The sequence below is a fragment of the Enterocloster alcoholdehydrogenati genome (genome assembly GCF_013282095.1).
GTDB classification, from domain to species: domain Bacteria; phylum Bacillota; class Clostridia; order Lachnospirales; family Lachnospiraceae; genus Enterocloster; species Enterocloster alcoholdehydrogenati.
This window is the reverse complement of the sequence record NZ_BLTJ01000005.1, coordinates 115343-230685: the sequence shown is the minus strand read 5'-3', so window position 1 is coordinate 230685 and position 115343 is coordinate 115343. Positions and strand designations below refer to the sequence as shown.

The 115343-nt window shown below is 49.7% G+C and carries 93 protein-coding genes, 3 tRNA genes, 1 other RNA gene, 1 pseudogene and 1 riboswitch (2 of these 99 running past the window's edge); of the genes and pseudogenes, 80 read left to right on the top strand and 18 right to left on the bottom strand.

The window, feature by feature from the left end; genetic code table 11:
• A protein-coding gene (gene uidA / locus HW447_RS07780) for a beta-glucuronidase (protein WP_176254750.1) crosses the window boundary here: on the top strand, positions 1 to 746 show its 3' end. It extends 1072 nt beyond the left edge of the window; only the last 746 of its 1818 coding nucleotides appear in the window; its start codon lies beyond the left edge, outside the window; it ends in the stop codon at positions 744 to 746.
• Positions 747 to 945: 199 nt separating this feature from the next.
• Here the strand turns inward: uidA and HW447_RS07775 are convergent, their stop codons facing one another.
• A complete protein-coding gene (locus HW447_RS07775; protein ID WP_176254749.1) occupies positions 946 to 1383 on the bottom strand; it encodes a MerR family transcriptional regulator in 438 nt (145 codons plus the stop codon).
• 119 nt (positions 1384 to 1502) lie between these two features.
• Here HW447_RS07775 and HW447_RS07770 point away from each other — a divergent pair, with 119 nt between their 5' ends.
• Positions 1503 to 3257: a 1-deoxy-D-xylulose-5-phosphate synthase gene (locus HW447_RS07770; RefSeq protein WP_176254748.1), complete on the top strand. Its 1755-nt coding sequence runs from the start codon at positions 1503 to 1505 to the stop codon at positions 3255 to 3257.
• Between the two features lie 126 nt (positions 3258 to 3383).
• On the opposite strand, the gene HW447_RS07765 is transcribed toward HW447_RS07770, so the two are convergent.
• Positions 3384 to 4235 carry a MurR/RpiR family transcriptional regulator gene (locus HW447_RS07765; RefSeq protein ID WP_176254747.1) on the bottom strand — a complete coding sequence of 284 codons (852 nt, stop codon included), beginning with the start codon at positions 4233 to 4235 and terminating at the stop codon, positions 3384 to 3386.
• 150 nt (positions 4236 to 4385) lie between these two features.
• Here HW447_RS07765 and murQ point away from each other — a divergent pair, with 150 nt between their 5' ends.
• The 10 genes from murQ to HW447_RS07715 all read left to right on the top strand — a co-directional run bounded on the left by murQ (position 4386) and on the right by HW447_RS07715 (position 13895).
• Complete coding sequence (gene murQ, locus HW447_RS07760) at positions 4386 to 5285, top strand: N-acetylmuramic acid 6-phosphate etherase (protein WP_176254746.1); 900 nt, start codon at positions 4386 to 4388, stop codon at positions 5283 to 5285.
• Between the two features lie 14 nt (positions 5286 to 5299).
• Positions 5300 to 6742, top strand: coding sequence for a PTS transporter subunit EIIC (locus HW447_RS07755; RefSeq protein WP_176254745.1), 1443 nt, complete (start codon positions 5300 to 5302; stop codon positions 6740 to 6742).
• Between the two features lie 183 nt (positions 6743 to 6925).
• Positions 6926 to 7741, top strand: coding sequence for a Cof-type HAD-IIB family hydrolase (locus HW447_RS07750; protein WP_176254744.1), 816 nt, complete (start codon positions 6926 to 6928; stop codon positions 7739 to 7741).
• 133 nt (positions 7742 to 7874) lie between these two features.
• Positions 7875 to 8567 (top strand): ABC transporter ATP-binding protein, encoded by a 693-nt coding sequence (locus HW447_RS07745; RefSeq protein ID WP_176254743.1) that lies wholly within the window; start codon positions 7875 to 7877, stop codon positions 8565 to 8567.
• Positions 8568 to 8643: 76 nt separating this feature from the next.
• The gene (locus HW447_RS07740) at positions 8644 to 10290 is read left to right on the top strand and encodes a zinc ribbon domain-containing protein (protein WP_176254742.1); all 1647 of its coding nucleotides are present in this window, start codon (positions 8644 to 8646) and stop codon (positions 10288 to 10290) included.
• 11 nt (positions 10291 to 10301) lie between these two features.
• Positions 10302 to 11489, top strand: coding sequence for an ABC transporter permease (locus HW447_RS07735; protein ID WP_176254741.1), 1188 nt, complete (start codon positions 10302 to 10304; stop codon positions 11487 to 11489).
• Positions 11486 to 12592, top strand: coding sequence for a hypothetical protein (locus HW447_RS07730; RefSeq protein ID WP_176254740.1), 1107 nt, complete (start codon positions 11486 to 11488; stop codon positions 12590 to 12592). The genes HW447_RS07735 and HW447_RS07730 overlap by 4 nt, the downstream gene beginning before the upstream one ends.
• A gap of 107 nt (positions 12593 to 12699) precedes the next feature.
• Positions 12700 to 12783: transfer RNA gene (locus HW447_RS07725), tRNA-Leu, on the top strand.
• Positions 12784 to 12786: 3 nt separating this feature from the next.
• Positions 12787 to 12870: transfer RNA gene (locus HW447_RS07720), tRNA-Leu, on the top strand.
• Between the two features lie 149 nt (positions 12871 to 13019).
• Positions 13020 to 13895, top strand: coding sequence for a MerR family transcriptional regulator (locus HW447_RS07715; RefSeq protein ID WP_176254739.1), 876 nt, complete (start codon positions 13020 to 13022; stop codon positions 13893 to 13895).
• Between the two features lie 83 nt (positions 13896 to 13978).
• On the opposite strand, the gene HW447_RS07710 is transcribed toward HW447_RS07715, so the two are convergent.
• The 3 genes from HW447_RS07710 to HW447_RS07700 are packed head-to-tail and all read right to left on the bottom strand — an operon-like array spanning position 13979 to position 18312.
• On the bottom strand, positions 13979 to 15826 hold the full coding sequence (locus HW447_RS07710; protein WP_176254738.1) for a cache domain-containing sensor histidine kinase: 1848 nt from the start codon (positions 15824 to 15826) through the stop codon (positions 13979 to 13981).
• Positions 15826 to 17373: a response regulator transcription factor gene (locus HW447_RS07705; protein ID WP_176254737.1), complete on the bottom strand. Its 1548-nt coding sequence runs from the start codon at positions 17371 to 17373 to the stop codon at positions 15826 to 15828. The genes HW447_RS07710 and HW447_RS07705 overlap by 1 nt, the downstream gene beginning before the upstream one ends.
• Positions 17374 to 17391: 18 nt before the next feature.
• Positions 17392 to 18312 carry an AEC family transporter gene (locus tag HW447_RS07700; RefSeq protein ID WP_176254736.1) on the bottom strand — a complete coding sequence of 307 codons (921 nt, stop codon included), beginning with the start codon at positions 18310 to 18312 and terminating at the stop codon, positions 17392 to 17394.
• 335 nt (positions 18313 to 18647) lie between these two features.
• Between HW447_RS07700 and HW447_RS07695 the strand changes: the two genes are divergently transcribed.
• The 3 genes from HW447_RS07695 (at position 18648) to HW447_RS07685 (ending at position 20719) form a co-directional block, all read left to right on the top strand.
• Positions 18648 to 18878, top strand: coding sequence for an HPr family phosphocarrier protein (locus HW447_RS07695; RefSeq protein WP_176254735.1), 231 nt, complete (start codon positions 18648 to 18650; stop codon positions 18876 to 18878).
• Positions 18879 to 19067: 189 nt separating this feature from the next.
• Positions 19068 to 19192, top strand: a riboswitch (THF riboswitch).
• Positions 19193 to 19263: 71 nt separating this feature from the next.
• Positions 19264 to 19833 (top strand): folate family ECF transporter S component, encoded by a 570-nt coding sequence (locus HW447_RS07690; protein ID WP_176254734.1) that lies wholly within the window; start codon positions 19264 to 19266, stop codon positions 19831 to 19833.
• Positions 19834 to 19867: 34 nt separating this feature from the next.
• Positions 19868 to 20719: a sugar phosphate isomerase/epimerase family protein gene (locus HW447_RS07685; protein ID WP_176254733.1), complete on the top strand. Its 852-nt coding sequence runs from the start codon at positions 19868 to 19870 to the stop codon at positions 20717 to 20719.
• Between the two features lie 129 nt (positions 20720 to 20848).
• Here HW447_RS07685 and HW447_RS07680 read toward each other — a convergent pair whose 3' ends face one another.
• Complete coding sequence (locus HW447_RS07680; RefSeq protein WP_176254732.1) at positions 20849 to 22171, bottom strand: MATE family efflux transporter; 1323 nt, start codon at positions 22169 to 22171, stop codon at positions 20849 to 20851.
• A gap of 254 nt (positions 22172 to 22425) precedes the next feature.
• Positions 22426 to 23976 (bottom strand): oligosaccharide flippase family protein, encoded by a 1551-nt coding sequence (locus HW447_RS07675; RefSeq protein WP_243176244.1) that lies wholly within the window; start codon positions 23974 to 23976, stop codon positions 22426 to 22428.
• A gap of 357 nt (positions 23977 to 24333) precedes the next feature.
• Between HW447_RS07675 and nifS the strand changes: the two genes are divergently transcribed.
• The 10 genes from nifS to HW447_RS07625 all read left to right on the top strand — a co-directional run bounded on the left by nifS (position 24334) and on the right by HW447_RS07625 (position 35904).
• The gene (nifS, locus tag HW447_RS07670; RefSeq protein WP_176254731.1) at positions 24334 to 25518 is read left to right on the top strand and encodes a cysteine desulfurase NifS; all 1185 of its coding nucleotides are present in this window, start codon (positions 24334 to 24336) and stop codon (positions 25516 to 25518) included.
• Positions 25519 to 25558: 40 nt separating this feature from the next.
• Positions 25559 to 25996 carry a Fe-S cluster assembly scaffold protein NifU gene (nifU, locus tag HW447_RS07665; protein WP_176254730.1) on the top strand — a complete coding sequence of 146 codons (438 nt, stop codon included), beginning with the start codon at positions 25559 to 25561 and terminating at the stop codon, positions 25994 to 25996.
• Positions 25993 to 27069 (top strand): tRNA 2-thiouridine(34) synthase MnmA, encoded by a 1077-nt coding sequence (mnmA, locus tag HW447_RS07660; protein ID WP_176254729.1) that lies wholly within the window; start codon positions 25993 to 25995, stop codon positions 27067 to 27069. The genes nifU and mnmA overlap by 4 nt, the downstream gene beginning before the upstream one ends.
• A complete protein-coding gene (locus tag HW447_RS07655) occupies positions 27066 to 28121 on the top strand; it encodes an N-acetylmuramoyl-L-alanine amidase family protein (protein WP_176254728.1) in 1056 nt (351 codons plus the stop codon). Before mnmA ends, HW447_RS07655 begins: the two co-directional genes overlap by 4 nt.
• Before the next feature lie 198 nt (positions 28122 to 28319).
• A complete protein-coding gene (locus tag HW447_RS07650; RefSeq protein WP_176254727.1) occupies positions 28320 to 29150 on the top strand; it encodes a DUF6612 family protein in 831 nt (276 codons plus the stop codon).
• Between the two features lie 217 nt (positions 29151 to 29367).
• Positions 29368 to 30177, top strand: coding sequence for an SseB family protein (locus HW447_RS07645; protein WP_176254726.1), 810 nt, complete (start codon positions 29368 to 29370; stop codon positions 30175 to 30177).
• A gap of 140 nt (positions 30178 to 30317) precedes the next feature.
• Positions 30318 to 33041, top strand: a complete 2724-nt coding sequence (locus HW447_RS07640; protein ID WP_176254725.1) for a translation factor GTPase family protein — start codon at positions 30318 to 30320, stop codon at positions 33039 to 33041.
• Positions 32989 to 34191: a flagellin lysine-N-methylase gene (gene fliB, locus HW447_RS07635; RefSeq protein ID WP_243176238.1), complete on the top strand. Its 1203-nt coding sequence runs from the start codon at positions 32989 to 32991 to the stop codon at positions 34189 to 34191. The genes HW447_RS07640 and fliB overlap by 53 nt, the downstream gene beginning before the upstream one ends.
• Positions 34192 to 34330: 139 nt before the next feature.
• Positions 34331 to 35167, top strand: a complete 837-nt coding sequence (locus HW447_RS07630; RefSeq protein ID WP_176254724.1) for an Mrp/NBP35 family ATP-binding protein — start codon at positions 34331 to 34333, stop codon at positions 35165 to 35167.
• A 23-nt stretch (positions 35168 to 35190) separates the two neighbouring features.
• On the top strand, positions 35191 to 35904 hold the full coding sequence (locus HW447_RS07625) for a GTP pyrophosphokinase (RefSeq protein ID WP_176254723.1): 714 nt from the start codon (positions 35191 to 35193) through the stop codon (positions 35902 to 35904).
• A 34-nt stretch (positions 35905 to 35938) separates the two neighbouring features.
• Here HW447_RS07625 and HW447_RS07620 read toward each other — a convergent pair whose 3' ends face one another.
• On the bottom strand, positions 35939 to 36742 hold the full coding sequence (locus tag HW447_RS07620; RefSeq protein ID WP_176254722.1) for a GNAT family N-acetyltransferase: 804 nt from the start codon (positions 36740 to 36742) through the stop codon (positions 35939 to 35941).
• Positions 36743 to 36939: 197 nt separating this feature from the next.
• On the opposite strand from HW447_RS07620, the gene HW447_RS07615 reads away from it, so the two are divergent.
• From HW447_RS07615 to ltrA, 6 genes and pseudogenes are all read left to right on the top strand, one after another.
• Positions 36940 to 37305: a CidA/LrgA family protein gene (locus HW447_RS07615; protein ID WP_176254721.1), complete on the top strand. Its 366-nt coding sequence runs from the start codon at positions 36940 to 36942 to the stop codon at positions 37303 to 37305.
• Position 37306: 1 nt separating this feature from the next.
• Positions 37307 to 38011, top strand: a complete 705-nt coding sequence (locus HW447_RS07610; protein ID WP_176254720.1) for an LrgB family protein — start codon at positions 37307 to 37309, stop codon at positions 38009 to 38011.
• Positions 38012 to 38082: 71 nt separating this feature from the next.
• Positions 38083 to 39042 (top strand): LysR family transcriptional regulator, encoded by a 960-nt coding sequence (locus tag HW447_RS07605; protein WP_176254719.1) that lies wholly within the window; start codon positions 38083 to 38085, stop codon positions 39040 to 39042.
• 135 nt (positions 39043 to 39177) lie between these two features.
• A complete protein-coding gene (locus tag HW447_RS07600; RefSeq protein WP_176254718.1) occupies positions 39178 to 40464 on the top strand; it encodes an SLC13 family permease in 1287 nt (428 codons plus the stop codon).
• Between the two features lie 12 nt (positions 40465 to 40476).
• Entirely contained in the window at positions 40477 to 41913 is a 1437-nt protein-coding gene (locus tag HW447_RS07595; RefSeq protein ID WP_176254717.1) for a serine hydrolase domain-containing protein, read from the top strand.
• 503 nt (positions 41914 to 42416) lie between these two features.
• Positions 42417 to 43777, top strand: a pseudogene (gene ltrA, locus HW447_RS07590) (group II intron reverse transcriptase/maturase).
• An 86-nt stretch (positions 43778 to 43863) separates the two neighbouring features.
• Here ltrA and HW447_RS07585 read toward each other — a convergent pair.
• From HW447_RS07585 to fumC, 3 genes are all read right to left on the bottom strand, one after another.
• On the bottom strand, positions 43864 to 44499 hold the full coding sequence (locus tag HW447_RS07585; RefSeq protein ID WP_176254716.1) for a GNAT family N-acetyltransferase: 636 nt from the start codon (positions 44497 to 44499) through the stop codon (positions 43864 to 43866).
• Between the two features lie 30 nt (positions 44500 to 44529).
• The gene (locus tag HW447_RS07580) at positions 44530 to 45699 is read right to left on the bottom strand and encodes an NAD(P)-dependent malic enzyme (protein ID WP_176254715.1); all 1170 of its coding nucleotides are present in this window, start codon (positions 45697 to 45699) and stop codon (positions 44530 to 44532) included.
• A 159-nt stretch (positions 45700 to 45858) separates the two neighbouring features.
• The gene (gene fumC / locus HW447_RS07575) at positions 45859 to 47223 is read right to left on the bottom strand and encodes a class II fumarate hydratase (protein ID WP_176254714.1); all 1365 of its coding nucleotides are present in this window, start codon (positions 47221 to 47223) and stop codon (positions 45859 to 45861) included.
• 368 nt (positions 47224 to 47591) lie between these two features.
• Here fumC and HW447_RS07570 point away from each other — a divergent pair, with 368 nt between their 5' ends.
• From HW447_RS07570 to HW447_RS07525, 10 genes are all read left to right on the top strand, one after another.
• Positions 47592 to 47909 carry a YerC/YecD family TrpR-related protein gene (locus HW447_RS07570; protein ID WP_176254713.1) on the top strand — a complete coding sequence of 106 codons (318 nt, stop codon included), beginning with the start codon at positions 47592 to 47594 and terminating at the stop codon, positions 47907 to 47909.
• 378 nt (positions 47910 to 48287) lie between these two features.
• Positions 48288 to 49346 (top strand): molybdopterin-binding protein, encoded by a 1059-nt coding sequence (locus tag HW447_RS07565; RefSeq protein WP_176254712.1) that lies wholly within the window; start codon positions 48288 to 48290, stop codon positions 49344 to 49346.
• 4 nt (positions 49347 to 49350) lie between these two features.
• Positions 49351 to 49848, top strand: a complete 498-nt coding sequence (moaC, locus tag HW447_RS07560) for a cyclic pyranopterin monophosphate synthase MoaC (RefSeq protein ID WP_176254711.1) — start codon at positions 49351 to 49353, stop codon at positions 49846 to 49848.
• Positions 49845 to 50900 carry a GTP 3',8-cyclase MoaA gene (moaA, locus tag HW447_RS07555; RefSeq protein ID WP_176254710.1) on the top strand — a complete coding sequence of 352 codons (1056 nt, stop codon included), beginning with the start codon at positions 49845 to 49847 and terminating at the stop codon, positions 50898 to 50900. The genes moaC and moaA overlap by 4 nt, the downstream gene beginning before the upstream one ends.
• Positions 50901 to 50903: 3 nt before the next feature.
• Entirely contained in the window at positions 50904 to 51863 is a 960-nt protein-coding gene (locus HW447_RS07550) for an MOSC domain-containing protein (RefSeq protein WP_176254709.1), read from the top strand.
• Positions 51864 to 51919: 56 nt separating this feature from the next.
• Positions 51920 to 52729, top strand: coding sequence for a molybdate ABC transporter substrate-binding protein (gene modA / locus HW447_RS07545; protein WP_176254792.1), 810 nt, complete (start codon positions 51920 to 51922; stop codon positions 52727 to 52729).
• A 64-nt stretch (positions 52730 to 52793) separates the two neighbouring features.
• Positions 52794 to 53471 carry a molybdate ABC transporter permease subunit gene (gene modB, locus HW447_RS07540; RefSeq protein ID WP_176254708.1) on the top strand — a complete coding sequence of 226 codons (678 nt, stop codon included), beginning with the start codon at positions 52794 to 52796 and terminating at the stop codon, positions 53469 to 53471.
• A complete protein-coding gene (locus HW447_RS07535) occupies positions 53467 to 54612 on the top strand; it encodes a sulfate/molybdate ABC transporter ATP-binding protein (protein ID WP_176254791.1) in 1146 nt (381 codons plus the stop codon). The genes modB and HW447_RS07535 overlap by 5 nt, the downstream gene beginning before the upstream one ends.
• A gap of 67 nt (positions 54613 to 54679) precedes the next feature.
• Complete coding sequence (locus HW447_RS07530) at positions 54680 to 55714, top strand: XdhC family protein (protein ID WP_176254707.1); 1035 nt, start codon at positions 54680 to 54682, stop codon at positions 55712 to 55714.
• Between the two features lie 4 nt (positions 55715 to 55718).
• Positions 55719 to 56480 (top strand): 4Fe-4S binding protein, encoded by a 762-nt coding sequence (locus HW447_RS07525; protein ID WP_176254706.1) that lies wholly within the window; start codon positions 55719 to 55721, stop codon positions 56478 to 56480.
• A gap of 4 nt (positions 56481 to 56484) precedes the next feature.
• Here HW447_RS07525 and HW447_RS07520 read toward each other — a convergent pair whose 3' ends face one another.
• On the bottom strand, positions 56485 to 57072 hold the full coding sequence (locus HW447_RS07520; protein WP_176254705.1) for a dipicolinate synthase subunit B: 588 nt from the start codon (positions 57070 to 57072) through the stop codon (positions 56485 to 56487).
• Between the two features lie 35 nt (positions 57073 to 57107).
• The gene (locus tag HW447_RS07515) at positions 57108 to 57959 is read right to left on the bottom strand and encodes a dipicolinate synthase subunit DpsA (protein ID WP_176254704.1); all 852 of its coding nucleotides are present in this window, start codon (positions 57957 to 57959) and stop codon (positions 57108 to 57110) included.
• Between the two features lie 247 nt (positions 57960 to 58206).
• On the opposite strand from HW447_RS07515, the gene HW447_RS18120 reads away from it, so the two are divergent.
• The 6 genes from HW447_RS18120 to HW447_RS07485 all read left to right on the top strand — a co-directional run bounded on the left by HW447_RS18120 (position 58207) and on the right by HW447_RS07485 (position 68389).
• A complete protein-coding gene (locus tag HW447_RS18120) occupies positions 58207 to 64014 on the top strand; it encodes a doubled motif LPXTG anchor domain-containing protein (RefSeq protein WP_176254703.1) in 5808 nt (1935 codons plus the stop codon).
• A gap of 282 nt (positions 64015 to 64296) precedes the next feature.
• A complete protein-coding gene (locus HW447_RS07505) occupies positions 64297 to 64686 on the top strand; it encodes a winged helix-turn-helix domain-containing protein (protein ID WP_176254702.1) in 390 nt (129 codons plus the stop codon).
• A complete protein-coding gene (gene selD, locus HW447_RS07500) occupies positions 64683 to 65705 on the top strand; it encodes a selenide, water dikinase SelD (protein WP_176254701.1) in 1023 nt (340 codons plus the stop codon). The genes HW447_RS07505 and selD overlap by 4 nt, the downstream gene beginning before the upstream one ends.
• Before the next feature lie 21 nt (positions 65706 to 65726).
• Positions 65727 to 66365 (top strand): sulfurtransferase-like selenium metabolism protein YedF, encoded by a 639-nt coding sequence (gene yedF, locus HW447_RS07495; RefSeq protein WP_176254790.1) that lies wholly within the window; start codon positions 65727 to 65729, stop codon positions 66363 to 66365.
• A 10-nt stretch (positions 66366 to 66375) separates the two neighbouring features.
• Complete coding sequence (gene yqeB, locus HW447_RS07490) at positions 66376 to 67197, top strand: selenium-dependent molybdenum cofactor biosynthesis protein YqeB (RefSeq protein WP_176254700.1); 822 nt, start codon at positions 66376 to 66378, stop codon at positions 67195 to 67197.
• A 13-nt stretch (positions 67198 to 67210) separates the two neighbouring features.
• Entirely contained in the window at positions 67211 to 68389 is a 1179-nt protein-coding gene (locus HW447_RS07485; RefSeq protein WP_176254699.1) for an aminotransferase class V-fold PLP-dependent enzyme, read from the top strand.
• Between the two features lie 16 nt (positions 68390 to 68405).
• Here HW447_RS07485 and HW447_RS07480 read toward each other — a convergent pair whose 3' ends face one another.
• Positions 68406 to 68693 carry a DUF2325 domain-containing protein gene (locus HW447_RS07480; protein WP_176254698.1) on the bottom strand — a complete coding sequence of 96 codons (288 nt, stop codon included), beginning with the start codon at positions 68691 to 68693 and terminating at the stop codon, positions 68406 to 68408.
• A gap of 600 nt (positions 68694 to 69293) precedes the next feature.
• Here HW447_RS07480 and yqeC point away from each other — a divergent pair.
• From yqeC to HW447_RS07440, 8 genes are all read left to right on the top strand, one after another.
• Entirely contained in the window at positions 69294 to 70142 is an 849-nt protein-coding gene (yqeC, locus tag HW447_RS07475; protein WP_176254697.1) for a selenium cofactor biosynthesis protein YqeC, read from the top strand.
• A 112-nt stretch (positions 70143 to 70254) separates the two neighbouring features.
• Positions 70255 to 70911: a nucleotidyltransferase family protein gene (locus HW447_RS07470; RefSeq protein WP_176254696.1), complete on the top strand. Its 657-nt coding sequence runs from the start codon at positions 70255 to 70257 to the stop codon at positions 70909 to 70911.
• A complete protein-coding gene (locus tag HW447_RS07465) occupies positions 70904 to 72598 on the top strand; it encodes a hypothetical protein (protein WP_243176237.1) in 1695 nt (564 codons plus the stop codon). The genes HW447_RS07470 and HW447_RS07465 overlap by 8 nt, the downstream gene beginning before the upstream one ends.
• Before the next feature lie 193 nt (positions 72599 to 72791).
• Positions 72792 to 73106, top strand: coding sequence for a DUF1540 domain-containing protein (locus HW447_RS07460; RefSeq protein WP_176254695.1), 315 nt, complete (start codon positions 72792 to 72794; stop codon positions 73104 to 73106).
• 318 nt (positions 73107 to 73424) lie between these two features.
• Positions 73425 to 73919 (top strand): translation initiation factor IF-3, encoded by a 495-nt coding sequence (gene infC, locus HW447_RS07455; RefSeq protein WP_176254694.1) that lies wholly within the window; start codon positions 73425 to 73427, stop codon positions 73917 to 73919.
• A gap of 31 nt (positions 73920 to 73950) precedes the next feature.
• A complete protein-coding gene (rpmI, locus tag HW447_RS07450) occupies positions 73951 to 74148 on the top strand; it encodes a 50S ribosomal protein L35 (RefSeq protein WP_021869086.1) in 198 nt (65 codons plus the stop codon).
• Positions 74149 to 74176: 28 nt separating this feature from the next.
• Entirely contained in the window at positions 74177 to 74533 is a 357-nt protein-coding gene (gene rplT, locus HW447_RS07445; RefSeq protein ID WP_176254693.1) for a 50S ribosomal protein L20, read from the top strand.
• A 308-nt stretch (positions 74534 to 74841) separates the two neighbouring features.
• The gene (locus tag HW447_RS07440) at positions 74842 to 81393 is read left to right on the top strand and encodes a sugar-binding domain-containing protein (protein WP_176254692.1); all 6552 of its coding nucleotides are present in this window, start codon (positions 74842 to 74844) and stop codon (positions 81391 to 81393) included.
• 104 nt (positions 81394 to 81497) lie between these two features.
• Here the strand turns inward: HW447_RS07440 and HW447_RS07435 are convergent, their stop codons facing one another.
• Positions 81498 to 82673, bottom strand: a complete 1176-nt coding sequence (locus HW447_RS07435; protein ID WP_176254691.1) for a sugar transporter — start codon at positions 82671 to 82673, stop codon at positions 81498 to 81500.
• A gap of 225 nt (positions 82674 to 82898) precedes the next feature.
• Between HW447_RS07435 and HW447_RS07430 the strand changes: the two genes are divergently transcribed.
• Positions 82899 to 82987: transfer RNA gene (locus HW447_RS07430), tRNA-Ser, on the top strand.
• A 147-nt stretch (positions 82988 to 83134) separates the two neighbouring features.
• On the opposite strand, the gene HW447_RS07425 is transcribed toward HW447_RS07430, so the two are convergent.
• Together HW447_RS07425 and HW447_RS07420 are read right to left on the bottom strand one after the other, a co-directional pair.
• Positions 83135 to 84040, bottom strand: a complete 906-nt coding sequence (locus tag HW447_RS07425; RefSeq protein WP_176254690.1) for an RsiV family protein — start codon at positions 84038 to 84040, stop codon at positions 83135 to 83137.
• 13 nt (positions 84041 to 84053) lie between these two features.
• On the bottom strand, positions 84054 to 84554 hold the full coding sequence (locus HW447_RS07420; protein WP_243176236.1) for a sigma-70 family RNA polymerase sigma factor: 501 nt from the start codon (positions 84552 to 84554) through the stop codon (positions 84054 to 84056).
• A gap of 250 nt (positions 84555 to 84804) precedes the next feature.
• Between HW447_RS07420 and HW447_RS07415 the strand changes: the two genes are divergently transcribed.
• The 3 genes from HW447_RS07415 to HW447_RS07405 all read left to right on the top strand — a co-directional run bounded on the left by HW447_RS07415 (position 84805) and on the right by HW447_RS07405 (position 88653).
• Positions 84805 to 86772: an aconitate hydratase gene (locus HW447_RS07415; protein WP_176254688.1), complete on the top strand. Its 1968-nt coding sequence runs from the start codon at positions 84805 to 84807 to the stop codon at positions 86770 to 86772.
• A gap of 78 nt (positions 86773 to 86850) precedes the next feature.
• On the top strand, positions 86851 to 87762 hold the full coding sequence (locus tag HW447_RS07410) for a LysR family transcriptional regulator (RefSeq protein WP_176254687.1): 912 nt from the start codon (positions 86851 to 86853) through the stop codon (positions 87760 to 87762).
• Between the two features lie 120 nt (positions 87763 to 87882).
• Positions 87883 to 88653, top strand: a complete 771-nt coding sequence (locus HW447_RS07405) for a peptidoglycan recognition protein family protein (protein ID WP_176254686.1) — start codon at positions 87883 to 87885, stop codon at positions 88651 to 88653.
• 53 nt (positions 88654 to 88706) lie between these two features.
• On the opposite strand, the gene HW447_RS07400 is transcribed toward HW447_RS07405, so the two are convergent.
• Positions 88707 to 89516, bottom strand: coding sequence for a histidinol-phosphatase HisJ family protein (locus HW447_RS07400; protein WP_176254685.1), 810 nt, complete (start codon positions 89514 to 89516; stop codon positions 88707 to 88709).
• A 264-nt stretch (positions 89517 to 89780) separates the two neighbouring features.
• On the opposite strand from HW447_RS07400, the gene gap reads away from it, so the two are divergent.
• The 21 genes from gap to HW447_RS07295 form a co-directional block, all read left to right on the top strand.
• On the top strand, positions 89781 to 90812 hold the full coding sequence (gene gap, locus HW447_RS07395) for a type I glyceraldehyde-3-phosphate dehydrogenase (RefSeq protein ID WP_176254684.1): 1032 nt from the start codon (positions 89781 to 89783) through the stop codon (positions 90810 to 90812).
• 124 nt (positions 90813 to 90936) lie between these two features.
• Complete coding sequence (locus HW447_RS07390) at positions 90937 to 92157, top strand: phosphoglycerate kinase (RefSeq protein ID WP_176254683.1); 1221 nt, start codon at positions 90937 to 90939, stop codon at positions 92155 to 92157.
• Positions 92158 to 92254: 97 nt separating this feature from the next.
• Positions 92255 to 93010, top strand: a complete 756-nt coding sequence (gene tpiA, locus HW447_RS07385) for a triose-phosphate isomerase (RefSeq protein WP_176254682.1) — start codon at positions 92255 to 92257, stop codon at positions 93008 to 93010.
• 67 nt (positions 93011 to 93077) lie between these two features.
• A complete protein-coding gene (gpmI, locus tag HW447_RS07380; RefSeq protein ID WP_176254681.1) occupies positions 93078 to 94619 on the top strand; it encodes a 2,3-bisphosphoglycerate-independent phosphoglycerate mutase in 1542 nt (513 codons plus the stop codon).
• Between the two features lie 174 nt (positions 94620 to 94793).
• Positions 94794 to 95255 carry a MarR family transcriptional regulator gene (locus HW447_RS07375; protein ID WP_176254680.1) on the top strand — a complete coding sequence of 154 codons (462 nt, stop codon included), beginning with the start codon at positions 94794 to 94796 and terminating at the stop codon, positions 95253 to 95255.
• 174 nt (positions 95256 to 95429) lie between these two features.
• Complete coding sequence (locus HW447_RS07370) at positions 95430 to 96635, top strand: MalY/PatB family protein (protein ID WP_176254679.1); 1206 nt, start codon at positions 95430 to 95432, stop codon at positions 96633 to 96635.
• Between the two features lie 17 nt (positions 96636 to 96652).
• Positions 96653 to 97963, top strand: coding sequence for an APC family permease (locus HW447_RS07365; protein ID WP_176254678.1), 1311 nt, complete (start codon positions 96653 to 96655; stop codon positions 97961 to 97963).
• Between the two features lie 42 nt (positions 97964 to 98005).
• Complete coding sequence (locus HW447_RS07360) at positions 98006 to 98785, top strand: EFR1 family ferrodoxin (protein ID WP_176254677.1); 780 nt, start codon at positions 98006 to 98008, stop codon at positions 98783 to 98785.
• Between the two features lie 157 nt (positions 98786 to 98942).
• Complete coding sequence (locus tag HW447_RS07355; protein ID WP_176254676.1) at positions 98943 to 99875, top strand: LysR family transcriptional regulator; 933 nt, start codon at positions 98943 to 98945, stop codon at positions 99873 to 99875.
• Positions 99876 to 100016: 141 nt separating this feature from the next.
• Positions 100017 to 101408 carry a YfcC family protein gene (locus HW447_RS07350; RefSeq protein ID WP_243176235.1) on the top strand — a complete coding sequence of 464 codons (1392 nt, stop codon included), beginning with the start codon at positions 100017 to 100019 and terminating at the stop codon, positions 101406 to 101408.
• Between the two features lie 16 nt (positions 101409 to 101424).
• Positions 101425 to 102594, top strand: coding sequence for a M20 family metallopeptidase (locus HW447_RS07345; protein WP_176254675.1), 1170 nt, complete (start codon positions 101425 to 101427; stop codon positions 102592 to 102594).
• 375 nt (positions 102595 to 102969) lie between these two features.
• Positions 102970 to 104745, top strand: a complete 1776-nt coding sequence (locus HW447_RS07340; RefSeq protein WP_176254674.1) for an ABC transporter ATP-binding protein — start codon at positions 102970 to 102972, stop codon at positions 104743 to 104745.
• Positions 104746 to 104833: 88 nt separating this feature from the next.
• Positions 104834 to 105703, top strand: a complete 870-nt coding sequence (locus HW447_RS07335) for a DegV family protein (RefSeq protein ID WP_176254673.1) — start codon at positions 104834 to 104836, stop codon at positions 105701 to 105703.
• Positions 105704 to 105754: 51 nt separating this feature from the next.
• On the top strand, positions 105755 to 107173 hold the full coding sequence (locus HW447_RS07330; RefSeq protein ID WP_390471143.1) for a sensor histidine kinase: 1419 nt from the start codon (positions 105755 to 105757) through the stop codon (positions 107171 to 107173).
• On the top strand, positions 107170 to 108129 hold the full coding sequence (locus tag HW447_RS07325; protein WP_176254671.1) for a GerMN domain-containing protein: 960 nt from the start codon (positions 107170 to 107172) through the stop codon (positions 108127 to 108129). The genes HW447_RS07330 and HW447_RS07325 overlap by 4 nt, the downstream gene beginning before the upstream one ends.
• A gap of 9 nt (positions 108130 to 108138) precedes the next feature.
• A complete protein-coding gene (locus tag HW447_RS07320) occupies positions 108139 to 110571 on the top strand; it encodes a ComEC/Rec2 family competence protein (RefSeq protein WP_176254670.1) in 2433 nt (810 codons plus the stop codon).
• Positions 110572 to 110682: 111 nt separating this feature from the next.
• Complete coding sequence (locus tag HW447_RS07315; RefSeq protein WP_176254669.1) at positions 110683 to 111525, top strand: TrmH family RNA methyltransferase; 843 nt, start codon at positions 110683 to 110685, stop codon at positions 111523 to 111525.
• 137 nt (positions 111526 to 111662) lie between these two features.
• Positions 111663 to 113357, top strand: a complete 1695-nt coding sequence (locus tag HW447_RS07310; protein ID WP_176254668.1) for a DEAD/DEAH box helicase — start codon at positions 111663 to 111665, stop codon at positions 113355 to 113357.
• Between the two features lie 59 nt (positions 113358 to 113416).
• Positions 113417 to 113908, top strand: coding sequence for a Cys-tRNA(Pro) deacylase (gene ybaK, locus HW447_RS07305; protein WP_176254667.1), 492 nt, complete (start codon positions 113417 to 113419; stop codon positions 113906 to 113908).
• Between the two features lie 136 nt (positions 113909 to 114044).
• A non-coding RNA gene (ssrS, locus tag HW447_RS07300) (6S RNA) lies at positions 114045 to 114221 on the top strand.
• A gap of 132 nt (positions 114222 to 114353) precedes the next feature.
• Positions 114354 to 115343, top strand: the 5' portion of a protein-coding gene (locus HW447_RS07295) for a SpoIID/LytB domain-containing protein (protein WP_176254666.1). 1296 nt of this gene lie beyond the right edge of the window; 990 of the gene's 2286 nt are visible here — the first part of the coding sequence; the start codon lies at positions 114354 to 114356; its stop codon lies off the right edge, out of view.

Genomic DNA, 115343 nt, shown 5'->3' with positions numbered 1-115343 from the left:
CGGCAGTAGGCGTGAATCTGGAGTTTGGCGGCGGAGCCAACTTCAACGGACAGAAGGTGGGCACCTTTGATAAGGAGCACGGCGTACAGACTCAGGAGCATCATAAGGATGTGATCCGCGACCTGATTGCAAGAGACAAAAACCATGCCTGCGTTGTAATGTGGAGCATTGCCAATGAGCCGGATTCCTATTCTGAGGGAGCATATGAATACTTTGCGCCTTTGTATGAGCTGGCCCGCAGCTTAGATCCCCAGAAGCGTCCCTGCACGCTGGTAAGCGTACAGATGGGAGGAGGACCTGCAACCGATGTATCCGCAAAGCTCAGCGATGTGATCTGCTTAAACCGCTACTATGGCTGGTACTTCGGAGCGCCGGATCTGGAAGGGCCGGAGCAGGCGCTGCGTGATGAGTTAGACCAGTGGCAGAAATTCGGACTTCCGGTTATCTTCACCGAGTACGGCGCGGATACGGTGATGGGCTTCCACGATACAACACCGGTTATGTATACGGAAGAATATCAGGTAGATTACTATAAGATGAACCACCGTGTATTTGACGAGTATGATTTCGTGGTAGGCGAGCAGGCGTGGAACTTTGCCGACTTCGCTACCAGCCAGGGCCTCCTGCGCGTTCAGGGCAACAAAAAAGGCCTGTTCACCAGAGACAGAAAACCGAAGCTGGCGGCACATTATTTTAAGGATAGATGGCACCAGATCCCGGATTTTGATTATAAGAAAAATCAGTAATGAGGAAAAGAAGAACCTGTGCCCAAATGGGCATGGGTTCTTTGCTTTTAGGCATATGCAGGAGACTATAACAAAGTTTGTGTCTTTATATATCCACGGCTCCCGGTTTCTTGCCGGACTTCTTGCTTATTCAGGCAGATATAAGCGGGAAAATCAGCCGCGTGAACAAAGGTCAGATGAGAGGATGTCTGCCGCTGTCTCAGCTCTTACATTTCCTGCAGAGAAATTCATCGGCATATGGCAGCGTATCCTTCTGCATTATATTTTTTTCGGATCCGGTCTGAAGGGCGGTTTCATAATACAGACATTTGTGGTTGAGGATAGCCAGCATTTTGCTGAGATTTTCCATTTGCTGTTCTACGGCTTTTCTGCGTTCAAGAAACATATCATATCTTTTTTGCAGGGAGGCATCTCCTTCCTGTGCCCATTTTGCAAACTGCTTCATTTCCCGTATGGACATTCCTGTGCTTTTTAAGCATTCCAAAAGCTGAAGCATGGTGAGGTCGCTGTCATGAAATACACGGTATCCTGATTCTTTGCGCTCCAGAAAAGGCAACAATCCTTCCTTGTCATAGTAGCGAAGGGTGGTTGCCGGAATGTTTGTCATTTGAGAAACTTCTTTGATTGAATATTCCATTGGTAAAACTCCTTTTCTCTCTGTTCTGAACCGTTAGAAAAAAAATTTATAAAACTATTGACTTTAAAGTTTGCTTTAATGTTAAACTCAAGCAAATAAAAAGTCAAGGAGAGATTAGAATGAAGAAAACAAATATTCTGCAAAAGATCCACGGGCCTGCGGATGTAAAAGGCTGCAGTATGGATGAATTAAAAATTCTGTCAGAGGAAATCCGTCAGGCTCTTATCCGGCGTGTAACGGTGACAGGCGGCCACATGGGTTCAAACCTCGGTTTTGTGGAGGCAACAGTAGCGCTTCACTATGTATTTGATTCGCCCAGAGACAAATTCGTCTTTGACGTTTCCCATCAGTCTTATACTCATAAGATTTTGACAGGGAGAAAGGAAGGCTTTACAGAGCCGGAAAAGTATTATGCCTTCAGCGGCTACACAACGCCGTCTGAAAGCGAGCATGATTTCTTTAAAATCGGTCATACATCAACATCTATTTCCCTGGCAACAGGTCTTGCCAAGGGCAGAGATCTAAAGGGCGGCAGGGAAAATATCATTGCTGTCATCGGCGATGGCTCCATGTCCGGCGGCGAGGCATTGGAGGGATTGAATAATGCCGCAATGCTCAACAGCAACCTGATTATTCTGTTTAATGACAATGAAATGTCCATTGCAAAAAACCAGGGCGGTATGTATGAGAATTTCAGACAGTTAAGGGAAACAGGCGGAAAGGCAGAAAACAACTTCTTTAAAAGTTTTGGCCTGGATTATTATTATGTGGAAGAGGGCAACGAGGTAGAAACGCTTATTTCTGCCTTTGAAAAAGTAAAAGATACGAAACGTCCCACGGTGGTCCATATTCACACGCTGAAAGGAAAGGGCCTGGACTGGGCGATGCAGGATAAAGAGGCGGGACACTGGGCAATGCCTGCGGCATTTGATCTGGCAGCGTTTGCAAAAATGGAACGGTACGAAACACTGACGGCTGATTTTCTTTTGAAAAAGATGGAAAGCGATCCGACGGTGATTGCAGTTTCTGCCGCCACTCCCGGCGCTACGGGGCTGACGCAGGAGTTCAGGGCAAAGGCTGGGAAACAGTTTGTAGATGTGGGGATAGCGGAGGAACACGCGGTTGCCATGATTTCAGGCATTGCCAAAAATGGAGGAAAACCGGTGTTTGAAGTGTTCAGCAGTTTTTTGCAGAGAACCTACGACCAGCTGAGTCAGGATCTTGCAATGAACAAAAATGCGGCAACCATTCTTGTATTTTCATCCGGAATCGGAGGCGGAGACTGCACGCATAACGGGATGTATGACATAGCTTTGATCGGTTCCATCCCCAATATAATCGGTCTTGCACCTGCAACCAGGGAAGAATATTTAGCTGCATTGGAATGGTCTGTGGAGCAGAAAAACCATCCGGTTGTTATCAGGGTTCCCAAAGTGGTTATCAGCGACGGAAAAACCATTGCATTTGACGACGAATCCGCAGTCAAAGGTAAAATCGTGAAAAAGGGAAGTAAAATTGCGATTCTTGGCCTGGGTGATGCCCTGCCGCTGGCAAAACAGGCTGCAGAGGCACTGGACGAAACCGTTGGCGTAAATGTTACCGTTGTAAATCCAATGTGCTTTACAACGCTGGATAAGGACTTGCTGGACGAGCTTAAAAAGGATCACGATCTGATCGCTACAGTGGAGGACGGTATACTGGACGGCGGATTCGGCCAGAAAATAGCTGCTTACTACGGCGCTGATCCTGTAAAGGTTTTAAACTTCGGCGGAGCAAAAAGATTTAACGATCTGGTGCCTGCGGCAGACATTGCGGTTGGCAATCATCTCACGGCTGAGCTGATTGCAGAAGATATTAAAAATCATATGAAGTAGGTAATTCAATTTTCCAAAAACGACATGGATATTCTTTACGATTCTGATGATTACGCACAAACCGGATTTTATTTCTTATGCAGACGCGGTGTATGAGCTGCACGAAAGGCAGCTCAGGCGCGCTGATCAAAGTTCATAGGGCGGTTTTTGTATATGGGTGTGGGCAAATTGGCGGAGGCTGTATTCATATTCGCTGTTTGCAAAAGCTGTGTAGAGGATGTCTATGACGTTGAGCTGGGCCAGCCTGGAGGACATGGCTCCGCTGCGAAATAAGGCTTCATTGGCGGCAATGTACAGCTTATAGTCAGCCAGTCGGGACACCTGTGAGTCAGCAAAACGGGTGATGGCAATGCATTTGGTGCGGTTTTCCCTCAGCGCCTTCATACAGGCAGCCATCTCCTGTGTCTGTCCGGAATAAGAAAAAATGATGGCAGCATCCTCAGAGGAGGCATTTCGCGCCTGCAAAAGCTGAGCGTGCCAGTCCTCGCTGACACAGCAGGGCTTATTCAGGCGAAGAAACTTAAGATAGGCATCTTTGGCTGCACAGAGGGACGCACCGATGCCGAACAGGAGGATACTGCGGGACGAGCGGAGGAGGTTTACGCAGGCTTCTACCACATCCGGGTCCAGGATATGCTGGGAATCCAGCAGCACCTGGACATTTTTTTGCGTAATAGTGTTTATAATGGAAGTGATGGAGTCCTCTGGCCGCAGTTCCCGCTCTGAATGGGAGATCTGATTTCCAAAAGATGCGATTTCCAAAAGCAGGTCATGGCGAAAATCCTTGTATCCATGGAAACCAAGGGTCCGGCAGAGGCGGATGACGCTGGAAGGGGAGGTGTAGGTTTTATTTGCCAGGGCGCGGATATTGAGAGCTGCGGCAGAATCTGGGTTTGAATAGATATAGGCGGCAATCTGTGCGGGAACGCCGCTGGCGCTGTGTTTAAGTTCAGCCAGTGATAATAGGATACTTCTCATAAAAAAATACACTCCTGTTTGCTTGTATTGAATATTTTAACCAAATAATGTCTTATATATGAAACATTGTACCACAAAACATTGGAAATGTTGACACGTTTGAAAGAAAGAATATAATGAAAATAACAAGAAAACAAGAGGGGTGACGTTATGGATTTGAGCAAGATGACAACGGAATCGCGCAATGTATCTACCATGAATCTGGATCAGATGAGTCCTCTGGAGATTGTAACTGCAATGAACCGGGAAGACCGCAGCGTCCCTGCGGGAATTGAGGCGGTGCTGCCAAGGATTGCTCAGACAGTTTCTGAGGTGGAGCGTGCGTTCCGGCAGGGAGGGAGGCTGTTTTATCTGGGAGCGGGAACCAGCGGGCGTTTAGGTGTGCTGGACGCCTCAGAATGTCCGCCTACTTTTGGGGTAGATCCGTCCATGGTTGTGGGGCTGATTGCAGGCGGAGACCGGGCGCTTCGATTTCCGGTCGAAGGGGCGGAAGACAGCAGGGAACTTGGAAAGAAAGACCTGCAGGATCATGGGCTGACACCCAAAGATGTAGTGGTAGGAATTGCGGCTTCCGGGCGTACTCCCTATGTGTTGGGAGCCTTGGAGTACGCGGCGGGACTGGGATGCAGAACCGCTTCCATTACCTGTAATACAGGCAGCGAGGTGGGAAAGGCGGCGGATATTGCCATTGAGGTAAATGTGGGACCGGAGGTGCTGACGGGATCAACCAGGCTTAAATCAGGTACAGCTCAGAAGATGATTCTGAACATGATCACCACCGGAGCGATGGTGAGGCTTGGGAAAGCCTATGAAAACCTCATGGTGGATGTGGTGCAGAGCAATGAGAAGCTGCAGACCCGTGCGGAAAACATTGTGATGGAAGCCACAGGGGCAGACAGAGCGCAGGCAAGGGCTTCTATTGATGAAGCCGGCGGATGGGTGAAGCTGGCGATCGTGATGATCCTGCTGCATTGTGACGCGAGGGAAGCAAAAACGCTGCTGGAGCAGTACGGGGGACGGGTATGTGATGCACTGGCGCATCAGAAGTGAAAGGAGAGGGAGTTATGTCAAATCAGGAAATGGTAAATGAGATTCTGAACTGTCTAGGGGGAAAAGACAATGTAATTACAGCGACCAACTGTATGACACGGCTGAGGATTCACGTAAAGCAGGACAATCAGATTCAGGATGAGGCGCTCAAAAACATAGAGGGCGTGCTTGGCCTTGTCCATGACCGGGCCGGTTTTGCGGAGGTGGTGGTAGGGCCGGGAAAGAGCCGCAAATGCGCGGATATCTGTGCGGAAATGGGGATTTTGGCGGCAGAGGATGTGAATACGGAAAATAACTGGAGAGAAAATAAGGCAGCCCTGAGGGCGGGGCAAAAGGATAGCAGGATAAAAAATATGCTAAAGACATTCGGCGAGATTTTTGTTCCCCTGATTCCCGGCGTGATTGCGGCTGGGCTGTGCTCTGGTCTTGCAACTCTTTTGACACAGCTTTTCCCCGGATATGCAGAAAATGTATTTTTAACCGTTGTACATAATCTGCTTTCCATGGTCAGTGCGTCCTTTATGACATATTTGACTGCCTGGGCCGGTTATCGGTCGGCAGAGCGTTTCGGGGCAACGCCGATCCTTGGCGGTATGCTGGGTATGATCACCACACTGGGAAATATTGATGTGATCTCCAGAACGATTGGCCTCTACAACGAGGCTCAGCCGTTAGACGCTGTCTTAAGGGCAGGCAGAGGCGGAGTGCTGGCGGTAGTGATTGGTGTATTTTTTCTGGCTAAAATTGAAAAGGCAGTCCGCAGACGGATTCCAGATAATCTGGATATTATGTTTACACCCCTGATTACCCTGATTCTCTGTGTGATTCCATATGTATTTATCATCATGCCCCTGACGGGTTTTGTTTCTACCTTCCTGTGCTGGATCGTAGAACAGGTCTGCATGAGCGCTAATCCGGCTGTACGAATCGTGGCAGGCTTCCTTTCATCGGCATTGTTCCTGCCAATGGTAGCCATGGGAATGCATCATGGGCTGGTGGCCCTGTATACAGTTCAGCTGGAGAGCATTGGCTTTGTTACCTTATATCCGGCTCTTGCAATGGCGGGCGCGGGCCAGGTTGGAGCGGCGATTGCCATTTATATGAAAGCAAAGAAGGTGAAGAACCAGCGTCTGTGTTCCGTTATTGACGGCGCCCTTCCAGCGGGAGTATTGGGGGTAGGGGAACCTCTGATTTACGGAGTCACGCTCCCCATGGGAAAACCATTTTTTACAGCGGGTCTTGGGGCAGGATTCGGCGGAGCGTTCGTTATGGCAATGCAGGTGGCCTCTACTACATGGGGGCCATCCGGTATTCTGGCGTTCCCGGTAATGACGGCAGGCCCCAATCCTGCCGTATGGTCTATGCTGTACTATGGAATCGGTCTGGTGATCAGCTATCTTATGGGATTTATTATAACAAATGGGGCTGTGAAAGCAGAGGATGTGGCATCGGCGTAGGATGATAGACAGATGGGCAAAAGGCCGCTGTACGGGGGAGTACGGCGGCCTTTTTAAGAGTCTTTGACGGCCGGCTGCCATATAATATTGCGCATATGTTATTTTAATAAACGTTCTTTTCAGACAGGAGTATTTCTGATAAAATATTTTCACATATGAATTTTGACACAGGAGAAAACAAAGATGGAATACAAGATTATCGTTCTGGATCTGGACGGGACACTGACAAACAGGGATAAGGTTATTACGCCAAGAACAAAGAGGGCTCTGATGGAGGCCCAGGAAGCGGGAAAGATCGTCGTCCTGGCTTCCGGCCGCCCTACGGCCGGCATTGAGCCTCTGGCAAAGGAACTGGAACTGTCAAAATATGGAAGCTATATTTTGTCCTACAATGGGGGAATGATTACCAGCTGCCGTACTGGGGAAGCGGTATTTTCTTCGCTGCTCCCGGTGGAATCCAACCAAAAAATTATCGGTCTGGCAGAGGAGAATGGGGTGGATATCCTGACTTATGAGGGCAGAAAGATCATTACAAACAACGCGGAATGTCCCTATGCGGTCAAGGAATCCTGCATCAATCACCTTCCTCTTCGCCAGGTGGAAAACATGAGAGAGTATGTCGCCTTTCAGGTGCCTAAATTCCTGATGTTAGATGACGGGGATTATCTGGAGATGGTAGAACCCAGGGTCAAGGCAGCCATGGGCCGTGATTTCAGTGTCTACCGTTCAGAACCCTTTTTCCTGGAGGTGATGCCAAAGGGGATCGATAAGGCCCAGTCCCTGGGGCGTCTTTTAGAATGTCTTGGCCTGTCAAGGGAAGAGATGATCGCCTGCGGCGACGGCTATAATGATCTTACCATGATCCAGTATGCCGGTCTTGGAGTAGCAATGGAGAATGCAGTTCTCCCGGTGAGAAATGCTGCCGACTATATCACTGCCTCCAACAACGAGGACGGTGTGGGGCTGGTGGTGGAGCGGTTTATGCTGGGTAAGGGCTGAATCACTGCGGATGTAAGAAATCCGTAAATATAATTATTTTGCCATTTATACAAAAACATGATACACTAAAAACCAGATACTGACAGTCATATTGTTAAAAACAGACAAAAAAAGATATGGAAGGAGGCACAGAATGCTGCAGGTGTCAGGAATCTGTAAATCATATGGAAAGCGTCGGATTTTGGATCAGGCCGAACTGTCTGCCCACAGAGGAACCTGTGTGGGAATTGTAGGGGCCAACGGCTGCGGTAAGACAACCCTTTTATCTGTCCTGGCGGGAGTAAGGAAACCGGATCGGGGCAGTATCCGAATTGACGGGCAGGAAGCATCAGGCCATCCGGCAGTATTTGCAGCTAAGGCTGCTTATGTTCCCCAGGAAAATCCTCTGATGGAGGAGCTGACCGTGAGGGATAATCTCCTTTTGTGGTATAAGGGCAGCAAAAGCCGGATGAAGGAAGATCTGGAACATGGCCCGGCAGCTCTTTTAGGGATTCCTTCTATGCTGGAACGCAGGGCGGGAAAGCTGTCAGGAGGTATGAAAAAAAGACTCAGTATCGCCTGTGCTCTGTCGGGACAGGCCCCTCTTCTGATCATGGATGAGCCGGGAGCAGCTTTGGATCTGGAATGTAAGGAAACGATCCGTCAGTACCTGCAAAGCTATTTAGAGAATGGAGGAACAGCAGTCCTTACCTCTCATGAGATGGAGGAGCTGTCCATGTGCAGCCGGCTTTATGTGCTGAGAGATGGCAGACTGGAGGAGATTCCAGCAGGTCTTGGGCCAAAAGAACTGATCGCCAGCTTTCATCCGCCGAAGGTCGGCATATAGGACGGCAGGGATAACAAGTTAAGTCAAATGCGGCAATGCCTGGAAAGACTGTGACTAAAAACGGAGGAAAAAGTGTATGGAATTAACGAAGCAGATGAAAATGGCAGCGGCCGGAGCGGCAGCGGTAATCGTAGTGGGCGGAGGTGTTTTTGCCTTTACGCAGATGTCAGAGGGGGATCCCAAGGAAACGGTGATCAAGGCATTTGAAAATATCTATACAGAAGGGCAGACTGATCCGCTGGAAGAACTGTTTGGACTGTCAGAGTTTGCAAAAACAGAGGCATCATCCAGTTCCGAGGGCGGTCTTACGTTAAAGCTTGACAGCTGTTCTGAGCCTGCGGTCAACGCCTATGCAGGCAGCGGGCTGCGTATTGAAGGAAAGGAGGATACAGACAGCCACAAGAGCTCCTTCAATATGGGGGTTATTTATAATGGAATGGATCTGGCGAATCTGAACCTTTATTATGGAGATCACACCCTTATGGCTGCAGTACCGGAACTGTCTTCCCGCGTATTTACTCTGGATCTGGGAGAAGGGCTGGGTGACCGTGTAAAAAATTCTCCTGTTGTAGCTCCGGCCCTGGAGCAAAACGGTATTGATCCGGCTGCTCTGGCAGAATATTTGAACACCCTTTTAGCCCAGGCCCAGCAGGAAGACGAAGGACAGACAGAGTCTCTTGATCTTAAGGGCCTCATGAACCGCTATCGGGAAGGCTGCAAGGCTGAGGATGATTTTAAGGCGGCTATGACTGTAAAAAAGGGTGAAAAGGGAACCTTTACTGTGGATGGAAAAGAGGTAAGCTGCAAAGGCTATGAGGTTTCCATCAGTAAAGACGCCATGATCAGCTTTTTAAGAACCTCATCTGACTTCTTCCTTCAGGATGAGACTCTGAAAAATGAGTTTTTAAATCAGATGGAAATGAGCGTACAGCTTGGACAGCTCATGGGAGGGAATGGAACAGGACAGGAGTTCCCTACTGCCAAGGAGATGCAGGAACAGACTTACGAAGAGGCAAAGGCAAACATCGATGAGATGATCAGCTTTTTGGAGAGTTCCTTAAATGATGTGCAGATGACCGTCCATGTGGATTCCAAAGGCCGTCTGGTTTCTGTAAAGGGAACCACCTCTTTGAATGATCCTGACAAGACAGAAACGGAGAGCGAGCCGGTTAGTGTGAATTTCAGCTGTGAATTAAAGGGCGGTTCCTATCTGACCCAGAATCTTAATGCTCAGGTAGAAATGGTAAATGGAGACGAGACGCTGGTGCTTACAGCTGCAAAAGACGGAACCTATGATGGAAAGCAGCTGACCGGAGGCCTGGATCTGGAGATGAAGTCAACAGGCGCCATGTCAGAGGAGTGGAAGGCTGCTTTTGACGGTTCCTACAACAGTGACGGCGGCGCTTATGACCTTCAGGCAGCCGTCAGCCAGGATGGTCTGGAGCTTGTGAGCCTTTCTGCCAAAGGAGCGGTTGATCAGCTGGAAAAGGGGAAATCCATCCATGTAGCCATTGATTCCATCACAGCCTCTGCCATGGGAGATACAGGAAATGTTGTTTTAAGCGGCGAATATCATTTCGGGCCGCTGTCTGGAGAAGTGGTTCCTCTGGAAGGGGAAACTATGGATATACTGGCAGCCACCGAAGAGGAATGGAACGCCGTTGCTATGGAGATACTCTTTGGCGTCATCGGAATTGGCGGTGAAGCAGGATTGATTCAGTAAAGGATATAAGTATGTGTGGACGTCTGTGCTATATAAGGCTGGAATTAAAACGTGCCCTGAGACGGCTTCCCCACATTCTGGCAGGGGCGGCAGTGCTTGTGATTCTCATGGGCGCGGCCGCCCTTCTGGCAGGAAAGCTGCTCTATGGCGGTCAGGCAGTGGGACGGATTCCGGTAGGCGTGGTACTGCCTGAGGAGGATACCCTGGCAAAACAGGCCGTAAATATGATCCGTTCCCTTGAAAGCGTTAAAAGTCTCTGCGATCTTACCTATATGGACGAGGAGGAAGCGAAACAGGGGCTAAGGGAAGGGCGGCTTTATGCCGTGCTTCAGGTGCCGGACGGTTTTGTGCAGGATATTATGACAGGAGTCAATACGCCTGTAACTGTGATCTTTCCGGAAAATGCGGGAGTCGAGAGCAGGATTTTTCAGGAACTGACGGATGCAGGCGCAGGCATATTGGGAGCCAGTCAGGCGGGGATCTACAGCGGAGATCAGCTTTTAAAACAGTATGGTCTGACGGAGAAAATTCCCCTGTTTGAAAGAGAAATGAACGGAATCTACTTAAGCTACAGCCTTCCCAGAATGGATTATTTTGGAAAAATCACCGTAAACGGAGCGGGAGATGTGACGGTGCCTGTATTTTACGGGATCAGCGGCTTTGTGCTGGTGCTGTTGCTGTCCGCCATTCCGGTATCGGATCTGTTAAAGAGAGACAGCCCTGTGATGAGGCAGAAGCTGTCTCTGATCGGAATTGGCCCGTTTACAGCGGCAGGAGGCCGTATTCTGGGACTCTCTCTTTTACTGGGGATTTTGACGGCTCTGGCTGCTTTGGCTGCTCAGGCGGCAGGTGTGCTTTCGTTCAGTCTGCCAGGTGTTTTTGCAGGGATCCTGGTTTGCCTGGGAGCGGCATCTGCAGCAGCCTGTCTGTTTCTGACGGCAGGAAGCCGAATGGGAGGGATCCTTCTTCTTTTTGTTATGGTGACAGTGCTCCATTTTCTTTCCGGCGGTTTCCTTCCGCAGGTATTTCTGCCGGAACAGATCCGGGAGGCAGCACCCTTTTTACCCTCCCATATCCTGATGGAAGGCGTAAAGATGGCAGTGACCCAAAGCTGGAACTTTGAAACAGCGGGAAAGCTGGCTGCTCTGATTGCAGGAGGGTGGCTGATTGCGGCAGCGGCGGAGGCGGCGGATAAATGAAACAGGTAATTGTGTGGTTTTTTCTCGCGTGTAAGCGCTATTTAAAAAAAGGCATATTTCCAATGCTTTTACTTCTTCTGCCTCTGGCAGCCCTGGGAATCGGGAAAATGGAGAGCCAGGGAGAAAACAGAATTCGGATTGCCGTGTGTACAGCCGGAGGAACGGAGCAGGAGGCTTCCTGGCTTTCCAGGCAGCTGGCACGGAATCTGGCAGAGCGGGCAAAGGGGATGTTTGATTTTTATCTCTGCGCCAGTGAACAGGAGGTAAAGGATGAGGTGGCATCAAGGCGGGCGGAATGTGGATATGCCATTGATCCGAATCTGGAAGAAAAACTGAATCAGAAGCAGTGGAAGAAAGTGATTCGTCTTTATACGGCCCCGTCTACTGTGGCAGGCCCGTTATCTGCAGAAACGGTTTTTCATGAACTGGCAGCCCTGTATAACAGAGAACTTTTACAAATGTATGTGACGGAGGGAGAGGCGTTTTCGCAGATCGGGTCTCCTGAAAGCGAAGAGAGAAAGGCGGCGGCAGGACAGGCCAAAGAACTCTATGATCAGTGGTATGACGGCGTCGGTCTCTTTCATTTTGCGTACATATATGATGGGGAAAGCACAGGCAGGACTTTGGCAGAGGAGACGGGAGCAAAGCTTTTTCCTGTCCGTGGCCTTGCGGCTGTTTTTGTCTTTACCATGTCGCTGTACGGAGCGGTTCTGCTGGGAGAGGATGAGATAAGCGGTCTTTTTATTCCTCTAAGCTGGAAACTGCGTCTGCCATGCCGTCTGGCGGTTTTAAGCGCTCCGACGGCGCTGTCCTGTGTTTCTGCCTTTTTCGCATTGTGGGCTGGAAAAAGCTTAAAGAGTGGAGTAGCAGGAGCGGCAGAGGAAGCTGCCGCACTGCTGATTTATGGTTTGGCCTGCGTGGCTGTAGTTTTTCTGCTTAAAAATGTGTTTCGCTCCCCCAGGGCGCTTTGCTGTACCATTCCGTTCTTTATTATTGGAAGCCTTATATTCTGTCCGGTGTTTGTGGATGCAGGAACATGGATGCCGGGAATAGAACAGGTTGGCCGGCTGTTTTTGCCGTATTATTATCTGGGATTCTTTTAGGAAAAATGGGGGCGGCAGTTTTGGCTTCTGCCCCTAAAAAAAAATTAAAAAAATAAAAAAAAGGTATTGCCAAAATGGAAACAGTGTGATATATTATAACACGTGCTGCGGGAGTGCTGGAATTGGCAGACAGGCAAGACTAAGGATCTTGTGGGTGTATGCTCGTGTGGGTTCAAGTCCCATCTCCCGCATATGCAGAAGTGGCGGAATTGGCAGACGCGCACGGTTCAGGTCCGTGTGGTAGTAATACCTTGAGGGTTCGACTCCCTTCTTCTGCACTGGATGATGATCCGGAACTTAAGGAAACTTAGGTTTCGGATTTTTTTGTACAAAAATATAAAAAACTTGACATTATACCTGGTATAAGCCTTATGCTTGGAGAGCAAAGATGCGCTGGAGATAACAGCGCGGATAAGGAGGGGAAGATATGTCACGGACAATCAAAGAAGCCCAACAGCTGACGGGGATCACCAGCCAGAATATCCGATACTATGAAAAACAGGGACTGCTGACGCCTGAGAGGAATGAGGAAAATTCCTACCGGCTGTATTCCGAGGAGGATATTGGCCGCTTGAAAATGATCCGCTTGTTTCGGAAATTGGGGATGCCGGTGGGAGAGATTCGCCGGATGTTTGAGGGCGATATCTCTTTGGAGGAAGCAATTGCGTCCCAGATCAGCCGTCTGCAGTCTCAAAAGGAAGAATTGACGGCTGCATTGGAGTTTTGCGGGAAGATAAAGGAGGAACAGCTGGCAGATGTAGATCCGGATATGTATCTGGAAGAGATAGAGAAAGAGGAGAGAGCGGGATCTGTATTTATGCAGTTCATTAACGATTATGCGCAGGTGGTGCGGTCCGAGGCAATCCGGGATTTTTCCTTCATGCCTGAGGATCGGTGCGATGATCCGGAGATTTTTTCTCAGGAACTTCTCAAATATGCCAGAGAAAATAAGAAAACGATCGTGATCACCAAAAAGGGTCTGTCACCCCGGTTTATGATGGATGGGGCTGAATATAAAGCCTACAGAACTTCCTCGCGTCTGGGAATTGTGATCCGCTGCGAGCTGGTTCATCCGGAGGATTATATCCCGGCAGGGATGACGGTCCGCAGATACAGGATTCTTCGCGTTATTTCCATTGCGGCACTGCCCCTGCTTCTGTGGGGAATCAGTGCGCTGTGCTTTTTAGATCGGCTGGATCTGCGTTCGCCGGGATCCTGGCTGGCGCTGTTTGTGATGGGAACGGTTTTTCTGGCGGATCTGTTTTTTGTATACTACAGCCATGGAAAGAACTTCAAAGGCTGAAACTGCATATGAAGATTCATGAACGTGGCAGCAAAGGAACGGATGGAGGATGGATGGGCCGGGAATGTTATTTGGCAGGAGCGTCACAGAGGCATCTGCTCCTGCATTGCGGGGATTTTCAGAGTTACCTCTGTGCCTTTTCCTGTAACGCTTGTGAATGACAGTCCAAAGCCTTCTCCGTAAAGACTTTTCAGCCGCAGGTTTGTATTGGATACGCCGATGTGCCGGGTGGAGGTAAGAGCGCCTTCAGTATTTGGCTCATCCAAAAGAGTATCCAGTTTTTCCGGAGGGATTCCAGCCCCGTCATCGCAGATGACTAAGATAATATCATTGTCCTCCCGCCACCCGGTAAGGAGGATGGAGCCCTTCTTCTCTTCCTTCATCAGGATACCATGGAGAAGGGCATTTTCTACGATAGGCTGAAATGTCAGCTTTGGTATGGTGAAATCCAAAAGTTCCGGAGGAACATCAGCGATAAAGGAGGCGCAGTGATTGTAGCGCATATTCTGCAGCTGCATATATAGAGACACATGGGTTATCTCATCTCTGATGGAAGAGAGGAGATCCTTGCGTCCAAGGGTCAGGCGGTAAAAACGGGTCAAGGCCTGGATGGCTTCGCTTACCTGCCCGATCTGGCCGGACTGAGCCAGCCAGTTGATCATATCCAGGGTATTGTAGAGAAAATGGGGATTGATCTGTGCCTGGAGCGCCCGGAACTGAGCCTTCTGAAGCTCTTTTGAAGCCTGTTCCTGCTGATCCATAAGCTCATTGATTTCAGCGGTCATAAAATTGTAGGCCCCGGAAAGAATCCCGATCTCATCATTGCCGGCCTGCTCTAATATAAGAGGCTGGGGACGGCCGGAGCGAATACTTTCCATCTGAAGGGCCACATGGATGATGCGGTCTGCGAAAGATCTTGAGAGCAGATACGCCAAAAACAGGGCCAGAAGAGAGATAAAGGCATACAGGCCGATGAAATTCATGATGGTGGAAGCGCCTACTGCCTGAAGTTTTTCTCTGGGGATGAGGGAAATGAGATACCAGCCAGAATCCTTCACAGGAAAACAGGCTGCATATACCCGGATCCCGTTTAACTCAGCAGGCAGAAATTCTTCCTCTGTCTTCAGCTGCTCAAAAAGCTCCGGTGGGATGGCAGGCATAGACTTGTTTGTTTTTAGGTCCCCGGTCTGGATTGTCCGCCCGTTTTGGTCTGCAAAGAAGGTGTATTCTCCCTCGATGGATCGCCGGTTTGCGATCAGCTCCTGAAGAGAGGAACGAGAGAAATATACAGCAACATAGGCGGCCGTCTCTCGCTCTGTCTCCCCATTTTGGGGGAGATAATTCAATCGTGTAATATAAGCCAGATTGCCGCAGGTCTCCCGTTCTGTTTCCGAGAGAGAGGAGGAACAGAACAGATAATCTTCCTCAGAAGCCTTAAACTGTGAGATCCATTGGCTGTCCAGGGAAGAAAGAGGGGAAAACAGGATTTGACGCCCGTTGTTCCAGACATCCAGCCTGGGATAGCTGCTGTCGTCATAGTAGATCCGTACCGACCGGATCAGGGACGGCTCTGCGGCCATACGGGCCTGGTTGTACAGGCTGTCCAGCTGGGAGCGGGATAATGCGGAGGTCTTTGCCTGCTCTTTTGGAATGGAAAAGAGGCCCTGGACGGAAAGGGCGTCTGTGAGGGTGTCGGAAGCATAGGATATATGGGTCATCAGATTCTCAGCGGCAAGGGCAGACTGAGCGTGGAAAGCCTCTTCCGACTGAAGGGTATTATTTAGTACGATCTGAAAGAACCGGGTAAACATAAGAACTGTCACTACGGCCATAGGCAGCATAAAAAGAATGGCGTACGATACAGCCAGCTTTTTCTTAAGTTTCATGTCATAGATGTAATAATGCAGCAAACGTTTCAGAGGATGTTTCATCAGAGCATTTTCTCCCTGTATTCAGATGGGGAAAGGCCTACGATTTTGCGGAAGGCCTTGCTGTAATAGTTTCCGTCACTGTAGCCTGCCTTTGCGGAAATGTCTGCAATCCGGTAGCGGGGATCGTTTAAAAACTGTTTGGACATTTTGATCCGGTAATCGGTCAGGTACTGATTCACGGTCTGGCCTGTTTCGTTTTTAAAGAGGGTGCAGACATAGCTGGAAGAGCGGTTGACGTATTCGCTGATTTCCGGTACGGACAAGGTAGGGACTGCATAGTTTAGACGGATGTACTCCTTGATCTGAAAGACAACAGGATGTTCGGTCTGGTTGAAAATCAGGTGCTGAAAATAAAGCTGTATCCGTTCACAGAGAAATTCATGAAGCTCCCTCAGGGTAGCCCGGTTCATAACGTCCTCCCAGATGGATTCGGACTCCAGACCTTCTCGTTTCCACAGAGAAATGTGATTGGCAAGACTGATTTCGTCCAGTTTATTCAGGTAGCGGAAGTACCGGTCTTTTGCCTGGGCTGCGGGAAGAGGAGGGCCGTCTTTTAAGCCTCTGTAAAATGCCTCTGCCGCCTTCAGGGCATCCTCTTTCTTTTGGGCCGTTAAGGCAGCGCCAAAGTCTGTAAAGGGGTCTGCGGCCGGCTGATAGGATCCTGCGGCCGGCTGCGGGGTCAGGACCGAGTTATAGTCATGGTAAAAGCTTTCATCTAAAAGGTTCATGGCGCTATGGTAGGAAACGGAGGCCTGCGCCATACCCTGAAGAATCGGGCCGGCTGCTATAAAGAAACGGCAGTAAGTCTTCATTCGTGACTGCACCAGCCGGGTAAAGTCTTCCAGAACTTTGGTCTCCGGACGGGAAGGGCTGCAGAGAAAGCTTATGATATAACGGTCAGCCTTCGGCATTATCAGCCGGGTTATGCCGTGTTCCTTAAGATACCCGGAAAAAAGCTGGCTTTCCTTCATCAACTCTTCGGAAGGAAGCTCGGACAAAGGGGTCAGGCAGCTTGTGACAACTGCACTAAACCAGAAGTCTGGTTCGATGGCAGGAGAAAGACAGGCTCCCAGGGCGGCTGCGGCAGCCGCTTTTGCCCCATCCGTGAGAAAAAGCACCAGGTGGCCTTTGAGATCCTGCTCCTTGAGCATCGCCCCGCTTTTGGCGGCCCCAAGGGAGCGGCACCGGTCTGCCGCCTCCTCCAGTGCGTTCTCCAGTTCTTTTTTATCCAGGGGCTTGTCAATGTAGTTTACGGCTTTTAATTTGATGGCCGCCTTCAGATATTCGCGGTCTGAATAGGCGCTCATAAAGAGAACGGCTGTGTCAGGAGCTTCTTCCAGATACCGTGAGGCCATTTCCACACCGGTCATGCGGGGCATACGGACGTCCGTTAAAATGATATCCGGTCGGTGCGATCTGGCCGCTTCCAGGCCGTGAATCCCGTCATCGGCCAAAAAGACCTCCGTAATGCCCAGTTTTTTTAAATCTAACAGGTTTCGTATGCCTTCCCTGGTCAGTTTTTCGTCATCTGCGATCAATAATTTCATGGAATCGTTCCTTTCGTTTTATAACAAAGCCTGGATTACCATGCACCAGAGCGGCAGCACAGCCATAGAGGCAAGGGTGGAGAGGACTACGCATTGGGCAGCAAAGGTCTCGTCGCCCTGATATTTGGCAGCCAGGATCGAGGTGGTGCTTCCGGCCGGCATAGCCGCCAGCACTACGGCCACACCTCCGGCGGCCGGGTCAATGGAAAACATAAGACAGCCCGCAAGAACGGCTGATGGGATAAAAAGCAGGCGGATCAGGCAGTAGCTTACTGTAAGCTTTGAGACCATATGACGGATCCCCGCGTCTGCCAGACCTGAACCAATAAAAAGCATGGTAATGGCAGTCGTGCAGCCTCCCAGGCTGCTTACAGCCTTGCTTAGAAACAGGGGCAGCCTGTACTGGGCAGCCATCAGCAGGATCCCGATTTCCACGGCAATGATGCAGGGATGCCTTAAAACCTTTTTCAGCACCTCTTTTTTGTCGGGGCTTTCTGTAAAATAAGATACACCGGCAGACCACATGACGATTCGCTGCGGGATCAGATAGATAGAGGCGAACAAAAGACCCAGCGAGCCGTAAAGCCCCTCGGCAACCGGATTTCCAAGAAAACCGGCATTGGAGCAGACGGTGCCGTACTGGAGGATCATCCTCTGTTTTTTGGGGAGCTTTTGGTAGCAGAAGGCGCTGACAGCGGCGCAGAACAGCTGAAGGAACAACGAGACCATAAGGATCTGAAAACCAGATACCAGCAGAGAACGGTCAAAGGGGATGGAAAAAGCGGTTATAATATTGCAGGGGAGAAGGACGTTGATGATCAGATCCGTCAGTACACCCCGCCCTTCCTTTGTTATGATATTTTTCTTTCGCAGAAACATACCTGTGCCCATGAGAAGAAACATCATGAGCTGCAGGTCAAAAAGGCCTTTAAATTCCATTTTACCCTCCCAAAATTCATCTTCCGTGAATCTATTATAATACAAGAAACCGCAATGTAAAATACATGATTTTACTCAAAAACAGTAAATGAGCGGCTTTATAAAGGCGGTCTGAGCAGAATTTCAGGGAAAATCGTAGGATTTTACAGAGGATGAAAAGATTTTACCATGGAACTTTGCAGGAACGGATGATACCATAAATACATAAGATGATAGCAGGCATTGCCTGGTACTGCTTACTGTAAGCAGCCATCCCCGTGTATCAGGCAGTGATCTTTTATAAACAGCTGCGCTCCCCCAGGGGGCGCATCATGCATATGATGGAGGTAATGAACATGAAACGTGTTGCAGTTAAATTTGAACGGCCAGATCAGATCATTGATTTTGTAAGAATTATGAATCGGTACGAATATGATGCAGATGTAAAATGCGGAAGCAGGATTGTAGACGCAAAATCCATCGTAGGTGTGCTGGCCCTGGCAAAGTCTAAGACCGTAGAGGTCATTGTTCATACAGACGACGCCTGTCAGGAACTTATGGAGGAAATTTCCCGGTATGCAGCATAACAGCGCTGAAGGGACAGTGAAAAACGCCCGGCTCACCTTCTGATTCGGAGGGAGAGAGGGTGTATTTTTTATGTCGTCCAAGGGAAAATACGGTCAGCTGCAGGTGTTTTGGACGATTTTCTTCTTTAATGTGAAAAAGTGCTTGCATATCTTTGAAAAAAGTGTATAGTTATCATTGAAAAATAAATAAGCAGAGTAGGCGTATGCGCGTTAAGTGCCGGCTGGACAGGGAGTTGCCAGCCAGACGAAAGCAAGTGCCGGATGGGGGTACATTTCCGGAACTTTCTGCGGTGCATAGGCCGCATCCCGCTGCATCAGAGAAGATCATAGGGGTTGATTATCTCCGATTGTAGTTTGAGAGGTCTGCAAAGGAGGTAATTTTTTTATGACAAGATTAGCAACTTTGTTTACCTGTTCCTTCCGTCAGCTTAAGGAGGCAAAGACGGTTACCATCTGCGCCATGCTGGGCGCGGCGGCCATTGTGCTTGGGTCTTTGAGCATCGAGGTGGGCCCTACAGTGCGCATTGGTTTTTCCGGTATTCCCAATGAACTGGTTCACTATCTGTTCGGGCCGGCGGCAGGAAGTCTGTTCGCAGGGGCGCTTGATATTTTAAAATATATGATCAAGCCTACCGGGGGATTTTTTCCTGGTTTTACCCTGGTGGCCATGCTGGCCGGCGTGATCTACGGCTCTTTTTATTATAAGAAGCCGCTGACACTTTGGAGAGTGTTTGCCGCCCATTTAGCTGTAAGCCTGGTGTGCAATGTGCTTCTTAATACCCTGTGTCTTTCTGTGTTATACGGAAAGGCATTTATGATCCTTTTGCCGCCGCGGATCATTAAAAATCTGATCATGTGGCCCATTGATTCTCTGATCTTTTTTTATATTGCAAAGATCCTGGACGCTGCTGGAATGTTCCGTTTCCTTAACGCAGGAGACCAGAAACGTCAGTGAGGGACGTATTTGCAGAGCCAAAGGAGGAGTTATCATGAAATTAAACACTGGTATGCGCTGCCATGACCTGTGTCCGAAAATGGAGATGGAAAAAGTATTTGAACAGGCAAAGGAAAATGGGATCCATCAGATCCAGCTGGCGTTTGCCAAATCCATCAGCAATTATGATTTTACAACAGGCCGTTACAATCCCGGCTTTGCCCGCTACATAAAGGAGCAGCTGGATAAAAATGACATTCATGTAGCGGTGCTCGGCTGCTATATAAACCCCACGCATCCGGTGGAGTCAGAGCGGAAAAAAGAGGTGGCCAGATTCATTGAGCATTTAAAATATGCCCGGATTATCGGTGCGGATATGGTAGGCACTGAGACAGGACGTTTATCTTCAGATTTTCGTGTAACCCCGGAGACTTATTCTGAGGATGGATATCAGCTGCTGTTAAAGAGCATGAGAGAAATCGTGGCTGCGGCTGAAAAGCTGGGAGTGATCGTAGGGGTGGAAGGGGTATTTGACCACACGCTCTGCAGCCCTGCCCGGATGAAACGGTTTTTGGATGATATAGATTCCCCTAATGTAGAGGTAATCTTAGACGGCGTGAATCTGATCCATCCCAATGAGACAGCACCCGAAGCCCAGGCCAGGGTGATCGGGCAGGCCTTTGAGTATTATGGAGACCGGATCAGCGCCCTTCATATGAAGGATTTCGTCTTTGACGGCGAAAACCAGATTTTCAAGCACGTAGGAGAGGGACTTTTTAATTATGAGCCGTTTATGAAGCTCATTAAGGAAAAGAAACCGTATATTCCCATGCTGCTGGAAAACTCTGACAGAGAGCGTTTCCATGAGGATGTGGCGTTTTTGCAGGAGGTCTTTGACCGGGTATAAATGCATACATGATATGCAGTAAAAAAGACGGGTAAAAAGCCATTGCTTTTGTCCGTCTTTTTGATTGTGGTGCAATAGGCGTGCTCTTATGGTATCCGGCCAGGCTGCCAAAGCAGGACTTAAGTTTTGTTATTTTTTGAATATCTGATCCTTTTTCCCATTTTCTCTACACAGTCTGACAGCGAGCGCAAGAGTCACGATTTCTGCGGCAAATGGCGCGATCCAGATAGAGCCGCTTCCAAAAACCACAGGAATACAGAAAATGGCCAAGGCTTTTATCACAATCCCTCTGCTGATTGCAACGATGTTTGCCGCTTCGGTTCTTTTGGTAGAGAACAGGAAGGCCGTATAGATAAGGTTCAGCGCCATGGGGATGAAGGACAGGCTAAACAGCGGTAAAGCTGCGGAAGCGGCCTGTACAAGGTCTGCGCTGCTGCTAAAAATACGGATTACGGCCCTGTCAAAAAAGAACAGCACTCCGTAAATCAAAACGGACAGGATACTGTTAATAAGGAGTCCGCAGTAAAAATACCATCCCATATCCCTGGTATTTCCTTTGCCACAGCAATGTCCCCAAAGGGGCTGCAGGCCCTGGGCCACGCCGGATAGGATGGCATTGGCAAGGGAAAAAATGAAGCTTAAAACACTAAAGGTGGATATGCCGATGTCGCCCACCAGGCTGGCCAGCATGAGGTTATAGCAGAGCGCGGTGACAGGCGTTGCAAGCTGGGTAACTGCTTCGGGCACACCGCGCCTGCAGATTTTTATTATCAATGAAACGTCAATTTTAAATGGGCGGATCCGCAGATCCCCCTTTTTCAGTATAAAATGGGAAAGCAGCACAAGGACTGAAAGAATCTGGCCCAGGCCGGAGGCAACAGCCGCGCCGGTTACACCCATATGAAGGGGGAAGATAAACAGCCAGTCCAGGAAGATATTGGATGTCGCTCCTGTGCACATTCCCACAAAGGAAAGCATTGGAGAGCCGTCATTTCTCACAAAAACAGAAAGACAGGTGCTCATAAGCATGGGAATGGAAAAAGCAGAATAGTAAAACAAATACTCGGCAGACATTTTTCTCATTTCCTCACTCAGTTTTTTGGCGCCGCTTAGGTCAACGATCTGTCGGGAAAATGCCATTCCTGTGGTCATAAGTATAATGGAGATCAGAAGCGTCAGGGAAAAAGCGGTCATAAAGGCGTGATTTGCGCCGTTTTTATCCGCTCGGCCCATTCGGATAGCGACAATCGTTGCTCCGCCCATGGGGAACATGGCTGCGACGGCAACAACAAAGGTGATGAACGGAACTCCGATATTGACAGCACCCAGGGCAGCCGGGCCTACGCCCTGCCCTACAAAAATACCGTCTACAACATTGTAAAGATAGGTTACAAACGAGCCGCCCAGTGCAGGGAGGATGTAACCAAATAAGGATTTTGTTTTAGTGTTCATAAGAATACCTCCATAAAGGAAGCGGGGCAAACCCTCTGAGCTTTACCCCGCTTTATAAAAAAAGTGGGATAAAACCCTAAACGGTCTTATCCCACTTCAACAATCTTTTTGACTGCAAGTCCTCTGACAAGCAGGGACATTGTAACATGGAAGCAGTTTAAAGTCAATGGTATAGATTCAGGACGAGGTGATCTTCTTGAATGCCTTTCGCCGTCCTGAACAGTTACAGCCGATGAAATATTACCGGACAGATCTTATCGAGCATCCGTTCTCTGATGAAATAAAAGCAGTAGCCCCCCATACACCAGGCTGATAAAAACGGTCTGCAGTGCGGCGCTGAAAAAGGGCGGCAGAGAGGAAAGGCGCGGGAGAAGGGCGCACAGCGCCAGATCTGTGCCGATAGCGGTAAAAAGGAACAGAACCGGCTTTACTACCATGGAAAAGACATTCCAGGGAACGGGGGCCAGACGGTTTAGGGTAAAGAAACACATGAGCGCCAGGGCAAGCTCGCTGGCAAGAAGCCCCCACAGGTATCCCAGAATGCCAAAGCGCGGGATGGCAAAGAGGACGAAAGCAAGGCGGAGAACCATGGCGGCGATATTCTGAAAAAAGGTGGAGGACGTCCGTCCAAGGCCGTTCTGTATGCTTCCCAGAGTGGTAGCCAGATACATAAAGGGGCAGAGCCAGCAGAGGATGGTGATAAATTCCCCGGCCTGGGGATCATGAAAAAGGCTGGTTCCCAGAGTGTTTCCGAATAGTGTAAAAATACCGATGCACAGGATGCCCATATAGCAGCTGTAGCGCATGGAGACAGCCAGCATGGAGGAAATGCGCTCTGTACTGCCGCTTGCCTGCGCCTCTGCGGCGGAGGGGAGAAGGAGTACGGCCATGGAGTTGGTTATGGCAGAGGGAAAGAAGATAAAGGGCATTGCCATACTGGTGAGAACACCGTACAGGGACAGGGCCTGGGAGTCTGTAAGGCCGTAAGCCATCAGGCGGTTGGGAATCCAGACTGCCTCAGCGCTTCCCAGAATATTCAGCACCAGTCGGTTTCCCATAAGGGGCACAGCCAGGGAAAGCAGGGAATAAAAGACATGGGAAGAGCTGTGGGAAGAGGGATGGAGGCTGTGCGCCGGTTGTTCTCCTTTAGACGGCTGTTTTTTTGCGGGCGGAAAGGCTCCCAGACACATGAGCGTAAAGAGCGCGGAGGCCATTTCTCCTACTAAATGGCCGTAGAAGGCAAGTTCTGCCGTGACAGGCCGGCCCTTTTCCGCCCACACGGCAGCGATCAGCCAGACGGCTCCCATGCGGACTGCCTGTTCTGCTACCTGAGACAGAGCGGGAACTTTTGTTTTCTGCATTCCATAGTAATAGCCGTTGATACAGGCATGAAGGGCGCAGAACGGGACGGACAGTGCGATCACAGGCAGATAAGGGGCGCACCGGGGTTCCAACAGGACATAGCGGGCCAGGGGCTGGCTCAAAGCGGTGATTCCCCAGGCCAGGATGAGGGAGAGGCTCATGGAGAGAGAAAGGGCAGCCAGAAGGGCTTTCTTTCCCTGGGGCTGGCAGGCTGCCACATACTGGCTGAGAGCTGTTTGAAGGGAACCGGCGCAGAGCGCAAAGCAGATACCGAAAAGGGGATGGACCATCTGATAGATTCCTAACCCCTCGGCTCCGATGGCCCGCGACAGGTAAATACGGTAAAAAAATCCCAGAACCCGGCAGATCAGGCCTGTGGAGGTAAGGAGAAGCGTGCTGGTGAGAAAGGCTTTTTTGCGCGGGGAGAGGTGCGGCCGCAGCATGGAGCGGCTGGAGGCCGGTGCGGAGGCAGAGACGGGAGTGGAAAGACGGTTGACGGAACGCTGCATGGAAAATGCCTCCTTCTGCATGGAATGGATGCGCCGTCTGCGGATGTGTGTTCCCTTATCTGCAAATGGCGCCAGTCCAGGAGCATACGGCGCCAAAACCGGTACATCCAAACAGAAAAATGCCCCGTATGACCTCAGACTGCTCCTGTGCTGTTACGGTATTTTATGTGGGGGACGGGGAGATTAGACGAGAAAGATGATTGTTTTATTTTAAATCGCACTAATCCTATTGAATTTGTAGGAATAGTATGATATACTTGGAGTTACCAAATTGAAAGGCGGAGCAATCACATGGAAAAAATGATTTACCTTGATAATGCAGCTACCACAAAGACCCGTCCTGAGGTCGTAGAGGCAATGCTTCCGTATTTTACTGAATATTACGGAAACCCATCCTCAGTATATACATTTTCATCCAAGAGCAAAGAGGCGGTGACGAAAGCAAGAGAGACTATTGCTTCTTCCATCGGAGCAAAAAGCAATGAGATCTATTTCACAGCAGGAGGCAGCGAGGCGGACAACTGGGCGCTGATTGCTGCGGCGGAGGCTTATGCCGATAAAGGAAAGCATATCATCACCAGCAAGATCGAGCATCATGCCATACTTCATACCTGTCAGTATCTGGAAAAGAAAGGATACGAGGTTACTTATCTGGATGTGGATGAGAATGGAGTGGTAAAACTGGATGAGCTGAAAAAAGCCATTCGTCCGGACACCATTCTGATTTCCATCATGTTTGCAAATAACGAGATCGGAACCATCGAACCGGTTAAGGAGATCGGTGCTATTGCAAGAGAGCACGGCATTCTGTTCCATACGGATGCCGTACAGGCATACGGCCATGTCCCCATCCAGGTAGACGAGTACAATATTGATATGATGAGCACCAGCGGGCACAAGCTGAACGGCCCAAAGGGAATCGGTTTTCTCTATATCCGCAAGGGCGTCAAGATCCGTTCCTTCATCCACGGCGGAGCCCAGGAGCGCAAGCGCCGGGCAGGTACGGAAAATGTTCCCGGTATTGCAGGATACGCAAAAGCGGTGGAACTTGCCATGGCAGACATGAAAGAGCGGACAGAAAAAGAGGGGGAATTGAGAGATTACCTTATGGAAAAGGTTTTAAAAGAGGTTCCCTTTACACGGATCAACGGCTCCCGCACCGACCGTCTGCCAAATAACATCAATTTTGCTTTTCAGTTCATCGAGGGAGAATCCCTTTTGATTAAGCTGGATATGGCTGGAATCTGCGGTTCCAGCGGTTCCGCCTGCACGTCAGGCTCTTTGGATCCGTCCCATGTCCTTCTCGCCATCGGCCTTCCTCATGAGATCGCCCATGGTTCCCTGCGCCTGACCTTAAGCGAGGAAAATACAAAAGAAGAGATGGATTTTACAGCGGAAAAGATCAGGGAGATCGTAGAATATTTAAGAGGACTTTCTCCTCTGTACGAGGATTATATGAGAAAACACAGCCGGTAAGAGGCCGGATATATTTAAGAAAAAGATTGGAGAATGAACCATGTATTCAGAAAAGGTAATGGACCATTTTGAACACCCCAGAAATGTAGGAGAGATCGAAAACCCCAGTGGTGTAGGCACAGTGGGAAATCCCAAGTGCGGCGACATCATGCGGATTTATTTTGATATTGATGAGAACCAGGTGATCCGTGATGTAAAATTCAAAACCTTCGGCTGCGGCGCCGCTGTGGCTACAAGCAGCATGGCAACGGAGCTTGTAAAAGGCAAGACGGTTCAGGAGGCCATGGAAGTTACAAACAAAGCGGTGATGGAAGCACTTGACGGACTGCCTCCTGTTAAGGTACACTGTTCATTGTTGGCAGAGGAGGCCATTCACGCCGCCCTCTGGGATTATGCACAGAAAAACGGTATTACCATCGAAGGCCTGGAAAAGCCCAAGGATAATATCGAAGAAGAGGAAGAAGAGGAAGACTATTGAGTAAAAAAGTAGTAGTAGGTATGTCAGGAGGAGTTGACTCCTCCGTGGCTGCCTGGCTGTTAAAAGAGCAGGGGTACGACGTGATCGGAGTGACCATGCAGATATGGCAGGATGAGGATACCGAGGTCCAGGAGGCAGAGGGCGGCTGCTGCGGTTTAAGCGCAGTAGATGATGCCCGCAGGGTTGCCATGGAACTGGGTATCCCTTATTATGTCATGAATTTCAAGCAGGAGTTTAAGCGCAGGGTGATGGATTATTTTGCCAGGGAATATCTGGAAGGCCGTACCCCCAATCCCTGTATTGCCTGCAACCGTTATGTAAAATGGGAGTCGCTGCTTCAGAGAAGCCTGGCTATCGGGGCGGACTGCATTGCCACAGGCCATTATGCAAGGATTGCAGAACTGGAAAACGGGCGTTTCGCCCTTCAGACTTCGGTGACGGCAGCAAAAGATCAGACGTATGCCCTTTATAACCTGACCCAGGAGCAGCTGTCCCGTACGCTGATGCCGGTGGGAAACTATCACAAGGACGAGATCCGGCAGATGGCACAGAAACTGGGCCTGCCGGTAGCATCAAAGCCCGACAGCCAGGAAATCTGCTTTATCCCCGACCATGACCATGCCTCCTTTATCGAGCAGTATACGGGAGAGGTCTGCTGTCCGGGCAATTTTGTGGATCAGCAGGGGAATGTGATCGGCCGTCATAAAGGAATCACCCATTACACCGTAGGGCAGCGAAAAGGCTTAAATCTGGCCATGGGCCATCCGGTGTTTGTCACTGCGCTGAGGCCGGAGACCAACGAGGTGGTGATCGGGGACAGCCAGGATGTTTTTACGGAGATTGTACGCTGCAAAGACTTAAACTGGATGGCAGCGGACGGACTTCACGGCAAAACCATGGGGGTAAAAGCAAAGATACGTTACAATCACAGCGGGGCTATGTGCACCATTCGGGAAACAGCGGATGGTCTGGTAGAGTGCCGGTTTGACGAGCCTGTCCGGGCTGCTGCTCCGGGACAGGCGGTTGTATTTTATGAGGATGGCTACGTTGTGGGAGGAGGAACGATTATATGAGAGGGCGTAAGCTTTGCGGCGCGGCTGTGCTGCTGGCGGCGGCCATGTCTTTTGCGGGCTGTTCGGGCTATGCTTCCAGCCAGGAGCTGAGAGAGCAGGCTTATTCAGAGACCGGTAAAGATGGTGACGGCCAGGCCGTACAGGAAGGTATGCCGGATACGGAAAGGGCTCAGGAGACAGGGCTAAATGAGGATTCCTTAAAATATTCGTCTGCCGCCCCGGCAGAGATCACCGTCAACACGGCAAACCGCACCCAGGCGGCTTTGCCGGAATTTGAAGAGGTGTCCTCCGGGCAGAAGGAGAGTGCTGTGGGCCTGGATTCCGGCTGGAAGTACGCAGCGTTTGCAAAGATTACCTCCGGCAGCGCCGTTCTTTATAAAAGCGACAGGGCTGATAGGAAGAATATAACCGTCTGCGTCAATGCCGGACACGGTACCAAGGGCGGTTCGGCTGTCAAGACCCAATGCCATCCTGATGGAAGTCCCAAGGTTACAGGCGGCACCACGGGAGCGGGAGCCGTTACTGCAGCTGCCGTCTCCGGGGGAATGACATTTTCAGATGGTACGCCGGAAAGCAGAGTTACGCTGTCTATGGCACGGATTTTAAAGGAAAAGCTGCTGGCAAAAGGCTATGATGTTCTGATGATCCGGGAGAGCGATGATGTTCAGCTGGACAACATTGCCAGAACTGTAATTGCCAACAATGCCAGCGACTGCCACATTGCCCTCCATTGGGATTCCACAGCTACGGATAAAGGCGCTTTTTATATGAGCGTACCCGATAATGCCTCCTATCGCGGGATGGAGCCTGTAAAATCTCATTGGCAGCAGCACCAGGCGCTGGGCGAGAGCCTGGTGGCCGGCTTAAAGGCCCAGGGAGTTAAGATTTTTTTCGGAGGAGCCATGGCCATGGATCTGACTCAGACCTCCTATTCCACCATCCCCTCTGTGGATATCGAACTGGGAGATAAGGCCTCGGATCATTCGGAGGCTGTTTTAAATCGGCTGGCCGACGGTCTGGCAGCGGGCGTGGATCAGTATTTTGGCAGATAGGTCAGTGGGCGGCAAAGAGTCGGAATCTTAAGAAAAACAGATGAAAATGTAAGAAATGTATTTGCATTTTTCATGGACAAATGACCGAATTTGGATTACAATAGCAATATCACCATTGATCGTTTCAGGGGATGTTAATTATGACGTAAGAAAGCACGCAGGAGGTGTTTTCTGTACGTATTTAAAGGAGGTTACGCTATGAGAAAAATGAAACGTTTTGCTGCTGTTCTTTTATCTGCCGCTTTGTTGTGTCCGATGACTGCATACGCGGACAATTCTGACGATGCCAGAGCTCTTTACCATCAGGTGGAGGAGAAGCAAAAGGCACTGACGGATATGAATGCCTTTGCGGATTTTAAGATATCCGTTGGAGGCGATATGCTGGAAGAGGCTGGCATAGATTCCATGAATATGCGTATGGAGATGAATATGAAGATGAATCATATGACAGATCCACAGCAGATGAAATACATGGTGTATGCCCGTACTACCATGGACGGCCTTCAGGAACCTGTGATCATGTCCGCTTACTATCAGGACGGATGGTATTATGTGGATACCATGGGCCAGAAGATAAAGATGCCCATGGACGTGAGTGCGATAACAGAGCAGACCAAGGTATCCACCCTGACTTTTGATGAAGATGACCTCTTATCGAACTTCCGCCTCTGGGGTGAGGGGGAGAATAAAGTGGTTGGCTTTGTGATCGAGGACGATAAGATGAATGAATATATTCAGACCGTCTTAAGTGCTGCCGGCATGAGCGGACTGACGGATCTTTCTGGGCTGGATATAAGCGATATTCAATGTGAATATGTGGTAGATCCCGCAGGAAACTGTGTGAAGATGCGTATGAAGCTGGATATGAGCGTGACCGATCAGGGACAGACGGTTACGATGAAAATGGACGGCGATATCGGAATCGCAGATCCGGGCCAGCCGGTAGAGGTTCCTTCCGTACAGGATCCCGCTTCCTATCAGGATATGGCTGCATACCTGGGAGAGAATACCCAGGCAGCCGGACAGTAGGAAGGAAACAGCCGTTTTTGTAAAATAGGACATTTATAATTTGAATAAGGAATAAAAAGGCCGGCACCGCATCAGGCGCCGGTCTTTTTGCTGCTATGCGTTTTCTTGCGGACAGGTATTCTCTTTTCGGGCAAAAACAAAATACCTGAACTAATTGCGCCTGTCTGCGGAATGTGGTACAATTTTATCAGAATGTATTGATAAGGAGAAAAAGAAAATGAGCGACACGCAAACTACCACGGCAGCTGTAAAGAAGGAGCTTCTTAGCCGTCTTGGACATGATGCTGATATTTTTGCACTGATCTCTCTGTGTACAAGAGAGCCATACGTTGTATGCGATCCTGAAACCTTTGATGATGAGGTGTTTTTATTTCTTGAGGAGGAGGAGGCGAAGGCAGAGGCGGCCCGTCTGACGGAACAGAAGATCCCTTCCTCCGTGGCAAAAATCAACGGTAAGGATATGCTGGTATTTTTTACCAGCCTGTACGCCATGGGCGTTAATGCTCTCATCGTGGAAATGAGAGGGGAAAAGGCAGCGATGCAGGTAAGCGATATTGTAAAGCGCAAAGCCCCGGAGGATATGCCTGAGGGTACGGTATGGGTAGAGAATCCATCTCTTCATCTGACGGCTGTTTACCTGTCTCAGGAGATGAGAAGGCCGATTGAGTCTGGGGATGAAGCGGCTGCAAAGGAGAGAGCAGACCGGATCCGTGAGCTCAACGAGGAGCTGACGGCTGATTTCCGCAAGGGCAGCTATATCTTTGCCATCCAGAAGGAGGAAAAGGGGATTCCTCTTGTGAAAATGAAGGACGGACAGCTGTACCAGCCCGCCTTTACAGATATTTTAGAGTTTCAGAAGTTTAACCGCGACAATAAGCTGCGCCCCGTGGTGGTAGAGGCTGAGAAGGTTCCCACCGTACTGGCGTCCGAGGCAGGCGGTATTATTTTAAATGTGATGGGAGTCAATCTGCCACTTACCATTAACCGCCCCGCAGCGCCTAAGACGGCGCCCACAGCTCCGCATTAAAAAGGACTGCGAAGGAGAATGGATGCAAAATCAAAAGGCTGAGGATGAAGCTGCAGAAACTCAAGAGACCACTATCTCGACCAAAGCCTCCTTTTGTGGTATAATGCAGTATTATGCAATCGCGGAAGGAGGCAATTTTTATGGGCGAACAGAAGTCCGATAAAATTAAAAAACATATATGTGCTGGTCTGTTGGCCCATGTAGACGCGGGCAAGACTACACTGTCGGAGGCGATTCTCTATCTGGCCGGGGCCATACGAAAGCTGGGACGGGTAGATGACCGGGATGCTTTTCTGGACACGTATGAACTGGAGCGGGCCAGGGGGATCACTATTTTTTCCAAACAGGCCGTGTTCTCTCTGGAGGATACGTCCGTTACTCTGCTGGACACTCCCGGCCATGTGGACTTTTCCGCAGAGATGGAGCGGACTCTGCAGGTGCTGGACTGCGCTATCCTTGTGATTAACGGGGCAGACGGCGTCCAGGGTCATACGGAAACGCTGTGGCGTCTGTTAAAGCGCTACCGGATTCCGGTGTGTCTTTTTGTCAATAAAATGGATCAGCAGGGGACGCAGAAAGAGACGCTTATGGCAGAACTTAAGAGCCGCCTGGATGAGGCCTGCGTGGATTTTGGCGGCTGGCAGGCGCAAGGCGGTGCATGGGATCCCCAAACAGAGGATCCGGAGGGCTTTGAGGAAAGTCTGGCTGTCTGCGATGAAGCTGTATTGGAAGCGTACCTGGAATCCGGAGAGCTTCCGCCGGATACAGCAGCGCGCCTGATGGCAGAGCGGAAACTGTTTCCGTGCTTTTTCGGTTCTGCTCTTAAATTGCAGGGGATTGAGAGCTTTTTGAGGGAACTGGGGGAAATAATACCGGTTCCTGAGAGAAGCTCTTGTTTTGGCGCAAAAATCTATAAGATATCCAGGGACAGCCAGGGGATGCGGCTGACCCATCTTAAGGTAACCGGAGGCGTCCTTCGGGTGAAGGATACATTGATAGAAGATGAGAAGGTAAATCAGATCCGCATTTACTCAGGAGCTAAATATGAGACTGTCCAGGAGGCGGAGGCAGGAACCGTATGTGCGGTGACGGGACTTGTATCTTCCAGGCCAGGTCAGGGGCTGGGGGAAGAGGCGGCCTCGGAACTTCCGATTCTGGAGCCGGTTTTGACGTATCGGATCCTTCTGCCGGAGGGGGAAGATGTCCATAAAAGTCTGCGGGATCTGCGCCAGCTGGAAGAGGAGGAGCCGGAGCTTCATATCCTGTGGGAGGAAGCGACAGGAGAAATCCAGGCCCAGGTCATGGGCGACGTGCAGATTGATATTTTGCAGACACTGATCCGGGAGCGATATGGCCTTTCGGTGGAATTTGGCACAGGGAACATTGTGTATAAGGAGACGATTCTGGAGCCGATGGAGGGAGTGGGACATTTTGAGCCTCTGCGCCATTATGCGGAGGTGCATCTTCTTCTGGAGCCGGGTGAGCCAGGCAGCGGCCTGCAGTTTCATACGGCCTGCAGTGAGGATGTGCTGGATCGGAACTGGCAGCGTCTGATTCTTACCCATCTGGAGGAAAAACGCCACCGGGGAGTGATGACCGGGGCGGAGATTACGGATATGCGGATCACGCTGCTGACTGGAAGGGCACATATTAAGCACACTGAGGGAGGAGACTTCCGCCAGGCTACCTACCGGGCACTGCGTCAGGGGCTGCGAGCGGGAAAATGCCGTCTGCTGGAGCCTTATTATGGATTTCGCATGGAGCTTCCTGCAGAGAATCTGGGAAGGGCCATGGCAGATTTTGAGAGAAAATGCTGCGTCTTTGATCCGCCTCAGACCCAGAAAGAGACGGCGGTTCTTACGGGAAAAGGGCCGGTGGTAAATCTTCGGGATTACCAGAGGGAGGTGACGGCATACACCAGGGGAAGAGGTCGCCTGTCTCTGTGGGTTAAGGATTACGAGCCCTGTCATAATGAGGAAGAAGTGATCCGGGCCGCCGGGTATGATCCTGATGGGGATCTGGATAACCCAACTGGATCCGTGTTCTGCTCCCACGGGGCCGGGTTTGCAGTACCCTGGGATCAGGTGAAGCAGTATATGCATCTGGAAAGCCCCTTAAAAAAGAAAGAGGAGGAGGGGAAAACGGAAGCAGACCGGAAAATGGGCGGCGTGGGAAACGGCCGTTTTAGTGGGTCCTGGGCGGATGATAAAGAGCTGGAAGCCATTTTCCAGCGGACCTTTGGGCCGGTTCGCAGAAGAAATCCAAATCAGGAAGCGCCTGCCCGACGGGTATATACAGCCGGCAAAACGAACATTTCTGCCCCGAAAAAGGAAGAGGAAACAGAATATCTTCTGGTAGATGGCTATAATATCATTTTTGCCTGGGAAGAACTGAGAGAGCTTTCAAAGACCACCATCGAGGGAGCCCGCCATAAGCTGATGGACATTCTCTGCAACTACCAGGGCTACAAAAAATGCACGCTGATCCTGGTATTTGATGCCTACAAGGTATCGGGAAATACTGGAGAAGCGCTGGATTACCACAATATTCATGTCGTTTATACAAAAGAAGCGGAAACGGCAGATCAGTATATCGAAAAGCTGGCTCACCGGATCGGCCGCACCTATCAGGTCACGGTGGCTACCTCAGACGGCCTGGAGCAGCTGATCATCTACGGTCAGGGCTGCCGTCTGATGTCTGCAAAAGATTTAAAAGAGGAGATTGAGTGGACAAACCGCCTGATCCGCGAGGAAAAGGAACGCCTGGGAACACCGGGGAAAAATTACCTGTTCCAGAATACAGGAGAAGAACTTGGCAGCTATCTGGAAGATATCCGTCTGGGACGCAGGGACACAAAATCATAAGAAAGGCATAAAAGGTATGCTTTATATCTACCCCCATTATTACAAACGTTTTACGTGTATTGCGTCGGAATGTCCCGACACCTGCTGTGCCGGCTGGTCCATCATGATCGATGAACGGTCTCTTAAGCAGTATGGAACGGTAAAAGGGCCTTTTGGCAATCGTCTGAAAAATTCCATCGACTGGAAGGAGGGATCTTTTAAACGATATAAGGGCCGCTGTGCCTTTCTGAATGAGGAGGATCTCTGCGATCTCTATATCGAAGAGGGAAAGGACAGCCTGTGCAGAACCTGCAGGATGTATCCCCGCCATACGGAGGAATTTGAAGGCTGCAGAGAGATTTCCCTGTGCCTATCCTGCCCGGCGGCGGCAAAGCTGATCCTGGGCTGTAAGGAACCGGTGCGTTTTCTGGAGAAAGAGGATGAGAAGGAAGAAACATACGAAGAATTTGACTTCTTCCTGTATACAAAACTCACAGATGCAAGGACGCTTATTTTAAAAATACTGCAGAACCGGCAGATGGAAATGGAACTTCGCCTGTCGATGGCGCTGGCTCTGGGACACGATCTTCAGCGCAGGATTCGGGAAAACAGGCTTTATGAGGCGGACGCCCTGTTGGTCCGGTATGAGAAGGAAAACAGGGAGGAATATTTTAGAAAAAAGACTGTTTTTGGAAGCCGTTACCGGCTGATGCAGGATTTATTTTCTATTTTAAGGAAAATGGAACCCTTAAACGCTGCGTGGCCCCGGGTTCGGGAGAAACTGGCTGCTGCACTGTATGAAGGCGGGGAAGAGGCCTATAAGGCCGGCTGGAAGGAATTTGCGGCTGCCTGTCCCGACCTGGAGTTGTGGACCGAGCAGATGATGGTCTATTTTGTGTTCACCGGTTTCTGCGGGGGTGTTTACAACGAAAATCCGTATGGGAAGTTAAAAATGGCTGCGGCCTCCGTGCTTGTGATTCAGGATATGGCTCTGGGGCGATGGATGGAGCAGAAATGCCTGACGCTGGATGAAATGGCTGATACAGCCCACCGATATTCCAGGGAGGTAGAACATTCAGATGAGAACCGGATCCTTTTAGAGAAATGCCTTACCAAGGATGAGCGTTTTGGCCTGACGGCGTTTTTAGGGGCGATTCAGGAAAAATGCTGAGCAAACAGAAAGGCGCTCCATTGTTCGCTGTGAAATACACGGGAAAGGAATGGACATTCTAAGAGGAAAGCCGTATAATAAAAACAATAGCTGCCTCCAGGCAGAAGAAGGAAACGAAGTTTAGAAGGAGAAAGTGACCATGAGTGAATGTAATCATGACTGCGGCTCCTGCAGTGCTAACTGCGGCAGCCGTACAGCAGATAAAACAAGCTTTTTAGAAGCGCTGGCACCGGAGAGCAGGGTAAAGAAGGTGATCGGCATCGTCAGCGGAAAGGGCGGAGTAGGCAAGTCTCTTGTGACCTCCCTGATGGCTGTGAGCGCCAACCGCAGGGGGAAACATACCGCTGTGCTGGATGCGGATATCACCGGCCCGTCAATCCCCATGGCGTTTGGAGTAGCAGACGAGAAACCGGCAGTGACGCCTGACGGCCGTCTGATGATTCCTGCAAGATCCCTGGAGGGGATAGATATTATGTCTGCCAATCTGCTTTTAGACAATGCGACAGACCCTGTGATCTGGAGAGGTCCTGTGATCGCCGGCGCGGTAAAGCAGTTCTGGAGTGAGACGTTGTGGCAGGATGTGGACTATATGTTTGTGGATATGCCTCCTGGAACCGGGGATGTGCCTCTGACGGTATTTCAGTCTCTTCCTGTGGACGGGATCATCATTGTAACCTCTCCTCAGGAGCTGGTGAGCATGATCGTTGGAAAGGCGGTCAATATGGCAAAGAAAATGGATATCCCCATTCTTGGCATTGTAGAAAATATGAGTTATCTGGAATGTCCGGACTGCGGCAGGCATATTAATGTGTTCGGTGAGAGTCATGTGGAGCAGGCGGCCAGGGAATATGGCTTAAAGGTTCTTGCGCAGATCCCGATTGATCCGAAGCTTGCCCAGATGGTAGACGGCGGCCGGGTAGAATACATAGATATGCCATGGTTTGAAAAAGCAGCAGAGGCTGTACTGGCCCTGTAGCACAAAATGAGGTGGCAGAATCAATGAATATCAATCTTAGTCCCAACAGCGAGCTTCACCAGTCCATTGTCCGTGTTCCTGATCTTGTTCAGGTGCCCGATATCTGGCTGGATCAGGCCCGACAGTTCCAGCAGGTGATGATGCATTATACCTGCGCCATCCGGGAGGTAAAGACGAAACTGGAGGTCTTAAATGACGAGCTTTCTGTCAAAAACCAGCGCAACCCCATTGAGATGATCAAGTCCCGTGTAAAGAAGCCTCTCAGCATTGTGGAGAAACTGCAGCGCAGGGGATTGGAGGTATCTTTGGAGTCCATGGTTAAAAATCTGGATGATGTGGCGGGAGTGCGTATCATCTGCTCCTTTGTGGATGATATCTATGAAGTGGCGGAGATGCTGGTGCGCCAGGACGATGTAAGGGTCATCGCTGTGAAGGATTATATCAAAAATCCCAAGCCAAACGGCTACCGAAGCTACCACATGATCATCGAGGTTCCGGTCTTTTTCACGGATTCCAAACAGTTTATCCGGGTAGAGGTTCAGATCCGCACCATTGCCATGGACTTCTGGGCAAGCCTGGACCATGAATTGAAATACAAGAAATCTTTTTTTGACACGGATGGGGAAATCAGCGGTGAGCTGAAGCAGTGTGCCGATGTGATTGCCCAGACGGATGAAAAGATGCTTGAGATCCGCAAACGAATCGAGGCCCAGGGAGTAGAGGTGCGCCGGGATTAGCGCAGATATATAAAAAGCCGCGTGATGCAGCGGCTTAATAGAGATAAAAGGACAGGGTTTCCGTTATGCGGAAGCCCGTTTTTTTGTACAGCGCCAGGGCAGGCTCATTTTCACCGGAAACCTGAAGGCTGACAGCGGTAAAGCCGAGTGCGGCCAGACGGGAAAAGAGATTCGTTAAAAAGGCGGCGCCGAGTCCCTGGTTCCTGTAAGGCTCCTCTGTGACCAGATGAGAGAGATATACCCTCCCCCCTTGGGGGGATAAGAAACAGGATACATGAGGAGCGACGGCGCGGCCGGTATCCTGAAAGGAGGCGCTTTCCGGGGAAAGCTGCGGCTGATCAGAAGAAACAGCCGCAGCCCCATGGTTTCGTTTTCCATCAGGGAGAAACAGGGTGACGGGGAAAGAGGGCGCTGTCCGGGGAAACATAAATCCTTCTAAAGAAAGCTCCATCATATACTCGTCATAAACCTTCTCTGCCTGGATTGCCTCAAGAACTGCGGCCCAGGTTTTCTGTCCGGGACGGCAGGTGAACCAGAGTTCTTCTTCTCCGGGACAGTTTCCGGCTTTGCAGGCCTCTGATAAAAGGGCGGAGAATACGCCTTTTTTCCGGCAGCCGGGATCTGTAAGAGGAATACATTCCCAGGAAGCCTCCCCTGTCTGAAACAGGATCAGGCATCCTGCAAGCGAACCTGTCTTTTCATCGGCAGCCAGCCAGAAACCATCTCCATCTGTGCCGAGGGGGTCAAAAATATCGCCGGAGGCGGCGCAGGCAGAGAGGAGCCCGGACAGCTTCCGGTTCCATTTTTGGGTCAGTTTTGTTTCAAAAAAGAACCTCATAAAATTTTCCTTTCCAAAGGGAATTATTTTCGTTAAAAATTGCAGAGGCCGGAGGACAAGGCGTCCGCTGGTTTTATTTTAGGCCCTGCGCCAGTCAAATGCAAGATTGTATTTTCTCTGTATTTTGGCATTTCACACCTTGCATATGGAAAAATGCAGTGGTAGAATATGACAGCATGACACAGGAGGAAAAAGACATGAAGTATGTAAAACAGATTGGCATTATTTTGGGGATCACACTGGCGGGAGAATGTTTAAATCAGTTCCTGCCTCTTCCTGTACCCGCAGGCGTATACGGCCTGTTTCTGCTGCTGGGCACTCTTCTCACCGGCGCGGTGAAGCTTGAGAGTGTAGAAGGCACCGGCAACTTTCTTATGGATACCATGAGCATGATGTTTATTCCCGCTACGGTGGGAATCATCGAGTGCGCGGATCAGCTGCGGACGGTACTGCTTCCGTTTCTTCTGATCATCGCAGTGTCCACTATCGCTGTTATGGCAGTGACCGGAAAGGTGGCTCAGCATATGGTGGAAAAGAAAGAAAGAGAACAGGGAGGACGGTAAGATGAAAGAGACATTACAGGGATTTTTAGATCAGTCCCAGTATTGGGGGCTTGTATTCAGCATTGCAGCCTATCTGTTTGCCTGCTGGCTGAAAGAAAAAACACGGCTGGCTATTTTAAACCCGCTGCTGGTATCGGCGGCGATTATTATTGTATTTCTTGTGGGCGTAGGGGAGGATTATACGGTATATAACCAGGGAGCCTCCTACCTGAGCTGGCTTCTGACACCGGCCACCGTCTGCCTGGCTATCCCTCTGTATAAGCAACTCCACCTGCTGAAAAAGCACGGCGCTGCCGTAGCTCTCAGCATTACTGCCGGGGTTATCACCAGTGCAGTGAGTATTTTCCTCATGAGCCGGATCCTGGGGCTGACCCATATCGATTATGTGACGCTGCTTCCAAAGTCCATAACCACGGCTATTGGAATGGGTGTCAGCGAGGAAGCGGGCGGAATTGTCACGCTGACTGTTATGAGTATTATTCTCACCGGTGTGATCGGAAATGTACTTGGTGAGATTATTCTGCATCTTACAGGTGTCCGCCATCCTGTAGCCAAAGGTCTGGCCCTTGGCACCAGCGCTCATGCCATCGGCACGGCCAAGGCCCTGGAACTGGGAGAGATCGAAGGGGCCATGAGCAGTCTGTCGATTGCAGTGGCCGGGCTTATGACGGTGATCGCAGTTCCTTTTGCGGCGAACCTGATGTAGGAAACGATTTTTATCAACAGAATAGCGGAGTACATACGGAAATGTCCCTTAAGGAAGAGATTTAGATTAGCATGGAACGTGATATTGATTATGTGATTGCAGTAGCCGAATGTGGAAGCATCTCTCAGGCGGCAGAGATGCTTTATATCAGCCAGCCGTCCTTAAGCCGTTATATTTCCAGTTTGGAACATGATCTGGGAGTGGGGTTGTTTGTACGCACCATCAATGGAACGGAATTGACAGAAGCAGGAAAGATTTATCTGAAGTATGCCAAGGAAATAAAGCTGCTACGGGGAACCATGGAGCATGAATTGCGAAAATTCAAGCAAGCGAATATGAACAGGATTCGAATTGGCATGACATTGAATGCGGCATCCCTATCCATTTTTAATGTAGCGGAAAAAGTGAAACAGCGGTATCCGGGGTGTAGGGTGGAATTGTTTAATATCATGTCAAAGGATATTGAGGAGTCGCTGAAAGAAAAGAAGTATAATTTTGTGATTGGGCCAGATGTGGAAAAAAATCCTGATTTTGGGTATGAAAGGTTCAGCAGCGATCCGTTTGTTCTTATCGTACCAGAGCGTTATGATATCAGCAGATATGTGGAGCATAGGGTAGACAGTTGTTTTCCATATATAAATATGGGAATACTTCCTTCCATGGATTTTGTCCTTCAGGAGGAGTCTACATCTGTTCGTAAAGGGATTGAGCGCTTGGTCCAACATACAAAATACAAAATTACGCCGAAGCTGCTGGTAACAAGCAGTCCGCTTGCCATCCAGGCGGCAGAAAGCGGGATTGGTTGCTGTGTGGTTAATGTAGGGCATTTGGCTTATGTAAATCATGCAGAACGGTTAAATTTTTATCAGATTGAGGAAGAAATAACAGCTTCTTCGGGCGTGGTTTTTCTTCGTACCAAATCCTTTTCTCAAGAGGAAAAATACTGTGTTGCCTGCATCCGAAATGCTCTGTTGGCAGGAGAAAAAGAAATTTTAAAGTATCTGAAGAAAGTTGGAAAAATGGGGATATAGCATAAAGCTATAGCCCTATTTTGTTTTGGCATTGGCGCGATCCTGTAGAATGAATTATACTGTATTTGTCAAAATACAATGCTGGCCAGCAGAGATGAAAGAAAATACAGTATAGCTACTGAAGGAGGATACAGTATGAATATGCCTTTAATATGGGCATTTATCTGCCTGATTATTTTTGTGGTCGTCTTGGCTCACCCGAAGTTTCCAAACTGGATGACATTTGTAAGCATAGCCCCAGTGGCATTCTTTGCAGGTGTAATGGATGCGGATGGGATTTATAGTGTGTTAAACAGCTCCAGCCTGCACTTAATGGTAATTATCTGTATGTTTTCCGGTATGATTGCAGCTACAGGATTGGATGTAATCATTGGTGATTTTATGGATCGGGCTACCAGCTCTCAAATGGGAAAGAAAAAGGAAATGATGATTTTTGCTATCATATATCTATTTTCTGGCCTGATTTCCACTGTGCTACAAAATAGCTATGTGGCTCTTGCATTTCTGCCTGTTTTAAAGAGCATTGCCAGAAAAAACCGAATCAGCCTTTCCAAACTGGTACTCTTCGTTATTTTTGCAACAACATTAGGTGGAGCGATTACTTTGATTGGAACACCTACCAATGTTTATGCAAATTCAGCATTGGAAGAGGCTGGGATAGCTTTGTTTGGAATGCTGGATTTTGCATGGGTTGGAATCCCTATTTTTATCCTGGGCGGTATTTATATGGTAATCATGAATGGATGGTGTAAGTCATATGATGATTTTGGTGATGAAATGGAAGTTCAGACATTGACAGATGCTCAGAAAAATAAGCAGAAAGTTGTGGGTATTGCATTCCTTGTATTTGTGGCTGCGCTGGTGCTGAAATCTTTAAAGGTGATTTCTGTTGATCCGAATTTGGTAGGATATGCGATGATTGCTCTTGCAGTGCTCACTATGGTTGTAAGTCCCAAGGAAGCAATCAGTTCTCTTGATGCTAATATGATCTTATTTTGTGCAGGTATTAATCTGATGATCGCGATTATGAATCAGAGCGGGCTCGGTAATTTGTTTGGAACTGCAATTATCAGTGTAATTGGGACATCTCGAAATCTGTATCTGATTACGGCTGTACTCTGTATTGGTGCCTCCATTGCAACACAGTTTATGAATAACATGGCCTGCGCAGGTATGCTGGCTCCGGTTGGAATTTCAATTGCAGAGACTCTTGGAGCGAATCCTCAGGCCATTGTTTTAGCAATTGCTATTGGAGCAGGCTGCTCTTACTTAACTCCAATTGCCTCAGGAACAAATCAGACCATGATGATTTTTACCAAACTGAAGTTTCAGGATTTTGCTCGTTTTGGTTGGCCTCTTTTAATCATTACCTGGGTCTGCTGTGTGGCAATCCTTCCTCAGGTATTTCCATTTTTTGAATAAGGAGTCACGACAATGAAAAATGAACTTGAACGGTCGTTTCCCTCTCAGGAAGGAATCAACCCAGAATACATTATTGATTTCTTAAATGCCTGTGAAAAGGCAGAGACAGAGATTCATGGAATCATGATTGCCCGACATGGGAAGGTTGTTTTTGAAGCTTATAATTCCCCCTATGCTGCAGATATTCCCCATATTATGCATTCATTTACGAAAATTCTGACCAATACAGCGGTGGCATTGGCATACACAGATGGTCTTCTGGCATTAGACGATCCTATTTTAAAATATTTTCCGGAATATAGAAAGAACGCCAACAAATATCTGAGTGCCTGTACCATTCGGAACATGATTACTATGCGAAATGGACAGCAACGCAGTATTGGCGGAAATGAATGGAGACCTTTAAAAAGCAGCTGGAAAGATGCGTATTTTCAAGTACCCTTTGACAAAAAACCGGGAGAGGTTTATATGTATTCCAGTGGCAACAGCTATATATTGTCTTATATTGTTCAAAAACTGGAAAAAAAGACCTGTCGGGAACTGATCTGGGAACGAATCGGGAAAAAGATAGGTCTGACAGAATTTTCATGGATGCTGAGTCCAGAGGGCGTTTGTTCTGGAGGGAATGGCGTATCCCTTACAGTAGAAGATATGCTACGGATAGGGCTTCTCTATCTGAATAAAGGAAAATGGAAGGGGGAGCAGCTGATTTCCCGACAGTGGATTGATTATGCTATGGGGTATCTGGATCCGATTCCACCGGAGAACGGACTTCAATACAATTTCCACTGGGATCATATAGATGATATTTGGGCAGGTAGAGGGATGTTTGGGCAGATTTGTGGTCAGGTTCCCAAGCTGGATATGGTTTTTGCGATGACAGCGGCAGATGAGCATTACACAGCCATGAGATTATTTCAGACGGAAATTGTGGACAAGGTAAAGGCAGATCAGGAAACTAATTGGGAGAATGCATCTGTGAAAGATGAGATATTAACTCAGAAAGGACTGCGTATGACTCTGGAAGGAAAGAATGCCTCAGTAAAGGAACATATACAGCTGAAGGAAAAAGATTTTGTATGGATACCAGAGGAAAATTGTAACGGTGTGAAACGAGTGGAGCTGCATTTTGAGAGGGATCACGTGCGGTACGTGATGGAAGATAGTCGAGGCTGTCATGAGGTTGTGGCAGGTCTGGAGCACTGGATCTGCGGAAAAACTACTATGACGTGTTCTTATCTTCATCATCAGTATGAGCAGGATATATCACGGATTTCAGCTATTGCGTACTGGAACAGTGCGAATGCGCTGATGATGGAATGGCGTTTTCCGGAAATGGCATTTTTCGATCATGTAAACATCTTATTTGATGGGGAGCAAGTGCGAATGAATCGGTGGGTAAATATGAATTCTCAGGCTAGGAGCTGTCCGACACTGATATTAAAATAGTCCTAAATTAAACCAGGGGGGCGCGGCTTATATATAAGCCGCGCCCCCCTGGTTTCAGTTGTGCGCCTGGCGGCGCACGTTTCTTAAGGGTGCAAGTCCCAAGTCTGCCGGTAGCGGGAAGGACATAGCCGAAGGTAAGGGTGTTGCAGGTGACTGCAAATCTGAAGGAAGCCGGATGTGGGGAACCAACTAACCCATGGGCAAACCTCTGGTCTGACGAACAGAAATCGTATATAAGGCTGTGCATGAGGGTAAGTCTGCAACACAAGATGAAGCCCGATAGCTACACGGAATCATGTGCAGTAAATGTGGCAGATGGATAAAGGGAAAGAAATGTGTGGTACCCGGGGAGGTCTGTGTGGAACGCTCCGAAAGGAGTAACCTGTATCGTGAGGTAGTGCTGAACGCACAGAAGTCAGCAGAGGTCATAGTAGCTGTTTTTTTCAGTGAAGGACCGAATCAATAGGAGTCTTTAGTACGACTGGGAAAGGGGGAATGGGCAGATGGGTACAGAAAACAAAGAAAGCTTCTCACAAAGAGATAGCGCGGAACGTAAAGGGTATGTGAGAGCGCACCGTTCATTCAACCAGATATGGAAGGAAAGAGACCGTGCAGAGCCGGACATCTTAGGTAAGATACTGAATAAGGACAACCTGAACAGGGCTTATAAAAGAGTGAAGGCAAACAAAGGAGCGCCGGGAGTAGATGGAATGACCATCGAAGCGGCACTGCCATGGCTAAAGGAACATAACCACGAGTTGATAGAGAGAATGCGAAAGGGGAAATATACCCCATCGCCGGTCAGAAGAGTGGAAATCCCGAAGCTGGGTATCCCAACCGTCATAGACCGCATTATCCAACAGGCGATGACGCAACAGCTCACGCCAGTCTTTGAGCCACTGTTTTCGGATGATAGCTTCGGCTACAGACCGGGAAGAAGCGCAAAAGATGCCATTGAGAGAATAAAGGAATATATAGAGCAGGGATATACGAGAGCAGTAGTTCTTGACCTGTCCAAGTATTTCGATACGCTGAACCATGAAATCCTGCTGAACTTGTTGAGAAGGCAGGTAAAGGATGAACGAGTGATACAGATGGTAAAGCGGTATCTGAAAAGTGGAGTGATGGAAAAGGGTGTTGTAACAGAGACAGAGGAAGGCGCTCCCCAGGGAGGGAATCTATCCCCACTGTTAGCAAATGTGTATCTGAATGAATTCGACCGGGAATACCACAGACGTGACGTACCGAGTATCCGGTATGCAGACGACATCGTATTGCTGGCGAAGAGTGAACGGGCGGCGGAACGAGTGTTGGAGAGCAGTACGAAATATCTGGAAGAGACACTGAAGCTGAAAGTGAATCGGGAAAAGAGCCGGACGGTCAGCATGATCGCAATCCGAAATTTTGAGTTCCTTGGCTTCTGTTTTGGGAAGAACGGAAAAGGAATTTACATCCGTGTCCATGGAAGAAAGCCAAGGATAAGCTGCGTGAGCTTACTTCCCGAAGCAGGTGCGGCAGTATCATCCGAACCATGGAGAAGATAAAAGTATACATGGGAGGATGGCTAAACTACTACGGGATAGCAGATATGAAGAAGAACATCGAAAGCCTGAATGGATGGCTGTACCGCCGGATACGGATGTGTATCTGGAAACAGTGGAAGCTGCCAAAGACACGCAAAAGAAAGCTGATAGTACTAGGAATGCCGGAATGGGTAGCCAGCGAAGGAGCATATAGCCGGAAAGCTTACTGGCGGATGGCGGGAAGCGGAGTGGTACAAAGAGCATTAACGAAGGAAAGACTGATAAACTGGGGCTTTTATGATTTGGCCACAGCCTATCAGTCTCTGCACATCGACTATTGAAACCGCCATGTACCGAACGGTACGCACGGTGGTGTGGGCGGACGGGAGCTAATCACTCCCCCCTACTCGATTAAATTAAGGAATGTTTAATCCTGCACAAAGGAATGGCTCATAATATAAAATTCATCCTGGCTTGGCTGATATTTTTTTTCCATGGGTTCTAAGGTATCGTCATAGGCGTTGGCCTCATCCTCGGAAATTGCCATCACAGGGCTGCTCTGGTAGAGCCATCTGCGGCCGTCCAGAGCGCCGGGGATCAGTTCCTTTACCATCATGGCGGCGGGGAAAATGCCCTTTTCAATGCAGACGTTAAATTTCCTGCAGCTTTTAAAGCCCTGGCTGACATAAACTGCCGGGCTGCCGAAGATGACGATAGTATCATAGCCCAGCCTTGCGGCTGCCTGAAAGGAATGCTCCATGAGCATTTTTCCAAGGCCCTTTCGCTGGTGCTCCAGGGCCACGCAGACAGGACCGAAGGTAAGTATATTTTTTACAAATCCTGTTTCGTCGGTGAGAGTGGCTTTTGTATACATGATGTTTCCGATGATGCGTCCCTCATCCTCCAGAACAAAATCAAGCGCAGGGATAAAATCCTCATGCTCCCGCATGAGGCGGATCAGATAGTGCTCCGTGCAGCCGGGAACATATACATTGTAAAATGCCCTCCGCGTCAGCTTTTCCACTGCCTCAAAGTCTTTTTTTTCCTCATTTCGTATGATCATTTCTGTTCTTGCTCCAATACGCGGCCAATATCAGATCCGTGCGATCCCTTCCTCCACAGCCACGTCAGCTACGGCTTTTGCTACTACGTCAGCCACAGCCTTGTTGAGAGGAGAGGGGATGATGTTTTCCGGTGTCAGTTCATTCTCAGGTATCATGTCGGCAATGGCGTAAGAAGCCCGCTGCTTCATGGATTCGGTGATCTCCTTTGCGCGGACGGAAAGAGCGCCCTTGAATACGCCGGGGAATACCAGCACGTTGTTGATCTGGTTGGGGAAGTCAGAGCGGCCGGTACCCACTACAGCTGCGCCGCCTGCCAGCGCCTCGTCAGGCATGATTTCAGGGGTTGGGTTGGCAAGGGGGAATACGATGCCCCTGTTCATGGAGGCTACCATTTCCTTTGTTACCAGGCCTGGACGGGACACGCCGATGAAAACGTCTGCGTTCTCTAAGGCATCGGCAAGCGTGCCGTGCTCCTTGTTCCGGTTGCTGATATGAGAAATTTCCTCCTGACCGTGATTTAAGCCTTCATCCCCTTCGCAGATAATGCCGTTGATATCGCACAGGATCACATTTCCAAAGCCCATGTTGATCAGGTGTTTTCCGATGGCAATGCCTGCGGCTCCAGCTCCGTTGATTACGATCCTCAGCTGTCCCATTTCTTTGCCAGTTACCTTGATGGCATTCAACAGAGCGGCAGCTACAACGATGGCAGTGCCGTGCTGGTCGTCGTGAAATACAGGGATGTCGCACATTTCCTTTAAGCGGCGCTCAATCTCAAAGCACCGTGGGGCAGCAATATCCTCTAAGTTAATGCCGCCGAAACTTTTTGAGATCAGGGCGATGGTCTGCACAATGGTATCAGTATCCTTGGAGTCGATGCACAGGGGGAATGCGTCCACATCTGCAAATTCCTTAAACAGGGCGCATTTTCCCTCCATAACCGGCATACCGGCAGCAGGGCCGATGTCACCAAGGCCCAAAACAGCGGTGCCGTCAGTGATGACAGCTACCAGGTTGGAGCGGCGGGTCAGCTTAAAGGACTGCTCGTAGTCCCTGGCGATTACGCGGCACGGCTCGGCAACTCCGGGGGTGTAGGCTAAAGACAGATCCTCTCTTGTCTCAATTTTCTTGCGTGAAATAACTTCGATCTTTCCGTTAAGGTCATAATGCATCTGCAGGGATGCCTGATTGATATCCATGATGGTTTTCCTCCTGTGGTTGATTGTGCATTCCGGGAGATCGTAAGAAGTCCGGGAACATGGATCAGATGGTATGTGTCCGCTGTTTCCCGGCAGATTCGGTTCTGCCGGGGCAGCTGTGCGGTTTATACTGGGAATGCCCGAATGTGTATGGGGCCGTCAGACCATGGCTTCCGGCCGGAATACCTCGTCAAAAGCCTCATCTGTGAGAAAGCCCAGGGAAACACAGGCCTCTTTCAGGGAAATATTTTCCTTATAGGCCTTTTTGGCTGTTTTGGCCGCATTTTCATAGCCGATATAAGGATTTAGGCAGGTTACAAGCATCAGGGAGCGACGGAGATTTTCGTCCATCTTTTCCCGGTTTGGCCGGATGCCGGCGGCGCAATGACGGTTAAATGATACCAGAGCGTCAGCGAGAAGGCGGACGGACTGGAGGAAATTGTAAATACATACGGGCATAAATACGTTTAACTCAAAATTGCCCTGGGAGGCTGCCATGCCTACGGCTACATCGTTTGCCATGACCTGAACCGCGACCATAGTGACAGCCTCGCATTGGGTGGGATTTACCTTGCCGGGCATGATGGAGCTGCCAGGTTCATTTTCGGGGATAAAGATCTCTCCAAGACCGCAGCGCGGGCCGCTGGAAAGCCAGCGGATATCATTTGCAATCTTCATCATATCGGCCGCCAGGCCCTTTAACGCTCCGTGGGCGAAAACAAGCTCATCCTTGCTGGTGAGAGAATGGAACTTGTTGGCAGCCGTGACAAATTCTTTGCCTGTAAGCTCGGAAACAGCCTTTGCCACCTCGGTGTCAAAGCCTCTGGGAGCGTTTAGGCCGGTTCCCACTGCGGTTCCGCCCAGAGCCAGTTCACGCAGGCCCTTTAAACTTAAGGTCAGCATTTCCTTTGATTTTTCCAGCATATTTTTCCAGCCGCTGATTTCCTGGGAAAATGTAATGGGGGTGGCATCCTGAAGATGGGTGCGTCCTGTTTTTATGATGCCCTCGTTTTCCTTCATAAGGCGGTCAAAGGTAATGATGAGCAGATCCAGAGCCGGGAAGAGCTTATCCTCGATCTCCGTTGCCGCTGCGATGTGCATGGCAGTGGGGAAGGTATCGTTGGAGCTCTGGGACATATTGGAATGATCGTTGGGATGAAGCAGCTTTTCCCCGGCGATTTCATTTCCACGGTTGGCGATGACTTCATTTACATTCATATTGGACTGAGTGCCGCTTCCTGTCTGCCATACGGCCAGTGGGAAGTGTTCGTCCAGTTTCCCCATAAGGATCTCATCACAGGCGGCGCTTATAAGAGACAGCCGTTTTTCATCCAGTCTGCCAAGCCGGTTATTTGCCATGGCTGCCGCTTTCTTAAGGATGGCAAAGGCCCGGATTACTTCCATGGGGATTTTTTCTGTTCCGATCTTGAAATTCTCAAAACTCCGCTGGGTCTGGGCGCCCCAGTAGCGGTCGGCGGGAACCTGGATCTCTCCCATGGAATCATGTTCAATGCGGTACTGCATATATGATTGGCCTCCTTTTATGTAGGTTGCAGGATCTGCAGGCAGAGCCCGGACAGGACTGCCTGCAGATCCCCTATTATTCGCTGTATAGTATAACATACATACCGTCTGCGGACAAGAGGACACAGATATGTGCCAGGGGTTATACGGCTGACTTTTTACATATTATAGTATATTTTCCCATATAGTATATTTTCCCAACATCTCCTTGTTTCAGATATGGACTTTCAAACTTTAATATGTTAAAATGATTGGGGACAGCAAAAAACGCAGTAACCATTGAGTATGAAAATGTCATCCTGTTTCCCCCTATCAGGGAAAAACAGCCCAGGATAAATCAATCACAGCCATAAGGAGATGATAAAAGCATGAATAAAAAAATCAAAACAGAAGCTGTGGATCACTTATTTGACGCGATCCTTACCCTTGAAAGCCCGGAAGAATGTTACAAATTTTTTGAAGATGTCTGCACCATTAATGAGCTCCTTTCCCTTTCTCAGCGCTACGAGGTAGCCAAGATGCTCAGAGAGGGCAAGACCTATTTGGAGATTGCGGAAAAAACGGGCGCTTCCACCGCTACTATCAGCCGTGTAAACCGATCTCTTAACTATGGAAGCGACGGCTACGACATGGTATTTACCCGTCTGAATTTAGAGGACGGATCAGGCGGTTCGGAAAAGGAATAGGCCGCGGCTGGAAATTCGCATCTTTTAAACAGCAAAAGGAATCTGTTTCATCCTGATTTGAAGGAAGCAGCAGATTCTTTTTTTGTTTGCTGAGACCGGGATATAATATAACTGGGAAGAATGGAGCAGCAATGGATGCTATTTTTCACAGAAGAAGTATTCGTGCATATACGGAGCGAAACGCAGAGGAGGATAAAATTTTACAGATCCTTCGTGCGATGAAGAAAAAAGCGGCAGAACCGATCTTAAAAATCCAGCGTCCACTTTGTAAATTAACCGTTCGTTTTCAAAGGGATTGAGGTTTACAAACCCTTCCAGCCGTGCTATCATTTCATTAGCGTTATTTTTACGAATCAATAACGGTGGAGGTTACAGCATATGAAACTGATCCAAACAACGGATGCAGAAGGAGCGGTGCTCTGTCACGACATTACCCGAATCATAAAGGGTGTTTCCAAGGATGCCGTATTTCGCAAGGGGCATATTGTCACAAAGGAGGATATTCCCGTTCTCTTAAGCGCAGGAAAAGATCAGCTCTACGTCTGGGAGAAGGAGGAGGGAATGCTCCATGAGAATGATGCGGCCGAGATTCTGTGCGCGCTGTGCCGGGGCAGTCATATGGAGCGCTCCCAGGCAAAGGAAGGCAAGATTGAACTTACGGCGTCCTGCGACGGTCTGCTGAAAGTAGACAATCAGGGCTTAAAAGCGGTCAACGGTTTCGGCCAGATGATGATTGCCTCCCGCCATGGAAATTTTGCCGTAAAAAAGGGAGACAGGCTGGCAGGTACCCGTATCATTCCTCTGATGATCGAGGAGGAAAGGATGAGGCAGGCCAAAGAATGCGCGCTTCGCGCTACCGGCGGCCGTCCCATCCTGGAGCTAAAGCCGTTTGTACATAAAAAGGCAGGGATCATCACTACGGGAAATGAGGTTTTCTATGGCCGTATCCAGGATACATTTACCCCGGTTATCCGGGAAAAAATGAGGGAATTTGGCACCGAGATCATCGATCATGTGACCTGGAATGATGACGATAAAAAGGTCACAGCGTCTATTTTGGATATGGTCAAAAAAGGTGCAGACATAGTGGTCTGTACCGGTGGCATGAGCGTGGACCCCGATGACAAGACCCCTCTCGCCATCAAAAATACGGGTGCCAGAGTGGTATCCTACGGTGCTCCCGTCCTTCCAGGAGCCATGTTTTTGTTAGCCTATCTGGAGGTAAAGGAGAAGGGAACAAGCCGCACAGCGGCTGTCATGGGCCTTCCCGGCTGCGTGATGTACGCCAGGAGAACTATTTTTGATCTTATCCTGCCGAGAGTGATGGCAGATGACGAGGTGACACCGGAGGAACTGGCTGCTTTGGGACAGGGCGGTCTGTGTCTGGACTGTCCGGTGTGTACCTTCCCAAACTGCGGATTTGGAAAAGGAGTCTAGAATAATGAATTTTTCACATTTTGATGAACAGGGAAATGCCTGGATGGTGGATGTGGGTGAAAAAGAGGAGACGAATCGGGAGGCCACTGCAAGAGGAAGCATTTTTATGAGCCGTGAATGCCTGAAAATGGTGAAGGAAGGCACAATGAAAAAGGGAGATGTGCTGGGGGTGGCCCGTGTGGCCGGAATCATGGGAGCCAAGCGAACCTCGGAACTGATTCCTCTGTGCCATCTGCTGAACCTGACGAAACTGACAGTGGATTTTATGGTTCATGAGGAGAGAAATGAGATTGAGGCTGTCTGCACGGCCCGGACTGCCGGACGTACCGGTGTGGAGATGGAGGCTCTGACCGGAGTGAATGTGGCTCTTCTTACCATTTATGATATGTGCAAGGCAGTGGATAAGACCATGGAACTGGGGCATATTTATCTGGCTCATAAATCCGGCGGCAAAAGCGGCGAGTTTTGCAATGAAGGAAGGGAGCAGGAGCGCAAAGGATGAAGGACGGGACAGGACGGGAGATAGATTATATGCGGATATCCGTTACTGACCGCTGCAATCTTCGATGCCGGTACTGTATGCCTCATGGGATCCAATGCATCTCCAGATGGGATATCCTGTCATTGGAAGAGCTTGAGGCTATTGCTGTCTGCGCGGCGCGTCTGGGGATCCGAAACATTAAGGTTACCGGCGGGGAGCCTCTTGTGAGGAAGGATTGTACTCAGCTTATAAGGAGGCTTAAAAGGGTTCCGGGCATTGAGAAGGTAACCCTGACGACCAACGGAGTTCTCCTGGGAACTTATATGGATGAGCTGCTGGATGCCGGACTGGACGCGGTCAATATCAGTCTGGACACCCTGGATAGAGCGCTATATAAGGCCATCACTGGCGCAGATGCCCTGGATAAGGTAATGGGGGTGATCTGCGGGGCAAGTGAGCTTCCCATTCCTGTGAAGATCAATGCGGTCTCAATTGATTTTAATCAATGGAAGGACGGGCCGGGAAAGAGGGAAAACAGCTGGCTTTCTATAGCGGAGCTTGCCAGGCAATATCCGGTGGATGTGCGTTTTATAGAAATAATGCCCATTGGCTATGGAAAGCAGTTTAAGACCATCGATCATAGAACCCTGCTTTCGGAGCTTCAAACCACATATCCGGGCTTAAAAAAGGACAGTAAAAAGCATGGTTTCGGCCCTGCGGTTTATTATAAGCCGGCCGGTTTTCAGGGGAGCATTGGCCTGATCAGTGCGGTCCACAGAATGTTCTGCTCTTCCTGCAACCGGGTGCGGCTGACTGCCGGAGGCTATCTAAAGACCTGTCTCTGTTACGAGGACGGAATCGATTTGCGGGCGGTGTTAAGAGAGGGGATAAAACGGCCGGAAGAAGAAAGCCGCTTTGGCTGGCCGGATGGATTGGATATCCATGAGGAATGTTTGCAGAGGCGTCTGCAGACGGCGATGGAAGCTGCGATCCTTAAAAAACCCAGGGCTCATTGTTTTGAGACGCCGGGCCGAATCACGGAATCACACAATATGAGTTCGATCGGAGGATGAAAAATGGACGAGAAGGAGAGGAAAGGGCCTGTGGGGGTTGTTCGGGCGATCTGTATCAGCAGTCGCAAGGGAACAGAGAAACACAGCATAGAGGAAGGCTGTTTTCTGGAAAATTTTGGAATTAAAGGCGACGCCCACGGAGGAAAATGGCACCGTCAGGTCAGTCTTCTTTCCTATGATAAAATAAAGGAATTTAACGACCGTGGGGCCGGCGTAGAGGATGGGGCCTTCGGGGAAAACCTGGTGGTTGAAGGGATTGATTTCAGCTCTCTGCCGGTAGGAACCCGTTTTTGTGCCGGGGATGCGGTTCTGGAAATGACCCAGATCGGCAAAGAATGTCACAGCCATTGCGCTATCTTTCACAAAATGGGAGAATGTATCATGCCCAGAGAGGGAGTATTTGCACGGGTATTAAAAGGAGGACGGATCCGTTCCGGCGATACCATGGAAACAATTTTTCCGTCAAAAGACCGTCCGTTCCAGGCGGCAGTTATCACCTTAAGCGATAAGGGGGCCAGAGGCGAGCGGACGGACGAGAGCGGACCTGCGGCAAAGGAAATGCTGGAGCAGGCCGGATATGAGGTGGCGGAGACGCTGATTCTGCCCGATGATCCGGAAATGCTTAAGACACAGCTGATTCGTCTGGCAGATGCCCGTCAGCTGGATCTGGTGGTGACAAGCGGAGGAACTGGCTTTTCTCTCCGGGATCAGACGCCGGAGGCCACTCTGGCGGTGGCAGACCGCATCGCTCCCGGTATCGCTGAGGCTATTCGCTGTAAATCCATGGAAGTGACCAACCGGGCCATGCTGGGCCGGGGCGTATCGGTGATCCGAAAGGGTACGGTGATCGTAAATCTTCCGGGAAGTCCCAAGGCAGTGAGAGAGAGCCTGGGGTACATTCTGGATCCGCTGGATCACGGGATCCGGATTTTACGGGGAAGCGCCTCTGAATGCGCCCGATAAGGGACGTCGGATAAGGAAGATGAGAGAAAAAAGAAGGGAGAACAGAGAAAATGAAAATGAGAAAACAGATCCGTATGACGGCAGCTGTCCTTCTGGCAGCAGGAATGCTGGCAGGCTGTTCCAATGGAGCAAAGGAAACAGAGACAACGTCAGCCAATGACAGCAAACACACCGAGATACGGGTGGCGGCGGCAGCCAGCTTAAAGAATGCCTTTGAGAACGAACTCATCCCCATGTTTGAGGAGCAGAATCCAGATATTACGGTCACAGGCATCTATGACAGCTCAGGGAAGCTTCAGACTCAGATTGAGGAGGGACTTGATGCGGATGTATTTATGTCGGCTGCACAAAAGCAGATGAATGCCTTAAATGATGAGGGGCTGATCGATACAGAGTCAATTACCGATCTTCTGGAAAATAAGATTGTGCTCATCGTTCCCTCAGGAAATGCGGCAGAGCTTAAAAACTTTGCAGACATCCAGGAGGCAGCTTCCATTGCCCTGGGCGATCCCGCCAGTGTTCCTGCCGGACAGTACGCCGAGGAAGCTCTTACAAACCTTGGAATCTGGGATAAGATTCAGGATAAGGTAAGCTTTGGATCGAATGTGACAGAGGTATTAAACCAGGTGGCTGTCTCCAGCGCAGATGCCGGTATTGTATATGCCACGGATGCCGCCAGCATGGCGGACAAGGTGGAAGTGGTGGCTGAGGCGCCGGAGGGCAGCCTGTCCAAGCCGGTTATCTACCCGGTGGCAGTGGTAAAGAAGAGCGCCCATCCTCAGGAGGCGAAAACCTTTGAAGCGTTTTTAAAGAGCGATGAGGCCATGTCCGTATTTGCCTCCTACGGTTTTTCAGCAGGAAGCTGAGGTTTCATGTCTGACTTAGGGCCGGTACGCCAGCGTGTATACAAAAAGCAAAGGAGGATCGCTTATGGACTGGTCTCCCATCCTGATATCCATAAAGACAGCCAGTCTGTCCATTTTTATTACCTTTTTCCTGGGGATTTTTGCAGCCTGGGCAGTGATTCGCCTTCACAGTGACCGGTTAAAGATCATATGCGACGGCATCCTGACGCTGCCGTTAGTGCTTCCGCCTACAGTTGCAGGGTTCTTTCTGCTCTATCTGTTTGGAGTAAAAAGGCCCATCGGTCAGTTTTTCATTGACTTTTTCAGCGTTAAGATTGCGTTTTCCTGGGGAGCCACAGTGCTGGCCGCTGTGGTTATGTCATTTCCGCTGATGTACCGCTCCGCCAGAGGGGCTTTTGAGCAGGTGGATCCCAATCTGGCCGCGGCGGCAAGGACACTGGGGATGAGCGAGTGGGAGATCTTCTGGAAGGTACTGTTTGCAAATGCAGTTCCCGGTATCCTAAGCGGGGGAGTGCTGGCCTTTGCGAGGGGGCTGGGAGAATTTGGAGCCACTTCCATGATCGCGGGAAATATTGCGGGAAAGACAAGGACTCTTCCCATGGCGGTGTATTCTGAGGTGGCGGCGGGAAATATGGAGGCAGCCACCTCCTATGTGGCAGTTATCGTTGTCATTGCCTTTCTCTCCATCATCCTTATGAATTTGGGAGCGCTAAAGGCAGGAGGAAAGAAATATGGCGATTGAGACAGAACACAGGCTCCGCCTGGGAGTTGAGATAAGAAAGCAGCTGAGGGAATTTCCTCTGGATGTGAGTTTCACAGCAGCAAAGGGCTGTATGGGGATCTTAGGATCCTCCGGCTGCGGAAAAAGCATGACATTAAAGTCCATTGCAGGCATCGTTACGCCTGATGGGGGGCGCATTGCTTTACAGTATGCCCAGGGAGAAGCGGCGGGAGGAAGAGTGCTTTATGATTCTTCTCTGAGAATCAATGAGACGCCCCAGGTCCGCCGGGTGGGATATTTATTCCAGAATTATGCCCTTTTTCCCAATATGACCGTGGAGGAAAATATTGCCGCAGGACTAAAGGGAAAGGGGGCAAAGGCCGTGGCGGGCGGCAGGAGAGCGGCGGCCAGGTCGCATACGGCCATCCGCAAAAAGGTAGGGGAGATGATGGAGAGGTTTCGTTTAACTGGTCTGGAGCAGTGTCTCCCTTCCAGACTGTCCGGCGGACAGCAGCAGAGAGTGGCGCTTGCAAGGATCCTGGCATATGAGCCGGAGGTACTGCTGTTGGACGAACCGTTTTCTGCCATGGATACCCATCTGAAAGAAAAACTGCGGCTGGAGCTGGCGGAAGTATTAAAGGATTATGACGGCGTTTCTATCCTGGTCACCCATGACCGGGATGAGGCGTATCAGCTGTGCCCGGAGCTGCTTTTGATGGATCGGGGGCAGGTGCTGGTGCGGGGGAAAACCAGGGAAATTTTTGCGGAACCGTCGATATGCAAAGGGGCTCGGCTTACGGGCTGCAAAAATATTTCCCGGATCCGCAGAGTGGGAGAGTATCAGGTCTGCGCCCTGGACTGGGGCGGCATTGAGCTGACGGTGAACCGGCCAGTGGGAGACGATATCGCCGCTGTGGGGATTCGGGCCCATGATTTTGAGGCGGTAAGCACAGAAGAGGCGGCCGCGCTGGGGTATAAAAACTGTATTCCTGTGGGCGCACCGAGGATATCAGAAATGCCCTTTGAGTGGCATATCACACTGGAAAACGGCCTGTGGTGGAAACGGGAAAAGACCATACATACTCATGATGCGGCAGGAGCCGTCCCGCCCTATCTTCAAGTGGATCCATCGGCGATCCTGCTGTTAAAGGGAGAACTCTGAAATGGAAAAACAGGAGCAGTTAACGGCTGTTTAAACGGTATTTTCCGAAAGAAAATGAGGTGAAGAAATGAAAGAACTGTTTCAGGAACTGAAAAAATGCCTTTTGAGAGAGGAGGGCGCGGCACTGGCATCCATTATAGAGAGCGCAGGCTCTGCCCCCAGGGGGGCGGGGTCGAGGATGCTTGTGAGAGCGGATGGCTCGTCCCTTGGAACTGTAGGCGGAGGCGCGGTGGAGTATCAGGTGACCTTAGCCTGCCAGGAGGCAGTGCGTTTAAAGCAGTCCGGGCTTTTTAGCTTTACCCTGACGCGCGGCAAAGAGGGAGATATCGGCATGGTCTGCGGAGGGAATGTGACGGTATATATCCAGTATGCAGATCCGGAGGATAAAGAATTGCTGCAGCTTGTGGATCGGGCGCTGGCTATGCTGGAGGTGGACGAGGACAGCTGGCTGATCCTGGATCTGACAGAGGAAAATGCCTGGAAAATGGGGCTTTACAGTGAAAAGACCGGGGTCTTAGGGCTGGGATATGAAAACACAAAAACCTTAGAGAAGCTTTTTGGCCCTGCTGCCGTCACTTTGAAGACAGAGGAGCGTTTCTGGTATTCTGAGCCTCTGGTACAGTCCGGCACCGTATACATCTTTGGAGGCGGCCATGTGGCCCAGGAACTGGTGCCGGTATTAAAACGGGTGGGTTTTCGCTGTGTGGTTATGGATGACAGAGAAAACTTTGCCAATCCCGGTGTATTTCCCGACGCGGATCAGATCATCGTGGGAAATCTGGAACGGATCGGGGATTATGTGGCGATCCGGCCTCAGGACTATGTCTGCGTCATGACAAGAGGCCATCAGTATGACTACTATGTACAGAAACAGGCTTTGGCTTTAAAGCCCTGTTATCTGGGAGTCATGGGAAGTAAAAATAAAATACGCGTGGTGACAGAACGGCTGCTGGCAGACGGATTTTCAGCAGAAGAGATCCAGTCCTGCCATATGCCCATTGGTCTGGCGATCCATGCGGAAACACCGGCGGAGATCGCAGTCAGCGTAGCCGGGGAGATGATTGCTTTGCGGGCGGAGCGTATGGGGAAAACAAGGAGGTAGCAAAATGAGAGAATGTGTATGGGCGCTGTATTTCAGCCCCACGGGAGGAACAAAGAAGGCGGCCCTCTATCTGGCAGAGAGCCTTGGAAAAGAGGTTAAAGAGGCAGATCTTGCGGACCCTGATTTTAAAGGCGCGGCGTTTAAGGAGGGAGAACTGGTTGTGGCAGCCGCTCCCGCCTTCGGCGGCCGGATTCCGGGACTGATGGCAGAGCGTTTAAAGCAGGTGAAGGGAAACGGGGCCATGGCTGTGACTGTGGCGGTTTATGGAAACAGGGCTTTTGAGGATACGCTGGTGGAACTAAATGACACCCTGAAGGCCCAGGGCTTTGCCGTCGTTTCCTCTGCCGCTGTTCTTGCGGAACATTCCATGGTGCGCCTGGTAGCCGCCGGCCGCCCTGATGAGGCGGATCGAAAGGAGCTTCATGGGTTTGGCATAAGGATCCTGGAAAAACTGGAAACAACAGGAATAAAAGAGCCTAAAGTGCCCGGAAACCGCCCTTACAGGGACTGGAAGAAAATGGATGTGGTGCCTGTAATCAGCGACTGCTGCGTAGGCTGCGGACTCTGTGCTGCAAAATGTCCGGCCGGAGCGATTTCAAAAGAATCCCCTGGGATGACGGACCGGGAGAAATGTATTCTCTGTCTGCGCTGTCTGGCAGTCTGTCCCATTGGGGCAAAGAAGCTTCCTGACCCGGCGCAGGAGATGCTGGGTCAGAAGCTTCTGCCTTTAAAGGATATCCGGCGGGAGAATGAACTTTTCCTGTAAGGATTTATTCCGGCCCGTATAATACCGGCTGCAGCTGCCGTCCCTCTAAGGCAGCATTAAGAGCCGGTACAATAAGCTCTGTTTTCGCAATCAGGGAACAGGGCTTTTTTTGCGGAGAATCCTGAGCAAATGGAACGAAATACACATTTTTGCAGGGGAACAGCATTCCGATGTTCTTAAAATTCATCCCCATGGCGTCATTGGTGGATAAGGAGATCACAAGGGGTTTTTCGTTGCGCAGATGGGCTTTTGCAGCCATCAGTACGGGCGTGTCAGTGATGCCGTTTGCCAGCTTTGCAAGGGTATTTCCCGTACAGGGGGCGATCAGAAGGATATCCAGATACCCTTTGGGGCCGATGGGCTCTGCGGCTTCTATGGTCAGAATGGGATCCCGGCCGGCCAGACCGCTGATCCTTCGGATGTATTCATCGGTGCTGCCGAAGCGGGAACGTATGGTCTGGACATGAGAGGAGAAGATGGGGAAGATATCTGCCTCCTCCCGTGCCAGGGTCTGTACGGCCTGTTCTATTTTATCAAAGGTACAAAAGGATCCGGTTACAGCCAGACCGATCTTTTTTCCTTTCAGAGACATGATGATTTCCCTCTATACATAAAAAGTAGTAGTTTTTACTGTCCCTCTCCAAGGACACGGAGTACGGCCCGGCACAGGATGCGGGCGGAAGAATCCGGGCTGAAGCGGCCTGGCAGCCCCGGACAGGCAATCCGCCGGACTTCCACCTGATGACAGGCCGTCTCATCGGCGCAGCCGGGCGGGGACGCCAGCTCAAAAAGAGCGGTTTCCTTTGGAATTTTCTGTAAAAAAGATCCGGTGAGTACAGGTGCAGGAACGGTATTGAAAATGAGCTGCTTCCCAGGCAGAACCTTGCCCAGCATTTCAGGAGAAACGGCGAGGAAACCGCGGGTAACAGCCAGCGTCCGCTTTATGGGGGATTTTTCGCAGACAGTTACCTCGGCCATCATGCCCCTTAGCCGGTCTGCCAGCGCCTGGCCGCAGCGCCCGTAGCCCAGGATCAGGCAGCGGCTCAGATGGAGATTAAAGGGACTTTCGCGGATGGCTAAGCATATGGCCCCTTCTGCCGTGGCAATGGCATTTTCCAGGGCGATTTCCTCCATTTCCATAAAATCCTTCCATAAAATTCCTTTTTTCTGACAGGACTCCCTCACGAAGGCAGACAGGCCGCCGCCAAAGAGGAGCTGCCCCTTATGGAGACCGTCAAGCAGCCGGGAAATCGTCAGGGAGGGGGAGGGTTCGGAAACCTCTGGAAACGCCTGAAAAATGTGTATTTTATCCCGTGAAAACGGCACCGGTCCCAGAATGATGGAGGCCTCCTTTAATTTCTCCTTCGGCAGATCGCCGTCATTTCCCTGATAGGAAAAAACAGGATAGCCCTGAGCTGAAAGAAGCTGCTCCATCCGGCGCTGACGTCCATCGCCGCCGACTATAAAAAAATTCGTCATATTTTTCTCACCTTTTCCCTGCTGCCTGTAATTTATATATATGAAATACCTGGAAAAAGGTTCTTTTTTGATTGCTTTTTGGAACCTGTGCCAAAGTCAGATTGTACTTGAAAAAATACATTGTTTATTTACAGAAAAGCCTTAAAATGTAACCGATTTGTAACCAGATAAGAATATAATAATCCGGTAAATGGGGGAAAGAGAATCGGTATTCTTTTCCCGAAAAATGAAAGAAGGAGGTTTAAACTTGAGAAGAATTGGGAAACGACTTACCGCAATTGGAATTGCTGCGGCTTTGACTTTGACCAATATAGGCAATACTCTGAGCACCGTGTACGCGGCTTCCGGCGGTGAGCACAGAGACCTCTCTGTAAGGGGCGCGGATCTTGCCGGTGCGATTATGGACATGATCCGGGGATTAGATGGGTCCCAAAAAACGGTTCAGCCGGATGAACTGGAGTTTTCACAGGGGCGTGTAGAAAAATACAACCGGCTCTTTTTTGAAGGAACCGGCAGCCTCTATGAATTTTACCCTGAAATTGACGGGCAGGACCAGGAGGCCAGTGTCCGAACCTTTATCCGTCTGCCGGAGGATGCGGATGCCTCTTATGAACTTACAGGCGATGAGCAGCTGGTATTTCTGTATGAAAACGGCGGTGAAAGCAGCATAAGCTTTTCCACTGCGGTTGAGCATGAGAATGGAAAAATACAAAAGACCAGCCGTGTTTCGGTAAAGTCCTATAAGGAGGCATTTATAAAGGAAGATAATTACCTTAAGGACGAGCAGGAAAAGCCTCAGGAATCTGAAACCCAGGCAGGAGAGTCTGTGAGTGAAGGAAAGACAGCTGCAGATGAAACGTCTGCGGAACCCGAGACGGCCAGGACAGAACACACAGAGGAGACCCTGACGGAGCAGAAGGAGGCCGTCGGCGATACAAAATCGTCTGCCGAAACGGAGCAGAGCGAAGGGGAACTGTTAAATTCCAAAGCTCATGACGCACAGACGGACGGGATGGATTCTGACGCTGTGGTAAGTACGGAGGCTGTCACGGCCCAGACGCCGGAGAGTGAGACGCAGAGCGAACTGGCTTCTACAGATGGTTCACAGCCGGAGACAGAAACCTCCACGGCAGAAGAGAGCCAGTCCCAGACGGAGGAAAACGCCTCTTTGCCGGAAACAGAAGCTTCAACCGGGGAGAGCGCCTCTAAGGATATGGAGCAGCCATCCCAGACCGAGACGGCCTCTGGTGAAAGTGAGACGGAAAGCGACAGTACAGCACAAACACCCGTCCAGAGCACCACACAGGCAGAGACAAAGGGCGAGATCCAGACAACGGTTCCAGCAACACCTTCTGAGCCTCAGAAGGATCCGGCAGCCACACCCTCTCAGCCGGAGGATAATGGAAATGATCTGGAGATCGGCTATGGGGATCTGGTGGGAATCGGCGAAAGTGTCACCGCCAAGGCATACATAACCAGCGTGGGTAAGCTAAAGCTTTTAGAGGATTGGAAAATGGCCTCTTATCCGGAATTTGATGAAACCATGACCATGGATGACGGTACAGATATCGCCCTCCACGCAGAGGCAGGCGTTCTTCCTGCCGGTGCAAAAGCTGTGGTATCGAAGGTGAATGAAGACGAGGCGTCCGGGCTGTTAGAGGAGATTCGGGAAAACCGCTTAAAGAAGGGACAGGCAGTTACAGCTGCGGCTCTCTATGAGATCCGGTTTTATGCAGACGGCGAACCCATGGACGATTCTGCGTGGTCCAAAAATGGCCGTGTGGAGGTTTGTTTCTCAGGTACAGCCATCGAAGAAATGAGCAGGGAGGCTGATGGCGTAAAGGTGCTGCAGATCAGTGACAGCATCCATGAAGCAAAGGCTTTAAAGGGAACAAAAACGGCTTTCTCAAATGGAAAAACCACCGATGAAGTGGCAGCAAGCATTACCGGATCCGGCTTTTTCGGGCCAGTGTTCTATACTGTGGATGAAAGCCAGAACCGAGAATTTAATATTGGAGAGCTGCTGGGCGAGGGATCTCCAAAGCTGATTATAAAGGATAAAAGCGGAACAGTCATTGATACGGCAGAGGTAGACGAAGATGGGGTTACGAAAATCTATCAGAATCAAAAGGATGAGGAAGGCAATTATCTTCCTTTGCCCAGAGAACTGACCACATCCTTCCAGATTACCTATGGTATGGAAAACAGCAGCGATCCTGAACTGAAAGGTTATGCAGTAAAAAAGGGAGACCGCTTTGTCTATCAGCTGCCGGACAATATTATCTATGATACGAAAACAGATACGCCGGTCATGTTTGGAGATAAGGTGGTTGGAAGTCTGAATGTGGAACAAAATGGAATACTTTCCATTGATATCACAGAAAATGTGGGCGCCAATTTTAAAGGCCAGCTAACCGTAAAGGGAAGCGTTGATTTTTCAAAAGAACCGGAAGGAAAGCCGGAAATTGAGATCAAGAATGATGACCTTGACAAAACCCTTGTATTTCCTGAAATAAAACAGGAAAAACACTACAGCATCACGATTAAAAAAGATAACAGCGGAGATCGGTTTACAGATGAAAACTCCGCAGGAGACCTGCATTATTCGGATACTACCGGTATTCCGGATGCCGTGCGTTTTCACCTGAAGATCACGGCAGATGCAAAGAATACAGGAGCACTTACAAATCCTGTGATTACTGATCGATTCAGCGAAATCGAAAATGGGGCGATTGAGTATATAGATACAGCTGGAATACGTCTGGAGTCGACACCAGAGGGCAGCAATATTGCAAAAGCAGAATTTGACAATACAGGCTCATCTGACAGCCGTGCGATCCGCCTTTTGGATCAGGATGGAAACCCGGCTGTTATGAAACCTGGTGAGGAAGTGAAACTGAGTTACTGGATGAAGATCAATCCCAGCGCATGGAAAGCCCAGCAGCCGGAACAGACGGAAAACGGAAATCGTGTTTCTTCCTCCATGCGGGCGTCATTCACCAATACGGCCGTGATCACGGCAGCTGCGGCTGACACAGAAGGAGGAACAGTACAGGCTCAGACCCAGTCCTGGTTTGGAAAAACCATTTCCCTGGTTTCAAAGAACGGTACGGTCCGTATCAATGAAACAGTTGGGGATCAAACCATCCCGTTTAGTATTCAGTATAATGTATCCGTTAATCCGAATCTGATCGATATGACAGGCTGGACGGTGAAGGATACGCTGCCAGAGGTTTCAGACTCTGACAAACAGCAGCATTATGTGGGAGCGGTTAAGGTAACTGCTTACGACCGGGAAAATGGAAATGTGTCAGGTGAAACTACAGTGCCTGTTGAAAGAGACTCCTATTCCTGGGAATATACAATACCAAAAGAGCTGGGGCGCTGTTTCCTTCAGTTTACCTACTATACAGATATACAGGAACCAAGCGGCAGCAATGCCAGCAATGAGATTCTTCTGACTGCTCCTGAGGGAAGCGGTTATCCCGGAACCAGGCCTGGATCTACCAGCATAGAATGTATATACAACACCTATACGCTGACGAAAACAACAACCGGATGGCAGGATGGGAAGCTGGGGATCATTGGCTGGAAGGCAGTTCTGACCCAGTATGTAAACGGACAGATAAATTCGGAGGATGCGGTCATTCCAGTAGATGGGGTCTATAGCGACGAGCTTTCTGTAAGCGGCGGAGACGGCAGTGTCAAGCATACATTTATCGATGAAAGCACCCTGAAACAAGGCCTCTCAGTCAAAGACAGAACGGGAAGTGAGGTTTCCGATTATGAAGTAGAGAATTTTGCGGATAATCGGTTTGCCATCAAATTTACAAAAGCCGTTCCCAGTCCGGTAACCATTGAATACAGATCCTATGTAAGAAATACAGGAGAATCCGGGGATTCCTTTTACTGGTCCAGCAGTCAGTCTGCATCCTTTAAAAACAGGGCCATCCTGAAACCTAATAAGGATACGACGGTGCAGGCAGAGGCATCTCAGTCCCTTCCAGCTGCCAAAGGATTTCTGAGAAAAGGTGTGGAGGGACAGGACGCCCAGACAGGAACCATCAAATGGATACTGGAAGGAAACGCATATGACGATAAGGTCAACTTTGATGCAGTGGGAGATGTACTGATTGAAGAGAAGCTGCCTGAGGGGCTGGAACTGGTCAATATCTATCCCCGTGCATACCAGGATGTAACGCTTAGAGCAGGGGAGGACTATACGGTGGATGGTCAGACCGTAAAGATCGACCTCAAGAAGGCAAGGGACTATGTCCGGTCAAAGGGAAAGGACTTTAATATCAATCATGTATTCCGACTGGTTGTGGAAACCAGGGTGAATGACCCCAAAAAAACAACGTTTAAGAATGAAGCAGCCATGCACATTGACGGTATTGAGCTTGCCAGGGTGGGCGCAGAGGCCCAGTTAAAAACAAACTTCCTCATAAAGGGAATGATGTATGATGAGTATACCGCACCATCGGCGCAGTACACTCTGTCGGTAAATCAGCCGGCTTCCCAGCTGAGAAAGGACGGAGGAACGCTGACCGTAAGGGATACCCTTGGAAATCCCAATATGAGTTTTCGCCCGAAAACCATAAAGGTGGTCAACAGCAAGACAAAAGCGGCGATTGAAGAAGCTAAGATTGCCGTAAACGGCTCTGTCTGCACCATCAGCAACCTGCCAGACGCGACGCCTATTACGATTACATATGAGGCTGCCTTAAATGGAGCCATTGGAACGGAGTTTAATGTCAGCAATCATGCAGAGCTGATTTATGGACCGGGAAAATCCATAGAAACAGAGCATAAGGATACCATTACCCTTGTGCAGTCATCTGCATCTGTAACCGGTGATTATTCCATCGAGCTTTCAAAAACTGATCAGTGGGGTCAGCCCCTGGAGGGAGCAGAGTTTACCCTGTATGAATTGCAGCTGGATGGGGATGGCAGGATTACCGGTCAGTCGGATCCCATAGGTACATACGAGCCGGTTATCCAGGATGGCTCCCAGAGCGCCAATGTTGCGATAGGCGGGCTTAAAAGCGGAAAGGCTTACCGGCTGGTGGAAACAAAGGTGCCTGACGGATATATACAGAGCGAGGCGATGGATGTTTATATACCAACGGGGACAGAAACCAAGCTTCCGGAGAATATGAGCCATTATATCTATATTCCAGGATTTCCTGTTTCAGTGGAGAATCAGAAACAGACGGGAAGTCTGAAACTGACAAAACAGGTGAACGGTCAGGAGACTGACAGGCAGGAGAAAACAGAATTCTACTTTACCGTGACAGATGGGGTGCGCTATTTTGACAGAAATGGAAATGCCTCAGAGGAGGTAAAGACCATCAGGCTTGCCTATGATCCGGCGAAAGAAGAAAACGCGCTTATGATCAACGGGCTGCCTTTGGGAACTTACACCGTAACTGAGGCTGCAAATGCAGCGGGCAGCCCCATAGAAGAGGATTTTGGGTATCAGGTAACAGCAGACGGCAGGGAAGGCACAAGTGCGGAGGCTGCCGTACAGGCGGGAAAGACACAGACCGTTATCTTTGTCAACACAGTAAAGAACGATCCGCCTGAGGAGCCGGAGACGAAGCCCAGTCAGCCGGAGACGAAGCCCAGTCAGCCGGAGACAGATCCCAGTCAGCCGGAGACGGATCCCAGTCAGCCAGAGACAGATCCCAGTCAGCCGGAAACCGAAGCGCCAACCTCTCCAGAGACATCTCCTGCCGTCCCGGACGGCGGTCATTCTGGCGGATCTGGAGGTTCAGGGGGCGGCTCCGGAACCACGAATCACGGCAGACACAACCCGTCTAATGGAGGACCGGGAGATAACACGGAGACGGTCACCATTGCGCCGGAGGAAGTTCCTCTTGCACAGTGGCCGGATAAACAGGACGATCCTGTAATCCTGTTTGATGAGGATGTTCCTCTGGCTCCTCTGCCAAAGACAGGGGAAAACCGCCATGGATCCCATGTTATGTTTCTTCTTTCGTCCTTTATGACCGGGGTATATTTGGCCCTTCATCTAAAAAAACGAAAGGAATAGCCGGTAAAGCAGGCTGTACGGAATAAAAACCGTGCAGCCTGTTTTTGCGTTTCCATGCGGTCGGGAAGGCAGCTGTTTTTTGAACGGATTTGCTGCCTATGCTGGTAAACAGCACAAAAATATGCTATACTGTTTACAGCGTTGTGCATTTGTAAAAATGCAGGATGACGATACGCTGCAAACAGCTGGTTTGGTCTTCGGCGAATTATTCTGAAAAAGACACATACCGGTTTTTTTACAGGAATCGTTATATAAGAGGGAAAATAACGGGAGGGGAAAGCAATGGAAAAAACAGGCAGACTTCATTACGGCCTTACGCTGCGGCTGTATTTTGAGGAAAAGGCATTCGGGCCGGGAATGGTGGTTCTCCTTGAGGAGGTAGAGCGTACAGGTTCCCTTCAGCGGGCCGCCCGTTCTATGAATATGGCCTACAGCAAAGCCTGGAAAATGCTCAAGGTAGCGGAAAAGGAATGGGGCTTTGCCCTGACAGATCGGGAGACTGGAGGAAAGGACGGCGGAGGCTCCACGCTTACGCCTCAGGCAAAGGCTCTGATGAAGGCGTACGCGGGCTTTCGCAGCGAGGCAGAGGTTTCGTTGGATGAGCTGTTTGAGAAGTATTTCTCCAGTGAGCGGCTGCAGGAAATGAAAACAGCAGGAGGAGAGAGGGAATGAGTGAGGAGATCGTATTTTGCAGAGGGGGAGGCTGTACGGCCAAGCTGGGGCCTGGCGCTCTGGCACGTGTGCTGGACCGGCTGCCAAAGACCAGGGATCCCAATCTGCTGATTGGCTATGACGGCTCTGACGATGCGGCCGTATATAAGCTGACCGATGATCTGGCCATGGTTCAGACCCTGGATTTTTTTCCGCCCATGGTGGAAGATCCCTATATCTTCGGCCAGATCGCGGCGGCCAATGCCTTAAGCGATATTTATGCCATGGGAGGGCAGGTAAAGACAGCTTTAAACATCGTATGCTTTCCTGAGACCATGGACTTAAATATCCTGGGAAAGATCATGCAGGGAGGCAGCGAGAAGGTGAGAGAAGCCGGGGGCGTACTGGCAGGCGGCCATTCCATTGCAGACAGTGATGTAAAATACGGCCTTTCTGTTACCGGCATCATTCATCCTGACCGCGTATTTGCAAACAGCGGCTGCCGGGTGGGAGATGCTCTGATCCTGACAAAGCCTTTGGGCGTGGGCCTGGTGTGTACGGCGGCCCGTTTAAAGGCGGCTCCTCAGGAGGCCTATGATCTTGCGGTAAGATCCATGACTACGCTGAACCGGTACGCGGCGGATATTCTGGGGAAATACAGAACGCACGGCTGTACGGATGTAACCGGTTTCGGCTTTTTGGGCCATCTTTGTGAGATGGTAACGGATCAGGCGACAGCCCGCATAAGCAGGGATCAGATCCCGTACATCCCAGAGGCTCCTAAACTGGCGGAGGAATTTTACATTACAGCCGCCGCACAGAGAAACCGAAACCATGTTCAGGATAAGGTGGAACTGGGAAGGTGCGGCTTTGCCATGGAAGAGCTTCTTTATGATCCGCAGACCTCCGGCGGCCTGCTGGCTTCCGTAAAGATGGAGGATGCGCCCGAGGCGCTAAAGGAGTTAAAGGAATTGGGACTTCCCTGCGCCATCGTGGGAAGGATCGAAGAGCGGCAGGAAAAGGCCGTTATTGTAGAGTGATACAGGAGGGTGAAAACGATGATACGACTGGATGAAAGAGGAAAACAGTGTCCTTTGCCGGTAATCGAGGCCAAAAAGGCCCTGGAGACCGCTTCTGCGGGCGAGCAGGTAGAGGTGATCGTAGACAATGAGATTGCAGTACAGAATTTAAAGAAGCTGGGAGACTATAAGGGGCTGGCATTTTCTTCCCAAAAAAAGGGAGAAAGAGAGTATGCAGTGGTGCTGACTGCCGCCGGGAATACCAAAACGGCCTCTCAGGAGACAGAAGGCCAGCAGAATAGCCTGCCAGAGCCGGCAGCTGTCTGCTGTCCTGACGGGCGAAGAAAAGGCATGGTAGCCGTGATCTCATCCCGTGAGATGGGACAGGGGGATCCTGCGTTAGGGGCGCTTCTGATGAAAGGCTTTATCTATGCCCTGACGCAGCAGGAGGTTCTTCCAGAGGCCGTTCTTCTTTACAACGGAGGGGCATTCCTCTCCTGTGAGGGATCTGATAACCTGGAAGATCTTAAGACGCTGGAGGCTCAGGGCGTGGAGATATTAACCTGCGGCACCTGCCTGAATCACTATGGCCTGGGAGACAAGCTGAGAGCAGGCAGTGTCACAAATATGTATGAGATTGCAGAAAGGATGACCGGAGCAGCGCTGTTAATACGGCCTTAAGGTGAAGGGAATGGAGAGACAGAGACAGCTGATCATAGTCAGAGGCGGAGGGGATATCGCCACAGGAACCATCCATCGCCTTCACCGGTGCGGTTATCCGGTGCTGGTGCTGGAAACAGGGACGCCGTCTGCGATCCGCAGGCAGGTGGCGTTTTCAGAGGCTATTTACGACGGAAGCAGCGAGATTGAGGGAGTGACCTGTTTAAAGGTATCCAGCTATGAGGAGGCAAAGGCCGTCTGGGAGGCGGCTGTGCCAGTGATGATAGATGAAAGGTGCGATATTCTGAAAAGGGTGCGCCCCTGGGCTTTGGTAGACGCAATTCTGGCAAAGAAAAATCTGGGCACCACGAGAGACATGGCAGACAAGACCATTGGTCTGGGGCCGGGATTTACAGCGGGTGAGGACGTGGATCTGGTTATCGAGACCATGCGCGGCCACGATCTGGGAAGGATCCTTTCAAAGGGCTGTGCGCTTCCCAATACGGGAGTCCCCGGACGGATCGGCGGCTTTGACAAAGAACGGGTGATCCATTCACCGGCACAGGGGATCCTGTTTGGAACGGTTCGGATCGGGGACCGGGTGGAAAAGGGGCAGCCGATCGCCATCATTGTTACCGGACAGGGGGAGGTGACGGTGGAGGCATCGCTGACCGGTCTGGTAAGAGGGCTGATCCGTGACGGATATCCGGTGACAAAGGGCTTTAAGATCGCGGACATTGACCCAAGGGAACAGGAATTTGAAAACTGCTTTACTATTTCCGACAAGGCAAGGGCCATTGGAGGTTCTGTTTTAGAGGGGCTTTTGTATCTGGAAATGAAACAGGGCCATTAAAGGAGAGGGATTCATGATTTATTTAGACAGTGCGGCTACCTCCTTTTACCGTCCGCCCCAGGTGGCGGAGGCAGTGGCAGAGGCTATCCGGTCTATAGGGAACTGCTCCAGAGGCGTACACAGAGAGGCACTTGCCGGGGCCAGGATCGTATTTGAGACCAGGCAGCTGATTGCACAGCTGTTTCACGCGCCGGGCCCGGAGCAGGTGGCTTTTACTGCTAATGCGACCCAAAGTTTAAATATTGCAGTCAAGGGGCTCATAGCCCCCGGTGACCGGGTGGTGACTACCGTTTTAGAGCATAACAGTGTTCTGCGTCCTCTGTATGAAATGGAGAAAATGGGTGCAGAGCTGATTGTGGTCGGATGTGAGCGGGAAAAGGGGGACAGCAGAGAAAATAATAATATTGAACGGACAGCACAGACAGCAGGCCGCCTGGATCTTGAGGCGTTAAAAGAGGCTATCACCCCCGGCACAAGGGCGGTTGTCATGACCCACGCCTCAAACCTCACCGGAAACTGTCAGAATCTGGCTATGGTGGGAGCCTGGTGCCGTCAGGCGGGAGCACTTTTTATCGTAGACGCCTCCCAGACAGCGGGAGTATTTCCCATTGATATGGAACGGGACAGGATCGACGTCCTCTGCTTTACCGGTCACAAGGGCCTTATGGGCCCCCAGGGCACAGGCGGTCTTTGCGTACGGGAGGGACTTGTCATCCGCCCCCTGTTATCCGGCGGGAGCGGGATCAGGACCTTTGAAAAAACACACCCCTCTCAGATGCCGACAGCCCTGGAGGCCGGAACCTTAAATGGTCACGGCATCGCAGGGCTGAGAGCGGCTCTTTACTATATCAAAGAGCAGGGGATGGATCAGCTGAGAAAGCGGGAACAGTTCTTAATGAAACGTTTTTATGAACAGGTGCGGGAAATCCCGGATATTCGTATCTACGGTGATTTTTCCCAAAAGAACCGCGCACCCATCGTGTCACTGAACCTGGGAGACGAGGATTCAGCCGCAGTCAGCGATTATCTATCCCAGGAATACGGCATTGCTGTCCGGCCCGGCGGCCACTGTGCGCCTCTGATGCATCTGGCTCTGGGAACGAAAGAGCAGGGAGCGGTTCGATTCAGCTTTTCCCATTTTAATACGGAAGAGCATATTGACACGGCTGTCAGGGCGCTGCGGGAGTATTGATCCGGCAGCGTTCTCTTTAACAGGCAGCGGTTTTTTGCATCAGGATTTCCGTCAGCGCAGAACCGCTGCTGGTATGGCAGCGCACGATCTCCGTTTCATTTTCATTGACCTCGTCCAGAGCGCAGCGGATCATCTTGTGGGATACGGTATTTGTAAACAGCACCAGCAGATCCGGCCGGCCGATCTGCTTATCCAGGCTGGCACTCATCTGGGTAAATACCTTTGCCTTGCAGTTATAACTCTTACAGATCTTCTTATACTGACTGACCATTCGGTCGTGGCCTCCAATAATAACAACACTCATACAGATTCCTCCTTGCAGATAAGAGGGGGCACAGAAACGCTGCTGTACACAGCCCCTCAAAGATATAATTGCAAAATGGTTAGTACGCACTAACTTTAATGAGTTCATCATACAGGATAACAGGCAAAATGTCCATACAAATCAAGTGATAAGATTTCTCATTTGTTAAATACACTGCATACAATACAAAAAAATTTAGAATATCAAAAAAAAGATTGTCCACTCTGCGGATTGCGGGGATCGCACGCTCCGGCTATAATAGAGCCATCATAAGCAATCAGGCGCTGATTGAAAGGAAAGGAAGAAAAGAATGGGATTTATCGCAGTGGTCATCGTATTTGCAAGCCTTGGATACGATATGTACCGTGTGATCCGCGATCACGAAAAGAACTGATGCAGCAGATTTTAATAGATGTGTTGGGGAGCGTTTAAAAGGCTCTCAGGAAAACAGCCCGGATCGGATATGGCAGCTAACAGGAGGCCGTGTCCGGCACAGGCTGTTTTTATTTGCACAAAACAGCATGGAAAACACCTTTGTGATTGCCTGGAGCCTTCGCCTGTGATAAAATAATTCCATAAGCAGACAAGGGAGGCAAACGGTTGGACGTATATCATTATGAGAGGATAAGAGCAGAGGCCGGGGCATGGGGGGAGTTTGAACAGAAGAGATGGACTGGCGCTGAAAGCCTGTGGGAGGCCCTGGAACTGGATGCAGTTTTGGGAAGGAAAGCCCCTTTTGTGGCAGCATTTACGGGCGGAGGGGGCAAAACGTCCCTGATCCGCCGTCTGGCCTGGGAAGGAAGGCAGCAGGGGCTTCGCGTACTGGTAATTCCCACCACCCATATGGCTGTACCGGAGCGATTTGCCGTTTTGGAGGACTCTCTTAGGGCTCTGGATGATATGATAAAGAACAACAAAATTGCCGTCACCGGAAAATTGGAAGAAAAGACGCCGGGGAGAAAAAAAATCTCCTTCTGGGGCTGGGAATTTTATCATCAGGCCATAGAACTGGCAGATCTCATCCTGACAGAAGCGGACGGGGCCAGATGTCTGCCGTTAAAGGCGCCTGGGCCAGATGAGCCGGTGATCCCTCCGGATACGAACCTGATCCTCAGCATATGCGGCCTTAAGGCTCTGGGAAAAAAGGGGGAAGAAGTTTGCTTTCGCAGGGAACCGTCCAGAGAAATCCTGAACCGCTTCGGCCGTCCCTCTTTGAAATCGGAAATGCCCTGGATTGTAGAGACAGAGGATATGGCCTGCCTTATGAAATATGGCTATGTGACTCCTCTGAAAAATGCGTTTCCCAATGCCAGGGTTGTTCCTGTCTGCAGTCAGGCGGATTCTGAAAAAATACGACGGGCCGGAGAAAACATTATTGAACAGACCGGTGCGGCAGAGGGGCTTGTAACAGGGAACTTGCAGGAGGAATCCTCCTTTACCCTTTTTTAGAAGAAAATATTCGCTGCTGCGGCAGACGATGCGGTGGCCAGACTATCTGCCCGTTTTTTGCCCGGTGGGTTCGTTTTTTAATAGGATACAAAAGAAAGGGAAACATCCGGATATGAAGCTTTCAATGATCTATATGGCCTCCGGCTTTGGCCGGCGCTTTGGCTCGAATAAACTTCTGGCGTCCCTTGGGGGGCGCCCTCTTTATATGTATGGTCTTACCGCACTGGCAGAGGCCGCCGTCCTTTTACAGGCGGAAGGGACAGAATGCCAGCTTATCACTGTCAGCCAGTATGCAGAGATACTGGAAGCGGCCCGCCTTCTGCCTCTGACGGGCCTTACGGTAGAAAATCCTTACAGTGAAGAGGGAATCGCCGCATCCATTCGCCTGGGAACCGCCGCTGCCTGGGAGGACGCCTCAGCCTTTCTGTATTTTGTGGCCGACCAGCCCTATACAGAGCCCGCCGTTATCGCTGCCTTTGCATCGTCCTTTCTCAAAAGCGGCAAAACGATCGGCTGTACTGCCTCCAATGGCCGGCGGGGCAGCCCCACAGCCTTTTCCGCCTGCTACCGGCAAAACCTTATGGGGCTAAAGGGCGACAAAGGAGGCCGCCAGATCATGGAGTCCCGCCCGGATGAGATCTGGATCATGGAGACAAAGGCGGATCAGCTGTGGGATATTGACCGGGCGGAAGATTTGGATGCAGATAAAATGAAAAAAGACGCAGACCGAGGCAGGATACAAGGGGAAAAGGAGAAGGAAGATGCATAAGAAAGATGGGAAAAAAAACAAGAAGAGGGGATGGAAAAGGAAACGCTCAGGCAAAGCGCTGGCAGCCGCAGCCCTGCTTTTGGGGGCGGCCATTCTTTTTTCCTGCGGATTTGCAAAAACCTCTCAGTACGCCGGGGGCGGACGGGGATATCTGCGGTCTGCCACCTATTATTCCGATGACTGGGTGATCAATTTCTGGAACAGTGAAAGCTGCCATATGGAGGAGGAACTGGCTCAGATCGCAGCAGACGGGTTTAACAGCATCATTCTGGCTGTGCCCTGGCGGGAATTTCAGCCTCAGACCCGTCCCATATCCTATGAGGATTACGCGTGGGCAAAACTGGACCGCGTGATGGAAATGGCTGCGGCCCAGGATCTGGGGGTGATCCTGCGGGTAGGCTATACCTGGGATTATGCCGGTTCGGACAATGTTTTAACGCGCTATGAGCGCCTTCTGTATGATGAGGAGATACGATCCGCCTGGCTTTCCTACGCCGCCCGCCTTTATGAGAGGGCCAGCGCTCACGAAAATTTCTGCGGCGGTTTTCTTACCTGGGAGGATTTCTGGAATTTTACGGAAAACTGCGCCGGATATGGAAATGGAATTACCGGGAGAAAGATGGCAAAGCAGGTGGGATATACCGCCTATGCCAGGGAGCGCTACAGCCTTAAAGAACTGAGCGCTTTCTATGGGACGGATTTTTCCGATTACAGCGAGATATATCTTCCTGAAAAAGAGTCCTACGCAAGGAAGGTACTCTTTGAATTTTATGACGCATTTTTACAGAAACTTTTAAAAGAGACTCAGGCTGTCTTTCCCGATCTTTCCATGGAGGTGCGTCTGGATACGGATGCTGTGAAAAAGGCGGATGGTTCTCTGGAAGGCGTGCCGCACTGGAATACCTTTGGCTGCGGCGATGCTTCCTATACCGGCATCATGTACAGCGTTCCCATGGGCTTTGCAAATGCGGGAGAGAAGGTCACGGCAGAGGAAGCGCTTAAAAAGGCACCTGTATTATTAAATCAGGTTCGGGCTTATAATGGAAATAAGCCCGTTTATGTAGATCAGTTTCTCTTTACGGATAATACGGTGGGATTTGAGCAGAATGCCCAGCTGGAGGAATCAGAGAAAACAGCCTATCTGAACGGAATGGGGGAGATTTTTCGGAAATATACCATGGGATACGGGATCTGGACGTACCGGGATTATGGGGATAATAAGCTTTACAATCCCCAGTTTGCCTTAGGGCTTCGGGGATGGAAAAGCTTTGGCGGAAGCTATGTGGCAGAGGGGGACGAAGGAAAGGAGGCCGTTCTTCCATCAGGCAGCCGCATTTCACAGGATATCCGAAGCCGGGCCACCGGGGCCAGCGGAAAGGACGCCTATGTGCGTTTTACGCTGGAAGGCAGGGACGGAGCTGTAGTCACCGTGCGCGCCGGCGGACGTTCACAGACGGCGGCAGCCGGGGAACGCCGTACAGTGGAAATGAAATTTGAGGACTGTTCTGCGGAGGAGCTCTCTATCTCCTGTACGGGCGGAGGAACTGCCATGGTCGACAATGTAAAGGTCTATACTTATATAACGGAGGGCGATCTTTACCGTATGGACGGCTCGCAGGATCACTGCATGGAGGCAGTGCGTCAGCTGAACCGGACGCTGGGGGCCAGTCAGGCAGACAACAGCTGAAACATGGAAAAATAACAACGGCAGGAATTTTCTCTTGTCAGGGTATGAGACCTGCTGACCGCGCACATACTAACTTCTGTCATACATCCGTCGGTTACAGGCCGACGGAAGGACTTAGCGCTGCTTCTGCTGTCTTTTTCAGGATACAAAAAGGCATCGGGAGCGTATTTATGGGACAGGAGGAAATGAAATTATGACAAAACTGGAATGTTCAGTGGAAAACTGTGTGCACAATGCGGATCAGTGCTGCTGCAGGGGCTCTATTCTGGTAGACGGCCATGGAGCCAGGGATGCAGAAGGAACCTGCTGTGCAAGCTTTGAGGAAAACAGGGGAGGCGTTTTCAAAAACCTTTTTAAAACGCCGGAAAGCCGCCTGGAGGTAGACTGCGACGCGGTGAACTGCGCTTACAATGAGGACTGCTGCTGCACAGCCTCTGGTATATCCATTCGGGGAAACGGAGCCTGCGACTGCGAAAATACCCAGTGCGCCACCTATAAAGACCGATAAAACAATCCATGCAGACATTTGAGGCTAAAACAGATCAAAAAAGTTATTGACAAACAGCTTCTGGTATGATATTCTGTTAAAAGTTGTGAAAACAACTGACAGGAAAGCAGGTTATCCGCCTCACCCTGGCACGAGCAAGTGACCCGGGTTTATATCAGAAGCTGCTGTAAGGGCGATGCGTTTCTAAGCGCACGTATACAAGGAAAACAGCAGATGGGTATGATTATTCGCGGATGGCAGAAGCTGTCCGCTTTTTTACATTTTGCTTTTTCATCCGAACAAACATGACTATGGAGGTGTACGACTATTAGCGAGTTAATGATCAACGAACAAATCAGAGACAGAGAGATCCGTCTGATCGGCGAGAACGGAGAGCAGTTAGGCATCATGTCTGCAAGAGACGCCTACAAGATGGCTCAGGAGGCAGAGCTCGACCTGGTAAAGATCGCTCCCACCGCAAAGCCGCCCGTATGCAAGATTATCGACTACGGAAAGTACCGTTACGAACTGGCCCGCAAGGAAAAGGAAGCCAGGAAGAAACAGAAAGTGATTGATATCAAAGAAGTTCGTTTATCGCCAAACATTGATACCAACGACTTAAACACCAAGGTAGGAGCTGCAAGAAAGTTCCTGGAGAAGGGTGATAAGGTAAAGGTAACACTTCGTTTCCGCGGCCGTGAGATGGCCCATATGTCCAAGTCAAAGTACATTCTGGACGATTTCGCTGAGAGTCTGGCTGACATCGCAGTTGTGGATAAGCCCTCAAAGGTGGAAGGAAGAAGCATGGTTATGTTTTTAACTGCAAAACGTTAAAAATAGAAAGTTTTCAAGGAGGAAATTTACAATGCCAAAGTTAAAAACCAGCAGAGCAGCAGCAAAGCGCTTTAAAAAGACAGGAACCGGTAAGTTAGTCCGTAATAAAGCTTACAAGTCTCATATCTTAACTAAGAAGTCTACAAAGAGAAAGAGAAATCTCAGAAAAGATATCGTTACCGACGCTACCAACGTAAAGGCAATGAAGAAGATTTTACCATACCTGTAAGTTTTAAGTTAAATAGGAGGAATTACCGATGGCAAGAATTAAAGGCGGCTTAAACGCAAAGAAGAAGCACAATAGAATCCTGAAGATGGCTAAGGGCTACAGAGGAGCACGTTCCAAGCAGTACAGAGTAGCAAAGCAGTCTGTAATGCGCGCTCTGACCAGCTCCTACGCAGGCAGAAAAGAGAGAAAGAGACAGTTCAGACAGCTGTGGATCGCTCGTATCAACGCAGCAGCCCGCATCAATGGTCTGTCCTACAGCAAGTTCATGTACGGCTTAAAGCTGGCTGAGGTTGATTTAAACCGTAAGGTTCTGTCCGATATGGCAATCAACGATGCAGAAGGCTTCGCAAAGCTGGCTGAGCTGGCAAAGGCTAAGATTGCTTAATTAAGAGATAATATAAAATGAGAGCCCCGCTCTATAGCTGTATGTGCAGCTGCAGAGCGGGGTTTTTGCGTGCCTGGATAATGAGAAAACAGAGAGATTGGTGTTGGAAAAATAAATACCAGAGAATAAGTCGAATTTTGCGGAAAAATGCAATATATACAAACAAAATGAGAGGCATGAAAAAATATATGTAATAATTGAATAAAATTGATAAATAATAAAAGAAAATTTTATTTTATTTTTCAAAATAAAGTGATATAATGAATCCGCTTTGAACAAAACTTCAAAAAAGGAACAAGGGGGTTCATATGAAGAAAAGTAGCAAACGAGTGGTTCCTGCATTGCTGAGTCCGGCGATAGCAGCAACGTCCCTTCCAATGAACACGCTGGGGATGCCGATGATATGGCTTGCCTCAGATGAAAAAACGGGGGTGGGGGAAGAAAACCAGATGGTTTCTGAGAAGGCGCTTGTTTATGTAAGCAGTTATGACGGAACCGTACGGTCCCAGGACTTTAATGGAAACTGGAAATTCTTTCTTGGGGATGCAGGAAATGCACAGGAGGTAAGCTTCGATGATTCCAGATGGAGATCGGTCAATCTTCCGCATGATTACAGCATTGAACAGGAATACTCCTCTAATATGGAGGCGGAAAGCGGCTATCTGCCAGGAGGGACGGGATGGTACCGCAAGAATTTTACCGTGCCGGAAAGCGCGGCTAATAAGCAGATCCGTGTGGATTTTGACGGCGTTTATATGAATGCTGCGGTCTATATCAATGGGAAGGAACTTGGAAGCCACCCCTATGGATATTCGCCGTTTTCATTTGACCTTACTCCGTATCTGAATTTCGGCGGGGATAATGTGATTGCGGTCAAGGTCAATCATCAGACGCCTTCCAGCCGCTGGTATTCAGGCAGCGGCATTTACCGTGACGTAAAGCTTACCATCACTCCAATGGTTCATGAGGCTTTAAATGGGACAAAAATCACAACGCCGGGTCTGGAGGATAGCACAGCAGATGCGACGGTACATATGGAAACTGAGATTCAGAATGAATCCATGGAGGAGAAGGAAGTAAATGTTTCTTATTCCGTTTATGAAAAGGATGATGGCAGCAAAACGCCTGTTGCAACAGGAACGGCAGAAACGGTTAAAGTGGCAGGCGGAGGGACAGAGACGGTTACGGCCGATCTGACGGTAACCTCTCCCCAGCTGTGGACATTAGAGGATCCGGAACTGTACGTGGTGGAAACGACCATCCAGTCAGGCAGCGATGCAGCAGATGTGACGGTGTCTGATTTTGGTTTCCGCTATTTTGAATTTGACACCAGCGAAGGATTTTTTCTTAATGGGGAACCTGTGAAGCTGAAGGGAGTATGTATGCACCATGATCAGGGCTCTCTTGGCGCGGCGGCTTATAAAAGAGCCATTGAGCGTCAGGTGGAGATCCTTCAGGACATGGGATGTAATGCGATTCGTGTGACGCATAATCCTGCCGCCAGGACTCTGATTGATATCTGCAATGAAAAGGGTATGCTGGTCATTGAGGAACTGTTTGACGGATGGCATGGAGCGAAAAACGGAAACAGCCAGGATTACGCAAAATGGTACGGCACGGCTGTTGAATCAGGAAATCAGATTTTAGGAAAAAATCAGGAATCTATGACATGGGCAGAATTTGACCTCCGTTCTGTGATCCGGCGTGATTATAACGCGCCCAGCATCATTTCCTGGTCTTTGGGAAATGAGGTGATGGAAGGGATTGGTATTGGAGTAGGAGAATACCCTGCTCAGGCGAAGAAACTGATTGGCTGGGCCTGTGATGAGGATTCCACCAGACCGGTTACCTTTGGGGATAACAAACTGAAATCGAATCTGGCTCAGTCGCAGCAGATTGCAGAGTCCATTGCAGAAGCCGGCGGTATGGTCGGGTTCAATTATACCACTCTGGATCAAATGGACAGCTATCACAGCAGCCATCCGGATTGGCCGATTTACGGATCGGAGACAGCTTCTTCCATTAACAGCCGGGGCGTGTACGATCCCTCCAAATATGACCGGCAGCTGACGGCCTACGATGAATCAAAGGTCAACTGGGGACATCTGGCAAGCCAGGCATGGTTTGATACTATTCGAAAGGACTATGTGGCAGGGGAATTTGTATGGACAGGCTTTGACTACATCGGTGAGCCTACCAACTGGAACGGTATCTCCGCCGGAGCGGTGGGAGCATGGCCCTCACCTAAAAATTCCTACTTCGGAATCGTAGATACGGCCGGACTTCCCAAGGACAGCTACTATTTGTACCGCAGTATGTGGAATGAGGAGGATAATACCGTTCATATCCTTCCTGCATGGAACAAAGAGGCGGTTGCTGTAAATGAGAAGAATGAGGTAAAAGTAGTTGTGTACTCAGATGCAGCCAGCGTAGAACTGTTCTTTACACCGGCCGGAACGGATGAAAAGAAGTCCCTTGGTGAAAAGAAATTTACCGTATTAAACAGTAAAAAAGATGATGGAAGCGATGGCAGCTATACATATCAGATGTATCTGGACGGCAGCAATGGTGAGAACAATCATCAGAACCTGTACCGCACCTGGATGGTGCCTTATGAGGACGGCACTCTGACCGCGGTTGCAAAGGACGTGAACGGAAAAGAAATTACAGGATCAGGGCGAAGCAGCGTAACGACTGCTGGAAAGGCTGCACGGCTAAAGGCAGAGGAAGACAGGGATTCCATCAGGGCCGACGGAAATGATCTTTGCTATGTCACAGTCCAGGTGACGGATGAAAACGGCAATCTTGTGCCGGATGCGGATAACCGGGTTTCTTTTAAGGTTGAGGGAGACGGTGAACTGGTTGGCGTGGATAACGGCTGGACGACAGATCATGATTCCTATCAGAGCAGTAACAGAAGGGCTTTTAACGGCAAGCTGGTTGCGATTGTGCGCTCTACCAGAGAGGCGGGAGAATTTACCCTGACCGCTTCTTCGGCCGGACTTGAAGGCTCCAGCGTGACAGTATCAACGGAGGCTGTGGAAGATTCGCAGACGGTTCCGGAAAATGGAATCGTCAGCTATGAGATCTCCAAAAATTACTATGTAAAAGTGGGTAACGAGCCTGCGCTGCCAAATACGCTTACGGCATATCTTGCAGACGGATCCGCTCAGGAATTACCGGTTGCATGGGAAGAGATTGACCCTGATAAGCTGGAAGAAGAGGGAAGCTTTGTAGTATCCGGTGACATGAATGGAACAGCCGTAACAGTAAGCGTAAGTATGCTGAAACAGGTGGCGGCAATTCTGAATTATTCTACTACCGTACATATGGGAGAAAAACCGATCCTTCCCGAGGCGCGCCAGATTGTAGGCAGCGACGGAACGGTCTTAAACATTGCCCTTCCGGTCGAATGGGAAGAAAAGGATGATTCTGCCTATGATGAGGCTGGAATCGTAACTGTGAACGGGATTGCCGAAGTATTTGGAGAACCTATGGAAGTGACGGCCTCGGTACGTGTTCAGGAAGAAAGGATGGAGATCACGGATAACGTGGGAACAAAGGCCAAGGTGGCTCAGAGCATTTCAGAGGATATGACATCCGATACCTTATCTGCGGTAAATAACGGTTCTGCAGCCAGTGAAGAAAAACAGGATGCATCAGGCAGAAACCTTTCCAGATGGAGCAACTGGAAGTATACGAAAGAGAAGGATAATGATCCTCCGGCAGAACTGATATTTACATATGATACGCAGGAAACTCTGGGACAGGCAAAGATTTACTTTGCAGAAAATAACTCAGATCTTAAAAAACCTGATGCAGGTCAGACACAGTGGTTTATATCCAATGATAAATCAGAATGGATTCCTCTTGAAACAAAAGAAACCATTGCAGATGAAGAAAGTTCACCGGCTGTCACCTGTTATACCTATGATTTCTCGCCGGTCAAAGCCACATATATAAAGGTTGTGGTACATAATTCCAGGACGGCCCAGGTTTCCGAAGGAAGGAAAGCGGCCACGGCAATTACGGAAGTGGAGCTGTACCGCGCGGAAGGACGGTTTTCGGCTGGAAATGAGGTTGGGCTGTCTGCGCTGACATTAAACGGGGTGGAAGTGGGAGAAGATATGCTTACCGGCGATTCCTACAGCACGCCTATGACGGTAGTGGAGGATATTTTGGCAGAGGGTAAGGAGAATGCGGCAGTTACCATCCTTCCTGCTTTGGAGGACAAGGTAATTATCATTACAGAAGCTGAGGATCATTCCAGCCGGGCTCAGTTTACCATTAACCTGGGGGCAGATTCGGCCATCGGACCGGATGATGCTTCCATGGATTATCCTGCAGACCAGATGACAGTGGATTCGGTCAGCAGCGAGGAGGTTGTGGGAGAACAGGCACCCAAGGAAAATGTTCTGGATGGAAAGACAAACACATTCTGGCATAATAACTGGAAAACTTATGATCCTTCAGATGGGCGCTGGATTATCCTCGAACTGGAGGAAGAGACAAAGCTTGAGGGCCTTCGGTATCTGCCCAGACAGGATGCCAAGAATGGACGCGTTAATGAGTATAAGGTTGAAGTGAGTACAGATAAAATAGAATGGAAAACAGCAGCATCCGGAAACTGGGGGGATGACGGCGGCTGGAAGCTGGCAGCCTTTGAAGAGCCTGCTGCGGCAAAATATGTGCGCATGACAGGCGTAAAGACTCATGGAGACCAGAAGGATAAGTTCATTACGGCAGCAGAGATCCGTGTTCGCAGGGCCAGAGAAACCATAGATTTAACCGATGCGGCAGAGGCAGTTTTGGATGATGAAATATACATCATGGATGAGGCAGGGAATCCTGTGAAGCCGGAGGTTACGGTTACACTGGACGGCGCAAAGTTAAAGTATGGGATCGACTACACACTGGCCTATGAAAATAATGATAAGCCGGGCACGGGTTCTGTAACCGTCAAAGGAATTATGAAGTATTCCGGACAGATCCGAAAAGAATTTCGGATTGTCAGCCTGATTTCTCAGGATATAACGGCGGTGAACGGAGCTGTCATAAGAATTGAGGGAGAAGATTACACAGGAGGTTCCCGGGCTCAGGCTGAAAGCGGAAAGACAGTTACGGTACAGGCAGAGGAGCGCCAGGGACAGGTCTTTGACCACTGGAGATGCACGCCTGCCGCGGTGCTGAAAAATCAGCAGCTAAAGCAGGAGGAGATTACATTTACAGTTCCAGGCAGCAGTGTGCGTCTGGTTGCAGTGTATCGGGATGAGGGAATGTCTCATGTGACAAAAGATTCCTACAGCACAGCAGATCCTTCTGACTGGTTTGCCTATACAGATGAGGAGGAATTAGGCGAACTGCTGGATGCAGCCATGGACGAGAACGATGAGACGGCCCTTGCGCGGGGAGGCAGCGTTGAACTGAAGATGAATATTAAATACAGCAGGAGCGCGCCTTCCAAAAAGGATATTTTGAAAAGCTATAATGACAGAGTAGCAACAGATTCCGACGCCCAGAAGGCAACCCCTTCCGAGGCCGGCAGGGCAACTCCCTCGGATGCCAAAAAGGCAACCGGTTCCAATGCGAAACGGGCAACGGCATCGGATGCGGATCTGGCAGTAAAAAATCCTGCAGCTATTTTAAGCCGTGACATTCCGGCTCCTCTTCTGGCTCTTCAGGATGAAATGGGAATCCAGGAGGACAGGGAACTGAAAAAGGCAACCCGAATCAGTTTCTGGCTTCGCACAACCACCCATAAGATCACAAACGGAGGCGGACAGCCGATAAGCGTACAACTGACAGATAATTCTCTTCCCGCAGCCCAGGTGGTACTGGAACTGCCTGAGGAGGACCGGAGAATGACGGATTACATTGTTTACAGTTATGAATTTGATGGGGACGGTTTCATGCTCACGGAAGTAAGCAGCATGGCAGAAGGAAAGTATCTTACGTTTGATGCAGGTGTAGACGGCATTTATGCACTTGCATACACAAAATGCTTTGACGTAGTGTTTGAAGACTGGGACGGAACTGTTTTAAGCCGTCAGAGGATTCCTTACGCACAGGCAGCCCAGGCTCCGGAAGATCCTCAGAGAGAAGGCTATCACTTTGTGGGATGGAGCAGAGAGTTTGATGAGGTAAAATCAGATCTGACCATCAAGGCAAAATATGAGAAGGGCGAGGCTGAAAAGCCTGCGGATAAGACGCTTCTTAAAAAGAGGGTGGAAGAGATTCTCCAAAAGCTGGAGTCTATGGATGAAGAGGACTACACAGAGAAGAGCTGGGATGACCTGAATGATGCCTTAGAGGATGCAATGGAGATTATGGAAACAGAGGGAGTTTCTCAAAAGGAAGTAGATAAAGCTCTGGAGAAACTGGAAAAAGCTTATACTTCACTGAAAAAGAATCAGAAGAAACCAGATCATTCCTCAGATGGATCAGGCAGTTCTAACAGCCAACACAAAACTTCAAACATACCGGTGCCTCTGGATGGGGGGAAATATGTAACAGTAGGTGTTTGGAAAGAGAACGGCCAAAAATGGAGTTTTACTGATGCAGACGGCGTACAGGCAGTGTCCCGCTGGATCTATACGCTCAACGGCGATTCCTATGACTGGTTTTACTTTGATGAAATGGGAAATATGGCTGACGGATGGCTGACGCTGGATGACGGCACATTCTATCTGAATCCGGTATCAGATGGAAAACGGGGCAGGATGATCACCGGCTGGAAACAGATTGATGGGAAATGGTATTATTTCAATGATGTGTCAGACGGATTTCGAGGAAAACTGTTAAAGGATACAAAAACGCCGGATGGATATCAGGTAGGGGAAGATGGCGTGTGGAAACCATAATAGGGAAGGGGTGCTTGAAATAAGCAAATAAAAGAAAGGGTTATTTTCAAAAAATACCGCGGAATCGGATATGGGATCCCGCGGTATTCCCCAATTCAATGCTCTTATTTTGCCCGCTTCATATTCGGCGCCAATACCAGGCAGAAACCGACAGCTGCAATTACACCCACGATACCGCCGGCAAATCCGATCCAGGCGATGGAGCCATAGGTGCAGACTGTGCCTCCCAGCCAGGTTCCGCAGCCGATCCCCAGATTAAAGATGCCGGAGAAGATGGACATGGCTACAGCAGAAGCGGACTCGGAGGAGGCTTTTATGGTCTCCGACTGGAAAGCTACGTTAAAGGCAGTAGCACAGATGCCCCAGAGTACGCACAGGGCAATCACAGCCCAGGAACTTACGCTGGCAGGCGATAAGAGCAGGAGCGAAAGCGTAATGCCTAAAAGGGCCATCTGTATAAAGGAATAACGCATCCTGTCATAAAACTTAGAGAAAAGGAAACTTCCCAAAAGTCCCGCTACACCGAACACTGTCAGCGCAAGGGTGATAAGCCCTGCGGGCATACCGGCCACCTGCTGCAGGAAAGGGTCGATGTAGCTGTAGCCTGTATAATAGGCTGTGGCAAACAAAAAGGTGATTCCATAAAGCCCCATAAGCACCGGATTCTTAAAAAGCTCCGGCAGCTGGGTCAGGGTAAATGACTGAGATCCGGGGAGTTTCGGGAACAGGGCGCTCATGTAAAACAGAACGATAAAAGCGACCACGGCCACGCTTGCAAAGGTCATTCGCCAGCCCACGGTGAGGCCGATCATACGTCCAAGAGGCAGGCCGAAGATCATGGCTACAGAGGTTCCGGTTACGATCATGCTGAGTGCGAAGGAACGGTGTTCTTCTGAAACCAGCCGCACTGCCATGGGAGAGGCGATGGACCAGAAGATTGCATGAGCGCAGGCCACACCCAGGCGGGAGAGGAGCAGCACGGTGAAATTGGGGGAAACAGCAGAAAGAATCTGACAGATGCCAAAGAGTCCTACAGTCCCAAGGAGCAGCTTCTTAAAATCCATTCGGCAGGCCAGGATCATAAGAGGCAGGGATAAAAGAGTGACCACCCAGGAATAGGCCGTGATCAGCATACCAGCCTGTGCCTCTGTGATATGAAAGGCAGCGGCAATGTCGGTGAGAAGGCCGATGGGCATAAACTCTGAGGTATTAAAGATAAAGGCGGAAACCGTCATTCCCAGGAGGGGAAGGAGTTCCCTAAGGGGCATAGCTTTTTTCATGTGTCTGTACCATCCATTCAAGTTTTTACGGGAGAAATATATACTACACGGGCAGAAAAATCAAGATAAAAAAATAGATAATTCATAAGATTTTAGAGAGCTCTTTTCGGGATATTTCCAAAAACTTCAAAAAAATGGGTAAAAATCAGAGAAAATAAAAAATCCTACTACCCAAATAGGATATTTTAGTGTATAATAACACAGTCTGCAGATAAGCAGACCGATGGAGGAATACCCAAGTGGCTGAAGGGTCTGGCTTCGAACACCAGTAGGTCGGCAGCACCGGCGCAAGGGTTCAAATCCCTTTTCCTCCGCTTTATAGCCTGACGCCAAAGGCGCAGGCTGCAGTTATAAAATACCGCCTCCCGCCGTTGGAAGTTTACGGCAGAAGGCGGTATTTTGTTTATGAAGCATGACTGCAGGGCTAAAACAGGACGGCTTAGACGGTAAGCAGAGACTGGTCAGAAGGTTCCTGCCACATCGGCGGGAATGGTAAATTCCACGGCTCCCATATATCCCGGCGCTACTTCATACTCATCAAAGGTAATGACTAAAAGTCCCTGCTGGTTGAAATAAAAGCTTTCCTCTCCGCTCAGTCCCTTAAAGTCGTCTTCCGGCATATCGCTGTTGTAGAAATAGCTTACAGAATCATCCTTTGCCATCTGATCTGCCATCTGTTCTTTGATATTGCTGCTGATGGCTGCGAGTTTTTCGGAGGGATTCTGAAACAGATCCTTCAGTGAAATGACCTTCCCGGTGGATTTGTCAATGGTAAATATCTTGGTATATTCCGCTCCGCTGGCCATCACCACTGTGGTATCGATGCGGATGCACAGATATTTGTTATTATCAGTAACAACCTTATAAGAGGAATCCAGGGAATAATGGCCCTCTCCCTGCGACTGGGCCAGTTCTTTCTCATAGGAAGCGATCAATTCGTCTGCATACTGCTCAATGGGCTTATTGACTGCCTCCGGCGCAGCTTCCACCTGAGGAATCTGGACATTGGCCTCAAAATTATCGGTATTATTTTCATAGGTACGGAAGGTGACTACTTTGGAAATGGGGCCGATCACCGGGATCTGCTCCATGGCGTTTGCGATAGTAGGGTCGATATTGGCCAGGATGGTAATTGCCATCATGGCCGCCGCTGCGGTCATACCGGTACGTTTTATAAGTTTCATAAAAATGACTCCTTTCTGTGGCGGAAGAGGGGGAAACTCTTTTGAATGAGAGGCTCTCTTTCCCAATGCAATGCCTTTAAGGATACGCTCCCTGGCCTCAAGAGGAACAGGGAGAGAGGCATACTCCTGTCGGAGATTCTCTAACTGTCTGTATCCGGAAGGTTTGAACTCGTTCTGATCCATATAAATACTCCTTTCATTTGGCGTAGGATTTCTGAAGCGGCTCCGGCTCCATGGTGATCCTCAGTTTTTTTAATGCCCGGTAGAGACGGGCTTTTACAGTATTTAGATTTTCATCCACAATTCTGGAAATATCTTCCAGTTTCATGTCTTCAAAGTAGCGAAGCACAATGACGGTTCTGCTCTTTTCATCCAGGCTGTTTAAGGCTGTTTTAAGGTCAAGCTCCTGGTATTGGTCCTCAATGGGAATATCGGGAAGCTCTTCGGTTATAATCTCCTTTTTATTTCTGCGCAGAAGATCCAGCGCTGTATTGACAACAATCCGGTAGATCCAGGTAGACAGGTAGGCTGGATTTTTTACCTGTCCGCAGTCCCGGATGGCTTTGCAGGCGCTTTCCTGAACTACATCCAGCGCATCCTCCCGGTTTTGTACATAGCTGTATGCCAGACGGTAGAACTGCTCATAATGTTCGATGAGTATCTGCTCTGTCTGCTGTGTGATGGGGGTGGTATCCACGCTAAGCTCCTCCTTTCTTGGTGTGAACCGCGGTGAAATTCGCCGGTTCATCTGATTCTGTGTGTTAGACGGCAGCATTTGTGAAAAAGTTGCATCGTCTGGTGGTAATGATTTATTCTACGCCATCTGGAGCAGGAGAATCAAGCATTATAGATAAAACTATATAACTATCATATAAAATCATGTATTTTACTTATGAAAAAACTGTGTATATAATGGAAAGATAAACACAGATAAAGGAGAGGAGCTAATGAAACAAAATTTAACAAGAAAAATTCTGGCGTCTCATCTTGCAAAGCCTTCAGATATGGTTTTTGGGGAGGAAATTTTTCTGAAGGTAGATCAGACACTTACCCATGATATCAATGCAGTTATGACATACCTGGCATTTGAGGCCATTGGACTTGACCGGACGCAGGTAGAGACCAGCGTAAGCTATTTGGATCACAACCTGCTTTATCTGGATTATAAGACGCCGGATGACCATATCTACCTTCAGTCAGTTGCAAAGAAATACGGCGTATATGTATCACGGCCGGGAAACGGAATTATGCACGCGGTTCATGTGGCGCGTTTTGGCGTACCTGGAAAGCTGAGCATGGGCGGTGACAGCCACACTCCTCATGGAGGCGCCATCGGTATGCTCTGTATTGGAGCAGGGGGTATGGATATTGCCACAGCTATGACCGGTGTTCCCATGCGGCTTAAGATGCCGCAGGTAATCAGGGTAAATCTGACTGGAACTCTCCGCCCCGGCTGCAGCGCCAAGGATGTGATTTTAGAGATGCTGCGCAGAATTTCAGTAAAGGGAGGCTTGGGAAAGGTTTATGAGTATGTGGGGCCTGGAGCCGAGGCTCTTGAGGTAGATGACCGGGTAACCATCGCTAATATGGGGGCGGAGATGGGAGCTACATCCTCGATTTTTCCGGCAGATAAGCAGGTGCGTAAATATTTAAAGGCTCAGGGCAGGGAAGAGGATTATATAGAGCTTTTACCGGATGAAAACTGTGAGTATGACGGGGAAATGGAGGTAAATTTAAGTGAATTGGAACCGCTGGCTGCCTGTCCGCATCAGCCGGATCGTGTGACGGCCATCCGTGAGATTGAGAAAAAACCAGTACAGCAGGTAATGATTGGAAGCTGCACCAATGGCAATTATAAGGATATTGCAAGAGCAGCCCTGGTCTTTAAGGGACATCATGTCCATGAGGATGTGAGCTGTACCTGCGCCATTTCCACAAAGCAGATTTACAAGCAGCTTCTGCATGACGGATATATTGATGTGCTTTTAGATGCAGGGGTGCGCCTTTTGGAGCTGGCCTGCGGTCCCTGCACCTCCATCGGACAGTCTCCTGCCACAGAGGCTATTTCTGTGCGGACGACGAACCGCAACTTTAGGGGACGCGGGGGCAATCCCAATGCCAGCGTATATCTGGTAAGCCCGGAAAGTGCGGCAGCGACGGCGATTGCCGGAGTGCTTACAACAGCAGAGGAAATAATGGGACAGGAGGTTTCGGTACTTGGAACTGTTGAAGCGCCTGAACGGTATCCGGTAGATGATTCCATGATTATCAGACCTCTTTCTCCCGAAGAAGCTTCCAAAGTGGAGGTTGTCCGCGGCCCTGATATCGCCCCTCTTCCGGTACCGGACGCCCCGATGAAGCATTTAAAATGCAGGGTCAGCTTAAAAGCAGGAGACAATGTAACCACAGACGATATTACGCCGGCCAGCGCAGAATTTTCCAGTATGCGTTCCAATATTCCCTTGATGAGTCGGTATTGCTATTATCGCTATGATCCCGATTTTGCCGTCCGGGCCAGGGCGATGGGAAAGAGTATCATTATCGGCGGTGAGAATTACGGACAGGGTTCTTCCAGAGAGCACGCGGCTATAACCCCCATGTACCTGGGCGTAAAGGCAGTGATTGCCAAGGGGATTGCGCGGATTCACAAGGGCAATCTGGTAAATCACGGAGTGGTTCCCCTTCTGTTTGAAAATCCTGCGGATTACGATGAAATTGACCAGATGGACGAACTGGAAATCGAACATTTCCCGGAACAGCTGAGATCAAAAGAGGTTGTGGTAAAGAACGTAACCAAGGGTACTGTTTTTAAAACTGTTCTGGATGTAACGGACAGCGAACAGGAAGCAGTGCTGTGCGGAGGACAGCTGCGGTATCTGAAACATCAGCTGAAGCAGGAAACTGCGATTCAATAAAAACTGGAGTAAGGAGACACCATTGGCCCGATTATCACGAAAGAGGCTCTGAGGGTGATTCATAAAAAGGAGAATGGTATGGATTTTCGCGAAATGCTTTATATTACTGCGGTTGCAGACTGCAGGAGTGTCACGGCAGCGGCTAAAAGGCTGTATATTTCCCAGCCGTCTTTAAGCTATATTATATCCAAGGTAGAGCAGGATGTAGGGGTAAAGCTGTTTGAACGCAGGACCTATCCCCTGACGCTTACCTATGCAGGAGAAAAGTATGTGGATACGGCACGAAAAATCCTTCTTCTCAATGATAACCTGCGTAAAGAACTGGCAGATATTGGTATGGGGGAAAAGGGAAAGATTTCTCTGGGGATGCCTCTTGAGAGGGCCGGATATATGCTTTCAAAGGTAGTGGGGGATTTTAAGGAGAGATATCCAGGGGTGGAACTGCGTCTGCAGGAAAGCAAGGTAGACAATCTGGTTGAAATGCTTTTGCGGGATGAGATTGATTTTTTTGTTGCTCCAAAAGACAGAGACAATCTTCCAGCCGGGCTGAAAACAGAGAAAATTTACAGAGAGGAACTTCTTCTGGTAACGCCTCCGGGGATGGTTACAGAAGAAATGATGGTTCCGGGCATGGAGGGGATGGTTGATATGGGCCAGCTTAGTCAAATTCCCTACATTCTGCTGAAAAAAGGTCATGCCAACAGAAAAAAGACGGAGAATATTTTGAAAAGTCATGGAATTGTCCCCAATATTGCCATGGAGGTTTCCAGCTGTATCTCTGCCGTGCAGCTGGCAGCATCAGGGCTGGGGGCGGCGATTGTGCCGCTGCGGGCGCTGGAGGTTCTGGGAGGAAAAGAAAAATTCTGCTGCTATACTTATTCCAGGGAGCCGGACGGCTGGGATGTGAATGTATTTTATAAAGAAGATGTTTATCTGGACCGGGCGGAGAGGTATCTGATCGAACGGATGAAAGAGGTATTTGCCTTTTGAGGCTAAAATATACTTGCGCAGAGAAAAACAGTCGGCTATACTGATGGTATCAGATCGTGAAGACACATGACGGATTTCAGGATCCCTTCCGTGTCTTTCGCAGAAAGACGGGTTACAGATATGAACGATATCAGGGATGAGGAAAACGAACTTACAGAAGAACTGAAGGAACTGGCAGAGGTTCCCGTAGAAGAGCCTGTAAAGAAAACGGTGAAAAGCCGCAGGCGGGGAGCGGCGCGTTCGGTTCGAAAAAGGCGCGGCTTTCCCTTTGCAGCCGTGTTTATGGCGCTGGTAATCGGTGTCCTGTCCGGTCTTGGCGGGGGTTATTATGTATGGGGGTGGGAACGTCCGTACACGGTGGATCTGAAGGCGGTTGAGGTGCCGGGCTGGGTGAAACAGGAGTTTATACGGAAAAATATCTTTTCCCGGCCCGATGTAAGCCGCAGACGGATCAATAACATCGTGATCCATTACGTGGCTAATCCCGGCTCAACCGCACAGGACAACAGGGATTATTTTGACAGTCTGGCAGATCAGGACAGCGAAAAGGGCGGCACCTCCACCAGCAGCCATTTTATCGTGGGCCTGGAGGGAGAGGTGATCCAGTGCATCCCCATTGACGAGGTAGCTTATGCCAATGCCCCCAGAAATGACGATACGCTCTCCATTGAGGTCTGCCACCCTGACGATACCGGGAAATTCAGCGATGCCACATATCAGTCTGTGGTTCAGCTGACCGCCTGGCTGTGCAGCCAGCTAAAGCTAAAGAGCAGTGATGTGCTCCGCCATTACGATATCAACGGAAAGCTGTGCCCGAAGTATTATGTGGAGCATGAGGACGCCTGGAAACAGCTGCGGGAGGATGTGGACGCGGCTATGAGAGCAGAATGAAATACATACCCGATCTGGGAGAAAACGGCGCAGCAAAACGGGCGGAGATGACCCTAGAGAGGGATCATCTCCGCTTTTCTGTGGTGAAATACGGTATAATAGCGGAATCCGCAGCTTTTTAAAAGCTCACGGGCCTGTTCGAAGCCATATCCTAAATGTTCCGGCGTATGGGCGTCAGAACCCACAGTGATAAGCTCTCCGCCCATTTCCCTATACCGCTTTAGGATAGAAGGCGCGGGATTGGTCTGCTGTAAACGGCTTCTGAGCCCGCCCGTGTTGCATTCCAAAGCCTTGCCCTGTTGGATCAGGATCTGCAAAATGGCGTCGACAGGCTCTTTAAAGTTTTCATATGAATATACGCTTTCCCCATCGGGCGCATATCTGGCCCCGTAGTCCAGGTGGCCGTAGGAGTCAAAAAAGGGGTGAAGAAGCCGTACCCGCTTAAGAGATGCTTCAAAAAAGTCTTCCAGCCCTTTTTTTGAGCCGCAGCCTTCCCAAAAATCCGGAAAATACGGATCCTGATGGCGGATAAAGTGGCTGGAACCGATGATAAAATCAAATTCCCCGCCGTATGCTTCGTAAAATTTCTCCAGATAATCCCGGATATGGCACTGCAGCCCCAGCTCAATGCCAATGTTTATCCGCAGCATCCCCTCATATTTCTTCTTTATGGATTTTAACGCGGACAGATACTCCGGCAGATGCAGCTCAAAATCATCCTCGCAGAAAGGACAGTCATAGTCGTGGTGGTCCGTGACGGCAATTTCCTTCATCCCAAGCGCCGCCGCCCGTTTGATCTGGGCCTGGACGGGGGTATCGGAGTCGCCGGAAAATTCCGTGTGCAGATGGCAGTCGTAGATCATACAGGATCCTCCTTTGTGTGGAAAAAGCAGTGAAATAAGGGAAGAAATCTCTCTGTGACATTATACTCACAAAGGTGGGAAAATACAAGGAAAAGAAGGTCAACAGGTAAAGTGCTGTAATTTCCTGAGTAAATTGTTATAAAATTAACAAAAAGGTAGAATGCAAAAAAAACGCTTGCTATTTTGGAAAAAATTGATTACAATGAGAGCAAGTTGATTATTATTTAACAATAATACAATTTAACAACTAGGAGGAATTGAATCATGGCAGTAAAAGTTGCAATTAATGGTTTCGGACGTATTGGCCGTCTGGCATTCCGTCAGATGTTCGGAGCAGAGGGCTACGAAGTAGTAGCTATCAACGACCTGACTGATCCTAAGATGTTAGCTCATCTGTTAAAGTATGATACCGCTCAGGGCGGATACGCTGGCCATATCGGCGAGGGCAAGCACACCGTAGAGGCTGGTGAGGATTCCATCACAGTTGACGGAAAGAAGATCACTATCTACAAGGAGCCAAAGGCTGCTGACCTTCCATGGGGCGAGATCGGCGTAGACGTAGTATTAGAGTGCACAGGTTTCTACTGCTCCAAGGACAAGGCTCAGGCTCATATCGATGCAGGCGCTAAGAAGGTAGTTATCTCCGCACCCGCAGGCAATGACTTAAAGACCATCGTATTCTCTGTAAATGAGAACACACTGACTGCTGAGGATACCATCATTTCCGCAGCTTCCTGTACAACAAACTGCCTGGCTCCAATGGCTAAGGCTCTGAACGATTACGCTCCTATCCAGAGCGGTATCATGAGCACCATCCACGCTTACACAGGTGATCAGATGATTCTTGACGGACCACACAGAAAGGGCGATTTAAGAAGAGCACGCGCAGGTGCTGCAAACATCGTTCCTAACTCTACCGGCGCAGCTAAGGCAATCGGCCTGGTTATCCCAGAGCTGAACGGCAAGCTGATCGGTTCCGCACAGCGTGTTCCTGTACCAACTGGTTCCACCACCATCTTAACTGCTGTTGTTAAGAAGGCCGGCGTTACAAAGGAAGATATCAACGCAGCTATGAAGGCAGCAGCTTCCGAGTCCTTCGGCTACAACGAGGATCAGATCGTATCTTCTGACGTTATCGGCATGAAGTACGGCTCTCTGTTCGACGCTACTCAGACCATGGTAGCTCAGATCGCTGAAGATCTGTACGAGGTTCAGGTTGTTTCATGGTATGACAACGAGAACTCCTATACAAGCCAGATGGTAAGAACCATTAAGTACTTCGCAGAACTGGCTTAAGACCAGACAGATCTGTGGTCTCAGGCCGCAGACACGGTCAGATTTATTTCTAGTAGACTCATAAAAGGGGTCCGGTCGTCAGGACCGGGCCCCTTTTACGCAGTATGAAAGGGGTACAACCACTATGTTAAATAAGAAATCCATTGACGATATGAACGTAAAAGGCAGAAGAGTGCTGGTACGCTGCGACTTCAACGTACCGTTAAAGAACGGCGAGATCACAGACGAGACCCGTATTGTGGCTGCTCTGCCAACCATCAACAAGCTGATCGCTGACGGTGCAAAGGTAATCCTCTGCTCCCATTTAGGCAAAGTAAAGAACGGCCCTAACGAGGGTGAGTCCTTAGCTCCTGTAGCAAAGAGACTGAGCGAGAAATTAGGCAAAGAGGTCGTATTCGTAGCTGATTACGCCGTAACCGGTGAAGCAGCAACCAAGGCAGTGGAGGCTATGAATGAGGGCGACGTAGTCCTTCTTCAGAATACACGCTTCCGCGGTACTGAGGAGACAAAGAACGGAGAGGCATTCAGCAAGGAGTTAGCAGATCTGGCTGACGACTATGTATGCGATGCGTTCGGCTCATCCCACAGAGCACACGCTTCCGTAGAGGGTGTGACCAGGTTCATCACAGCCAAGGGCGGCACAAACGCAGTTGGCTACCTGATGCAGAAGGAGATCGATTTCCTGGGAAATGCAGTTGAGAATCCGGTAAGACCTTTCGTAGCAATCCTGGGCGGCGCTAAGGTTGCAGACAAGTTAAATGTCATCTCCAACCTCTTAGAGAAGTGCGACACACTGATCATCGGCGGCGGCATGGCATTTACCTTCTTAAAGGCAGAGGGCAAGGAGATAGGCAAGTCCTTAGTAGATGATACCAAGTTAGATTACTGCCGCGAGATGATGGCAAAGGCAGAGAAGCTTGGCAAGAAGCTGCTTCTTCCTGTAGATGCAGTTGTAGCTGCTTCTTTCCCGGATCCCATCGATGCTCCTGTAGAGGCTGAGAACGTATCCGTAGACGCTATGCCTGCTGACAAAATGGGCCTGGATATCGGTACTGAGACCGCAAAGATCTATGCAGAGGCTGTTAAGTCTGCAAAGACCGTTGTATGGAACGGACCTATGGGCGTATTTGAGAACCCCACTCTGGCAAAGGGAACCATCGCAGTAGCAGAGTCCCTGGCAGAGACAGACGCAACCACCATCATCGGCGGCGGCGACTCTGCAGCCGCTGTAAACCAGCTGGGCTTTGCTGACAAGATGAGCCACATTTCCACCGGCGGCGGCGCTTCTCTGGAATTCCTTGAAGGCAAGGTGCTTCCAGGCGTAGCAGCAGCTGACGACAAATAAAACAGATACTTAGATGAATCTGCCGCCCGGACCGGAGACAAGCCTGCGGTCCGGGCGGTCCATTTACAGACCCTATGTGTATAAAGGAGAAACGATTATGGCAAGAAAGAAGATCATTGCAGGCAACTGGAAGATGAATATGACGCCATCCGAGGCAGTGGCCCTGGTAAACGAGTTAAAGCCATTAGTAGCAAATGATGAAGTGGATGTAGTATTCTGCGTACCCGCCATTGACATCATCCCTGCGATGGAGGCTGCAGAGGGAACCAACATCCAGATTGGCGCTGAAAATATGTACTATGAGGAAAAGGGTGCCTATACCGGCGAGATCTCCCCGAATATGCTTACCGATGCAGGGGTAAAATATGTGATTATAGGCCACTCTGAGAGAAGAGAGTATTTTGCTGAGACAGATGAGACTGTAAATAAGAAGGTATTAAAGGCGTTTGAGCACGGAATCACCCCCATCATCTGCTGCGGCGAGTCACTGACTCAAAGAGAGCAGGGCATCACCATTGACTGGATCCGCCAGCAGATCAAGATTGCTTTCTTAAATGTAACTGCAGACCAGGCAAAGACTGCTGTGATCGCATATGAACCCATCTGGGCTATCGGAACCGGAAAGGTAGCTACCACAGAGCAGGCGGAAGAGGTATGCGCAGCAATCCGCGCCTGCATCGGCGAAATCTATGACCAGGCAACCGCAGAAGCAATCCGCATCCAGTACGGCGGTTCCGTATCCGCTGCATCGGCGCCTGAACTGTTTGCACAGGCAAACATCGACGGCGGCCTCGTAGGCGGCGCTTCCTTAAAGCCTGATTTCGGAAAGATCGTAAATTACAAGCAGGCATAAGCGGCTGATCTGCAGTATGTCCCAGGAGGTTGGGGCAAACCACTGTAAATAAGGAGATAAAACGATTATGAGCAAGAAACCAGTAGTTCTTATGATCCTGGACGGGTACGGCCTCAATAAAAACTGCGACCACAACGCGGTATGCGAGGCAAAGACCCCGGTTATGGATCAGTTAATGAGCCAGTGCCCCTTTGTACAGGGACAGGCAAGCGGTCTGTTCGTAGGACTTCCTGACGGACAGATGGGCAACTCCGAGGTAGGCCACTTAAACATGGGTGCAGGCCGGGTGGTATATCAGGAGCTGACCCGTATAACAAAGTCCATCGAGGACGGAGATTTCTTCCAGGTGCCTGAGTTTTTACAGGCAGTGGAAAACTGCAAAAAGAAGGATTCAGCCCTTCACCTGTTCGGCCTGGTATCTACCGGCGGCGTACACAGCCATCTGACCCATATCTACGGTCTTTTAGAACTGGCAAAGAGAAACGGCCTTGAGAAGGTATATGTACACTGTTTCCTGGACGGCCGCGACACACCTCCAGAGTCTGGTAAGGACTTTGTGGCTCAGTTAGAGGAAAAGATGGCCGAGATCGGCGTTGGCAAGGTGGCTTCCGTTATGGGACGTTACTATGCCATGGACCGTGATAAGAGATGGGATCGCGTGGAACTGGCTTACAGGGCTCTCACAAAGGGCGAAGGAAAGACTGCCGAGAGCGCTGCGGCCGGTATTCAGGCGTCCTATGACGAGGGCAAGGCAGATGAGTTTGTAGTGCCCTTCGTGGTTACAGAGAACGGTGCTCCCAGAGCCGCCATTGAGGACGGCGATTCCGTTGTATTCTTCAACTTCCGTCCTGATCGGGCAAGAGAGATTACCCATGCTTTCTGCGATGATACCTTTGACGGATTTGAAAGAGAGAAGAAACTGGATCTGGTATATGTCTGCTTTACAGACTATGATGAGACCATTACCAATAAGCTGGTGGCCTTTAAGAAAGAGCAGATCACCAATACGTTTGGAGAATTTCTGGCCGCTCACGGCAAGAAGCAGGTTCGCATTGCTGAGACAGAGAAGTACGCCCATGTTACCTTCTTCTTTAACGGCGGCGTAGAGGAGCCGAATGAGGGCGAGGACCGTATCCTGGTTCCTTCTCCCAAGGAAGTAGCCACCTACGACTTAAAGCCGGAGATGAGTGCAGACGGCGTGTGCGACAAGCTTACAGAGGCCATTCGCTCAGGCAAATATGATGTAGTGATCATCAACTTTGCCAACCCGGATATGGTAGGCCATACTGGCGTAGAGCCGGCGGCGATCAAGGCCATCGAGACGGTAGACGCCTGCGTAGGAAGAGCGGTAGACGCGATCAGGGAAGTGGACGGCGTGATGTTTATCTGCGCAGACCATGGAAATGCAGAGCAGTTAGTAGATTATGAGACAGGAGAGCCATTCACCGCTCATACCACTAACCCTGTGCCATTTATTCTTGTAAATGCAGACCCATCCTATCGTCTACGTGAGGGCGGTGCTCTCTGCGACATCGCTCCCACCCTTATCGAACTGATGGGACTGGAGCAGCCGAAGGAGATGACAGGTAAGTCCCTGCTGGTGAAATAATAAAAAATTGCTCTGCCATATCGGACCTTAATCCGCATTTGGCAGTCTGAAGTGCGGAAATGCTGTCTTTATAGACGCTTTCCGCATTTTGGTTTTATGATATAGGGAAGAGTTCTTAACCAGCCTCTTTAAGAGAAGAAATGATATGGAGCACAACAAAAACAAAGGAGTTTTATGGATCGTATTTTATTATTAAAGACTTTCTTAGATGAAAAGCACAGTACGACCATGGTGCATGAACACTATTTAAACACGCTTCGTGAATATGCCCCTGGTACGGATCTTTATATGAGGGAAATGCATTTTGTGATGGCTGCAAATCCGAAACAACCGGTTTCAATTACAGAACTGGCGAAAAAACTGGAGGTTACTTTGGGAGCTGCTTCGCAGATGGCAACAAAGCTTGAAAAAAAGGGCCTCATTCTGCGCAGTTCGGATCCTGAAGATCGAAGAAGAACCATCGTGCGTCTCACTGAAAAAGGGATTTTGCTCTACCAGAGACATATGGAATATGATAAAAAGAGTTTGGAGTTAATGAATGATATTTTCTGCGAATTTTCAGATGAAGATATGGAGCGCCTGATCTATGCAGAACGTCTTTTCAGGAAAGCGCTTCATGCAAAGGTTAATGATTAAACGGTATCATACATTATGCATAAAAAATAATTCTGAATTTGTTCAAAAATACAATGGACAATCAGAGTTATTTTATCTATAATTACTTTAGATACTAAAGTAATTATAACAGCAAAAAAAACAATTTTTTTTTGATAAATTACTTTAGCTACTAAAGAAAAAAGGAGAAAAATGATGCAGGAGCAAAAGGAATCCCTTTGTGGATTTGATCGTGTATTTGACCGGTGTAGGACACACGATTTGAAATGGCGTCAGGAAGGGGTAGAGGCGTATCTGAATCAGAAAGTGCGTCAGGATATGATACCCATGTGGATCGCCGATATGGATTTTGGATGTATGGATGAAATTGTAAAAGCAGTAAAAGGTAGGGCGGATCACGGCATTTACGGATACTGTGCCCCTGGCGCGGAGTTTGGTGGGCACATAGCCTTTTGGGAAAAAGAGCGGTTTGGATGGAAGATTTCTGCCGACTGGATCACGGCCCTCCCATCGGTGGTAAGCGGAATCAATATTGCGATCCGGGCATTTTCAAAGGAGGGAGAAGGAATTATTATTCAGACGCCGGTGTACGATCCTTTTATTTCCATTGTGAAACGGACAGGGAGAGTACCGGTCTTTAATCCTCTTAAAAGGAAACAGAGTCATTATGAAATGGACTTTGAAGGGTTAGAAAGGTTGGCGAGTCTGCCCGAAAACCGTATGCTGATTTTGTGCAGTCCGCATAATCCGGTAGGAAGGGTATGGACAGAGGATGAATTGAGGCGTCTGGCAGAAATTTGCCTGAAGTACGATGTAAAGATTGTGGCTGATGAGATCCATTCAGATATTGTATATCCAGGTCATCATCATACACCTCTGTTGTCATTGGATCCCAGATATGGACAGAATTTTATACATCTGTCTGCTCCGGGAAAGACCTTTAATGTACCAGGATTAAAGATGAGTTTTTCGATTATCCCGGATGAGGAGAATAAAAAGGCCTTTGATACCATGCAGCTGGCAATGTCTCTGGATATCAGAAATACTTTTGGTGTAGAGTGTGTCAGCGCCTGCTATACAGAGAATGGAATACAATGGTTGGACGGGCTTCTGAAATATCTTTGGAACAATGCAGAACGTGTGCATGAATTTGTTCGTACTGAGATGCCAAAGGTGACTATGGAAATGCCGGAAGGCACCTTTTTATGCTGGCTGGATTTCAGCGGGTACGGCTTGACCGATGAGGAATTGCTGAAACGAATCAATCTGGAAGCCGGGGTAATATGTGTGCCGGGAGGCTGGTTCGGGCCAGGAGGGGAGCATCATCTCAGACTTAACATTGGCTGTCAGAGAAAAACGCTAGAGGAGGCTCTGCAGCGTATCAAAGAGGCGCTGGATTGAGGGAAAAGGAGAAGGATATGAGTGAGAAAAAACTAACGAGGACGGATTTGTTTTCAATGGCTATCGGACAGATCATCGGAGTGGGGATTATGACCATGACAGGCATTGCCATCGGATTTACGGGACGTAGCGTTAATATAGCGTATATCGTGGCAGGTCTTCTTACGATTGTAACAGCGATTCCTCAGATTTATATCGGAGGAACTGCTAATTTTGAAGGCGGGCAGTATTCACAGATTGCAGTCTTGGGAAACAAAAAACTGGCAGGTATTTTTATTTACATCCAGATCGCCATTGCACTGGCATTATCTATGTATACTTTATCATTCAGTGAATATTTTCTGTCGCTGTTTCCAGGGGCAAACAGGAAACTGATTTCCTTTGTAGTTCTGACAGTGATCTGTCTGATGCATCTGACAGGCATGAAACAGGCGGCTAGACTTCAAAATTTAATGTGCGGTATCCTGGCGTTGGGAATCGCTTCTTATATTGTGTTTGGGATCGGACATATCCAGCCGGGATATTTTGAAATGCCAGGTTTTGCCACTGGTGGCCTGACAGGATTTATCGTGGCATCTGTTTATCTGACCTTTGCGGCAGGGGGAGCGACCTATGTAGTGAATTTCAGTGCGGAATCCCAAAACCCAACTAGGGATATTCCATTTGTGATTATTGTTTCTACGGCGGTGATTGTTATTCTTTATGCGGTAATGTCTACGATCGCGGCTGGCGTTCTCCCGGTGGAACAGGTGGCGAATCAACCTCTAAGTGTGGCAGCAGTTTCTTTTATGCCTTCGTCTGTCTATACATTTTTTGTAGTGGGAGGCGCAATGTTTGCTCTTTTGACGACGTTGAATTTTAATGTGGGTATGCTTCTTTATCCTCTTAAAAAGGCCAGTGAGGACGGATGGCTGCCAGGAGGGCTTGCAGCGGTCAACAGCCGTTTCCATACATTTCACTGGCTGATTCTGGTACTTTATCTCATCAGCGTTCTCCCTATTCTTTTTGGTGTGGATTTAAGTACCATTGCAAACAGCACGGTAATTCTTACCACATCTGTACGGGGACTTATTTCCTTTGTGGCAATGTCGCTTCCAAAAAAAATGCCGGAACTGTGGGAGAAGTCAGCATTTCACATCAGTGAAGGGAAATTAAAGGCAGTTTGTACCGTTTCTATATTTTTAACAGCTATTTCTGTTCTGATGCTTTTTATGACATCATCCATGGCACAGATCTGCGGAAACTGCTGTATCTTTGCAGCGGCAGTAATTTTGATGATTCTGTTTGGAAAAAATGTAAAAGTAACAGCAAATTTTGCAGAAAAATAAAGAAATTTTGGGTTTTAGAAACCGTTGGGAAGGAGCAGGCATATGGATCTGCATAAGGGAACTGTGGTGTATTTCAGTCCTACAGGAGGAACGAAAAAAGCCATTATGTGTATTTTAGATGGTCTGAAGATAGAAATGGACGAATTTGATATTACAGGAATGGCTCAGGGAACCAGCGGACGAGAGTTTGGCGGTGATGAGCTGGCAGTAATTGGTGTGCCGTCTTATGGAGGAAGGGTTCCGAAACCGGCAGTGGAAAAACTGAGACTTCTGAAAGGAAACCGGACACCGGCAGTTCTGGTGGCGGTATACGGAAACCGGGCCAGTGAAGATACGCTGGCGGAGTTAAGGGAATTGTTATCCGAACAGGGATTTATCTGTGTGGCTGCAGTAGAGGCTATAGCGGAACATTCTATTATGCGTCATTTTGCAGAGGGGCGTCCGGACGAAAATGACCATAGAATTTTGAAAGATTATGGAAAAATCATAGCTCAGCGGATTCTGTCGGCAGCGGATGATGAGCAGCTGAAACACGCAGACATACCAGGAGATCGCCCCTGGCGTCAGTATAACGGAATTCCTCTCAAGCCGAAAGCGTCAGAACAATGTATGGGCTGCGGCAGATGTGTCAATCATTGTCCTGTTGGGGCTATTTCGCCGGAGCATCCAGATCGTACGGATACAGGCCGTTGTATTTCCTGCATGGGCTGTATTGCCGTCTGCCCGGCCCACGCCAGAAAACTGAATTCTGTTTTACTGAAAATAGCAGAAGAAACTAATAAGGGAAAATTTAAGAGCCGGAGAGAAAATAAGCTTTATTAGATGTAAGAAGAGCGGGACTTAAATGCAAAATTTAATATGAGTAGTGCCCCAAGGGTGTGTTTCATTTTGATTCAGCAATGAAACACACCTTTTTAAATATAAGTTTTCTTTATGATTATTCTGCGCTATAATAAAGAAAACAAAAGGAGGAATGCGCATGAATGTGAAGGAACAGCAGTATGTCTGCGAATTGGCCCGCTGTCGGAATCTGACAAAGGCGGCCCAGAACCTCTTTATCTCCCAGCCTGCGCTCAGTATTTACATAAGCAATCTGGAAAACAGTCTGGGTGTAAAGCTGTTTGAACGGATTGGAAAGAGTTTTATCCTGACGTATGCAGGCGAGCGCTATGTGGAAACGGCAAAGAAAATGCTGGATCTAAATGAGGGCTTTGAGCAGGAACTTCAGGAGATCGTCGGAGAGTACAAGGGCTGTGTGCGTCTTGGAATGCAGACCAGGCGTTCCGCCTATTTTCTGCCGCCGCTGATCGCTGCCTATGAGAAGGAATTTGAGCATATTACGGTGGATATCCGGACGGGGAATTATGAATATCTGTGCAGGCAGCTAAAGGAGCACCAGCTGGATCTTATTATCTGCAACCGTTCCGATGCCGATATGTCTGCAATGAAGGTCTATCCCATTTTTGAGGAGATGCTTTTAATCGCGGTTCCGGTCTGCCATCCTCTGAATGAGAAGGCGGTTTATGTGCCCGGACGCCGATACCGCTATCTGGATATTGCCTGTCTCCAGGGAGAAACGCTGATCCTGCAGCGGCCCATGCAGAGCATACGGCGGGATGTAGACCGGCTTTTAAGGGAAAGGCAGGTAGTTCCCGGACGGATCCGCGAGCTTGAAAGTATTGAGACGGCTATGCAGTTTGTGGCGGAAAATCTTGGAGTGGGCTTTAACCGGGAGGGCTACAGCTATGAGATGAGCTATAATAAGAGGGTGAATTATTATGGAATTCTGAACCAGAACGATACGGTTACGCTGATGCTGGCCCATCGAAAGAACCTTGCGCTTACAAAGCCCATCCGCCGTATGATCGATATGCTGCTGGAACGGGCGGGAGAATATTATCAGCAGAATTGATTGTTTTGTTTAGAAATAATAGACAAATTTAAGAAATCTGAAAAAATAATAAAATTTTTATAATTCCGCAATTTCTGTTTTTTATGTAATATATGTGTATATTTATTCACAGTTATATTCATGATGAAGGAGGAGTTGCGTATGCCAAAAGAAAAAAAGCCCTTTAAGATGCCGCACACATTTGTGATCATTATTTCGATCATCCTGTTTGTTACGGCAATGACCTGGCTGATTCCGGCGGGGGAGTATGTCCGTTATAAGAACGCTGCCGGGATCGAGGTGATCGACCCTACGCAGTTTTCATTTGTGGAGCGTACACCGGTAAATCCCCTGCGTATTCCGCTCTATATTGTGGAGGCCATCTGCAAACGTATCAGCCTTATGCTTGTGATTTTGTTTTCCGGCGGCGCATTTGCCCTGATCAGCAAATCCGGTGCGCTTCACGCAGCGGTTGCCAAGGTAGCAAAGCTGTTTAAGGACCGTCTCTATGTGTTCATCCCCATCATGACAACGGTGTTTGCCCTGATCTGCACTACACAGGGGGTCAACCAGTTTATTGCCTTTGCCCCGATTGTAGTAATGATTACAATGGCCATGGGTCTTGATTCTATCGTTGGAGCCGCGATCATCCTGCTGGGCGGCTGTGTGGGCTTTTCAACAGGAACCTTAAATCCCAGCACGACCCTTGTAGCTCAGGAGATAGCGGAGCTGCCGCCGTATTCAGGCATCAGCTACCGAATCGTCTGTTTTGCGGTATTTCTGATTGTGACCAATATCTATCTGATCCGCTACGCAACGAAAATCCGTCGGGATCCCACGTTAAGTCCCATGTATGAGCTGGATAAGGATAATGAGATGAAGCATCTGGATATGGATTCTTTTGGCGCGCTGACCCTTCGCAAGGGCCTGATTGTAGCCGCTCTGGCTGCTGCGCTGGCGCTTATGGTGTATGGAGGAATAAAGTTCTCCTGGGATATGGAGGAACTGGCCGCAGTCTTTATCGGTCTTGCCGTTGTGGTAGGCTTTCTTGCGGGGGAGACGCCGTCCTCCATGTCAGTTATCTTTATCGACGGCTGTAAAAAGATGCTGACGGCTGCCCTGATCATCGGCCTTGCGACTGCAATCGCAAATGTAATGACAGCCGGACACATCGTAGATACGGTAATTTACGGACTGAGTTCTGTTATGTCCTATGCGCCCAAGTTCTTAGTTGCGCCAGTGATGTATCTGGTAAATACCCTGATCAGCTTTGTCATTGTTTCCGGCAGCGGAATGGCCTCCGCGGTTATGCCCATCACGGCGCCTCTGGGAGATCTGCTGGGACTGACAAGACAGACAACGGTTTTAATTTTTAACTTCAGCGATGGATTTACCAACTACATCCTTCCGCATTCCACAGCCCTTATGGGGATTATCAGCGCAGTCAACATTCCATATGACCGCTGGATGAAATTTATGTGGAAATTGTTTGTGATCTGGATGGTGATCTGCTGTATTATGGTATACGGCGCACAGATGATGCATTACGCATAGACGCAGGAGGAAAAAAATGAAGGAACAACTGTTTCGGGCGATTGACAATAAGAAAGAAACACTCTGGGAGATGGCAGATTTTATCTTTGATCACCCGGAGTATGATGGTAAAGAGTACCAGGCCTCAAAATGCCTGACAGATTATCTGCGTGACAACGGCTTTTCGGTGGAAATGGGAGTAGGCGGGTATGAGACCGCATTCCGGGCGGTCTACGAAAACGGAACTGGCGGCCCGTCTATTGGTATTCTCTGTGAATACGACGCGCTGGTAGGGCTGGGGCATGGCTGCGGCCATCATATGCAGGGACCAGGCTGCCTTGGGGCAGCAGCAGCTTTGAAGGAAACCCTTGCGGATAAGCCTTACCGCCTTGTAGTGTATGGAACGCCGGCAGAGGAAACCAGGGGGGCAAAGGCGTCGATGATAAAGAACGGGTGCTTTCATGAGATTGACGCTGCGTTTATGATGCATGGTTCGCCTACAACTTGTACGGATGTAAAGTGCCTGGCGGATCAGAGTTTTCGCGTGAAGTTTTACGGAAAGCGCGCCCACGCGGCTCTTGCTCCTGAAAAGGGACGCAGCGCCTTTGATGCTCTTTTGGTTGCCTTTAACGGTATTGAATTTTTGCGGGAGCATATGCCGGATGACACAAGAATGCACTATACTGTAAGCGAGCTTCCTGGCCCTTCAAATGTTGTACCTGCAGAGGCGGTGGGAACCTTTTCCCTTCGTTCCTTCTCAAAGAAGAACCTTGAGGGAGTGGTAGCCCGTTTTTACGATATCATAAAGGGGGCGGCGCTGATCGCCGGGGTCAGCTATGAGGTAGAGTTAATTCATGATTTTTACAACAAGATTCCGGTGCTGACTCTCAACCGCCTTTTGATGGACAACGCTGAACTGGCAGGTGCACCCCGGCTGTCTGAGCCCCGTGAGAAAACAGGGTCCACAGATTTTGGAAATGTCATGTATGAAGTGCCGGGATCCTGCATCCGCGTGGCCTTTGTGCCGGAGGGAACTTCTTCTCATACACAGGAGTTTGTGGATGCCGGAAAATCCCAGGACGCTCACAACTGCATTATCTATGGAGCCAAAGCCATCGCCGGCGCGGCGTTTGATCTGATCCGGGAGCCAGGGCTTATGGCGGAAGTGAAGGCGGAGTTTGAAGAAAACAGGAAACGGTTCGCGTAAAAGATTCCATGGGAGAAACAGAGCCATCCCTCATACTGTGAGCCAGAAGCTTAAGATTGACAGCCAGTCAGAGAGCTTCTTCACCTTTTGAGAGAAGGGCCGGTGATGCTGGCCTCGGCGATCCCGTACGTTATGAGCTATGTGTGGTTTCGGCAGCTTGACCCGGGAAAAGGGCGACAGGAAGAACATAAGTGAGAATAAGATAGTCCATGGAACAGGGTGATCCATAGAATAGGGCAGGGGAAGAAATGCTGCGGTTAAAAAATTCTTCCCCTGCCTCTTCCATTTTCCCGTTATATCAGTTACAATAAAAAGATAACTGCCGCGGTCAGAGGGATTGGGGCAGAAAATGGAATGTACGAGGGAGAACGGAAAATGAATACGAAAAAGGGAATGAAAGCAGGGAAGCTGTTAAAGGGCTTTCTTCCATATTATGGAAAATACAAAAAGATCCTCATACTGGATCTCTTCTGCGCGGCTCTGACCACACTGGGAGAACTGGTGCTGCCGCTGATCCTGCGCTTTATCACCAACCAGGGAATGCAGGATCTGGCATCCCTTACCACGGGACTGGTGGTAAAGATTGGTATGCTGTACCTGGCCCTTCGAGTGATCGATTCCCTGGCCGCCTACTATATGGCCTATACCGGCCATGTGATGGGCGTGTATATTGAGACGGATATGCGCCAGGATGCGTTTGAACATCTTCAGATGCTGTCTGACAGCTATTACAGCAATACCAAGGTGGGACAGATCATGTCCCGTATTACCAGCGATCTGTTCGATGTGACGGAGTTTGCGCATCATTGCCCGGAGGAATTTTTTATTGCTGTCTTAAAGGGAATTGTTTCCTTTGTGATCCTGTCGGGAATCAATCTGGAACTGACCCTTTTAATTTTCGTGATGATCCCCATTATGATCGTCTCCTGCACCTGGTTTAACTTAAAAGTAAAGGCGGCTTTCCGGCTTCAGAGAAACCAGATCGGCGAGCTGAACGCCCAGATCGAGGACACGCTGCTGGGAAATCGGGTAGTCCGCGCCTTTGCCAATGAGCCGGTGGAGATCGAGAAGTTCGGCAGGGGCAATCAGGACTTTATGAAGATTAAGAAGCATACGTACCGGTACATGGCGGCGTTTCAGATTACCACCCGTTCCTTTGACGGGCTTATGTATGTGCTGGTGATCGTAGCCGGGGGACTTTTCATGATTCAGGGGAAAATTGAACCGGGAGATCTGGTGGCCTATACCCTGTATGTAACAACGCTTCTGACGACCATCCGCAGGATCATAGAATTTGCAGAGCAGTTCCAGAGGGGTATGACGGGTATCGAGCGTTTCCAGGAGATCATGGATGTGACGCCTGATATCAGAGACAGCAAAAAGGCAAAGCCATTAACGGAAGTAAAGGGCGGCATTGAATTCGACCATGTAAGTTTTGAGTATGCCGACGATCATACCCAGGTGTTAAACGATATCTGCCTGAAGGTCCGTCCCGGCGAGCGGATTGCGTTGGTAGGCCCCTCCGGCGGAGGAAAGACCACGCTGTGCAACCTTCTGCCCAGGTTTTATGATACTACAGAAGGAGCGATCCGCATTGACGGAAAGGACATTAAGGATATCACCCTGCGCAGCCTTCGCTCCAATATCGGAGTTGTGCAGCAGGATGTATATCTGTTTTCGGGAACGGTATATGAAAATATCCTCTACGGACGCACTGGCGCTTCCAGGGAGGAAGTGATTCGGGCTGCAAAACTGGCGGGAGCCCATGAATTTATTACAGAACTGACGGATGGCTATGACACCTATGTAGGCGAGCGGGGCGTGAAGCTTTCCGGAGGACAGAAACAGCGTATCAGCATTGCCAGGGTATTCCTTAAAAATCCGGCAATCCTGATCCTGGATGAGGCTACGTCGGCCCTTGATAACGAAAGCGAGTATCTTGTATCTCAGTCTCTGGAAAAGCTGGCTGCAGGGCGGACTACCCTGACTATTGCCCACCGTCTGACTACGATCCAGGGAGCTGACCGGATTCTGGTACTGTCAGGAAATCAGATCGTGGAGGAAGGAAACCACAGGGAACTTCTGGAAAAGAAAGGGATGTACTACCAGCTTTATATGACGGCTAACCGCTTAAATCAGGGGATAAACTGAGACGGAATGAAAGGTCTGCCATCCGCAGGCAAAAAGCAGGGGCTTTCTGCCTGCGGATGGCGTGTAAAATAAAAAGGAGAATTACGATATGAGAATCGCAGCAGCTACGGACAGCAACAGCGGAATTACCCAGGAGGATGCAAAGAAACTGGGAGTCCATGTGCTTCCCATGCCATTTATGATCGACGGCCAGATGTATTATGAGGGCGTTAATTTAACCAATGAGGAGTTTTTTAACCGCATGGAGGCGGGAGCGGATATTACTACCTCTCAGCCTTCTCCCGGAGAGGTAACAGATTTCTGGGACAGGCTGTTAGAAGAGTATGATGAAATTGTTTATATTCCCATGTCCAGCGGCCTGAGCGGTTCCTGCCAGACTGCCATGCTGCTGGCAGAGGACTACCAGGGAAAGGTTCATGTGGTGAATAACCAGCGCATTTCCGTAACCCAGATGCAGTCCGTACTGGATGCCAGGGATCTGGTAAAAAAAGGATATGCAGGGGCAAAGATCAAGGAAATCTTAGAGGCATCAAAGTTTGAAAGCTCCATCTACATCACTCTTACCACGTTGAAATATCTGAAAAAAGGCGGAAGGATCACACCTGCGGCTGCGATGCTCGGAACGCTGCTTCAGATCAAACCGGTGTTAACCATCCAGGGGGAGAAGCTGGACGCATTTTCAAAGGCACGAACTCAAAAGCAGGCAAAAACCATTATGCTGACGGCGCTTAAAAAGGATCTGGAGACCCGTTTTCATGATCCTGAGGCCCGCAGCACATGGCTGGAGATTGCATACACCTGCAGTGAGGAGGGAGCGCTGGAGCTGAAGAGGGCGTTAGAGGAATCCTATCCGGGAGCGGAGATCTGCATGGCGCCTCTTTCTCTGAGCGTTGCCTGCCATATCGGACCGGGAAGTCTGGCTGTGGCCTGCAGCGGCCGGTTAAAGGAGCTGGAATAATTGAAAAAGAAGAAATGGCTGGAACGGCTGAAGATAAGGGGCAGAAGCGTTATGGTTCCAATGACGCTTCTGATGATCCTGACAGCGCTGATCCCTCTGATGCTTCAGGCCATGATCGCCAGAGGGGCATTCAACCAGACCCAGTTAGATGCAAAAGGAATTGAGATACAGAATCAGTGCGTGATCTTAAGCAACCGTCTCATGCGGTCAGGCTATATGACCTCAGATAAGGGAAATACCATGGAGCTGGACGCCCAGATGCAGACCATCGGGGATATTTACAACGGGCGGATTGTAATTGTAAACAGCAGCTACAAGATCATAAAGGATACGTTTAACCTGTCTGTGGGGAAATACTACATTTCCGAGGAGGTGATCCGCTGCCTGAATGGAGAGACCAGCAGCCGTATGAACCGGGAAATGGGGTATTTGGCTCAGACAATCCCCATCCACGATGCCGCAGATGAAAAAAAGGTGACAGGAGCCATTGTGGTTACGGCTTCCACGGAAAATATTTCCTCCCTGATGGACCGGGTCTATGGAAGCACGCAGCTGTTTCTTTTGTGTATGGCGGTGGTGATCATCGTTTTTTCCATGGCGGCGGTACATTTTGTAGTAAGGCCCTTTAAACGGCTGTTAGCCTCTTTGGAGCGGGTTTCCTACGGAGATCTGGATGCGGATATTACAGAGGATGCTTACAGTGAAACCAGTCAGCTGTCTCTGGCTGTGCAGAAATCCCTGCGCAGGTTAAAGGCGGTAGACCAGTCGCGTCAGGAATTTGTTTCCAATGTATCCCATGAACTGAAAACGCCTATTACCTCGATCCGGGTGCTGGCCGACTCTCTTATGAGCATGGAGGAGGTGCCGGTGGAACTGTACCGGGAATTTATGGCCGATATTTCAGATGAGGTAGATCGGGAAAATCAGATTATCAGCGACCTTCTGACTCTTGTGAAAATGGATAAGTCGGCTCAGAGTCAGATGAATATCATGCAGGTAAATATCAATGAGGAACTGGAGCTGATTTTAAAACGACTGCGCCCTATTGCAAAGAGAAGCAATGTGGAGCTGATTTTTGAGAGTATCCGCGAGGTAACGGCGGATGTGGATCGGGTAAAATTTTCTCTGGCAGTGACAAATCTGGTGGAAAATGCAGTGAAATACAATGTGGATTCCGGATGGGTGCGGGTTACGCTGGATGCTGATCACAAATATTTTTATATTCGGGTGGCAGATTCCGGGATCGGGATTCCCCAGGATTGTATCGATCATATTTTTGAGCGATTCTTCCGGGTGGATAAAGCCCGGTCCAGAGAAGTGGGAGGTACGGGCCTTGGCCTTGCTATCACAAAAAATGTGATCCAGATGCACCATGGTATCATTGACGCGGAAAGTGCGCCGGGAGAGGGAACGACCTTCAGCGTGCGTATCCCATTAAATTATGTGCCGAGACAGGAGGAAAAGTCATGAGGACCAGGGAAACGATGAAAAAAGCCCGTTCTTGGAGCTTTGGGGTCCTGTTCTGTCTGGTCTGCGCCATGCTCCTGTCGGGCTGCAAAGAGCGTGAAACGCCTTCTTCTGCGCCGGAGGAAGGCAGGTATCTGGTTTATTATCTGAATTCTTCCGGCGTCACCTTATCGCCTCAGGAGTATGAGGCAGTGGAGACCAGGCCTGAGGCTCTTGCGGATGAACTGATGGGACAGCTGATCCATGTGCCCAAGGATCTGGACTGCCAGACACCTTTGAGTGAAAAGGTAGCTTACAGGGAATGCCGGCTGGACGGGCAGATGCTGTATCTGTATTTTGATGTGAATTATGTGAGCATGAAACCGGAGCAGGAGATCCTGTGCCGGGCAGCGCTTGCCAGGACGCTGACACAGATTCAGGGGGTGGATTATATCAGTATTTACTGCGGAGACCAGCCGCTTATGGACCGTCAGGGAAACCCGGTGGGAGCCGTGGCGGCTTCTGATTTTATCCTGAATACCAGCAATGTAAATGCCTATGAAAAAACAGAGCTAAAGCTGTACTTTGCCGATAAAACGGGCACAAAGCTGGTAGCTGAGACGAGAGAAGTAGTGCATAACATCAATACATCCATGGAACAGCTGGTTGTGGAACAGCTCCTGGCGGGGCCAAAGGAGGAGGGGCATCTTGCGGTGCTGCCTTCAGAGTGCAAGGTGTTAAGTCTGTCAGTGACAGATAATGTATGCTATATCAATTTTGATTCTGCTTTTCTGAAAATGGAGCATCCGGTAAATGAGTATCTGCCGATCTACGCCATCGTGGATTCCCTGGCGGAAATGACGAATATTACCCGGGTACAGATCATGGTCAATGGCTCTCAGAATGTTATGTTTCGGGATGTGGTGTCCTTAAACAATACCTTTGAGGTAAACCGGGACTATATTGGAGAAGAAAAATGAGGTAAAAAAATGAAAAGGCCCCTTGTGGTAATTGCAGCAGGATTCGTACTTGGAGAGGTGCTGGCCCTGCAACAGCAGGAGGCTTTCAGACAATGGCTGATGGGGAGCGGTATCCTTTTGGCTCTTTTGGGAATAGTCTGGATATTTTTATCCGGTTCGTTGAGAAAGAGAGGGAGGAAACGCCGGGAAAGCAGGAGTGTCGATCGAAGGGCGCTCCTGCTTGTTTTTTTGTGTTTGTCTGTCAGTATGGCCGCGGGAGGCATAAGGGCAGGTCTGGAGAAGGTGCGTTTGGATCGGGAGGAGACGGCGGCAAATGCCTTTGAAGGCGGCCAGACCATGGTTATGGGAAGAGTGGCCGGGCGCAGTTTGAAGGAGGAGCGTCTGACACTGGAGCTTTGCGGCGTTCAGATACAAAAAGCAGATAAAACGGACGTTTTTGGGAAAGTCGTTTTATATATCAGCCAGAAGGATGCGCCGCGCTGGGAGGAGGAGCTGGCAGTGGGGAAGAAGGCGCGTTTTCTTGGGCGGGCCCAAGCGATAAAGGGGGCTCTGAATCCGGGAGAATTTGATTTTAAGAATTATTACCGATCTAAAGGAATCACGGTGAAAATATATGGGGAGAAATGGTTTGGATCGGAAGGAGAGGCATACCCCTATCCGGCGCTGATTGAAAGAGTGAGAGAGCATTGCCGCCGTGTGCTTAAACAGTGCTGCGGGCCGGAGGATCAGGCTGTTTTTGAAGCCATGCTTCTGGGGGATACGAAGGAAATGGAGAAGGAGCAGAGAAAGCTGTACCAAAACAGCGGGATCGCTCATCTGCTGGCCGTCAGCGGACAGCACCTGGCCATTATCGGCGGAGGGATCTATCTGATCCTTCGGCGGCTGGGCTTTGGCTTTGCCGGCGCAGGCGCTGCGGGAGCAGGGCTGGTGATAAGCTACGGACTTCTCACCGGAGGATCCGGCTCTGCCATGCGGGCGGTAATCATGATCCTGTGCCTTTGGCTGGCCATGGGAGCAGGACGTACCTATGACACCCTTTCGGCTCTGGGACTGGCGGCAGTGGTTCTTCTGCTGAGAGAACCCTATCTGATCTTTCAGAGCGGATTTCAGCTGTCTTTTGGAGCCGTATGGGCCATCGCAGGGCCGGGGAAATGGCTGGAGGAGCAGCTGGAGCTTACGGCTGGCTGGCAGAAAGGGGCGGCCGTCAGTCTGTGCGTTCAGATTGTGCTTACCCCTGTGATGCTGTGGCATTATTTTCAGTATCCCCTGTACGGGATGGCGCTCAATGTTCTGATTCTTCCGTTTGTTCCTCTGCTCATGTATTCGGGACTGCTGGCAATCGGTACAGGAAGCGTAAATGTGTTTCTCGGAAAGGCGGCAGCCGGGGCAGGACATTATATCCTGATGTACTATGACTGGCTGTGCCGCAGAGCGGAAGGACTTCCGGGATATTGCCTGGTTCTTGGAAAGCCGTCATGGGGGCAGATTGCGGTTTATGGAGGCGTTATGGCGGGAGCGCTGTGGTGTCTGGCGCGGGGAAGGCAGAAAAATGTGTTCAGAGGTGGGAAACAACTGCCAGGGAAGCGATACGCCTTCTTGGCTCTGGCGGTTTTGCTGGCAGTATTTTTCTGGAGTCTTTCTCTGCTTGGGCCTCAGCCTGCAGGAGGGATTCAGGCCCTGTGCCTGGATGTTGGACAGGGGGACGGAATTTTACTGAGAACAGGCTGTCACAGCATACTGATCGACGGCGGGAGCAGCAGTGAGAAGAAACTGGGAGAGATGACCCTGGAGCCCTGCCTGAAACGTTTTGGGATCACAACTTTGGATATGGCGATTGTCAGCCATGGAGATAATGACCATATCAGCGGCCTTATGTGTCTGCTGGAGGAAAAGCGTGTGCGGATCGGCACTCTGGCGCTTCCCATTGGGGGAAGGGGGCAGGAAATTTATGAAAAGCTGGAAGGCTTGCAGAAAGGGGCAGGAGGGAAAACCATTTATGTAAAGACGGGGGATATCCTTCGCGCGGGCGGACTGGAGCTTACCTGTATCTTCAGCGGGGAAGGCAAAAACATGACAGACAGAAACGCCCACTCCCTGGTGATCTGTGCAGACTTTGAGGGTTTCCATATGCTGTTTACCGGAGATATGGGCATAGAAGAGGAGAAAAGGCTGCTTAAACGGGCCGGGGAAGAAGGCGGTGAACTTCAAAAGACACATTTAGCTCACGCAGCCATATTAAAGGTTGCTCATCATGGCTCTGGCGGCTCTTCCTGCGATTCCTTTCTTAAGGCCCTTCCTCAGGTAAAAACGGCAGTGATTTCCTATGGGGCAGGAAACTCCTACGGCCATCCGGCTGCAGAGGTGGTGAAGAGGCTTAAAACACGGGGGATTCGGGTAATGGAGACGGGAGGAAAAGGCTGCATCCTCATAGAGTCGCCATAAGGCTGCGGACAGGATTTTAGCTGACGAAGGAATCCCCTGGCAGCTGTGGGCGGTTGACTTTAAGGGCAGGCTGCTGTATAGTGGCGGAAGAATAAAAAGGGAGAATATGATATGGCGGATATCAGGAAAATAACAGATTTTGGAGCATCACAGCTGGACATATATGCGCGGATTCCGGAGGTGCAGCTTCTGCATTTCCATGAGCCCGGGCCGGGTATCTTTATCGCAGAAAGCCCCAATGTAGTAAAACGGGCCCTGACTGCAGGATATGAACCCATCTCGCTGTTGGTGGAAACGAAGCATATCAAGGGAGAGGCAAAAGAGGTAATCGCTATGTGCGGGGATGTTCCTGTATACACGGCAGAGTTTGACATATTGACAAAACTGACAGGATTTAAGCTGACCAGAGGTGTTTTGTGCGCCATGGGGCGCAGAAAGCTTCCGTCAATCCGGGAAGTCTGTGCCGGGGCCAGACGGATCGCTGTGCTGGAAAATGTTGTAAATCCAACAAATATAGGCGCTGTATTCCGTTCAGCAGCCGCTTTGAATATGGATGCGGTGCTTCTGACGCCGGGCTGCAGCGATCCCCTGTACCGGCGCGCCAGCCGTGTCAGTATGGGAACCGTATTTCAGGTGCCGTGGACCTTTTTTGATGAAAAGAAGGAGTGCTGGCCTGAGGAGGGAAGGAAAATCCTGCGTGAACTTGGCTTTAAGACAGCTGCCATGGCCTTAAAAGAGGATTCTGTTTCCTTGGACGATCCCGTGCTGAAAGAAGAGGAAAAGCTGGCGGTCGTACTGGGAACCGAGGGCGATGGCCTGGCCCCGCAGACCATTGCAGGCTGCGACTATACAGTGATGATTCCCATGAGCCATGGGGTGGACTCACTGAATGTGGCTTCTGCGTCGGCGGTGGCGTTTTGGGAGTTGGGGAGGAAGGAAACGATTCTACATTGACACAGTAAAAATAATCTGCTATAGTAATTCACTGTACGAAGCGAGAGGGTGAAAAGCCGAGCGTGGCTGCAGCCTCTCGTTTTGTTTCGGAGACATAAAACCGTTAAAGTCAGAATGAAAGAGGAAAATAACAGTTCATGGATATTGTGAAATTTGAAGAGTTACAGTTAGATGACCGGATCATCCGTGCTATTACGGAGATGGGCTTTGAAGAGGCATCTCCCATCCAGGCCCAGGCGATCCCAGTTGTATTAGAAGGCAGAGATATCATTGGCCAGGCTCAGACCGGTACGGGAAAGACAGCTGCGTTCGGGCTCCCGCTGCTTCAGAGGGTAGATCCGAAGGTTAAGAAGCTGCAGGCTATTGTGCTGCTGCCGACCAGAGAGCTTGCGATCCAGGTGGCGGAGGAGCTGCGCCGATTTGCCAAGTTTATGCATGGTATAAAGGTTCTTCCCATCTACGGCGGTCAGGATATTGTCCGCCAGATCCGGGCCTTAAAGGATGGCACACAGATTGTGGTGGGCACTCCGGGCCGCGTGATGGATCATATGCGCCGCAAGACGGTGAAAACCGATCATGTTCATACCGTTGTTCTGGATGAAGCGGACGAGATGCTAAATATGGGCTTTTTAGAGGATATGGAGACTATCCTGAGCCAGCTTCCTGCCGAGCGTCAGACGCTTATGTTTTCCGCTACCATGCCTCCGGCCATTGCGGAAATTGCAAGGAAATTCCAGACGGATCCCGTTACAGTCCGGGTGATCAAAAAGGAACTGACTGTTCCCAAGGTGACACAGTATTATTATGAAGTAAAGCCCAAAAACAAGGTGGAGGTAATGTGCCGTCTTTTAGATCTCTATGATCCCAAGCTTTCCATTGCATTCTGCAATACCAAGCGTCAGGTGGATGAACTGGTTCAGGCTCTTCAGGGAAGAGGCTATTTTGCTGACGGCCTTCACGGCGATTTAAAGCAGGTTCAGAGAGACCGGGTGATGGAAAGTTTCCGCAATGGACGCACGGATATTCTTATCGCTACCGATGTGGCCGCCAGAGGTATTGACGTGGGAAATGTAGAGGCGGTATTTAACTACGATATTCCTCAGGATGACGAGTATTATGTCCACCGCATCGGCCGTACCGGAAGAGCGGGCAGAGAGGGAAAGGCCTTCAGTCTGGTAGTAGGCAGAGAGGTTTATAAGCTCCGTGATATTCAGCGTTACTGCAAGACAAAGATCATCCCTCAGGCGATCCCTTCCTTGAATGACATTACAGAGATCAAGGCAGAGAAGATCTTAGACCAGGTACAGGAGACCTTAAATGACAGCGACCTGACAAAGATGGTAAATATTCTGGAAAAGAAGCTGATCGAGGAGGACTACACTTCCTTAGATCTGGCGGCGGCACTCCTTAAAATGGCCATGGGCGATGACAACGAGGATATCATCGATAGCTATATGCCGGCCAGATCCTTAGACGATCTTGACAGCTACGGCAGAGGACGCGGACGGGACAGAGGACGCGGCGGCAGAGGCGGACGCAAGGGCGCAACGGACCGGGCGGCCATTGATTATGTGACCGGCGGCGGGGAGCATATGGCGCGTCTGTTTATCAATATCGGGAAATCCCAGCGGGTGACTCCGGGAGATATCCTGGGCGCTGTGGCGGGAGAGTCCGGCATTCCCGGCCGTCTGGTAGGCAGCATTGATATGTATGACGGCTACACCTTTGTAGACGTACCTGCCCAGTATGCCGAGGACGTATTAAAGGCCATGAGCCATGCAAAGATCCGGGGCAAAAATGTCCATGTGGAAAAAGCCAATTCCAGACGGTAATGGAACGAACATCCGCGGTTTCAGACAGGGCTGCGGCTAAAAGAGAGAAGGGATCATCCATGAAGGGAAAAAAGACTGAGGAGACAGTTAAGACAAATGTGATGCGTCTTTTGGAGGCGGCAGGTATTCATTTTGAAACAGGAACCTATGAGGTAGATGAAAACGACCTTTCCGGCAGCCATGCCGCAGATCTGATGGGTGTGGATCATGACCAGATGTACAAGACGCTCGTCTTAAAGGGCGAGAAAAAGGGATATCTGGTATGCTGTCTCCCTGTGGATGAGGAACTGGATCTGAAAAAAGTTGCCAGGGCCGCCGGGGAAAAGAAGGTGGAAATGATTCACGTAAAGGATATGCTTTCCATCACCGGATATATCCGGGGCGGCTGTTCTCCCATTGGAATGAAAAAGAAATTCCCTACCTACATTGAGGAGACGGCCCAGCTCTTTGAGACGGTCACAGTAAGCGCCGGACAGAGAGGCGTTCAGGTTACCCTGTCGCCGGAGGATCTGAGGGCATATACAGAGGGAGTCTTTGCGCCGTTGATCTGAGATTTGGAAATATTCTCCAAAGTACCCTCTTCTTTCCAGGTCAAAATGTGTGATCCTGGCGCAAAGTTGAAAAAATCAGCTTGAAAAACACGGCGCTTTGGGTTATAATAGGGCCATAATAAATGAGACATATTTGTGATTCCTGGGGTGTTCGATTTCTTACCAATTTTGAACCTACATTTGACAAAAGGGATTCCAATATTTTTAAGCGGATGTCACGCCTCCGTACGAGTGGAAGGCAGAAGTTTAAGTGAGGTTGCCCACCTAGCATTGCTAGGCGTCAATATGTAAGAGCCGGCACCTTGGGGTCACAGATGATAAAAGCAGCGGGGGATTTCTCGCTGCTTTCTTTCATATCTGGATCCTGCCGTCTTGTGGATAAGACAGATAGGAAGCTTTTTTATCTTAAGATGGCGCAACATGAGTATGACGGGAGAATCACGGAATGAATGGTAAAAATAAAATGATTGCCTGGATAGCCGGAACGATCACGGTCATTATTCTTCTGGCTGTTCTGATCGTTTGGATGGAGCCTGCAAAAGAAGGCATTTCCAGAGCGGAGGCTTATAAAGCGCTGGCATTGGTATTTGCCGACCGCCAGGAGTGTGAGAGCGCAGAGGAACAGCGGCAGAAATCCTGGTTTTCGGACCAGGAAAAGGATAACTGGTTCGTAAAATATATGGATCTGCTGTATGAGAAGGGGTATCTGGATCCATCCCTTACGCCGGCTGATTTGGAGAGCGCTCAGAAAAAGCTGACCTATGGGGAGGCTGCGTTTGCGGCGGAGCAGATTTCCGGCCGGCTGAAACGCCAGGTAGGAATGAATAAGGGAAACCGGGAAAAACCATTTCCGGCAGATCAATGGTGGGATCTTTACCGGGCTATTTTAAAAGAGGCGGATCCGCAGGGAAACGTAAAAGAGGTGGAGGCTATTTTATATGGAACGCCTTCCAATATCAAGGATGCGCCCAGCTGGACCGCATATACTACGGAAGGAGAGTACGGCTTTCAGGGACTGGCTCTGGATGCCTGGCTGGATCATGAGATCCGCTTTATGGTTCGGGGAAATGAGATAGCTGCTGTGACTGCAGTGGAAAGCAGCGATGTGGTGTACCGTAATATCTGGCTGTCTCAGGTAAAGGATGGCGTATTTCAGGCTTATATGGGCGCAGCCTCCAGGGAATTTACGGCAGAGGGAAAGCTGGCGGAAGAGGCCAAAAAGACAGAGGCCAAGCTGGCCCCCAATCTGGCGGATCTCCACATGAAGGATGGACGTCTGACCAAGGTGACGGTAAAGAAGGAGCGGATTCATGGGAAAATTCTTTCCGTTACAGACGATACGGTTGAGATCGAAGGCTATGGAAAGATTCCTCTGGATGAAAATTTCCATGTATATAAGCTTTACGGTGATTTCAGCGTGCTTGGCGCTGCAGAT

What these genes read in the sequence shown, in the direction of transcription:
- moaC (WP_176254711.1), top strand. Translation starts at nt 49,351, where the DNA reads ATGAATTTTTCACATTTTGATGAACAGGGAAATGCCTGGATGGTGGAT.
- HW447_RS07340 (WP_176254674.1), top strand. Translation starts at nt 102,970, where the DNA reads ATGAATACGAAAAAGGGAATGAAAGCAGGGAAGCTGTTAAAGGGCTTT.
- HW447_RS07655 (WP_176254728.1), top strand. Translation starts at nt 27,066, where the DNA reads ATGAGAGGGCGTAAGCTTTGCGGCGCGGCTGTGCTGCTGGCGGCGGCC.
- modA (WP_176254792.1), top strand. Translation starts at nt 51,920, where the DNA reads ATGAGAAAACAGATCCGTATGACGGCAGCTGTCCTTCTGGCAGCAGGA.
- HW447_RS07625 (WP_176254723.1), top strand. Translation starts at nt 35,191, where the DNA reads ATGAATATCAATCTTAGTCCCAACAGCGAGCTTCACCAGTCCATTGTC.
- HW447_RS07565 (WP_176254712.1), top strand. Translation starts at nt 48,288, where the DNA reads ATGAAACTGATCCAAACAACGGATGCAGAAGGAGCGGTGCTCTGTCAC.
- HW447_RS07550 (WP_176254709.1), top strand. Translation starts at nt 50,904, where the DNA reads ATGGACGAGAAGGAGAGGAAAGGGCCTGTGGGGGTTGTTCGGGCGATC.
- HW447_RS07330 (WP_390471143.1), top strand. Translation starts at nt 105,755, where the DNA reads ATGGTTCCAATGACGCTTCTGATGATCCTGACAGCGCTGATCCCTCTG.
- HW447_RS07710 (WP_176254738.1), bottom strand. Translation starts at nt 15,826, where the DNA reads ATGAAACATCCTCTGAAACGTTTGCTGCATTATTACATCTATGACATG.
- HW447_RS07630 (WP_176254724.1), top strand. Translation starts at nt 34,331, where the DNA reads ATGAGTGAATGTAATCATGACTGCGGCTCCTGCAGTGCTAACTGCGGC.
- HW447_RS07740 (WP_176254742.1), top strand. Translation starts at nt 8,644, where the DNA reads ATGGAATTAACGAAGCAGATGAAAATGGCAGCGGCCGGAGCGGCAGCG.
- HW447_RS07730 (WP_176254740.1), top strand. Translation starts at nt 11,486, where the DNA reads ATGAAACAGGTAATTGTGTGGTTTTTTCTCGCGTGTAAGCGCTATTTA.
- HW447_RS07360 (WP_176254677.1), top strand. Translation starts at nt 98,006, where the DNA reads ATGGATCTGCATAAGGGAACTGTGGTGTATTTCAGTCCTACAGGAGGA.
- modB (WP_176254708.1), top strand. Translation starts at nt 52,794, where the DNA reads ATGGACTGGTCTCCCATCCTGATATCCATAAAGACAGCCAGTCTGTCC.
- HW447_RS07520 (WP_176254705.1), bottom strand. Translation starts at nt 57,072, where the DNA reads ATGTCTCTGAAAGGAAAAAAGATCGGTCTGGCTGTAACCGGATCCTTT.
- HW447_RS07315 (WP_176254669.1), top strand. Translation starts at nt 110,683, where the DNA reads ATGGCGGATATCAGGAAAATAACAGATTTTGGAGCATCACAGCTGGAC.
- HW447_RS07675 (WP_243176244.1), bottom strand. Translation starts at nt 23,976, where the DNA reads ATGCTGCGGCCGCACCTCTCCCCGCGCAAAAAAGCCTTTCTCACCAGC.
- HW447_RS07585 (WP_176254716.1), bottom strand. Translation starts at nt 44,499, where the DNA reads ATGATCATACGAAATGAGGAAAAAAAAGACTTTGAGGCAGTGGAAAAG.
- HW447_RS07615 (WP_176254721.1), top strand. Translation starts at nt 36,940, where the DNA reads ATGAAGTATGTAAAACAGATTGGCATTATTTTGGGGATCACACTGGCG.
- HW447_RS07515 (WP_176254704.1), bottom strand. Translation starts at nt 57,959, where the DNA reads ATGACGAATTTTTTTATAGTCGGCGGCGATGGACGTCAGCGCCGGATG.
- yqeB (WP_176254700.1), top strand. Translation starts at nt 66,376, where the DNA reads ATGGAGAGACAGAGACAGCTGATCATAGTCAGAGGCGGAGGGGATATC.
- HW447_RS07465 (WP_243176237.1), top strand. Translation starts at nt 70,904, where the DNA reads ATGCATAAGAAAGATGGGAAAAAAAACAAGAAGAGGGGATGGAAAAGG.
- HW447_RS07325 (WP_176254671.1), top strand. Translation starts at nt 107,170, where the DNA reads ATGAGGACCAGGGAAACGATGAAAAAAGCCCGTTCTTGGAGCTTTGGG.
- HW447_RS07610 (WP_176254720.1), top strand. Translation starts at nt 37,307, where the DNA reads ATGAAAGAGACATTACAGGGATTTTTAGATCAGTCCCAGTATTGGGGG.
- HW447_RS07355 (WP_176254676.1), top strand. Translation starts at nt 98,943, where the DNA reads ATGAATGTGAAGGAACAGCAGTATGTCTGCGAATTGGCCCGCTGTCGG.
- HW447_RS07405 (WP_176254686.1), top strand. Translation starts at nt 87,883, where the DNA reads ATGAACGATATCAGGGATGAGGAAAACGAACTTACAGAAGAACTGAAG.
- HW447_RS07525 (WP_176254706.1), top strand. Translation starts at nt 55,719, where the DNA reads ATGAGAGAATGTGTATGGGCGCTGTATTTCAGCCCCACGGGAGGAACA.
- rplT (WP_176254693.1), top strand. Translation starts at nt 74,177, where the DNA reads ATGGCAAGAATTAAAGGCGGCTTAAACGCAAAGAAGAAGCACAATAGA.
- HW447_RS07485 (WP_176254699.1), top strand. Translation starts at nt 67,211, where the DNA reads ATGATTTATTTAGACAGTGCGGCTACCTCCTTTTACCGTCCGCCCCAG.
- HW447_RS07580 (WP_176254715.1), bottom strand. Translation starts at nt 45,699, where the DNA reads ATGGATATCAATCAGGCATCCCTGCAGATGCATTATGACCTTAACGGA.
- HW447_RS07700 (WP_176254736.1), bottom strand. Translation starts at nt 18,312, where the DNA reads ATGGAATTTAAAGGCCTTTTTGACCTGCAGCTCATGATGTTTCTTCTC.
- infC (WP_176254694.1), top strand. Translation starts at nt 73,425, where the DNA reads ATGATCAACGAACAAATCAGAGACAGAGAGATCCGTCTGATCGGCGAG.
- HW447_RS07775 (WP_176254749.1), bottom strand. Translation starts at nt 1,383, where the DNA reads ATGGAATATTCAATCAAAGAAGTTTCTCAAATGACAAACATTCCGGCA.
- HW447_RS07690 (WP_176254734.1), top strand. Translation starts at nt 19,264, where the DNA reads ATGACAAGATTAGCAACTTTGTTTACCTGTTCCTTCCGTCAGCTTAAG.
- HW447_RS07605 (WP_176254719.1), top strand. Translation starts at nt 38,083, where the DNA reads ATGGAACGTGATATTGATTATGTGATTGCAGTAGCCGAATGTGGAAGC.
- fumC (WP_176254714.1), bottom strand. Translation starts at nt 47,223, where the DNA reads ATGCAGTACCGCATTGAACATGATTCCATGGGAGAGATCCAGGTTCCC.
- HW447_RS07745 (WP_176254743.1), top strand. Translation starts at nt 7,875, where the DNA reads ATGCTGCAGGTGTCAGGAATCTGTAAATCATATGGAAAGCGTCGGATT.
- HW447_RS07350 (WP_243176235.1), top strand. Translation starts at nt 100,017, where the DNA reads ATGCCAAAAGAAAAAAAGCCCTTTAAGATGCCGCACACATTTGTGATC.
- HW447_RS07410 (WP_176254687.1), top strand. Translation starts at nt 86,851, where the DNA reads ATGGATTTTCGCGAAATGCTTTATATTACTGCGGTTGCAGACTGCAGG.
- HW447_RS07765 (WP_176254747.1), bottom strand. Translation starts at nt 4,235, where the DNA reads ATGAGAAGTATCCTATTATCACTGGCTGAACTTAAACACAGCGCCAGC.
- HW447_RS07755 (WP_176254745.1), top strand. Translation starts at nt 5,300, where the DNA reads ATGTCAAATCAGGAAATGGTAAATGAGATTCTGAACTGTCTAGGGGGA.
- HW447_RS07505 (WP_176254702.1), top strand. Translation starts at nt 64,297, where the DNA reads ATGGAAAAAACAGGCAGACTTCATTACGGCCTTACGCTGCGGCTGTAT.
- HW447_RS07715 (WP_176254739.1), top strand. Translation starts at nt 13,020, where the DNA reads ATGTCACGGACAATCAAAGAAGCCCAACAGCTGACGGGGATCACCAGC.
- HW447_RS07435 (WP_176254691.1), bottom strand. Translation starts at nt 82,673, where the DNA reads ATGAAAAAAGCTATGCCCCTTAGGGAACTCCTTCCCCTCCTGGGAATG.
- tpiA (WP_176254682.1), top strand. Translation starts at nt 92,255, where the DNA reads ATGGCAAGAAAGAAGATCATTGCAGGCAACTGGAAGATGAATATGACG.
- HW447_RS07425 (WP_176254690.1), bottom strand. Translation starts at nt 84,040, where the DNA reads ATGGATCAGAACGAGTTCAAACCTTCCGGATACAGACAGTTAGAGAAT.
- HW447_RS07685 (WP_176254733.1), top strand. Translation starts at nt 19,868, where the DNA reads ATGAAATTAAACACTGGTATGCGCTGCCATGACCTGTGTCCGAAAATG.
- HW447_RS07400 (WP_176254685.1), bottom strand. Translation starts at nt 89,516, where the DNA reads ATGATCTACGACTGCCATCTGCACACGGAATTTTCCGGCGACTCCGAT.
- HW447_RS07600 (WP_176254718.1), top strand. Translation starts at nt 39,178, where the DNA reads ATGAATATGCCTTTAATATGGGCATTTATCTGCCTGATTATTTTTGTG.
- HW447_RS07370 (WP_176254679.1), top strand. Translation starts at nt 95,430, where the DNA reads ATGCAGGAGCAAAAGGAATCCCTTTGTGGATTTGATCGTGTATTTGAC.
- HW447_RS07620 (WP_176254722.1), bottom strand. Translation starts at nt 36,742, where the DNA reads ATGAGGTTCTTTTTTGAAACAAAACTGACCCAAAAATGGAACCGGAAG.
- HW447_RS07735 (WP_176254741.1), top strand. Translation starts at nt 10,302, where the DNA reads ATGTGTGGACGTCTGTGCTATATAAGGCTGGAATTAAAACGTGCCCTG.
- HW447_RS07470 (WP_176254696.1), top strand. Translation starts at nt 70,255, where the DNA reads ATGAAGCTTTCAATGATCTATATGGCCTCCGGCTTTGGCCGGCGCTTT.
- HW447_RS07440 (WP_176254692.1), top strand. Translation starts at nt 74,842, where the DNA reads ATGAAGAAAAGTAGCAAACGAGTGGTTCCTGCATTGCTGAGTCCGGCG.
- HW447_RS07320 (WP_176254670.1), top strand. Translation starts at nt 108,139, where the DNA reads ATGAAAAGGCCCCTTGTGGTAATTGCAGCAGGATTCGTACTTGGAGAG.
- rpmI (WP_021869086.1), top strand. Translation starts at nt 73,951, where the DNA reads ATGCCAAAGTTAAAAACCAGCAGAGCAGCAGCAAAGCGCTTTAAAAAG.
- murQ (WP_176254746.1), top strand. Translation starts at nt 4,386, where the DNA reads ATGGATTTGAGCAAGATGACAACGGAATCGCGCAATGTATCTACCATG.
- HW447_RS07645 (WP_176254726.1), top strand. Translation starts at nt 29,368, where the DNA reads ATGAGCGACACGCAAACTACCACGGCAGCTGTAAAGAAGGAGCTTCTT.
- HW447_RS07460 (WP_176254695.1), top strand. Translation starts at nt 72,792, where the DNA reads ATGACAAAACTGGAATGTTCAGTGGAAAACTGTGTGCACAATGCGGAT.
- HW447_RS07705 (WP_176254737.1), bottom strand. Translation starts at nt 17,373, where the DNA reads ATGAAATTATTGATCGCAGATGACGAAAAACTGACCAGGGAAGGCATA.
- HW447_RS07375 (WP_176254680.1), top strand. Translation starts at nt 94,794, where the DNA reads ATGGATCGTATTTTATTATTAAAGACTTTCTTAGATGAAAAGCACAGT.
- gpmI (WP_176254681.1), top strand. Translation starts at nt 93,078, where the DNA reads ATGAGCAAGAAACCAGTAGTTCTTATGATCCTGGACGGGTACGGCCTC.
- selD (WP_176254701.1), top strand. Translation starts at nt 64,683, where the DNA reads ATGAGTGAGGAGATCGTATTTTGCAGAGGGGGAGGCTGTACGGCCAAG.
- moaA (WP_176254710.1), top strand. Translation starts at nt 49,845, where the DNA reads ATGAAGGACGGGACAGGACGGGAGATAGATTATATGCGGATATCCGTT.
- gap (WP_176254684.1), top strand. Translation starts at nt 89,781, where the DNA reads ATGGCAGTAAAAGTTGCAATTAATGGTTTCGGACGTATTGGCCGTCTG.
- HW447_RS07480 (WP_176254698.1), bottom strand. Translation starts at nt 68,693, where the DNA reads ATGAGTGTTGTTATTATTGGAGGCCACGACCGAATGGTCAGTCAGTAT.
- HW447_RS07310 (WP_176254668.1), top strand. Translation starts at nt 111,663, where the DNA reads ATGGATATTGTGAAATTTGAAGAGTTACAGTTAGATGACCGGATCATC.
- HW447_RS07530 (WP_176254707.1), top strand. Translation starts at nt 54,680, where the DNA reads ATGAAAGAACTGTTTCAGGAACTGAAAAAATGCCTTTTGAGAGAGGAG.
- HW447_RS07335 (WP_176254673.1), top strand. Translation starts at nt 104,834, where the DNA reads ATGAGAATCGCAGCAGCTACGGACAGCAACAGCGGAATTACCCAGGAG.
- HW447_RS07640 (WP_176254725.1), top strand. Translation starts at nt 30,318, where the DNA reads ATGGGCGAACAGAAGTCCGATAAAATTAAAAAACATATATGTGCTGGT.
- nifU (WP_176254730.1), top strand. Translation starts at nt 25,559, where the DNA reads ATGTATTCAGAAAAGGTAATGGACCATTTTGAACACCCCAGAAATGTA.
- HW447_RS07750 (WP_176254744.1), top strand. Translation starts at nt 6,926, where the DNA reads ATGGAATACAAGATTATCGTTCTGGATCTGGACGGGACACTGACAAAC.
- HW447_RS07365 (WP_176254678.1), top strand. Translation starts at nt 96,653, where the DNA reads ATGAGTGAGAAAAAACTAACGAGGACGGATTTGTTTTCAATGGCTATC.
- HW447_RS07595 (WP_176254717.1), top strand. Translation starts at nt 40,477, where the DNA reads ATGAAAAATGAACTTGAACGGTCGTTTCCCTCTCAGGAAGGAATCAAC.
- HW447_RS07390 (WP_176254683.1), top strand. Translation starts at nt 90,937, where the DNA reads ATGTTAAATAAGAAATCCATTGACGATATGAACGTAAAAGGCAGAAGA.
- HW447_RS07695 (WP_176254735.1), top strand. Translation starts at nt 18,648, where the DNA reads ATGAAACGTGTTGCAGTTAAATTTGAACGGCCAGATCAGATCATTGAT.
- HW447_RS07770 (WP_176254748.1), top strand. Translation starts at nt 1,503, where the DNA reads ATGAAGAAAACAAATATTCTGCAAAAGATCCACGGGCCTGCGGATGTA.
- HW447_RS07680 (WP_176254732.1), bottom strand. Translation starts at nt 22,171, where the DNA reads ATGAACACTAAAACAAAATCCTTATTTGGTTACATCCTCCCTGCACTG.
- nifS (WP_176254731.1), top strand. Translation starts at nt 24,334, where the DNA reads ATGGAAAAAATGATTTACCTTGATAATGCAGCTACCACAAAGACCCGT.
- HW447_RS07650 (WP_176254727.1), top strand. Translation starts at nt 28,320, where the DNA reads ATGAGAAAAATGAAACGTTTTGCTGCTGTTCTTTTATCTGCCGCTTTG.
- HW447_RS07570 (WP_176254713.1), top strand. Translation starts at nt 47,592, where the DNA reads ATGAATAAAAAAATCAAAACAGAAGCTGTGGATCACTTATTTGACGCG.
- HW447_RS07415 (WP_176254688.1), top strand. Translation starts at nt 84,805, where the DNA reads ATGAAACAAAATTTAACAAGAAAAATTCTGGCGTCTCATCTTGCAAAG.
- ybaK (WP_176254667.1), top strand. Translation starts at nt 113,417, where the DNA reads ATGAAGGGAAAAAAGACTGAGGAGACAGTTAAGACAAATGTGATGCGT.
- HW447_RS07345 (WP_176254675.1), top strand. Translation starts at nt 101,425, where the DNA reads ATGAAGGAACAACTGTTTCGGGCGATTGACAATAAGAAAGAAACACTC.